At 72.8% G+C, this 115343-nt stretch carries 97 protein-coding genes and 8 pseudogenes (2 of these 105 running past the window's edge); 55 read left to right on the top strand and 50 right to left on the bottom strand.

What is annotated here, in order from left to right:
- From ACSLIC_RS24740 to nrdJ, 14 genes are all read left to right on the top strand, one after another.
- Positions 1-720, top strand: partial view of an AAA family ATPase gene (locus ACSLIC_RS24740; protein WP_436739906.1) — the 3' portion only. The gene continues 102 nt to the left of window position 1, outside the view; the window shows 720 of its 822 coding nt (coding positions 103-822); the start codon falls outside the window, past its left edge; the stop codon is at positions 718-720.
- A gap of 60 nt (positions 721-780) precedes the next feature.
- A complete protein-coding gene (locus ACSLIC_RS24735) occupies positions 781-1158 on the top strand; it encodes a hypothetical protein (protein WP_436739905.1) in 378 nt (125 codons plus the stop codon).
- Between the two features lie 5 nt (positions 1159-1163).
- A complete protein-coding gene (locus tag ACSLIC_RS24730) occupies positions 1164-1292 on the top strand; it encodes a DUF7215 family protein (protein ID WP_436740473.1) in 129 nt (42 codons plus the stop codon).
- Positions 1289-1729: a CHC2 zinc finger domain-containing protein gene (locus ACSLIC_RS24725; RefSeq protein ID WP_436739904.1), complete on the top strand. Its 441-nt coding sequence runs from the start codon at positions 1289-1291 to the stop codon at positions 1727-1729. Before ACSLIC_RS24730 ends, ACSLIC_RS24725 begins: the two co-directional genes overlap by 4 nt.
- A 13-nt stretch (positions 1730-1742) precedes the next feature.
- Entirely contained in the window at positions 1743-2405 is a 663-nt protein-coding gene (locus tag ACSLIC_RS24720; RefSeq protein ID WP_436739903.1) for a toprim domain-containing protein, read from the top strand.
- Positions 2406-2409: 4 nt separating this feature from the next.
- Positions 2410-2763: a hypothetical protein gene (locus ACSLIC_RS24715; RefSeq protein ID WP_436739902.1), complete on the top strand. Its 354-nt coding sequence runs from the start codon at positions 2410-2412 to the stop codon at positions 2761-2763.
- Positions 2760-2975, top strand: a complete 216-nt coding sequence (locus ACSLIC_RS24710; RefSeq protein ID WP_436739901.1) for a DUF7187 family protein — start codon at positions 2760-2762, stop codon at positions 2973-2975. The genes ACSLIC_RS24715 and ACSLIC_RS24710 overlap by 4 nt, the downstream gene beginning before the upstream one ends.
- A complete protein-coding gene (locus ACSLIC_RS24705; protein ID WP_436739900.1) occupies positions 2972-3151 on the top strand; it encodes a hypothetical protein in 180 nt (59 codons plus the stop codon). The genes ACSLIC_RS24710 and ACSLIC_RS24705 overlap by 4 nt, the downstream gene beginning before the upstream one ends.
- Entirely contained in the window at positions 3144-3368 is a 225-nt protein-coding gene (locus ACSLIC_RS24700) for a hypothetical protein (RefSeq protein ID WP_436739899.1), read from the top strand. The genes ACSLIC_RS24705 and ACSLIC_RS24700 overlap by 8 nt, the downstream gene beginning before the upstream one ends.
- Positions 3352-4554, top strand: coding sequence for a hypothetical protein (locus ACSLIC_RS24695; RefSeq protein ID WP_436739898.1), 1203 nt, complete (start codon positions 3352-3354; stop codon positions 4552-4554). Before ACSLIC_RS24700 ends, ACSLIC_RS24695 begins: the two co-directional genes overlap by 17 nt.
- Positions 4551-4892 (top strand): hypothetical protein, encoded by a 342-nt coding sequence (locus ACSLIC_RS24690; RefSeq protein WP_436739897.1) that lies wholly within the window; start codon positions 4551-4553, stop codon positions 4890-4892. Before ACSLIC_RS24695 ends, ACSLIC_RS24690 begins: the two co-directional genes overlap by 4 nt.
- Positions 4889-5278: a hypothetical protein gene (locus ACSLIC_RS24685; protein ID WP_436739896.1), complete on the top strand. Its 390-nt coding sequence runs from the start codon at positions 4889-4891 to the stop codon at positions 5276-5278. Before ACSLIC_RS24690 ends, ACSLIC_RS24685 begins: the two co-directional genes overlap by 4 nt.
- Entirely contained in the window at positions 5271-5645 is a 375-nt protein-coding gene (locus tag ACSLIC_RS24680; RefSeq protein ID WP_436739895.1) for a hypothetical protein, read from the top strand. The genes ACSLIC_RS24685 and ACSLIC_RS24680 overlap by 8 nt, the downstream gene beginning before the upstream one ends.
- Positions 5646-5722: 77 nt before the next feature.
- Positions 5723-7819, top strand: a complete 2097-nt coding sequence (gene nrdJ, locus ACSLIC_RS24675; RefSeq protein WP_436739894.1) for a ribonucleoside-triphosphate reductase, adenosylcobalamin-dependent — start codon at positions 5723-5725, stop codon at positions 7817-7819.
- A 57-nt stretch (positions 7820-7876) separates the two neighbouring features.
- Here the strand turns inward: nrdJ and ACSLIC_RS24670 are convergent, their stop codons facing one another.
- The 6 genes from ACSLIC_RS24670 to ACSLIC_RS24645 all read right to left on the bottom strand — a co-directional run bounded on the left by ACSLIC_RS24670 (position 7877) and on the right by ACSLIC_RS24645 (position 12904).
- On the bottom strand, positions 7877-8260 hold the full coding sequence (locus tag ACSLIC_RS24670; protein WP_436739893.1) for a hypothetical protein: 384 nt from the start codon (positions 8258-8260) through the stop codon (positions 7877-7879).
- 31 nt (positions 8261-8291) lie between these two features.
- On the bottom strand, positions 8292-9182 hold the full coding sequence (locus tag ACSLIC_RS24665; RefSeq protein ID WP_436739892.1) for a JmjC domain-containing protein: 891 nt from the start codon (positions 9180-9182) through the stop codon (positions 8292-8294).
- A 66-nt stretch (positions 9183-9248) separates the two neighbouring features.
- On the bottom strand, positions 9249-9479 hold the full coding sequence (locus tag ACSLIC_RS24660) for a DUF397 domain-containing protein (RefSeq protein ID WP_436739891.1): 231 nt from the start codon (positions 9477-9479) through the stop codon (positions 9249-9251).
- A 342-nt stretch (positions 9480-9821) separates the two neighbouring features.
- The gene (locus tag ACSLIC_RS24655; protein ID WP_436739890.1) at positions 9822-10100 is read right to left on the bottom strand and encodes a hypothetical protein; all 279 of its coding nucleotides are present in this window, start codon (positions 10098-10100) and stop codon (positions 9822-9824) included.
- 49 nt (positions 10101-10149) lie between these two features.
- Positions 10150-11391 (bottom strand): helix-turn-helix domain-containing protein, encoded by a 1242-nt coding sequence (locus ACSLIC_RS24650; RefSeq protein ID WP_436739889.1) that lies wholly within the window; start codon positions 11389-11391, stop codon positions 10150-10152.
- 85 nt (positions 11392-11476) lie between these two features.
- Complete coding sequence (locus tag ACSLIC_RS24645; protein ID WP_436739888.1) at positions 11477-12904, bottom strand: DUF6421 family protein; 1428 nt, start codon at positions 12902-12904, stop codon at positions 11477-11479.
- Positions 12905-13267: 363 nt separating this feature from the next.
- On the opposite strand from ACSLIC_RS24645, the gene ACSLIC_RS24640 reads away from it, so the two are divergent.
- On the top strand, positions 13268-13969 hold the full coding sequence (locus ACSLIC_RS24640) for a glycerophosphodiester phosphodiesterase (protein ID WP_436739887.1): 702 nt from the start codon (positions 13268-13270) through the stop codon (positions 13967-13969).
- On the opposite strand, the gene ACSLIC_RS24635 is transcribed toward ACSLIC_RS24640, so the two are convergent.
- Complete coding sequence (locus ACSLIC_RS24635) at positions 13953-14504, bottom strand: GNAT family N-acetyltransferase (protein WP_436739886.1); 552 nt, start codon at positions 14502-14504, stop codon at positions 13953-13955. The two genes, ACSLIC_RS24640 and ACSLIC_RS24635, sit on opposite strands and share 17 nt — an antisense overlap.
- Before the next feature lie 125 nt (positions 14505-14629).
- Between ACSLIC_RS24635 and ACSLIC_RS24630 the strand changes: the two are divergent.
- Positions 14630-15022, top strand: a pseudogene (locus ACSLIC_RS24630) (VOC family protein).
- Positions 15023-15046: 24 nt separating this feature from the next.
- On the opposite strand, the gene ACSLIC_RS24625 reads toward ACSLIC_RS24630, so the two are convergent.
- Positions 15047-15583 carry a MarR family winged helix-turn-helix transcriptional regulator gene (locus tag ACSLIC_RS24625; protein WP_436739885.1) on the bottom strand — a complete coding sequence of 179 codons (537 nt, stop codon included), beginning with the start codon at positions 15581-15583 and terminating at the stop codon, positions 15047-15049.
- Positions 15580-17274 (bottom strand): FUSC family protein, encoded by a 1695-nt coding sequence (locus ACSLIC_RS24620; protein ID WP_436739884.1) that lies wholly within the window; start codon positions 17272-17274, stop codon positions 15580-15582. Before ACSLIC_RS24620 ends, ACSLIC_RS24625 begins: the two co-directional genes overlap by 4 nt.
- Before the next feature lie 226 nt (positions 17275-17500).
- Between ACSLIC_RS24620 and ACSLIC_RS24615 the strand changes: the two genes are divergently transcribed.
- From ACSLIC_RS24615 to ACSLIC_RS24585, 7 genes and pseudogenes are all read left to right on the top strand, one after another.
- Positions 17501-18067: a DUF5134 domain-containing protein gene (locus ACSLIC_RS24615; protein ID WP_436739883.1), complete on the top strand. Its 567-nt coding sequence runs from the start codon at positions 17501-17503 to the stop codon at positions 18065-18067.
- Positions 18068-18171: 104 nt separating this feature from the next.
- On the top strand, positions 18172-19107 hold the full coding sequence (locus tag ACSLIC_RS24610; RefSeq protein WP_436739882.1) for a M56 family metallopeptidase: 936 nt from the start codon (positions 18172-18174) through the stop codon (positions 19105-19107).
- Positions 19108-19240: 133 nt separating this feature from the next.
- Entirely contained in the window at positions 19241-19975 is a 735-nt protein-coding gene (locus ACSLIC_RS24605) for a phosphatase PAP2 family protein (RefSeq protein WP_436739881.1), read from the top strand.
- 249 nt (positions 19976-20224) lie between these two features.
- Positions 20225-20692, top strand: coding sequence for an NUDIX hydrolase (locus ACSLIC_RS24600; protein ID WP_436739880.1), 468 nt, complete (start codon positions 20225-20227; stop codon positions 20690-20692).
- A gap of 96 nt (positions 20693-20788) precedes the next feature.
- A complete protein-coding gene (locus ACSLIC_RS24595; RefSeq protein ID WP_436739879.1) occupies positions 20789-21424 on the top strand; it encodes a Mu transposase domain-containing protein in 636 nt (211 codons plus the stop codon).
- Positions 21425-21447: 23 nt separating this feature from the next.
- Positions 21448-22231, top strand: a pseudogene (gene istB / locus ACSLIC_RS24590) (IS21-like element helper ATPase IstB).
- A gap of 651 nt (positions 22232-22882) precedes the next feature.
- Positions 22883-23599: an HAD family hydrolase gene (locus ACSLIC_RS24585; RefSeq protein WP_436739878.1), complete on the top strand. Its 717-nt coding sequence runs from the start codon at positions 22883-22885 to the stop codon at positions 23597-23599.
- Positions 23600-23630: 31 nt separating this feature from the next.
- Here the strand turns inward: ACSLIC_RS24585 and ACSLIC_RS24580 are convergent.
- Both ACSLIC_RS24580 and ACSLIC_RS24575 read right to left on the bottom strand, forming a co-directional pair.
- Positions 23631-23839: pseudogene (locus ACSLIC_RS24580) on the bottom strand (DUF2630 family protein).
- Between the two features lie 219 nt (positions 23840-24058).
- A complete protein-coding gene (locus ACSLIC_RS24575) occupies positions 24059-25501 on the bottom strand; it encodes an LVIVD repeat-containing protein (RefSeq protein ID WP_436740472.1) in 1443 nt (480 codons plus the stop codon).
- Positions 25502-25739: 238 nt separating this feature from the next.
- On the opposite strand from ACSLIC_RS24575, the gene ACSLIC_RS24570 reads away from it, so the two are divergent.
- On the top strand, positions 25740-26402 hold the full coding sequence (locus tag ACSLIC_RS24570; protein ID WP_436739877.1) for a DUF305 domain-containing protein: 663 nt from the start codon (positions 25740-25742) through the stop codon (positions 26400-26402).
- A gap of 163 nt (positions 26403-26565) precedes the next feature.
- Here ACSLIC_RS24570 and ACSLIC_RS24565 read toward each other — a convergent pair whose 3' ends face one another.
- Entirely contained in the window at positions 26566-26907 is a 342-nt protein-coding gene (locus tag ACSLIC_RS24565; protein WP_436739876.1) for an ArsR/SmtB family transcription factor, read from the bottom strand.
- A 157-nt stretch (positions 26908-27064) separates the two neighbouring features.
- On the opposite strand from ACSLIC_RS24565, the gene ACSLIC_RS24560 reads away from it, so the two are divergent.
- A complete protein-coding gene (locus ACSLIC_RS24560) occupies positions 27065-28141 on the top strand; it encodes an NADH:flavin oxidoreductase/NADH oxidase (protein WP_436739875.1) in 1077 nt (358 codons plus the stop codon).
- A gap of 31 nt (positions 28142-28172) precedes the next feature.
- On the opposite strand, the gene ACSLIC_RS24555 is transcribed toward ACSLIC_RS24560, so the two are convergent.
- Entirely contained in the window at positions 28173-29504 is a 1332-nt protein-coding gene (locus ACSLIC_RS24555; RefSeq protein ID WP_436739874.1) for a hypothetical protein, read from the bottom strand.
- A 247-nt stretch (positions 29505-29751) separates the two neighbouring features.
- On the opposite strand from ACSLIC_RS24555, the gene ACSLIC_RS24550 reads away from it, so the two are divergent.
- A complete protein-coding gene (locus ACSLIC_RS24550) occupies positions 29752-30837 on the top strand; it encodes a WD40/YVTN/BNR-like repeat-containing protein (protein WP_436739873.1) in 1086 nt (361 codons plus the stop codon).
- A 391-nt stretch (positions 30838-31228) separates the two neighbouring features.
- Here ACSLIC_RS24550 and ACSLIC_RS24545 read toward each other — a convergent pair whose 3' ends face one another.
- Entirely contained in the window at positions 31229-31906 is a 678-nt protein-coding gene (locus ACSLIC_RS24545; RefSeq protein WP_436739872.1) for a uracil-DNA glycosylase, read from the bottom strand.
- A 186-nt stretch (positions 31907-32092) separates the two neighbouring features.
- On the opposite strand from ACSLIC_RS24545, the gene ACSLIC_RS24540 reads away from it, so the two are divergent.
- Both ACSLIC_RS24540 and ACSLIC_RS24535 read left to right on the top strand, forming a co-directional pair.
- Complete coding sequence (locus tag ACSLIC_RS24540; protein ID WP_436740471.1) at positions 32093-33085, top strand: N-acetylglucosamine kinase; 993 nt, start codon at positions 32093-32095, stop codon at positions 33083-33085.
- Between the two features lie 241 nt (positions 33086-33326).
- Positions 33327-34250 (top strand): sirohydrochlorin chelatase, encoded by a 924-nt coding sequence (locus tag ACSLIC_RS24535; protein WP_436739871.1) that lies wholly within the window; start codon positions 33327-33329, stop codon positions 34248-34250.
- A 66-nt stretch (positions 34251-34316) separates the two neighbouring features.
- Here ACSLIC_RS24535 and ACSLIC_RS24530 read toward each other — a convergent pair whose 3' ends face one another.
- Positions 34317-35351, bottom strand: coding sequence for a lactonase family protein (locus ACSLIC_RS24530; protein WP_436739870.1), 1035 nt, complete (start codon positions 35349-35351; stop codon positions 34317-34319).
- A 506-nt stretch (positions 35352-35857) separates the two neighbouring features.
- Between ACSLIC_RS24530 and ACSLIC_RS24525 the strand changes: the two genes are divergently transcribed.
- From ACSLIC_RS24525 to ACSLIC_RS24510, 4 genes and pseudogenes are all read left to right on the top strand, one after another.
- Positions 35858-38230 (top strand): FdhF/YdeP family oxidoreductase, encoded by a 2373-nt coding sequence (locus ACSLIC_RS24525; RefSeq protein ID WP_436739869.1) that lies wholly within the window; start codon positions 35858-35860, stop codon positions 38228-38230.
- A 75-nt stretch (positions 38231-38305) separates the two neighbouring features.
- Positions 38306-38838: pseudogene (locus tag ACSLIC_RS24520) on the top strand (DUF1345 domain-containing protein); the annotation flags it as partial.
- Between the two features lie 261 nt (positions 38839-39099).
- Positions 39100-39271 (top strand): annotated as a pseudogene (locus tag ACSLIC_RS24515) (Lrp/AsnC family transcriptional regulator); the annotation flags it as partial.
- Complete coding sequence (locus tag ACSLIC_RS24510) at positions 39259-39957, top strand: HAD family hydrolase (protein ID WP_436739868.1); 699 nt, start codon at positions 39259-39261, stop codon at positions 39955-39957. The pseudogene ACSLIC_RS24515 and the gene ACSLIC_RS24510, both read left to right, overlap by 13 nt.
- Before the next feature lie 130 nt (positions 39958-40087).
- Here ACSLIC_RS24510 and ACSLIC_RS24505 read toward each other — a convergent pair whose 3' ends face one another.
- From ACSLIC_RS24505 to ACSLIC_RS24480, 6 genes are all read right to left on the bottom strand, one after another.
- A complete protein-coding gene (locus tag ACSLIC_RS24505) occupies positions 40088-41413 on the bottom strand; it encodes an MFS transporter (protein ID WP_436739867.1) in 1326 nt (441 codons plus the stop codon).
- A 181-nt stretch (positions 41414-41594) separates the two neighbouring features.
- Entirely contained in the window at positions 41595-42653 is a 1059-nt protein-coding gene (locus ACSLIC_RS24500) for a peptidase C39 family protein (RefSeq protein WP_436739866.1), read from the bottom strand.
- Between the two features lie 68 nt (positions 42654-42721).
- Positions 42722-44794 carry an iron ABC transporter permease gene (locus tag ACSLIC_RS24495; RefSeq protein WP_436739865.1) on the bottom strand — a complete coding sequence of 691 codons (2073 nt, stop codon included), beginning with the start codon at positions 44792-44794 and terminating at the stop codon, positions 42722-42724.
- A 23-nt stretch (positions 44795-44817) separates the two neighbouring features.
- Positions 44818-45882, bottom strand: coding sequence for an iron-siderophore ABC transporter substrate-binding protein (locus tag ACSLIC_RS24490; protein WP_436739864.1), 1065 nt, complete (start codon positions 45880-45882; stop codon positions 44818-44820).
- A 65-nt stretch (positions 45883-45947) separates the two neighbouring features.
- Entirely contained in the window at positions 45948-46811 is an 864-nt protein-coding gene (locus tag ACSLIC_RS24485) for an ABC transporter ATP-binding protein (protein ID WP_436739863.1), read from the bottom strand.
- 163 nt (positions 46812-46974) lie between these two features.
- Positions 46975-47808, bottom strand: a complete 834-nt coding sequence (locus ACSLIC_RS24480) for a helix-turn-helix domain-containing protein (protein WP_436740470.1) — start codon at positions 47806-47808, stop codon at positions 46975-46977.
- Between the two features lie 230 nt (positions 47809-48038).
- Between ACSLIC_RS24480 and ACSLIC_RS24475 the strand changes: the two genes are divergently transcribed.
- From ACSLIC_RS24475 to ACSLIC_RS24465, 3 genes are all read left to right on the top strand, one after another.
- Entirely contained in the window at positions 48039-49451 is a 1413-nt protein-coding gene (locus ACSLIC_RS24475; RefSeq protein WP_436739862.1) for a sugar porter family MFS transporter, read from the top strand.
- 55 nt (positions 49452-49506) lie between these two features.
- Complete coding sequence (zwf, locus tag ACSLIC_RS24470) at positions 49507-50934, top strand: glucose-6-phosphate dehydrogenase (RefSeq protein WP_436739861.1); 1428 nt, start codon at positions 49507-49509, stop codon at positions 50932-50934.
- A gap of 112 nt (positions 50935-51046) precedes the next feature.
- Positions 51047-59272, top strand: coding sequence for a type I polyketide synthase (locus ACSLIC_RS24465; RefSeq protein ID WP_436739860.1), 8226 nt, complete (start codon positions 51047-51049; stop codon positions 59270-59272).
- Positions 59273-59330: 58 nt separating this feature from the next.
- On the opposite strand, the gene ACSLIC_RS24460 is transcribed toward ACSLIC_RS24465, so the two are convergent.
- Positions 59331-61571, bottom strand: a complete 2241-nt coding sequence (locus ACSLIC_RS24460; protein ID WP_436739859.1) for a serine/threonine-protein kinase — start codon at positions 61569-61571, stop codon at positions 59331-59333.
- A 779-nt stretch (positions 61572-62350) separates the two neighbouring features.
- Between ACSLIC_RS24460 and ACSLIC_RS24455 the strand changes: the two genes are divergently transcribed.
- Complete coding sequence (locus ACSLIC_RS24455; protein ID WP_436740469.1) at positions 62351-64024, top strand: hypothetical protein; 1674 nt, start codon at positions 62351-62353, stop codon at positions 64022-64024.
- A gap of 28 nt (positions 64025-64052) precedes the next feature.
- On the opposite strand, the gene ACSLIC_RS24450 is transcribed toward ACSLIC_RS24455, so the two are convergent.
- The 7 genes from ACSLIC_RS24450 to ACSLIC_RS24420 all read right to left on the bottom strand — a co-directional run bounded on the left by ACSLIC_RS24450 (position 64053) and on the right by ACSLIC_RS24420 (position 76150).
- Positions 64053-66557 (bottom strand): ATP-binding protein, encoded by a 2505-nt coding sequence (locus ACSLIC_RS24450; protein ID WP_436739858.1) that lies wholly within the window; start codon positions 66555-66557, stop codon positions 64053-64055.
- A 149-nt stretch (positions 66558-66706) separates the two neighbouring features.
- The gene (locus ACSLIC_RS24445; protein WP_436739857.1) at positions 66707-67249 is read right to left on the bottom strand and encodes a GNAT family N-acetyltransferase; all 543 of its coding nucleotides are present in this window, start codon (positions 67247-67249) and stop codon (positions 66707-66709) included.
- 85 nt (positions 67250-67334) lie between these two features.
- The gene (locus tag ACSLIC_RS24440) at positions 67335-68651 is read right to left on the bottom strand and encodes a TIGR02679 family protein (RefSeq protein ID WP_436739856.1); all 1317 of its coding nucleotides are present in this window, start codon (positions 68649-68651) and stop codon (positions 67335-67337) included.
- A complete protein-coding gene (locus tag ACSLIC_RS24435; protein WP_436739855.1) occupies positions 68642-72757 on the bottom strand; it encodes a TIGR02680 family protein in 4116 nt (1371 codons plus the stop codon). Before ACSLIC_RS24435 ends, ACSLIC_RS24440 begins: the two co-directional genes overlap by 10 nt.
- Entirely contained in the window at positions 72754-73986 is a 1233-nt protein-coding gene (locus ACSLIC_RS24430; RefSeq protein WP_436739854.1) for a TIGR02678 family protein, read from the bottom strand. The genes ACSLIC_RS24435 and ACSLIC_RS24430 overlap by 4 nt, the downstream gene beginning before the upstream one ends.
- A complete protein-coding gene (locus tag ACSLIC_RS24425) occupies positions 73983-75575 on the bottom strand; it encodes a TIGR02677 family protein (RefSeq protein WP_436739853.1) in 1593 nt (530 codons plus the stop codon). The genes ACSLIC_RS24430 and ACSLIC_RS24425 overlap by 4 nt, the downstream gene beginning before the upstream one ends.
- Positions 75576-75727: 152 nt before the next feature.
- A complete protein-coding gene (locus ACSLIC_RS24420) occupies positions 75728-76150 on the bottom strand; it encodes a YjbQ family protein (protein ID WP_436739852.1) in 423 nt (140 codons plus the stop codon).
- Positions 76151-76657: 507 nt separating this feature from the next.
- Here ACSLIC_RS24420 and ACSLIC_RS24415 point away from each other — a divergent pair.
- On the top strand, positions 76658-77758 hold the full coding sequence (locus tag ACSLIC_RS24415; RefSeq protein ID WP_436739851.1) for an NAD(P)-binding domain-containing protein: 1101 nt from the start codon (positions 76658-76660) through the stop codon (positions 77756-77758).
- A 25-nt stretch (positions 77759-77783) separates the two neighbouring features.
- Here the strand turns inward: ACSLIC_RS24415 and mltG are convergent, their stop codons facing one another.
- Both mltG and ACSLIC_RS24405 read right to left on the bottom strand, forming a co-directional pair.
- A complete protein-coding gene (gene mltG / locus ACSLIC_RS24410) occupies positions 77784-78617 on the bottom strand; it encodes an endolytic transglycosylase MltG (RefSeq protein ID WP_436739850.1) in 834 nt (277 codons plus the stop codon).
- A gap of 9 nt (positions 78618-78626) precedes the next feature.
- Complete coding sequence (locus ACSLIC_RS24405; protein WP_436739849.1) at positions 78627-80480, bottom strand: ABC transporter ATP-binding protein; 1854 nt, start codon at positions 80478-80480, stop codon at positions 78627-78629.
- A gap of 130 nt (positions 80481-80610) precedes the next feature.
- Between ACSLIC_RS24405 and ACSLIC_RS24400 the strand changes: the two genes are divergently transcribed.
- A complete protein-coding gene (locus tag ACSLIC_RS24400) occupies positions 80611-81081 on the top strand; it encodes a MarR family winged helix-turn-helix transcriptional regulator (protein ID WP_436739848.1) in 471 nt (156 codons plus the stop codon).
- 65 nt (positions 81082-81146) lie between these two features.
- A complete protein-coding gene (locus ACSLIC_RS24395) occupies positions 81147-84083 on the top strand; it encodes an FAD-binding and (Fe-S)-binding domain-containing protein (protein WP_436739847.1) in 2937 nt (978 codons plus the stop codon).
- A gap of 14 nt (positions 84084-84097) precedes the next feature.
- Here ACSLIC_RS24395 and ACSLIC_RS24390 read toward each other — a convergent pair whose 3' ends face one another.
- Positions 84098-84832, bottom strand: a complete 735-nt coding sequence (locus tag ACSLIC_RS24390) for a L,D-transpeptidase family protein (protein WP_436739846.1) — start codon at positions 84830-84832, stop codon at positions 84098-84100.
- Positions 84833-84979: 147 nt separating this feature from the next.
- Here ACSLIC_RS24390 and ACSLIC_RS24385 point away from each other — a divergent pair.
- Positions 84980-85728 (top strand): annotated as a pseudogene (locus ACSLIC_RS24385) (ATP-binding cassette domain-containing protein); the annotation flags it as partial.
- A 45-nt stretch (positions 85729-85773) separates the two neighbouring features.
- On the opposite strand, the gene ACSLIC_RS24380 reads toward ACSLIC_RS24385, so the two are convergent.
- Positions 85774-86565, bottom strand: a complete 792-nt coding sequence (locus tag ACSLIC_RS24380) for a metal-dependent hydrolase (protein ID WP_436739845.1) — start codon at positions 86563-86565, stop codon at positions 85774-85776.
- A gap of 137 nt (positions 86566-86702) precedes the next feature.
- On the opposite strand from ACSLIC_RS24380, the gene ACSLIC_RS24375 reads away from it, so the two are divergent.
- Genes ACSLIC_RS24375 through ACSLIC_RS24365 form a run of 3 tightly spaced genes read left to right on the top strand, consistent with a single transcriptional unit; the run spans position 86703 to position 90722 of the window.
- Positions 86703-89276, top strand: coding sequence for a DUF3516 domain-containing protein (locus tag ACSLIC_RS24375; protein ID WP_436739844.1), 2574 nt, complete (start codon positions 86703-86705; stop codon positions 89274-89276).
- Between the two features lie 43 nt (positions 89277-89319).
- On the top strand, positions 89320-90192 hold the full coding sequence (locus ACSLIC_RS24370; RefSeq protein ID WP_436739843.1) for an acyl-CoA thioesterase: 873 nt from the start codon (positions 89320-89322) through the stop codon (positions 90190-90192).
- A complete protein-coding gene (locus ACSLIC_RS24365; protein ID WP_436739842.1) occupies positions 90189-90722 on the top strand; it encodes a tetratricopeptide repeat protein in 534 nt (177 codons plus the stop codon). Before ACSLIC_RS24370 ends, ACSLIC_RS24365 begins: the two co-directional genes overlap by 4 nt.
- Here the strand turns inward: ACSLIC_RS24365 and ACSLIC_RS24360 are convergent.
- Both ACSLIC_RS24360 and ACSLIC_RS24355 read right to left on the bottom strand, forming a co-directional pair.
- A complete protein-coding gene (locus tag ACSLIC_RS24360) occupies positions 90692-91618 on the bottom strand; it encodes a DUF6397 family protein (protein WP_436739841.1) in 927 nt (308 codons plus the stop codon). The two genes, ACSLIC_RS24365 and ACSLIC_RS24360, sit on opposite strands and share 31 nt — an antisense overlap.
- Before the next feature lie 217 nt (positions 91619-91835).
- A complete protein-coding gene (locus ACSLIC_RS24355; protein ID WP_436739840.1) occupies positions 91836-92255 on the bottom strand; it encodes a roadblock/LC7 domain-containing protein in 420 nt (139 codons plus the stop codon).
- 93 nt (positions 92256-92348) lie between these two features.
- Between ACSLIC_RS24355 and ACSLIC_RS24350 the strand changes: the two genes are divergently transcribed.
- Positions 92349-92777 (top strand): PPOX class F420-dependent oxidoreductase, encoded by a 429-nt coding sequence (locus ACSLIC_RS24350; protein WP_436739839.1) that lies wholly within the window; start codon positions 92349-92351, stop codon positions 92775-92777.
- A 413-nt stretch (positions 92778-93190) separates the two neighbouring features.
- Here the strand turns inward: ACSLIC_RS24350 and ACSLIC_RS24345 are convergent, their stop codons facing one another.
- Complete coding sequence (locus ACSLIC_RS24345) at positions 93191-94114, bottom strand: oxygenase MpaB family protein (RefSeq protein WP_436739838.1); 924 nt, start codon at positions 94112-94114, stop codon at positions 93191-93193.
- 201 nt (positions 94115-94315) lie between these two features.
- On the opposite strand from ACSLIC_RS24345, the gene ACSLIC_RS24340 reads away from it, so the two are divergent.
- A complete protein-coding gene (locus ACSLIC_RS24340) occupies positions 94316-95152 on the top strand; it encodes a hypothetical protein (RefSeq protein WP_436739837.1) in 837 nt (278 codons plus the stop codon).
- 337 nt (positions 95153-95489) lie between these two features.
- On the opposite strand, the gene ACSLIC_RS24335 is transcribed toward ACSLIC_RS24340, so the two are convergent.
- Together ACSLIC_RS24335 and ACSLIC_RS24330 are read right to left on the bottom strand one after the other, a co-directional pair.
- Positions 95490-95672 (bottom strand): hypothetical protein, encoded by a 183-nt coding sequence (locus ACSLIC_RS24335; protein ID WP_436739836.1) that lies wholly within the window; start codon positions 95670-95672, stop codon positions 95490-95492.
- 107 nt (positions 95673-95779) lie between these two features.
- Positions 95780-96835, bottom strand: coding sequence for an acyl-CoA desaturase (locus ACSLIC_RS24330; RefSeq protein WP_436739835.1), 1056 nt, complete (start codon positions 96833-96835; stop codon positions 95780-95782).
- Positions 96836-97872: 1037 nt separating this feature from the next.
- Here ACSLIC_RS24330 and ACSLIC_RS24325 point away from each other — a divergent pair.
- Positions 97873-99900, top strand: a complete 2028-nt coding sequence (locus ACSLIC_RS24325) for a HelD family protein (RefSeq protein ID WP_436739834.1) — start codon at positions 97873-97875, stop codon at positions 99898-99900.
- A gap of 278 nt (positions 99901-100178) precedes the next feature.
- On the opposite strand, the gene ACSLIC_RS24320 is transcribed toward ACSLIC_RS24325, so the two are convergent.
- On the bottom strand, positions 100179-100433 hold the full coding sequence (locus tag ACSLIC_RS24320) for a hypothetical protein (protein ID WP_436739833.1): 255 nt from the start codon (positions 100431-100433) through the stop codon (positions 100179-100181).
- Between the two features lie 42 nt (positions 100434-100475).
- A pseudogene (locus ACSLIC_RS24315) lies at positions 100476-101078 on the bottom strand (transposase family protein).
- 53 nt (positions 101079-101131) lie between these two features.
- On the opposite strand from ACSLIC_RS24315, the gene ACSLIC_RS24310 reads away from it, so the two are divergent.
- Both ACSLIC_RS24310 and ACSLIC_RS24305 read left to right on the top strand, forming a co-directional pair.
- Positions 101132-101347 carry a hypothetical protein gene (locus ACSLIC_RS24310; RefSeq protein WP_436739832.1) on the top strand — a complete coding sequence of 72 codons (216 nt, stop codon included), beginning with the start codon at positions 101132-101134 and terminating at the stop codon, positions 101345-101347.
- A 93-nt stretch (positions 101348-101440) separates the two neighbouring features.
- Positions 101441-102091: an HNH endonuclease family protein gene (locus ACSLIC_RS24305; RefSeq protein WP_436739831.1), complete on the top strand. Its 651-nt coding sequence runs from the start codon at positions 101441-101443 to the stop codon at positions 102089-102091.
- 182 nt (positions 102092-102273) lie between these two features.
- Here the strand turns inward: ACSLIC_RS24305 and ACSLIC_RS24300 are convergent, their stop codons facing one another.
- Positions 102274-102777 (bottom strand): ArsR/SmtB family transcription factor, encoded by a 504-nt coding sequence (locus ACSLIC_RS24300; protein WP_436739830.1) that lies wholly within the window; start codon positions 102775-102777, stop codon positions 102274-102276.
- Positions 102778-102899: 122 nt separating this feature from the next.
- On the opposite strand from ACSLIC_RS24300, the gene ACSLIC_RS24295 reads away from it, so the two are divergent.
- Positions 102900-104186, top strand: coding sequence for an MFS transporter (locus ACSLIC_RS24295; protein ID WP_436739829.1), 1287 nt, complete (start codon positions 102900-102902; stop codon positions 104184-104186).
- 14 nt (positions 104187-104200) lie between these two features.
- Here the strand turns inward: ACSLIC_RS24295 and ACSLIC_RS24290 are convergent, their stop codons facing one another.
- The 8 genes from ACSLIC_RS24290 to ACSLIC_RS24255 form a co-directional block, all read right to left on the bottom strand.
- Positions 104201-104608, bottom strand: a complete 408-nt coding sequence (locus tag ACSLIC_RS24290) for a DUF6262 family protein (protein WP_436739828.1) — start codon at positions 104606-104608, stop codon at positions 104201-104203.
- Entirely contained in the window at positions 104605-104787 is a 183-nt protein-coding gene (locus ACSLIC_RS24285) for a hypothetical protein (protein WP_436739827.1), read from the bottom strand. Before ACSLIC_RS24285 ends, ACSLIC_RS24290 begins: the two co-directional genes overlap by 4 nt.
- A gap of 82 nt (positions 104788-104869) precedes the next feature.
- Positions 104870-105898 (bottom strand): tyrosine-type recombinase/integrase, encoded by a 1029-nt coding sequence (locus tag ACSLIC_RS24280; protein ID WP_436739826.1) that lies wholly within the window; start codon positions 105896-105898, stop codon positions 104870-104872.
- Positions 105883-106650 (bottom strand): hypothetical protein, encoded by a 768-nt coding sequence (locus ACSLIC_RS24275; protein WP_436739825.1) that lies wholly within the window; start codon positions 106648-106650, stop codon positions 105883-105885. Before ACSLIC_RS24275 ends, ACSLIC_RS24280 begins: the two co-directional genes overlap by 16 nt.
- 66 nt (positions 106651-106716) lie before the next feature.
- A complete protein-coding gene (locus ACSLIC_RS24270) occupies positions 106717-107001 on the bottom strand; it encodes a tyrosine-type recombinase/integrase (protein ID WP_436739824.1) in 285 nt (94 codons plus the stop codon).
- A gap of 282 nt (positions 107002-107283) precedes the next feature.
- Positions 107284-107748, bottom strand: a complete 465-nt coding sequence (locus ACSLIC_RS24265; RefSeq protein WP_436739823.1) for a site-specific integrase — start codon at positions 107746-107748, stop codon at positions 107284-107286.
- Positions 107749-108608: 860 nt separating this feature from the next.
- A complete protein-coding gene (locus tag ACSLIC_RS24260; protein WP_436739822.1) occupies positions 108609-109109 on the bottom strand; it encodes a DinB family protein in 501 nt (166 codons plus the stop codon).
- Between the two features lie 36 nt (positions 109110-109145).
- Entirely contained in the window at positions 109146-109790 is a 645-nt protein-coding gene (locus tag ACSLIC_RS24255; protein ID WP_436739821.1) for a class I SAM-dependent methyltransferase, read from the bottom strand.
- Positions 109791-109874: 84 nt separating this feature from the next.
- On the opposite strand from ACSLIC_RS24255, the gene ACSLIC_RS24250 reads away from it, so the two are divergent.
- The 5 genes and pseudogenes from ACSLIC_RS24250 (at position 109875) to ACSLIC_RS24230 (ending at position 112465) form a co-directional block, all read left to right on the top strand.
- On the top strand, positions 109875-110483 hold the full coding sequence (locus ACSLIC_RS24250) for a helix-turn-helix domain-containing protein (protein WP_436739820.1): 609 nt from the start codon (positions 109875-109877) through the stop codon (positions 110481-110483).
- A complete protein-coding gene (locus tag ACSLIC_RS24245) occupies positions 110480-110662 on the top strand; it encodes a hypothetical protein (RefSeq protein ID WP_436739819.1) in 183 nt (60 codons plus the stop codon). The genes ACSLIC_RS24250 and ACSLIC_RS24245 overlap by 4 nt, the downstream gene beginning before the upstream one ends.
- Positions 110663-111011: 349 nt before the next feature.
- A pseudogene (locus ACSLIC_RS24240) lies at positions 111012-111614 on the top strand (transposase family protein).
- A complete protein-coding gene (locus ACSLIC_RS24235) occupies positions 111611-111763 on the top strand; it encodes a hypothetical protein (protein ID WP_436739818.1) in 153 nt (50 codons plus the stop codon). Before ACSLIC_RS24240 ends, ACSLIC_RS24235 begins: the two are co-directional and overlap by 4 nt.
- Before the next feature lie 555 nt (positions 111764-112318).
- Positions 112319-112465: a hypothetical protein gene (locus ACSLIC_RS24230; RefSeq protein WP_436739817.1), complete on the top strand. Its 147-nt coding sequence runs from the start codon at positions 112319-112321 to the stop codon at positions 112463-112465.
- Between the two features lie 818 nt (positions 112466-113283).
- Here the strand turns inward: ACSLIC_RS24230 and xylA are convergent.
- Entirely contained in the window at positions 113284-114450 is a 1167-nt protein-coding gene (xylA, locus tag ACSLIC_RS24225) for a xylose isomerase (RefSeq protein ID WP_436739816.1), read from the bottom strand.
- Between the two features lie 186 nt (positions 114451-114636).
- On the opposite strand from xylA, the gene xylB reads away from it, so the two are divergent.
- Positions 114637-115343, top strand: the start of a protein-coding gene (gene xylB, locus ACSLIC_RS24220) for a xylulokinase (RefSeq protein ID WP_436739815.1). 724 nt of this gene lie beyond the right edge of the window; the window shows 707 of its 1431 coding nt (coding positions 1-707); it begins with the start codon at positions 114637-114639; its stop codon lies off the right edge, out of view.

The raw sequence follows: 115343 nt of genomic DNA, 5'->3' as shown, positions 1-115343 counted from the left end.
CTGTTCTGGGTGGCACAGATGAACCTCCCCACCCTGTACTTCTCGGCCGACATGAGCGCCTTCACCGCGTCCAGCCGGCTCGCCTCGATGGCCACACGGGACACGACCGAGATGGTCGAGGCCGGTATGGCGGAGGGCGGGAAGTACCGGCAGGCGTACATCGACGCGCTCGCCGACTCGAAGATCACCTTCTCGTTCGGCTCGCCGATCTCCTGGCGCTCCGTGGATGAGGAGCTGGAGGCGTACGTCGAGCTCTGGGACGCGTACCCCGAGGTGATCGTCATGGACAACCTCATGGACTTCGAGGGCGCGGAGAGCGACTACACCGAGCAGATGGCGGTCATGCAGGGAGCCACCGAGCTGGCCCGCCACACGGGCGCCACGGTCATCCTGCTGCACCATGCGAGCGACAAGGCGTGGGAAGCGAAGTCGTCCCCCTGGAACCCGCCGAGCCGAGACCAGATCAAGGGCGGCCTCTCCGAGAAGCCCGAGCTGTCCCTGTCCGTCGCGCTCGACCCGACGTCGATGGCGTACCACGTGGCCTGCGTGAAACAGCGCATGGGTCCCTGCGACCCGACAGCGCAGCGCTACGCCACGATGATCTGCGAGCCGGAGTACACGCGCTTCCGCAAGGCAGAGATCCGGCAGGTCGCCGCGCCCGCCGTGCAGCCGGCCGAGGACTGGTCCCCCACCAAGGTTCTGCTCGGTTCGCAGGTGTGATACTGTCGCAGAACTCCCGCCGGGCACTCGCCTGGCTTTACTTGAGAGTAGGTGTGTAAGTTGAGCAACAACATCTCCGCGCGAAACAAGCGCAACAAGCGAGTCGGCGCCCAGTGGGAGACAGACCTCCGCGAGGGACTCCGCAGCGAGGGCTTCGACGTCGAGTCCCTGCGCCTGGCCGGCAAGGAGGACGAGGGCGACATGGTCGTCCGCGAGGGCGGCGGTCGGTACCTGGTGATCGAGGCCAAGAACGCCAAGTTCGAGCCCGGCGTCTTCCTCGGTGAGGCCATCGTCGAGCGCGAGAACTTCGCGAAGCACCGGGGCCTGGACCTGGAGAACGTCGAGTCCATCGTCGTCGTCAAGCGCCGTGGCAAGGGGTGGCGCAAGGCGTTCGTCCTCACGACCGTCGAGGAGTACCTCGGCCTGGACCCGCAGTGAACGCCATGGAGGACGGCATCGCCGCGTTCATCGCCTTCGTCTCCGACCCTGACGGCAACCTGACCGCGATCTTCGACGTCGAGCGCGCCCACGAGGTGGACATGCGCGACATCGACGAGGGGTGGATGCCGTGAGATTCCACCGGATCGACTCTGACCGCTCGGGCGAAGGCTCCGACAGCAAGCCCCTGCTCGACGCAGTCATGCATCACTTTGACGTCGACTTCAACGACCAGCGGAACGCCGGCATGGCGAAGTGCCCGCTCCACGACGACAACACCCCTTCCATGTCCTACAAGCTCGACGAGGGCCTCTGGAATTGCCACTCCTGCGCGAACGGCGGGGACAGCTTCACCCTCATCGAGAAGTACCACGACATGCAGCTCGGCAGGGCGATCGACTTCAAGCAGGCCAAGGCGTACGCCAAGGAGCACGGCCTGGAGGAGGGCGCGGTCGCCAAAGAGACGGGCTACACCAGCCGGTACGGGGGCGGCCGGAAGGCAGCAGGCAAGAAACCCGGACAGAAGCCGGGCGGCGGCTACGTGCCCGCCTGGAAGCGCAGCAAGCAGTAAGGAGGAGAACAGCTTGGCCGAGCACGAACCGCTCACGCCCCTCTCGACATCCCAAAAGGAGATGCTGGAGGAGGCGGTAGCCACCTACCAGAGCCACCTCACCCCGGAGGCTGCGGGCTACCTGATGGCGCGAGGGATCGAGCGGGACGAGGCCCTCGCCTTCCGTCTCGGCATCGTCGCCGACCCCGCCCCTGGACACGAAAAGTACCGGGGGATGCTCGCGATCCCCTACCTCGGGCGCGACGGGCAGCCGCTGACCGTCCGCTTCCGCTGCCTGGCGGAGCACAACCACCGCGACTACTTCCACGGCAAGTACAACACGGTCAAGGACGACATCCCTCGCATGTTCAACGTCGGGGCCGTCCACCGCGCAGGGGACGAGATCCACGTCACCGAGGGTGAGCTCGACGCGATCATCCTGAACAAGCTCGACCTCCCGGCGGTCGCCATCCCCGGCGCCAACATGTGGTTTGGCCGGCATCGGAGGATGCTCGCCGGCTTCAGTCGCGTGTGGACCTGGGCCGACCCTGACGACGCGGGCGCCGAGCTCACCGGCAAGGTCACCCGCGCCCTTCGCTCCGCCAAGGCCGTGCGCCTGAAGGCGGACGTGACCGACACCTACCTCGCACACGGAGCAGAGCACGTGCTCACGCTCACCCAGACCAAGGAGGACTGACCCAGTGGCAGACATCGAGAACGAGACGACCGAGACCCCCAAGGGCAAGCCCGCCCCCCGCAAGAAAGCTCCGGCCCGCAAGCCCGACCCGATGGCGGCCCTCCTCGCCGAGATGCGCGAGGCGACCAGTCACCTCGGCGCCATGCCTACCAAGGACACCCCGCTCGGGCGGCGCAGCAACCACGACGCCCGCGCGACCGCCTGGGCCCGCCACTACGCCAGCGAGCACACAGTCGACGCCTTCCTCCTGTCGCTCACCTTCGAAGCCCTGGCCTGCTACAAGCAGGAGCGGCGCTACGCCCTCCTCCAGCTTGCCGGCGCGGCCCTGGCCCTGGCCGAAGAGCCGGTCGGCGAGTGAGCGCCGAGAACGAGGGCTTCCCCGAGGGGCGGGACGGAGCCGAGGCCACCGAGACCACGCCGGTCATCGACCACTTCGGCGCGGTGAAGCGGGCCGCCTCGATCGTGGGCGACCTGCGCAAGGAGCTGCGCGCGGAGGGCTTCACCAAGGAGGAGACGTTCGAGCTGGTCCAGGTGTACTGGGCCTCGGAGATGGGGGTGTACGACCTTTGATCCTGGAACACGGGAGCCTCGTCCACGTCGAGGACGCGGCCGGCAGGACGGTCCTGGCCGAGTACAACCAGTACAACGGGGAGTACCCCTACCTCTCGTTCTTCGGGACGGAGTGGACGGGGAAGCCCGAGGACTTCCCGCTTGTCGAGGTCGTCAAGGTGGTGCCGCGTGCCTGAGCTCCCCGGCACGCCGGGCCCGACACTGATCGACATCTGGTCGGACCTGGTCGACGAGGAGCGAGAGGCCCTCCTCCCCCACCTGCTCGGCGAGACCTCGGCCGACTGGTTGTCGTCCCTCCTCCGCCTTCACGGGTACGACGTATCCGCCACCACCATCCGTACGTACCGCCGGGCACTCCGGCAGGAAGGAGGCCCCAGTGAGCGAGCTGCTTGACGAACTCCTGGCCAAGCCTGTCGGCCCCACCATCCCGACCCGGACCACCGACCCCGAGAAGGACTTCACCCGGCAGATCGAGGTGAAGGGCGACAGCGCGGACGTGACCGTGCGCGCCGAGACCTTCGAGCAGACCGAGTCCGCCGCGACCGACGTACTGCGAGGCCAGGGGCTCGACCCCGCCGAGTGGACGGTCACCGGCTTCCGCTCCTCGGAGTGGACGATGGCCAACGGGGACACGGGCGTGTCGACCCGCTTCTCCTTCGCCCGCCGTGCAAGTGTGACCGAGGCGGAGCGGCCCCCGCTCGACGAGCTGCTCACCGCGATCGACTCGACACCGATCATCCCGGTGGAAACGGGGCCGCGAGTCTCCGGCTCGCCGCACACCTTCATCGTCGCCCTCGGCGACATGCAGTTCGGCAAGATCGACGGCGACGGAGTCGAGGGCACGCTCCAGCGCGTGATCGACTGCCTCGACGAGGCGGCCGAGCTGCTGAGCCTGTACCGCTACCGGTTCGGCATCCGCCACGTCCACATCGCGTGGCTCGGCGACCACGTCGAGGGCTTCGTCTCACAGGGCGGCGCCAACACCTGGCGCACACAGCTCACGCTCAACGAGCAGATCCGCCTCACCCGTCGCGTCATGCTCCATGCGCTCCTGCTTTTCGCGCCACTGTGTGAGCGCCTGACCATGGCCGCTGTCCCCGGCAACCATGGCGAGGCCGTGAGAATCAACGGCAAGGGCGTGACGCGGTACGACGACAGCCACGACACCGAGTCCCTGATCGCCGTCAAGGACGCCGCCGAGCTCAACCCCGACCGGTTCGGTCACGTCGAGTTCTACGTCCCGGACACGGACGAGCTGGTCGTCGTCGTCGAGTGCTCGGGCACGGTCGTAGGCCACGCGCACGGCCATCAGTGGAGGCCGGGCAAGCACTTCGAGTGGTGGAAGGGCCAGGCGTTCAATCAAGCGTCGCCCATGCATCTGGTGGACCTGCTCCTCGCCGGCCACCTGCACCACGAGTTCGTCGATACGGACGGGTGGCGCACGTTCCTCCAGCCGCCCGCGATGGAGTCCGAGTCGACGTGGTGGCGGCACAGCAAGGGCACGACAGGCGCTCCCGGCCTGGTCGTCGCAGTGACCAAGGACGGGCGCGTCCCCGTGAAGGAGGTAGTCACCCAGTGAACATCATCGAGATCACCAACGCGTACGACACGGCCGAGGAAGCGCGAAGCGACTGGTCCATCATCACCGAGGAGGTGAGCGGCATCGCGCAGCGTGCGGCCCGCAAGGCTGCCGACTCGTACCCGTCCGTGCTGGAGTACGAAGATGCCCACCAGGACGCCCTGATCCTGCTGGCCACCAGGCCGTCACAGGCGAGGGCGGCCCTGAACCTGGGGCCCGGCACTCTGTACCGATGGCTCGGGCAGCGCCTACGCGACGCTCACCTGACCAGGGAGAAGCGCAGCTCGAAGCAGGTCTCGTACGAGGCCAACCTCGAAGCCCTCGGAGAAGGTGCGTGAGCGGGTACAACCGGGCCCTCGTTGAGCAGATCCTCCCGACCGTCTGGGACGTCGAGGTCGCGTACGGGATCAAGCAGGAGGGCGCCCCGGACGCAGACATGCCGAAGGTGAAGGCGAACCCCAAGCAGGCGAACACCCTGTACGCCCACATCGCCGACATCAAGGCGGCCTGGCGGCAGGCCGAGCTGACCGTGGTCGAGCGCCAGTCACTCCTCCTGCGGTACGGACTCGACTACAGCTACATGGAGATCGGCCTCCTGCGAGGCGTACAGAAGTCGGGAGCCCAGCGAGCGACCGAGCGGGCAGTCGGCAAGGTCACGGCCTGGCTGAACGGGGACAAGTACATCGACGGCTACGACCAGTTGGAGGATGAGCAGAGTGAGTGAGGCGCCCCCGGAGGGCATGGTCGATGGCCAGTTCGACTACTACGACGATGCGCGTGAGCTGTACTTCTGGCGCGACGAGGGGGCGAGCAGTGAGGGCCTGATCCTTCATCGCCCGTACACCGAGGACGAGATCGTCGAGAAGGCGAAGCGCCTCCAGCTCGACGGGCTGCGGGCCCAGGCCGACGAGGCGATCCCCTACCTCGACGAGCGGATCGACCTGAGCCTCGCCTTCCTGGACAACACCAACCCCTCGCCCGAGGACGCGGCGGAGCAGATCCGAGTCCTGTCCGACCTGGCCGCGTACAGCGCCGGCACGCTGAAGCGCCTGATCGTGGTGCTCGGCGAGCTGACCGGCCGACCTGTGTAAGTGTCGCTCGGCGGCAGTCCTTCGGGGCTGCCGCCTTGAGGCGGTGAGAGACCCAACTACCCCAGGAGGATTTACCCGTGACTGACGTTCCGTTCGGCCCGACCGGTCAGCTCGTCTACGAGCGCACCTACTCCCGCACGCTGGCCGATGGCTCGAAGGAGACCTGGCCCGACACCGTTCGCCGCGTGGCGGCTGGCAACCTCGCCCTCATCCACGGCGCCGATCAGACGGCCTGGAGCGACGACGTGCGGGCCGAACACGACGAGCTCGTCTCCTACATGGACGAGTTCGCCATCATCCCCGCAGGGCGCCATCTGTGGGCGACGGGGGTGAAGGGCCGGCAGTACCTGTTCAACTGCCATGTCGCGCCGTGGGGCGACAAGCTGTCCCGACACTTCGAGTTCAGCTTCATGCGCCTGATGGAGGGCGGCGGAGTCGGCGGCAACTACAGCTCGAAGTACCTCCAGCCGTTCGGCGCCCCGCGTCGCGAGCTCGACGTCCACGTGGTGTGCGACCCGATGCACCAGGACTACGAGGAGATGCGCGCGGCCGGCCTGTTGTCGACCGAGTACGACTCGGACTGGGCCGGCGCCTTCGAGGTCGAGGACTCCCGCGAGGGATGGGCCGAGGCCCTCGTCGACCTGATCGACACGTTCATGTGCGACGACGGGGTGAAGCACCGCGCTCGCGTCTACGACGTGTCCCGCGTCCGCTGCAAGGGCTCGCGCCTGAAGACGTTCGGGGGTACCGCCTCGGGCCCCGGCCCGTTCGCCCGGATGCTGATCCAGGTCGGCCGCATCCTCTCTCGTTCCGCCGCCGAGGTGGGCGAGTGGGGCGTCGAGCCGCACCTGACCCCCGTCGAGGCGATGGAGATCGACCACGCCATCGCGGAGTGCGTCGTCTCGGGCGGCGTCCGCCGGTCCGCCCGCATGGCAATCGTGAAGTGGAACGACCCCTTCATCGAGGACTTCCTCGACTGCAAGGCGGACGGCTCGAAGCACTGGACGACGAACATCTCCGTCGAGATCGACCAGAACTTCATCGACTACCTGTCCGGCGACAAGCACGACGACTTCGGGCCCGGCGGCAACGAGCTGGCCTGGATGGTCCACCGCAAGGTCGTCGAGGGGATGCTCGGGAACGGCGAGCCCGGCTACTGGAACTCGACCTACTCCAACGAGGGCGAGGTCGGCGAGGTCATCGCGACCAATCCGTGTGGAGAGATCGCCCTGGAGCCGGCCGAGAACTGCAACCTCGGGCACGTGAACCTCGACTACTTCGCGCCGAAGGAGGGTGGCGGCCAGATTGACTACGTCGGCCTCGACCGAGCGCACCGGCTGATGGCCCGCTTCCTGATCCGGGCCACCTTCGGCGACGTGACGGACGCTGAGCAGGCCCGCAAGCTCGCCCGAAACCGGCGAATCGGCGTCGGCCACCTGGGCGTGCAGGGCTTCCTCGCGAAGCAGGGCATCCCCTACTCGCGAGCACCGCTCCACCACAGGTTCCGCGACCTGCTCTGGAGCCTTCGCGACCAGGTGCGAGAAGAGGCCCGCGAGTACGCCTTCCAGCTCCGCATCCCGGAGCCCGTGAAGGTGACCACCGTGGCGCCGACCGGCTCGATCGCGAAGCTCCCCGGAGTGAGCGAGGGCATCCACCCGATCTACGCCCGGCACTTCCTGCGGCGCGTACGGTTCTCGATGACCGACCCAGCCCAGGTGAAGACCGTCATGGAGGCGGAGGCTGCCGACCACCTGGTCGAGGTATGCAAGTACGACCAGTCGGGCAACACGATGGTCGTGGCCTACCCGACGAAGGAGAAGCTCGTCGCCGAGGTCGAGGAGCTGGGCTACCCGGCGAGTCTCGTCGAGTCGGCCGACGAGATCAGCCTGTTCGACATGCTCGCCTTCCAGGCCATGTACCAGAGGGAGTACGCGGACAACGCGGTCAGCTTCACGGTCAACTTCCCGGAGGGGAAGCTGCCTGTCGAGGAAGCGATGAGCACCATCGCGGCGTTCCTGCCGGATCTGAAGGGCACCACCCTGATGCCTGACGGAACGCGCGAGCAGGCCCCGTACGAGCGGATCACCGCTGAGCAGTTCGACTCGTACGAGATCACCTCGGTCGAGGACTCGACGGACGAGGAGTGCGCGGCCGGCGCCTGTCCGGTTCGATGACGGCATGACAAAGACCCCCAGCCGCATGGCTGGGGGTCTTTCGCTGTCCTCCTGGGCCTACTCAGCCCCGTACGGGCAGGTGGGGAAGCCTTGGCGCGGGCACGCGATGAGAGCCCGGGAGACGTACTGCTGAGCCTTCGAGTAGTAGCCGTACACCACGTCGTTCCCCGCCGTCTGCCCCAGGGCGTCCCGCGAATACTGGAGACGCTCCTTCAGCGGGAAGGTCACCTCGTCCAGATGCGGGTTCTCGGACAGCTCGGACTCAAGCCAGTCCACGGCGGGATCGATCTCGTAGAAGGTCTCGACCACGTGCTTCGCGGGCCTCTTCAGCCAGTTCTTGATCTCGATCGGTGGGTAGTTCGCGGGGACTTCTCCGCGCCGGATCATCCCGTCCGCGTAGGACCGGCCGGTGTACGAGTAGGCGTGCCAGTGCTGCTTCACGGCGGCAGCGTAGTCGCGGTGCTGCCCTCCGTTACTGGACACCGACTGCTGCCTTCCGCGCGAGTTCGGCCACTTCCCGGGGCTGCTGGAGGAGCAGTGCGCCCAGGAGGTAGTTCCTGGTCCACTCGATCGCGTCGTCGGGACGGGTGAGCAGGGCAGCCGGCGGGATCTCAGCCCGCAGCGCCGGGTCGACGAGCCCCTGGGCCAGGAGGTCATCGATCATGCGCTCCGCGAGCCAGTGAAACGTGCGCTCCTTCAGCGCGAAGGTGAGATGCAGAGAGGTCTCGTCCCCCACGGTGTGAGGGGAGTGGTTGTAGCCACGCGGTAGCCAGAAGACATCGCCCGGTTCCAGCGTGAACGACTGGTGGGGCGGGGTGTTGGCCAGATGGTGCATCTCGTCGTCCGTGTAGCCCCGTCCGGAGAAGTTCCCGTACTCCAGCGTCGGGTTCTGGACGAAGGGCGGGTGGAGAGGCCATGTCTTCCGGCCGGCGAGCTGCACGATCAGGGTGACGTACGGGTCGTAGTGGTACTTCAGCCCCTGGGCGCCCGCCGGAGTCATGTACGCGTTCACGTGCGCGAGGCAGCCGGTCTCCTGCTGGAGCTCCTGCTGGAGCTTCCGCAGCGCGGGCTTGACCGTCTGAAGCTGGCGGATCGAGACGGTCCCGCCGGTGTCGAGGTGGGCCCGGACTGCTCCGGGGCGGGGCATCTCGCCGTCGATGTAGGTGTGGCGTTCCAGTACCTCGCCATCCTTGACCAGGATGACGTTCCGCGCGGCGAGGCACTCGGCGTCGATCAGGACGTTGACTTCCTCGATCGACAGTAAGTCCGCGAGGGCTCTCGGGTCTCTGCGGAAGAGGACCGGCGTGGTGGGCCAATGCTCCAAAAGCTGAGGCACGTTGTTGACGAGATCGGCAAGGGGCATCGGAGGACTCCTTCTGGGGGACGAGGAAAGGGCCGGCGCGCGGCGGCGCCGGCCCCAAGTGGACCGTCAGGACTTCGCGTTCTGGGCCAGCCAGCCCTTCGCGAAGTTGGTGATCTCCTCGGCGGACATCCGCAGTTCGCGGCCGGCGCCCTCGGGCTTGCTGTCGCCCAGGGAGTAGCCGCCGCCCGCCAGCTCGGCGATGGTGATGCAGCTCTCCATGTTGCCGCTGTTGTCCGTGCCGCCCCCGCAGAACTTCGAGTACGGGCCGGACACCTCTCGGTTGTACAGACTCGCCATTACGCTTCTCCTGTCTCTCTGATGGGACACGGCCCTGCCCTCGGGCGGTCTTCCCGGACAGATCCGGGGGCAGGGTGCCGCCCCTTTGGTGGGGCGGAGTCTGGGTGCCAGCCCTGCCGCCGGGGAAGCGGCGAGGGCTGGCGGACCCTGGGCGAGCGGGACCGGGGGAGGCACGCGCTCACGCAGGGTCGTCTCAGGGGTTCGCCATGAGGTACACGGCGACCAGCACGTAGCCGGTCGAGCCAGCGACCGCGAAGGCGAGAAGAGGCCCGGCGTACCGGGAGAGCCTGCGGCCCGTTCGAACAGCGACACGAAGTAACGCAGGCGCCGGCCGGTTCGAGCTCACAGGCCGAGCCTCGCCATCCGGTTTCGCACACCGTTCCGCGCGCTCAGTTCCTCGCGGGCGGTGGGCGCCTCGATGTGCTCGGGCTTGACCTCCCACTCGCACCCGCCGGCCGGGGGCCGCATCAGGTATCGGCCGGCAACCTCACCCATGAGGACGCCGACCCTGTCCGTGGTCGTGTCCTTCGCCAGGTCGCCGATGCTCGGCTTTCCGCGCTCGTCGTGACCGTCCATGACGAAGAAGCTACGGGGGGCGATGGCGACGGACCAGAGACGCAACGATGCACTCCCGACGACGACCCGTCAGAAGTGCATCGACACGGTGTAGTTACGCGAATACGCCCAGGTGGGCACCCACCTCACGCATCTCTGTGGTGAGGGTGCGGCGCCTCTTCGTGATCTCCTCGAAGGTGATGGCGGCGGAGGACTGGTGCCGGAACCACTCAGGTGCGATCTCGTCGAGGTGTGACAGCTCCTCCATCGCGGCCGTGGCGTCGCCTGTGCGTACGTAGGCGCGGGCCAGGTCGAGCCTGTAGCGGTTGCCGTCGTTGGTGCTGGGCCCACCGAGCTGCTTCCAGGTGCTCTCCTGGAGGGTCGCTTCCTCCTTGGACTTCCGGACCACGGAGTGCGCGTCGCCCTCGATCATGAAGTCCTCCAGCTCCTTCATGGCCGCCGTGACGGGGCCGAACATCGACCAGTGTCGGAGCAGGTTCCGGTGCGTCTTGCCTACCGCCTTCGCTGCGGTGCCGGCTGCCTTACGGAGGGCCTTGGCCTCCCCTGGGCGATTGTTCCGCGCCGCCGCAGCCGCTGCCTCCATCGCAAGGCCGCCCCACGTCGAATACTGGTCGGGCGTAGCTCCCATGATCTTCGGCTCGACGACATCCATTGTCGCGACGGCGATGTCCTCGGCTTCGTCGAAGCGCTCGGTCCGTACCAGCAGCCAGCACATTCCGCCCACTCCGGACGCAGCCACGAGGTTGTCCCCCGCCGCCTTGGCGTCCTCGATCGCACCCCTGGCCGCCACGTGTGCGAGGTCGAACTGCCTGATCTGCGTCAGGTACCGCCCGACCAGGCTCAAGGCTCGCGAGCGGGCCACCAGGGCGTTCGCGCGCTCCTCACCTGAGTCGTAGTAGGACACGGCGTCATTCGTAGCCCGGATGAGCGATGGGAGGTCCGCAGCGATGCTCTGGTAGGTGTCGCTGAAGTAGAGAACGGAGTTGTCGTACGTCATGCGAGTCAGGCGCCGGAGGTCTGGCTCATCGCCTGTCGGCGCACTGGCTGGGGCGAGACTGAGCGCCGGGGAAAGGGCGATCCGGAGATCCCGGAGATTCTGACTGTTCGGGTCTTCGTGCTTCACCGGTTCCGGAGGGCCGGCCGCCATCAGGTCCGAAGTCTTCACTCCGAGAACCCTGGCGAGAGCGTGGAGGGTCTCCATGCGGACCCCGTCATGCCCCTGTTCGATCTTCCGGACCGGGCCGACCGAGAGGCCAGCTCGGTGCGCAAGCTGCTCTTGGCTCAACCCCTTCGCGCGCCGGTATCGCCGGAGGTTGTCCGCGAGTTCGTCTGACATGCGTACACCACCACCCTTCCTCAGCCAGGGTATTCCCTCTCGGGTACGACAAAGCCCCCGCACGAAGCGGGGGCTTGTCGGTCGGTCACCGCTTTGCGGAGCTACCGATCTCGAACTCGAAACTCGAAGGGGTTCCCACGATCCCCTTCGTGGCGGCGATCACACCTTTGAGCTTCTTCTTGAGGGCCTCGTAGAACATGCTCAGGGGGAACTCGTCGGGCAGCACGTCGTCGACGAGCTTGCGCGGCGGGAGGGTGAGGTCGAGGGCGTCGGAACCCTTGGCCCAGCGGGAGGCGGGGTGCGGCGCGAGGTAGGTGGAGACCAGGTCGTACGCGGCGAGCCAGTGGACGAGCTTGGGGCGGTCGATGCCGTCGCGGTACAGCTTCTCTATCTCGCCGCAGAGCTGGTTGGTGATCTGCGGGGCCCGCTCCCAGTCGATGCTGAGCCGGTTGTCGGTCCAGCGGACGACGTCGTGGCGGTGGAGATAGGCGAAGAGGAGCTGGCCGCCGAGGCCGTCGTAGTTCCGGTTGCGCTCGCCGGTGACCGGGAAGCGGAACATGCGGTCGAAGAGGACCGCGTACTGCACGTCGCGGCCCTGCGGGAAGCCGTCCGCCTCCAGCCGCACGGCCTCCTTGAAGGCGGTGAGGTCGCAACGCAGCTCCTCCAGGCCGTACATCCAGAACGGCTGGCGCTGCTTGATCATGAACGGGTCGAAGGGCAGATCGCCGTGGCTGTGCGTGCGGTCGTGCACCAAGTCCCACAGGACGAACGCCTGCTGGCTGCGTTCCTGGTCGGCGACGAGCGCGCGGATGTCATCCGGGAGCTCCAGCCCCAGGATGTCCACGGCGGCCTCGGTGATCTTGCGGAAGCGAGCCGCCTCGCGGTCGCAGAAGATGCCGCCCCAGGTGAAGCGCTCGGGAGCCTCGCGGACGGCGACGGTCTCCGGGAACAGCACGGCCGAGTTGGTGTCGTAGCCGGAGGTGAAGTCCTCGAAGGTGATGCCGCAGAACAGCGGGTTGTCGTAGCGGGTGCGCTCCAGCTCGGCGAGCCAGTCGGGCCAGACCATGCGCAGGACGACGGCCTCGAAGTTGCGGTCGGGGTTGCCGTTCTGCGTGTACATCGGGAAGACGACGAGGTGCTGGAGGCCGTCGGTGCGCCCTGCGGCGGGCTGGAAGGCGAGCAGCGCCCCGAGGAAGTCCGGCACGCCGAAGCCGTCGTCGGCCCAGCGGCGGAGGTCGGCGACGAGCGCGTGGTGGTATGCGGCGTCGTGCGGGAGCAGCGGGGCGAGGGCCTCGACACCGGTGATCACGCGCTCGACGAGGGCGCGGACCGCCTCCTGGGCGGGCGCCTGGTCGGCGGTGAGATCGACGGAGCCGTCGGCCTGCTGGAGTGCGCGCAGTTCCTCGACGGCCTCCTTGAGCAGCGGCCAGGCGGGGTCGTCCACGACGCGGGGAGCCCGGTCGGTGGACGTCTGCCCCTCCCGCTCGGCGCCCTGCGCAAGAATTTCCGTCATGCCTCGTACCTCCCGGGAAGAACTTCACGTACGGCTCACCGTAGGCAGACACCTCACGTCAGCACAAGAGATCTCGAAAGATACTGCGGTCAGATGCCTTGATCGCCGCTGTTTTTCCTGTCACCGACCCGGTTGCGGAAGGCGGGTCCCTCCTTCCGCCCTCCGGGTGACAGCTCCAGCGTGGCCCCGGTCGGCCCTCGGCGCACGTCAAGCCGGAGGCGACGCCCCGCCCACGTCCGGACGGACCGGCCGCGCGGCCCCTGTCCTGCGGTTCGCCGCCGGTCAGGGCTGGCTAGGCTTCGGGGCGACGCCGCGTACGCATGCGGGTGCCGCGGCACAGCCGTCGACGAAACGAGCGGAATCTTGAACTTCCTCACCATCGGCCACCGGGGCGCCATGGGCCACGAGCCGGAGAACACCCTGCGGTCCTTCGTCAGGGCCGAGCGGGCAGGCGTCGACCTGATCGAACTCGACCTCCACCTGAGCAAGGACGGCGCGCTGGTCGTCATGCACGACGCGAAGGTGGACCGGACCACCGACGGCCGCGGCCCGATCGCCGAGAAGACCCTCGCCGAGCTGCGGGAGCTGGACGCGGGCCAGGGGGAGCGCGTCCCGGTCTTCGAGGAGGTGCTGGAGGCCGTCGGCGCCCCGCTCCAGGCGGAGATCAAGGACGTGGCGGCGGCCCGGGCGCTGGCCGAGGTGCTCGCCGAGCGACGGCTGACCGACCGGGTGGAGGTCATCTCCTTCCACGACGAGGCCCTCGCCGAGACCTCCCGGCTGCTGCCCGGCGTCCGGACCGCGCTGGTGGCGAGCCGCTACGGCACCGACGTGGTGGACCGGGCGCGGGCCGTCGGAGCCACCGCCCTCGTCCTCAACCTGCGGCGCCTCACGTTGGAGATCGCCCAGCGCGCCCACGAGGCCGGTCTGAGGTTCTTCACCTGGACGGTCAACACCGAGGAACAGCTGCGGCTGGCCCTCGCCTTCGGTGCGGACGGGGTCACCACCGACCTCCCGGAGATCAAGGAGGCCGCGGCGCGGCTGCGCGGGGTCAGCCGATCGGCTTGACCAGCAGCTCGAAGGCCAGGTCGTCGCGGAGCGGCAGGCCGAAGCGCTCGTCGCCGTACGGGAACGGCGTGGTCTCACCGGTGCGCCGGTAGCCGCGCCGCTCGTACCAGGCGATCAGTTCCCCGCGCGCGGAGATCACCGTCATGTGCATGGCCCGTACGCCCCAGCTCCCGGCGGCCAGGCGCTCCGCCTCCGCGATGACCCGCCGGCCCACTCCCCCGCCCTGGAGGCCGGGGAGGACGGCGAACATTCCGAAGTAGGCGTGGTCGCCTCGGTGGGCGAGCTGGCAGCAGGCGACCAGTCCGCCGTCCCGCTCGGCCATCAGCAGGCGGCTGCCCTCGGTCCGGATGACACCCAGGACGTCCTGGGTGTCGGTCCGCTGCCCTTCGAGCAGGTCGGCCTCGGTGGTCCACCCGCTCCGGCTGGACTCGCCCCGGTACGCCGACTCCACCAGCGCCACCAGCTGCTCCACGTCGGCCTCGGTGGCATCGCGGTAGAGCAGTTCTCCGGCTACGGGGGCGGGCACGGTGTCCATGGAGCGGCCTTTCGTGGGTGGGCGGGGCGCACGCCGCAGGCGGGCACGGCCGAGGGTAACCCGCTCCTGGGGCGGCCCGGCGAGTGGTCCGGCACGTGGTACGCCGGGCGCCTGGACTCGGCCGCATGGTGCCGATACCGAGCAGCCGGCCCCTGTCAGGCCCCGCCGATCCTGAGAGGTCGAGGAGCTTTCTCCGGCGAGACGCTCGGGCTCGCCGTCCACCGCGAGTTCGGCACCGGTCCCGAGCGGGGCGCGGTGCACTTCTCGGCAACGGCTTCCTGGAGGGCTCCGGCCGCGCTGCGGAACCGGTCACTCCGGGCCTGTGCCTCTGGCTCCAGGTCGCCGACGTCGCCGACGTCCACCGGGAGCTGGCGGCGCGCGGGGTGGAGATCCTGCGGGAGCCGCGTCAGGAGCCCCGAGGGCTGATCGAGAGGTGGATCGCGGGCCCGGACGGCACCCGGATCGTCCTGGTGGAGATCCCGGCCGAGCACCCGCTGAGGTACCGGCCCGGGATCTGAACGGCCCCCGCCGCTCTGGCGGCCTCAGCCCTTCAGCCCGCCGAGCCGCCCTTCGAGCTGGAGGAGGAGGCCCGAGAGCAGGCCGGTGAGTTCCTCGTGGCCGCCCTCGTCCAGTCCGGCGAGGACCGCCCTCTCGTAGGCCAGCTGTTCGGGCAGGACGCCGTCGACGAGGTCCCGCCCGGCGTCGGTGAGGCGGACCCGGGCGACACGGCGGTCGCGGGTGTCGGCGCGGCGCTCGACCAGTTGGCGCTCCTGGAGCTGTTTGACGCGCTTGGTCACGGCGGCGCCGGAGGAGAAGGTCTCCCGGGCCAGCTCGCCGGGGGTCAGTTCGTCGCCGGTCCGGCGCAGCGCCCCCAGCAGGTCGAACTCGGCGCGGCTCAGTCCCGCCCGGCGCAGCGGCGCGTCCTCGGCCTGCTGGAGGAGGGCGGCGCAGCGGTTGACCCGCCCGATGATCTCCATCGGGCCGGTGTCGAGGCCGGGGTGGACGGTCTGCCACTGGCGGATGACCCCGGCGACGGTGTCGCCGTCCCGCCGCCCCTGCGCTGCCGTACCGGTGTTCATGTGCTCGCACCCTTCGGGACGGGGAGCCCCTGTCGTCGTACTGTCGCGGCGAGCGTACGGTGTGCGGCCTGTTCGGCGAGCAGGACCTCCTGCTGGGGCAGGGCGCGCTGCCACCATTCGCCGGAGGCGGCGTCGACCGTGTTCCGCAGCTCCACCAGGGCGCCCGTGAGGCGTCGGCGCCCGGCCTCCAGGGTGACCGGGTCGCTGTCCGGGGCGGCCAGCGCGGCGTCGGCGCCGGTCTGGGCGCGGGCGGTGGCGGCGAGGGCGTCGCCGACGAGGCTGGTGGCCCGCCGGTTGGTGACGAGGATGGCGGCCAGGACGCCGACGACGGCACCGACCAGCGTGTCGACGACGCGGTCGACGGCGAGTTCCCCGGGGTTCTGGAAGTGGCCGAACTCGGTGATCAGCAGGGCCATCGGGGTGACGCAGACGGTGCCCAGCCAGTAGTTGCGGCCGATGAGGGCCTCGGCACCGAAGTTGAAGGCCAGGCAGCACAGGACGAGGGCGGCCTGGTTGAGATGGCTCAACGGGGCGATGGCGACGAAGAGGGCCACGCCGACGAGGTTGCCGACCACCCGCTGGACGCCCCGGGACCAGGTGAGCGTGATGTTGGCCTGGAAGATCGAGGCGGCGGTGACGATCGCCCAGTACGGGCGGCCGACGCCGAGGGCGTACGAGAGGTACCCGGCGAGGGCGCAGCCCACGGCGGAGCGCAGCATGATGGGCAGCAGGGGCGAGCCGGGGCGGAAGCCGCGCAGCAGGGTTCCGGTGGCCCTCTCCCGGTAGGCGCGTTCGACGGCGAGGCCCGCGAGTTCGTCGGCGGTCCCCGCCGCGTCGGCCGGGCGGGGCACGGGCCCGGCACCGGTGGTGCGGGCCGCCCAGTCGCGCAGGAGCGCCGGATCGCTCTCGTCCGGGCGGGCCAGCGCGGCTTCGGCGTGGACGAGGAGGTGTTCCAGGTCGCGCCGGACCGGGGTGCGGGTGCCGGTGGCGAGGAGGCACTGCCAGGCGGCATGGGTGGCGCCCGCGGCCTGGCCGCGAGGCCGGTCGGCGTTCTCCCCTCCCGCTTCCCGGACCTTCGCCACGTAGGCGGCGGTGGCGCGGAGGGCGCGGCTCACCGCTATCCGCTCGGGGCCGTGCCGACGGACGAGTGCCGGGGCCATGCAGACCGCCCAGGCGAGCACGGCGCCCCCGGCGGCGAGCGCCACGCGGCCGGGCACCTGGGCCAGGGTGGAGGGAGTGAAGAGGGTGGCCGACGAGACGAAGGTGAGGATCAGGTGGCCGGGCGGACCGATCCGCACGGCGTCGCAGGCTCCCTTCTGCACCGCGGCCATCAGCGCGCCGACCGCGACGAGCACGTACGGCGAGTCGGTGAGGGCGGCGACGACCAGGGCGAGCGCGAACCCGCCGATCATCCCGGCGCAGGCACCGGCGAGGGTCCGCGCCCGGGCCGCGTACGGGAGGTTGTGGCAGTACAGGGCGCAGAGCGAGCCCGCCATGGTGAACATCGCGAGGTCGATGCGGCCGAGGAGCAGCAGCGTGACGTTGGGCAGCCCCGCCGCGACGACCACGCTGTAGGCCCGCTTGTACCAGATGTCCGCGGGCGCTCCGAGGGCGAGGAGCCCGGCGAGGGGCAGGCGGTGGACCCGCCGTGCGGGGGTGGCGTGCGTGGTGGTGGGTGGCCTGCTGCTCATATGAAAACCTTAACAGGTGTTTCACTCGCGAAACATTGCCGGTTACACCTACCTGCCGCGGTCGCCTTCGGGGCACTGAACACAGGCGCACGTCCGGCTCACCGGGCCACTCCGCGCGCCCCCCTTCGCACATCCGTGCGCCCGGGTGGGGTGGGCGAGCCCCGGGCATGACCCCCTGCGACACCGCCCGACGGGGGCGGACGATGCCACCGGGGAGGTCTTCACCGTGCACGGACCCGCCTCCGCCGCCTGGCTGCTGGTGGCGCTCTGTCTGGCGAGCGGCGCGTACTGCCTGCTGCGCATGCGCACGCGGGGCCCGAGCGGGCAGGGGGCGGCCGGCGAGGCGCTGATGGGGTTCGGGATGGCGGTGATGGCGGTTCCGGCCGCGTTCGTCACGCTGCCCGCGCAGGTGTGGTTCGCGGGCGCCGCCGCCTTCACGGCCGCAAGCCTCCACGCCGCCCTGACGGCTCGGCACAGCCCGCACCACCTGCATCACCTCGTCGGGTCGGCGGCGATGGTCTACATGTCGCTGGTCATGGCCGTCGCCCCGGCCTCCCACCACGGCCCGCACGCGGGCCCGGGCGGACTGCCGGTCCTCACGGGGCTCCTCCTCGTCTACTTCGCCGGGTACACCCTGCTCTCCGGAGTGCGCCTCATACCCGCCCCAGCCACCGCGACGGGAAGCCCGGGGCCAGACTCCGGCCCGCCGGGATGGGGGGAGCGCGCCGAACTGGCCCTCGTCTGCCGCCTCACGATGGCGATAGCCATGGTGTCGATGCTGCTCGCCATGTGAGCGGCAACGGCCGGGCAGGGCCCCACCCCAGCACCAAACGTGTCGTGCGTCACTTGGCGCGACACGGGGGGTGCCAGGACGGAAGCCACTTCTATGCTGTGGCCATGATGCTCCCCGTCGCGCTGCTGCTGCTGGGTGCCCTGACCGCCGTGCTCGCTCCGCGCCTCATCGCGCGGACGCAGTGGCGGGAGAGGGAACCTGTCGTCGCGCTCTGGGTGTGGCAGTGCGTCGTCGCCGGGGTACTGCTGTGCTGCGTGCTCGCGATGGCGCTCACCGGCGCCGCCGCCTGGCACCTGGTCCGCGGCCACGTCTTCGCCCCCGCCCCGCACGCCGTCGTCGAGGCGTACGCGCTGGGCGCCTACGGCCCCTGGGCGCCGGCGACCGCCGTGGCACTGGCGTTGGGCGGGGTGTGGACGGTGGCGATGCTGGTCCGCGAGATCGCCCGGGCGCGCTCGCGCCGACGGCAGCGGCGGGCCGAACTGCTGGTGCGCTCTCCCCTGTTGCCGGGCGAGGAGCGCGAGCAGGAACGCGTGGTGGTGCTGGAGGGCGACCGGCCCGACGCCTGGTGGCTCCCCGGCCCCTCCCCCCAACTGGTGATCACCACGGCGGCACTGCGCCGGCTGAAAGGCCGCCAGCTCGACGCCATCGCCGCCCACGAGCAGGGCCACGCCACCATGCGCCACGACTGGCTGCGGCACATCTCCGCCGCCCTGGCGCACGGCTTCCCCCAAGTACCGTTCTTCGCGGCGTTCCGCGACGAGATGCACCGGCTGGTGGAGCTGGCCGCCGACGACATGGCCTCCCGCCGCTTCGGCCGCCTCACCACGGCCCTCGCCCTGGTCGAACTGAACGAGGACCGGGGCGTGTTCGGCCCCGGCCCCGCCTCCGAGGCCCATCTGCCCCAGCGCGTGCACCGGTTGCTGGCGCCGCAGGCCCGGCTCGCGCCGATACACCGCCTGCGGCTGACCGCGGCCGCGGCGGTGGTGCCCGTGGTGCCGCTCGTGGTCGCCTTCGGCCCCGGCATCCTCGCCCTGGGCTGACCCGCTCCCCCACTCGGCGACGACGGCGTTCCGGCAGACGGGGGCGCGCGAGGCCGCAGTGTGCTCCCGCCGACTCCCGGAACACGGGTGGCGGGCGTGTCCGGGGGCGATGAAGTAGGTGACCATCGTGACCATGGCTCCCCACTCCCCGCTCCATGACCGCCCTCCCGGTTCGCCGCCTTCCGCCGCCAGGAGGTGGGCGGCGGCCCTGGCCGGTCTCTCCGCCGTACTGCTGACGCTGGTGGCGGTCGGTTGGCCGCCCCTGACCGGCTTTGACGCCTCGGTGGCCGGCCGGGCCCATGAGGCGGCCCTCGCCCACCCGGCGGTGACGCGGACGAACCGCGTGCTCAGCGACTGGGCATGGGACCCGTGGACGATGCGTGCCCTCGCCACCGCAGCCGTGCTGTGGCTCTGGCGGCGCGGACCCGTGCGGCTGGCGAAGACGGTGGGCGGTGCCTGCCTGGCCGCCTCGCTGGCGCAGCAGCTCCTCAAGGCCGCCGTCGGCCGGGAGCGCCCGAGGTGGCCCGACCCGGTCGACACCGCCCACTTCGCCGCGTACCCCTCGGGCCACGCCATGACGGCCACGGTCACCTGCGGCCTGGCGGTCTGGCTCCTGCACCTGTCGAAGCCGGCGCGCCCCGTCCTGGTCGCCGCCTGGACGGTGGCGGTGGTGTCGGTGGCCGGGGTCGGCGTGACCCGCGTATGGCTGGGCGTCCACTGGCCCACCGACGTCCTGGGCGGCTGGCTGCTGGGCGGGCTGACGGTGGCCCTGGCCGTCGTGGCCCACCATCGCGCGGGTGCGGCGGACCGGCGGGGGCACCCGGCGGAGGCCGAGGCCCGCTCCGAGGGACCCGTCCCCCTCGGCTGATCTCCGCAGAGTCGCCATCAGTTGCCGGAGCATCCGCCGGGCCCGGCGGTGACGTGCAGGGGCGGGCTCCTGATGGTGGATCAGCCGGGGCGCCCGGTCGCGGAGATCGCACGAGTGCTTGTGAGCACTTCTTTGGGCTCCGCCGCACGGAACGGGAGTGGCTCCATGCGTAAGAAGTTGATCCGGCCCCACTCACCGGACGGTGCTCGGATCTTGGAGGTTGGATAGGGTCGGGCGGGAGGTACGAGGATGAGTTTTCGGTTGGCGGCGTATGCCGTGTGTATCGAGAACGGGCGGGCACTGCTCGCCCGTCATATGCCACCGAATGGCGAAAGCAACTGGACTCTTCCGGGTGGCAGGGTCGAGCACGGCGAAGATCCATTTGATGCGGTGATCCGGGAAGTCGCCGAGGAGACGGGCTGCATCGCGGTGGTGGATCGCCTGCTGGGCGTGGACTCACGGGTCATCCCGGCGGCCGAAGCCCGTGCGGGAGTCGAGCATCAGAATGTCGGCGTTTTCTACCGCGTCAACATCACTGGCGGCCGACTCCGACCGGAGCCTGACGGCGAAATCGCCGAGTCGGTCTGGACCGACCTCTCCGACGTCCCCGGCCTGCGCCGGTCATCGTTGGTCGCCATCGGCCTCTCCCTGGCCCAGGCCCTTCCGGCAACCGGCCACGTCGACCCTGTCCCGGTCGATGGCCTGATCCGGCACTAGCCAGGCGTCCCGTCCCGGCACATCCGCTACGACAACCTGAAGCCCCCGGTCAACCGGGTCTGCACCGGCCGCAGCCGGATGGAGTCGGAGCGGTGGTTGTCCTTCCGGTCGCACTACGGCTTCGACGCGTTCTACTGCATCCCAGGTCAGGAAGGCGCCCACGAGAAGGGCGGGGTCGAACAGGAGGGCGGCCGGTTCCGGCGCACGCATCTGGTCCCCGGCCCCGACGTCGCCTCGCTGGAGGCCCTGAACGACCGGTTGAGGGAGATCGACGCCGAAGAGGACGAGCGGATGCTGTCCGGGCGACTGACCAGCATCGGGTTCAACTTCGTTTCCGAGACCGCTCTTCTGCTGCCGTTGCCGTTCGAGGAGTTCGAGTGCGGCAGCACGCTGACACCGAAGGTCGACCGCAGCAGCCGGATCACGGTCCGTCAGTGCCACTACTCGGTCCCGGCCCGCTTCATCGGCCAGAACGTGCGGGTCCTGCTGCGGGGCAACGAGCTGCTGGTGTTCGAGAAGCGGAAGGTCGCAGCCCGTCATCCGCGGTTGACCCGGCGCGGGGAGTTCCGCGACGCAGCGACGAGGAGACGGGAGCCGCCGCCCTGGGCGGAGCCCAGTGGAGTGGTCCCCCTGGCCGCCCGCAGGGCCCAGCGGCCCGAGGACAAACGACCGTTGCCGACGGTCTCGCGCCACGACCAGCTGCTGAAACGCCAACCGAAGGGGACCGCATGACCACGACCGAGGCTGCCACTCAGATCCCTTCGCCCCGCCGCGACACCGGGCCGAAGGAGGCGGTCGACACCGCGATCGACGAGGCATGCCGCACGGTCCACCTGCCCCCGATCCGCAGCCGGGTCCAGGACATGGCCTCCGAGGCGATGCGCAGCGCTCCGGCTACAAGGACTTCCTGGCCGACCTACTGGAGGCCGAGTGCGCCGAGCGCGAGGAGAGGCGCAAGTTGCGGCTGGTCAGGGAAGCGAACTTCCCCAGGCCCCAGCGGCTGGAGGACTTCGACTTCGAGGAAAACCCGAACGTCACCCCCGAGCTTGTCGGCACCTTGTCGGACCCGGCCTGGGTCAGGGCGGGGCAGCCGCTCTGCCTGATCGGTGACTCCGGCACCGGCAAGTCCCATCTGCTGATCGGGATCGGCACCGCCATGGCCGAGGCCGGGCTGAAGGTCCGCTACACGCCCACGGTCAACCTGGTCAACGAGCTGGCCGAGGCCGCCGATGAGAAGAAGCTCTCGCGCACCATCGCCCGCTACGGGCGGGTCGACCTGCTCTGCCTGGACGAGTTCGGCTATCTCGACCTGGACAAGGCCGGGGCGAAGCTGCTGTTCCAGATCTTCACCGAACGTGAGGAACGACGCGCTACGCGATCGCGTCGAACGCACCGCTCTCCGAGTGGAAGCAGACCTTCACTGAGCCCCGGCTCTGCACCGCGATCGTCGATCGTGTCACGTTCAACGCGCACATCGTCGAGACCGGCACCGAGTCCTACCGGTTCACCCAGACCCAGCGCAAGCAGCGCCGCAGCTGACCTCACAGATGGCCGCGGCCGTTCCTGGTCCAGCCGCCGGGTCCCAGTGCCGGCCGGACCAACGCCCGTCTCCAGCCACCGCGGGCACTGGGCGGCCCGCGGTCTGAGTCGAGCCGGGTCGGCAGCCTCCACGCACCTGTCGGGGGCACGCTGACGGCAGGCTGGCCGAGGCCCCCGAACTACCGCGAGACCCCACCCCCCGGGGCCACCGGAACCACTCGATCGAAGTGGGGCCGAATCACCTTGCTACAGGGGCGTGGATCACACCGCTTCACGCCCCCTCCAATGCAGCCATGGAGCCAGAAAACCTCCGTCGACCGGAGCCCAAACGTCCTTAGAGACAGCGCGAGCCCGTCACGCCGGCCTCGCGGACATGAGAGCCCCTCGCGAGGGACGACCGGGGACAGCCCGCACCCCCGCGACGGCCGGCGGCCTTGGGTGGGGCGAGGGGCAGACCGAACCGGGGACGCGGGTCCGGGTGCCGCGCGCGACACCACGTTCCTGGGCAGGTGTCTCCCCAGCTCCCTTTCCCTCGCATCGCCTGCGGCCTTCCGTTCCGCCGAGTCCCGGGGGCGGGCAGAGGCCGCGCACGCCAGCACGGGCGTTGGTGCCTCTTGCCACCTCCGACCCGTACCGAACAGAATCCGATGGATGGCGATCACCTGTGTGCTCTTCGACTTCTCCGGCACCCTGATGCGGATCGAGCCCCCCGAGGAGTGGCTGCGCGGCGGGCTCGCGGAGCTGGGGGCGGGTCCCGAGCTGCTGCCGGACGGCGACCTCGGGGCGGCGGCCGCCCGTCTGGCGCAGGTGGGCGCCCAGCCGGGCTGGCCCTCACCGGAACAAGTCCCGGGCCGGCTCGCGGCACTCTGGGAGCACCGCGACCGCGGCGCGCGGGAACACCGTGCGGCCTTCACCAGCCTGTCGCGCCTGGTGGACCTCGGTTCCGGCGCGCTCCACGACGTCCTCTACGACCGGCACATGACGCCCGCCGCGTGGCAGCCGTACCCGGACAGCGCCGAGGTACTGCGTGAGCTGCGGGCGCTGGGTCTGCGGGTGGGGGTCGTCTCCAACATCGGCTGGGATCTGCGACCGGTGCTGCGCCACCACGGGCTGGAACAGTGGATCGACACCAGTGTCCTGTCGTACGAGCACGGTGTCCAGAAGCCCGACCCTCGGCTCTTCGCGCTGGCCTGCGAGCGGATCGGGGTCGACCCTGGTGCCGCTCTCATGGTGGGGGACGACCGGCGGGCCGACGGGGGTGCCGCCGCGCTCGGCTGCGCGGTGCACTTCGTGGACCATCTGCCGGTGGAGCGACGGCCCGCCGGGCTGCTGCCGGTCCTGGAGCTGGTGAAGAGCGCGGCCGGGTGACGAAGCCGGGGGCGCCGGGGGCCCGCCGCGCTCAGGACTCGCAGCCCTCGACCTCGTCGGCGGGGCGGGCCCGGGCCTCGTCGGGGCTCTCCCCGAACGCGGCCTTGGCGCGGCGCTGGCGCAGCAGGTCCCAGCACTGGTCCGGCTCGCGTTCGAGGGCGGCGGGCCGGCCCGCTCGGTGGCGGCGCCGATCTCCCCTGCCTCCAGGGACGCCCGCAGGCGCTCCTCGTCGTCGACCATCCCGGTGATGCGCCGCAGAATGTCCTGTTGGTCATGCCGCCCGCCCTCCTCGGCCTCCTTCGCCCGCTCCAGGAAAGCGCCTGGAGTCGTGCGATCGAAGCGCGTCCGGCCGGGGCCGCACCGGTACGCGTCGTCCCCCGGGCGGGCGTACGCCGCTCCGGGGGACGAGGACCGATCAGGTGGTGCGTGCCCCGGACGCGGCCGGGACGGACAGCGGACCTAGTCGAAGTAGTCCGGCTGCGTCTGGACGTTGAGCTCGTCGAGCTTGACCTTCTTGGCGGGGTCGGTGCGCCGGTCGTCCAGCTTGAGGACGTCGAAGCCCTTCACCATGTCGTTGGAGTAGATGTAGCCGTTGTAGTAGTACGCCGACCACGAACCGCCCCCGAGAAGGGTGTCCGCGCTCAGCGGGCCCCGCTCGAAGTAGGCGATCTCACGGGGCTTGGCGGAGTCGGTGAAGTCCCAGACGGAGAGGCCGCCCTGGTACCAGGCCTGGACCATGATGTCGCGGCCCTTGACCGGGATGATCGAGCCGTTGTGGGCGACGCAGTTCTCGGTGTCGGCCTGGTGGCGGTCGATCTTGAAGTAGCTGCGGAAGACGAGCTTGGGCTTCTTGTCCTTGCCCTTGCGGACCAGGTCGTAGATGCCGTCGGCGCCTCGCTTCGGGCCGATCTCCGCGTTGCAGGTGGCCGCGCCGCCGCCGCCGAGCTCGTCGGTGAAGACGACCTTGTCCGTCTCCTGGTTGAAGGTGGCGGAGTGCCAGAACGCGAAGTTCTCGTTGTCCTGGACCCGGTCGATGACCTTGGGCTTCTCCGGGTTCTTGATGTCCAGGAGGATGCCGTCGCCCATGCAGGCGCCGGCGGCGAGGTTCTTGTGCGGCAGCGCGGTGATGTCGTGGCAGCCGGTGGTCTTGGAGACACCCGGGTTGGTCGGCGCACCCGGGTTGCCGCCGCCGTCCGGTCCCTCACCGGGGAACAGCACGGGGAAGTCGATGACCGCGGCCTGCTGCGGCGCCTTGCGGGGCACCTTGACGATGGAGATGCCGTCGTGCGGAGGCTGGCAGTCGGGGAAGGCGGCGCTCGGCGAGTACGAGGAGACGTACACGTAGACGTTCTTGCGGTCCGGGACGAGCGTGTGGGTGTGCGAGCCGCAGGCCGTCTCGACGGCGGCGACGTAGCGCGGCTTGCGCTTGTCGCTGATGTCGAAGACCTTCATGCCCTCCCAGGAGGACTTCTCGGTGGCGGGCTGGCTGGTGCTCGCACAGGAGTCGTCGCTGCGCGAGGAGTCCGTGGAGAGGAAGAGCAGGTCGCCGGAGACCGAGATGTCGTTCTGCGAACCGGGGCAGAGGACCTGGGCGACGGTCTCGGGCTTCTTCGGGTTGCTGATGTCGAAGACCCGGAAGCCGTCGTAGTTGCCGGCGAAGGCGTACTTGCCCTGGAACGCGAGGTCGGAGTTGGTGCCGGAGAGGGCGTCCTTGGGGATGTTGGCCAGGTGCTTGATGTTGTCGGAGTGGACGATCTCGTCCGGAGCGGGGATGTCGCCGGCGGCGATGGCCGCCTTGGTGTCGGCGGCTTCGCCCTTGCTCACACGCTCCGAGACCTCGGGGGTGTCCCCGGGCCCCGGGATGGCCGCGGCGGGCCCCGCGGTGAGCAGGGACGCGAACATGCCGACTGCGGCGGCAGCAACGGCGAGGCGTCTACGCCTCGCCCGGGGGGTGTTGAACAGAGTCACTGCGTCCTCCCTGATCGCCGTTCGCACGAGAAGTGCGTCGGATCACCGCAGTATCGCCTTCGTCATGCACAGATCAATAGCCGGCAACATACTTGTCATCAAACGTGCCGCCCTCCCCCCGTGACGCCGTGCTAGGACAGTCCCACCCTTCCTCACACCTCAGGAGGCAGCTGTGCCGATATCCCGCCCCGCCGCCGCGCACCGCCGTCGCGCACCGCTCGCCCTGGCGGCGCTCGCCGCGGCGGCTCTGCTCACCGGATGCACGAGCACCCCCGAACAGGCCGCGGAGGCCAGGTCCGCCCCCGGCCCCTCGGTGATCGCGCCGGGTCGACCGGGCGAGGAGGCAGAGACCCTCTCACCCGGGGAGGCGGAGCGCCGCAAGCCGGACGACAGCCCCAACTCGGCCGACTTCGCCTACATCCAGATGATGATCGAGCACCACGGACAGGCCCTGGAGATGACCCGGCTGGTACCCGAGCGGGTCCGCAGCAAGCGCGTCAGGGCACTCGCCGACCGCATCGAGGCGGGGCAGAAGCCGGAGATCGGCGCCATGAAGGCGTGGTTGAAGAACAACGGCGGGCCGCGCGGCAAGGGACACGACCACGGCGCGATGGCCGGGATGGCGACGCCGCAGCAGCTCGAACGGCTGGAGAAGGCGGACGGCGAGGAGTTCGACCGGCTCTTCCTGAAGCTGATGACCACCCACCACCAGGGAGCCGTGAGCATGGCCACCGAGGTGCTGGGCGCCGGGAACAACGTCGTGGTCGAGGAGATGGCCAACGACGTGATCGCCACCCAGACCACCGAGATCGACCGGATGCGCGGCATGCCGTGACCGGGCGGGGCCGACCGCGGTCGGCCGGGCTTCGGGCGGGCGCAATCGCCTCGACGCCGATCGTCACCCCCGGCCTGCACGGCCGAGGCCTGCGGGGACTGCATCGCGGCCGGGGAGACGATGCCTCCCGCCGGGCGGAAGCCCGGCCGCCGCGCCCGAGGCGTCAGCCCCCGTGGCCCTCGCGGACGGCGCCCGCGAGGACGCTGTCGAGCAGCCCGGGGAAGAGCAGGTCCAGGTCGTCCCTGCGCAGCGCGTTGAGCTTGGCGGTCCCCCGGTAGGTCTGGCGGATCACCCCGCTCTCCCTGAGGACGCGGAAGTGGTGCGTACTGGTCGACTTGGCCACCGGCAACTGCAACTCCGTACAGGACTGCTCGGCGTCGCCCGCGCCCAGCGCGCACACCACCCGCAGCCGCATCGGGTCGGCCAGGGCGTGCAGGACCTCCTCCAGGCGGATGCGGTCGCGCGGCGGGTGGGCAAGGGTGCGGGCACTCTCGGCGATGGTCATCTCGGTCGTCCTTCACGGATGGCGCGGTGCGCAGCGGCCCTCACCGGGCGGGGCACGGACTCCGCATTGTACGAAGGCATTAGTAGTTTGACATCTAGCGTACTACGAAGACTATCGTACTGGAATCGTTCGGTCCCGTGACGCGATGGAGTACGCCATGCCCTCCCTGTTCGAGCCGCTCACCCTGCGGTCCCTCACCATCCCCAACCGCATCTGGATGGCTCCCATGTGCCAGTACTCGGCCCCGGCGACCGGCCCCACCGCCGGCCGCCCCACCGACTGGCACTTCCAGCACTACGGCGCCCGGGCGGCGGGCGGCGCGGGCCTGATCCTGCTGGAGGCGACCGCGGTGTCGCCCGAGGGCCGGATCAGCCCGTGGGACCTCGGCTTGTGGAACGACGGCCAGGCGGCGGCGTTGCGCCGGATCACCTCCTTCCTCACCTCGCAGGGAACCGTGCCGGGCATCCAGCTCGCCCACGCCGGACGCAAGGCGTCCTGCGAGGCGCCCTGGCGCGGCGGCAAGGCCATCTCCCCCACCGACGGTGGCTGGCAGCCGGTCGGCCCGAGCGCGGTGCCGTTCGACGCCGGCAGCCCCGTCCCGCACGAGCTGACGGCCGACGAGATCCGCGACGCGGTCCGGCAGTTCGCCGAGGCCGCGCGCCGCTCGCTGGCGGCCGGCTTCGAGGTGGTCGAGATCCACGGCGCCCACGGCTACCTGATCGGCGAGTTCCTCTCGCCGCACAGCAACCACCGCACCGACGCCTACGGCGGATCGTTCGAGAACCGGACGCGGTTCGCCCTGGAGGTCGTCGACGCCGTGCGTGCCGTGTGGCCCGAGGAGAAGCCGCTCTTCTTCCGCGTCTCCGCCACCGACTGGCTGGACGAGGGCGGCTGGACCCCGGACGACACCGTCCGGCTCGCCCCGCTCCTCAAGGAACGCGGCGTCGATCTGCTGGATGCCTCCACCGGGGGCAACGCGGCCGGGGTGTCCATCCCGGTCGGCCCCGGCTACCAGGTGCCCTTCGCCGCCCGCGTCCGCAACGAGGCCGGCCTGCCGTCGGCCGCGGTGGGGCTGCTCACCGACCCGGGACAGGCCGACAAGGTGCTGGCCAACGGCGAGGCGGACGCCGTCCTCCTCGGCCGCGAACTGCTGCGCGACGCCCACTGGCCCCGTCGGGCCGCCCGCGAACTCGGCGGCAGGGTGCGGGTGCCGCAGCAGTACGGCCGCAGCTGATCCCGTCCGCGACGCCCGCCGCCCGGCCCCTTCAGCGGCTCGGCTCCGCACTGCGACAGGCGGTGCGGAACGGCGGGTACCCGGCGGGGGTCCGCGCCGGGGGCCCGGGCACAGGGCGGGAGCCGCGCCCCTGCCCGGGGCCGGGGCGGTCCCGGGCAGGCCGGCCTTCCCCGCCCGGCTTCGCTCTGGGGCCGGGCCGGGGCCCCGGAGCAGGCGCGGCGAGGGACGGGTGGGGAGCCGGATCACCGTCGGGGCCGGCCAGTTCGGCCAGGAGCCGGGCCTTGAGAGCGCCCCGCTCGTCGGAGGTGAGCCGGGCCGGATCGAGGTGGCCCGGCTCACTCTCGTAGACGCGGAGTTCCTCGCGGATGCGGGCGTACGCCTCGGGGTGGGCCTCGGCGAGGCGGAGCCGGGCGTACCCGCCGGCCTCACGGCGGGCGGTGTTGACCGGGTCGGTGCGCTCGCGGCGGACGATCTCCGCCATCAGGGTGCGGACGGTCCGGTCGCAGTCCAGGCGCCGCTGCTGGACGGCGCAGAAGAACCGCCGGGCGTTGATGATCTGCATCGCCTCCTGGCGGGGCAGTTCGGCGAGGTCGAGGGGGAGCCGAGCGAGGGCGGTGGCCGAGGAGGCCCGGGCGGGGCCGACCGTCAGATCGCAGAGGCGGGCGAGGCCGGCGTGCCAGCGGCGGAGGACCAGAGGGTGGCGGAGCAGGACGTTCCGGGCGTTCTGTTCGCGTACGTCGTCAGCGACGGCGGCGCGGAAGATGTCGTCGGGGAGTTCGAGCAGGGCGGTCACCTCGGGGCTCGCCGTGACCTGGAGGCAACCGTGGGCGACGGCCTGCTCGATCGAGTCGAAGACGTCCCGGGAAGCGGCGGCCCGCCGCAGCGGCGGGATGTCCAGCTCGGCGACGCGGGCGGCGAAGAGCGCCGCGTACTCCCCGGGGAGGGCCTTGCTCAGCCAGCTCAGGGCGGTGGCGCGGGCGGTGAGGAGCCGGCCCCGCTCCAGCCGCTCCCGGTCCTGGCGGCGGTAGTCGGCGGCGACGCAGCGGGCCTCGTGGAGGCGGACGCGGACCTGCCGGAGCTGGCCCTCGACGCGCCGCAGCCGCGCGTCGCCGAGCAGAGCCATGCGTTCGGCGGAGACCTGGAGCTCCCCTTCGGCCCAGACCAGTGCGTCGGCCCAGTCCAGATGCCATTCGAGGCCGTCTAGCAGCCGGCGGACGGGGACCGGCAGGCGGCGCGTGGCGTCGGCCACGGCCGCGGTGACGAGATTGCCGAAGTCCTCCTCGAACCGCTTCACCAGCACCTCGGCGGGCAGCCGCGCGACATCGCGCAGCCGCAGCAGCCGCTCCGTTTCGGTCGACCTCATGACAGCCGCCCCCTCTCCGCACTCGTACGACTACTCACCGTAGCCGATCGGATGAACAGCTCGGCTCCGACGCGGCGATTCGGCCGGAGGAGGGCTTGATCCAGACCATGGCGGCGGCGGGAACGACTCCTCGCCGGAACGCCGTCCGGGTGGTGGAACCGCTGGCCGGCGGCGTCTTCGGGCGGTTGTCGGCGGCCGGGCGCAGACTGGGGCGGGTCGGGACGACGAGGTCGCGGAGGTGTCGGGGATGGCTGAAGTGCTGCTGGCGGTCGGGACGCGGAAGGGGCTCTTCCTCGGGCGGCGGCGCGCCGGGACGTGGAAGTTCGACGGCCCGCACTTCACCGGCGAGGCGGTGTACGCGCTGGGGCTCGATCTCCGGGGGCCCGTGCCGCGCCTGCTGGTGGGGGCGGACAGCGCGCACTGGGGCCCCTCGGTCTTCCGCTCCGACGACCTGGGCGCGAGCTGGCAGGAGCCCGCCTCGCCCACCGTGCGGTTCCCCAGGGACACCGGCGCCTCCCTGGAGCGCCTCTGGCAGCTCCAGCCGGCCGGTCCGGAGGCGCCGGGCGTGGTGTACGCGGGAACGGAGCCCGCGGCGCTCTTCGTCTCCCGGGACGGCGGCGACTCCTTCGAGCTGGTCCGGCCGCTCTGGGAGCATCCGACGCGGTCCCGCTGGGAGCCGGGCGGCGGTGGCGAGGGGCTGCACACCGTGGTGACGGACCCTCGGGACGCCGACGCGCTGACGGTCGCGGTCTCGGCCGCCGGGGTCTTCCGCAGCGGTGACGGCGGCGGGAGCTGGGCCCCTTCCAACGAGGGGGTCTCGGCGGTCTTCCTCCCCGACCCGCACCCGGAGTTCGGCCAGTGCGTGCACAAGATCGCCCGGGACGCGGCCGACCCGGACCGCCTCTACCTCCAGAACCACTGGGGGGTGTACCGCAGCGACGACGCGGGCGCCCACTGGTCCGACATCGGCGGCGGCCTCCCCTCGGACTTCGGCTTCACCGTGCTCGCCCACCCGTCCCGCGCGGACACCGCGTACGTCTTCCCGATCGCCGCCGACAGCGACCGGGTCCCGGCCGGGCATCGGTGCCGCCTCTTCCGCACCACGGACGGCGGCGCCCGCTGGGAGCCTCTGGCCTCCGGCCTCCCCACCGAGGACCACTACGGCACCGTGCTGCGCGACGCCCTGTGCACCGACGGCGCGGACCCGGCGGGGCTCTACTTCGGCAACCGCAACGGCGAGCTGTACGCCAGCGCCGACGAGGGCGAGAGCTGGCGGCGACTGGCCGCCCATCTGCCGGACGTGCTGTGCGTGCGGGCGGGGGTGGTGGGCTGAGACGGGTCGGGACTCCGAGGGGGGAAGACCGCGAGCACTCACCCGCTGTACCCGGTCCGGGCGAAGGCTCCAACTCGCCGAAGGCCGGCCGGAGGCACTCGCCACCGGGCTCACCGGCAGGTGGAGCCGGAGCCCGGCGGCCGTTCCTCCGCCGGCACCTCCAGCACGCCGCTCCCCCGGGGTGCGGGGCGGGTCGGCGGATCGGCGCGGGTGGGTGCGGACGGCCAGCCGCCGCACGATCTCCCCGCCGACGGCGGCGCCGCCCGCGTGGGCGCGTTCCAGAGCGTCGAGGACCCTCGGCCTGGGCGAACCGGCCCTTGAGGAGGCGGCCGGCAGCGGGCTCGCCGGTCTGCGCGGCCGGGGGGGTGTGATGCGCTGGAGCGGCGGCCCCCTACGGCAGTCGCCAGTCCACCGGCGCCGCTCCCTGCTGGACGAGGAAGTCGTTGGTGCGACTGAAGGGGCGGGAGCCGAAGAAGCCGCGATCGGCGGAGCGCGGGGACGGGTGGACCGATTCGATGACCGGGTAGCGGCTCAGGAAGGGGCGCAGGCTGCGGGCGTCCGAGCCCCAGAGGACGGAGACCAGGGGCGTGCCGCGTTCGGCGAGGGCGCGGATGGCCTGCTCGGTGACCTCCTCCCAGCCCTTGCCCCGATGCGAGCCGGGTGAGCCCGGACGGGTCGTCAGGGCTCTGTTGAGCAGCAGGACGCCCTGGCCGGTCCAGGGGGTGAGGTCGCCGTTGGAGGGCTGCGGCAGGCCGAGGTCGCTCTGGAGTTCCTGGAAGATGTTGACCAGGCTGGGCGGGAGCCTGCGGACCTCGGGGGCCACGGCGAAACTCAGCCCGATCGGCATCCCCGGGGTCGGGTAGGGGTCCTGTCCGACGATCAGGACGCGCACCTCGTCGAACGGCTGCTGGAAGGCGCGCAGGACGTGCGGTCCGGCGGGGAGGTAGGTGCGGCCCGCGCCGATCTCCGCGCGGAGGAACTCTCCCATCGCGGCGACGCGCCCGGCCACCGGTTCGAGGGCCTTCGCCCAGCCCGCTTCCACCAATTCATGCAAAGGTCGTGGTGCCACAGGGGGACTCTAGCGACAATCGGCGCGTCCCCCGCACCGAGCCGTCGTCCCGGCGGGACGCGGACGGCCCGACGGGGCTACCCTTCGTCCTCGTCGGCGTCGGCCGCCCGGCCCGAGGAGAGGAAGGGGGAACCGTTGCGCACGGTGAACACCCCGCGTACACAAGGCACTTCCGCCTCCTCCGGAATGGTGCTGGGCGTCGACTCGGGCGGCTCGGGGCTCCGCGCGGCGCTCGCGCCTGCGGGCGCGCCCCAGGACGCCGTGACCGTCACCGGCTCGCAGCCCGTACGGACCTCCGCGCGCGGAATCGACGCCGCGCACTTCATGGAGCTGCTGCTGCCGCTGGTACGGGAGCTGCGCGAGCGCACGGCGCCGCAGGGCGCCCCCCTGGTGGCCGTCGCCGTGGGAGCGGCCGGGATGGCGAGCCTCGGCGAGGATCTGCGGGCCGCCCTGCCCGGGGCGCTGGCGGCGTACGGCGTGACGGGACCGCTCGCGCTGGCCGCCGACGCCGTGACCGCGTACACGGGGGCGCTCGGGGTGCGGCCGGGCGCGGTGGTGGCGGTGGGCACCGGGATGATCGCGCTCGGCACGGATCTGTACGCCTGGCGCCGGGCGGACGGCTGGGGGCACCTGCTGGGTGACAGCGGCGGCGGCGCGTGGCTGGGACGGGCCGGCCTGGAGGCGGCGTTCCGGGCGTTCGACGGGCGCGCGGGAGGTTCGAAGGCGCTGCTGGACGCGGCCGGGGAGCGGTTCGGCCCGATGCCCGGGCTGCCGGCCCAGCTCTACCCCCGGCCGGACCGGGCGGCGGTGCTGGCCTCGTTCGCGCCGGACGTGGCCCGGTGCGCCCGCGAGGGCGACGCGACGGCGGCGGCGCTGCTGGCCGAAGCGGCGGGCCACATCGTGGACGCCGTCGAGGCGGTGCTGCCCGGCCGGGACGGCGGCGAGGTCGCGTGCACCGGCGGGCTCTTCCGGCTGGGCGCCCCGCTGACGGAGCCGGTGGGCGAGGAACTGGCGCGCAGGCTGCCGGGGGCGCGGGTGGTGCCGGCGGCGGGCGATCCGCTGCACGGCGCGGTGGTGCTCGCCTCGGCGCTGGCGTCCGGGACGCGGGGACTGCCCGTGGACGGGCGGCTGCTGTGGTGCTCGGCGGACGCGTCCGGACCGGGCGGGGTGGAGGGCTGAGGCGGGTCCGGTCCGCGACCCCCGGGCGCGGTGACCGCCGGGCGCGGTGACCGCCGGGCGCAGTTGTCACTCGCGAGCCGGACAACAGGGCCGCACGGCCGCAGAGTTCACCACATCGGTGCACACAACCCCAAAAGGGGCACCCGAGCCGGACGCCGAGAACGGATAAATGCGGACGGATGCCCTACAGCCGCCCCCTCCCCGAACAGGGGCGGACGGGAAACCAGTAGCATGCGGCGCCATGAGCTCCCCCACTGGGCCCGCTTCCGGCCTGCCTGTACGAATGCCGCGACCCCGCCAGTCCGGTCGGCACCGCCGCCCGGAACCGGTGGTGGCTCCCGAGGGCGCGCCCGCCCTCGTTCTGGCCGTGCCCGGGGCCCCCGGCGCACCCACCCGCGGCCTCGCCGAGGAGGTCGTGAGCATCGCCCGCTCCGAGCTTCCCGGCCTGGACGCCCGCATCGGTTTCCTGGAGGGCGACGACGAGGAGTTCCCGACCTTGCAGTCGGTGCTCGCGCACGCCGCGGAGGAGCGGGCCGCCCGCGTCCAGCGGGCCCGTGCCGCCGGGGCCGAGGTCGCCGACCCGGACGGGCCGGTCGCCGTGGTGGTGCCGCTGCTGGCCGGCCCGGACAGCGCCCTGACGCGCCGCATCCGGCAGGCCGTGATCGACAGCCGGGCCCCGGTCGAGCTGACCGACGTGCTGGGCCCGCACCCGCTGCTGGCGGAGGCGCTGCACGTGCGGCTCTCCGAGGCCGGGCTGGCCCGGGCGGACCGGGCGCGCCTGTTCACGGTGGCGACCGCGGCCGACGGCATCATCCTGGCGACGGTCGGCGGTGAGGAGGCCGTGCAGGCGGCCGGGATCACCGGGATGCTGCTGGCCGCACGGCTGGCGGTGCCGGTGATGGCGGCCGCGCTCGACCAGGAGGGCGCCATCGCGGCAACCGCCGAGCAGCTGCGCTCCTCGGGCTCCACGCAGCTCGCCCTGGCGCCGTACCTGATCGGTCCCGAGCTGGGCGACGGGCTCCTCGATGTGGCGGCGAAGGAGGCGGAGTGCGCCTCGGCCGAGGCGCTGGGCGCGTACCCGGCGATCGGCAAGCTCGCGCTCGGGCAGTACACGACGGCGCTGGGCATCACGCCGCAGCCGGCGCCGGGGGTTCCGGCCCACTGAGGCGGCAGGCTCATGGTTCGGGCCCGCTCCCCGCACGGGGAGCGGGCCCGAAGCCGTGTCCGGGTCTCAGCCGAAGAGGACGCAGGAGGCGGCCGGGGCGGGGACGGAGCCCGCGAGGGCCGGGGTGCCGGAGTCGGGGTCGACGGTGAACCAGGTGACGTCACCGGACCGTTCGTTGGCGGCGTAGAGCAGGCCCTGCGGGGAGAGGACGAGGTCGCGCGGCCAGTGACCACCGCAGGAGACGGTGGTGAGCAGCCGGGCGGATGCCCCGCCCGGGTCCAGGGCGAGGACGGAGACGACGTCCTCGCCGCGGGTGGCGGTCCACAGGAAGCGGCCGTCGGGCGAGACGACCAGTTCCGAGGGGTAGGCGTCAGCAGCGGGCGCGTCGGGGAGGACGGCGGTCTCGCCGAGGGTACGCAGGTCGCCGCAGTCGGCGTCCCAACGGCAGAGGGTGACGGTGGGCGCGAGTTCGTTGAGGACGTAGAGGTGGCCGCCGTCGGGGTGGAAGGCCAGGTGGCGGGGGCCGGAGCCGGGGCGGAGCGCGATCTCGCGGTGCGGGGTCAGCATGCCGTCGCGCAGCGCGTGCACGCACACGGAGTCGGTGCCGAGGTCGACGGCGACCAGCCACCGGCCGCTGGGGTCGGGCACGACCTGGTGGACGTGGGGGCCCTGCTGGCGCTGGGGGTGGGGGCCGAAACCGTGGTGGTTGAGGACGTGCGCGGCGGGGCCGGGGGTGCCGTCGGCGCGCAGCGGCAGGACGGAGACGCTGCCGGAGCCGTAGTTGGCGGTGAAGACGCGGCCGCCGTGGACGCTGAGGTGGGTGGGGCCTTCGGCGGCGACGGGGGCGGGCGGGGCGAGGAGCCGGGCCGTGTCACCGGCGGGGTCGAAGGCGGCGACGGCCCCGTCCGCGGTCTCGCTGACCGCGTAGAGGAGGTCGCCGCCGGGGCCGAGTGCGAGGTAGGAGGGGTCGGGGACCTCGGCGGTGGCGCCGAGGACGGTGAGGCCGCCGTCGGGGGCGACGGCGGCGGTGACGACGCCCGCGCCGCCCGCCGCCGTGAACGATCCGATGTACGCCCTTCCGGTCTGCTCTCCGCCACCCACTGGCCTGTCCCCTCTCCGCGGTTGCCGCGCCGGTCGGCGCGCCCGCGACGTTAGCAGGTCTAGACCATGACGGTCCGGCATGCGCGGCGGACACCTCCCGTCCGGCCTCCACCGAGGTGCACACCATGGCACACGGACGCGGAACGAGCGCCCGCGAGACCTCTCGGCACGCGGCCAGGGCCACACAGTCCGGTACACCATGGCCGTCGGCCGCGAACGGCTTCGCCCGCGACCTGGCGGACATGCTCCCGCACGGCCTGAGGCGGTTTCCCTCGGGGCTGCGGCGGCGGTCCCCGCACCCCCGGGGAGCGGCGTCGCCCAGCACGGCCTTCCGCCATTCGGCGGAGCGGGGCCGCGGCGGGCCCCTCCGTGCGGGTGGACGGGGGCGCTGTCGTCCGGGCGGCGGCGCGCGGGACCTCGGCGGGCCCGCGCCGCCGCTGTAGCGTGCCGGTCGCGGCCCGGCCGGGGAACGCGCCGTCGGGCGACCGGACGAAGGGCTGATCAGCATGGGTTCCGCACAGTCAGGCCAGGACCTCCCCGGGAACGCGGACGCCCCGCCCCCGCCGGAGGGCGGCCAGGGCCCCGCCGACGAGGCGGCTCCCTCGCAGAAGCCCTACCGCCGTCCGGCGGCCGGGTGGGGCGCGGCGAAGAGCGTGGCGCACGTCCTCATGAAGGAGCACGCGTTCGTCGACGGTCCGCGCGCCGTCTTCAGGATGAACCACGAGAACGGCGGCTTCGACTGTCCCGGCTGCGCGTGGCCGGACGACACCAAGGGCCTCAAGCTCGACATCTGCGAGAACGGCATCAAGCACGTCACCTGGGAGATGACGCCCAAGCGGGCGGGGCGCGAGCTGTTCGCCCGGCACTCCGTCTCCGAGCTGGCCACCTGGACCGACTTCGCACTGGAGGACACCGGCCGGCTGACCGAGCCGATGGTCTACAACCCGCTGACCGACCACTACGAGCCGATCACCTGGAAGGCCGCCTTCGAGCTGGTCGGGCGCGAACTGCGCGCTCTGGACGGCCCGAACGAGGCGTCCTTCTACACCTCGGGCCGGCTCGGCAACGAGGCGACATTCCTCTACCAGCTGTGGGCCCGCGAGTTCGGCACCAACAACCTGCCCGACTGCTCCAACATGTGCCACGAGGCGTCCGGGCGGGCGCTGACCGCCGCGCTCGGCACCGGCAAGGGCACCGCCGACCTGGCCGACTGGGAGTCGGCGGACGCGCTGTTCGTCATGGGCGTCAACGCAGCCTCCAACGCGCCGCGCATGCTGACCGCGCTGGCCGAGGCGTACGACCGGGGCGCGCAGATCGTGCACGTCAACCCGCTGGTGGAAGCGGCCGCCACCCGGACCATCGTGCCGCACGACTTCCTGGACATGGCGCTGTCCAAGCCGACCCGCACCAGCACTCTCAACCTCCAGGTGCGGGCCGGCGGGGACATGGCGCTGCTGCGCGGGATCGCCAAGGCGGTACTGGAGGAGTCGGCGACCGACCCGGACGCCCTCGACCGGGTCTTCATCGACCGCCACACGCACGGCTTCGAGGAGTACCGGGCGCTGTGCGAGGCGACGCCGTGGGAGGAACTGGAGCGGCAGTCGGGGCTGACCCGCCGGGAGATCCTGAAGGCGGCCGAGGTCTACTCGCGGGCCGACCGCACCCTCGTCAGCTGGTGCCTGGGGGTCTCCCAGCACGAGCACGGGGTGGACACGGTCCGGGAGATCGTCAACGTGCTGCTGCTGCGCGGGAACCTGGGCCGCGAGGGCGCCGGCCCCTCCCCGGTGCGCGGGCACAGCAACGTCCAGGGCAACCGCACCTGCGGCATCGACCACCGGCCGCAGCCGGAGTTCCTGGACAGGCTCGCCGAGGCGTGCGGCATCGACCCGCCGCGCGAGCACGGCCTCGACACCGTCGGCACCATCGCGGCGATGCACGCCGGGCGGGTCAAGGTGTTCGTCGGCATGGGCGGCAACTTCGTGAGGGCGGCGCCCGACACCTCCTACACCTCCGAGGGCGTGCGCCGGTGCGAGCTGACCGTGCAGGTCAGTACGAAGCTGAACCGGAGCCACGTCGTCCACGGCAAGAAGGCGCTGATCCTGCCGTGCCTGGGGCGCACCGAGAAGGACCATCAGCGCCAGGGGCTCCAGTCGACCTCGGTGGAGGACTCGATGAGCATGGTGCACCTGTCGGTCGGCATGAAGCGGCCGGCCTCCCCTCACCTGCTCTCCGAGCCGGCCGTCATCGCCGGGATGGCACGGGCGACGCTGCCCGGCAGCGCCACCCCCTGGGAGGAGTACGTCGAGGACTACGACCGCATCCGGGACACCATGTCGGTGGCTCTGGACGGCTTCGAGGACTTCAACCGGCGGGTGCGGCTGCCGCTCGGCTTCCGCATCAAGCAGCCGGCCCGGGAGCTGATCTTCTTCACGCCCTCCCGGCGGGCCGAGTTCTCGGCCGCGCCGCTGCCGGACGTGGTGCCCGAGGCAGACGTGCTGATCCTCCAGACGATGCGCTCACACGACCAGTGGAACACCACGATCTACTCCGACGACGACCGGTACCGGGGCATCAGGAACCTGCGCACCCTGATCCTCATGAACGCCGCCGACATGCGGGCGCGCGGCATCTCCCCCGGCAGCCTGGTCGACATCGCGGCCACCTCCAAGGACGGCAGCGTCCGCACCCTGAACGGCTACCGGGCGCTCGCCCACGACATGCCCCGGGGCTGCGCGGCCGGGTACATGCCGGAGATGAACGTGCTCATCGGCATGGCCGACTACAGCACCCGGAGCGACCAGCCGCTGATGAAGAACGTCCGGGTCCGGGTCGCCCCCAGCGGCGTGCCGGCCCCGCCCATGGCACTGCCCGGCTCCTGACGGCCCCTCGCCCCGGCCGGGGCAGCGAGCGGGTTCCCGGAGGGCAGGTACGCGTGGTGCTCAGCGGCGGCCGGGGTGGGTTCGGCGGGCCGGGATTCGCCCGTGGTCGGACTGCTCGTCGACCCGGTACCGGCCGTGCTGGCGGCGATCGGCGCGACGGAGGCGGTCTTCGTGGTGGCGGGCTGGGCCGTGCTGTGGCGGATCGACGCGTCCGACACCGATCGCGACGCGCGGCGCGAGCACTTCCGCCCGATCGTGGAGGAACTGGCCGTGGTGGCGACCGCGTTGTGCGGGCTGGTCGGCATCGTCATCCTGCTGCTCGTCGGCAACACCGACCGGGGCCACGCCGCGGCGGCACCGCGCTCGGTGGTGTCTTCATGGCCTGGGCGGCGGTGCACCTGATGTACGCCACCCGCTACGGATACCTGTACTACCTGGGCGGGCGTGGCGGCATCGACTTCCACGCGGAGCAGCCGCCGACGTACCGCGGCTTCCTCTGCTTCAGCTGCAACCACGGCATGACCTACCAGGTCTCCGACACCGATGTCTCCGACCCCGCCATCCGCGCGGCCAGCGCCATCAACCTGGTCATCGGCATCGTCGGCGGGCGACCCGCCGGGATCACCCGGCGACGAGGGCGGGGCGGCGGCTCCGCTCCAGGCCCTTTCAGGTGGGGGGCAGGCTCGTCGGCGGAGGGGAGGGCCGAAGACCGCGAGGGCTCGGGCTTGACGGTCCCGTCGGCGATGAGGGCGTGCACGGCGGCCCCCACCCGGATGCGGGCCACGGTCAGGCGGCCGGTGCGCGAGCCTCTCGGATCGGCGGCGGCAGCGGCGAGGCCGCGCACCTCGTGAGCGCAGGCGTCGAGCGCGGACGTCATCCAGCAGCTCATCAGCCTCCCGGGGGGTGGTGCGGACCCGTACCGAGGTGGCGCTGCGGGCGCGGGTGGCGCACCGGGTGCTGCCGCTGGTGGCTTCGGTGGGCCGGAGGGGACCCGCGGCGACCTGGCCCCTTTCTGCCATGCTGGGGCCATGGCGAACGTGACCGAGGCCGCGCTCCCCGCGGTCGTCTTCGATCTGGACGGCACGCTGGTGGACAGCGAGCCCCACTACTTCGAGGCGGGCCGGGCCCTGCTGGAGGCGCACGACGTGCCCGGTTTCACCTGGGCCGATCACGAGCGGTACATCGGGGTCAGCACCCGGGAGACGCTCGCCGACTGGCGGCGGGTGTACGGGCTCGGCGCCTCCCTGGCGGCACTGGTGGAGGAGTTGGACGACCGCTACCTCACGCTCGCGCGGGCCCACACGCCCGTCTTCGAGCAGATGGCGCTGCTGGTGGAGCGGCTGCACCGGGCGGGCGTGCCGATGGCGGTCGCCTCGGGTTCCTCCTGCTCCGCGATCGCCGCGGTCCTCACCGGCACCGGCCTCGACGGCCTGATCGGCCCCGTGGTCTCCGCCGAGGAGGTGCCCCGAGGCAAGCCCGCCCCGGACGTCTTCCTGGAGGCGGCCCGGCGCCTGGGCGTGGCTCCCGTGGACTGTGTGGTGGTCGAGGACGCGGAGCCGGGCGTGGCGGCGGCACTGGCGGCGCGGATGCGCTGCGTCGCGGTGCCCTCCGTCCCGGCCGCCGCCGACGACCCGGTCTTCTCGGCGGCGGGTCTGCTCTTCCCCGAGGGCCCGCCCTCGTTCCGCGCGGCGGAGGCGTACGACTGGATCATGGGGGTCCCCGCCTGAGGCGCCGGCCGGGGGACGGCCGGGCCGGGTGCGCCGGGCCGGCGCACCATCCGGGGTTCCACCCCGTCGAGTTCACGATCTGGATCGCCGCCGCGACGGCTCGGTCCGAGGTACCGGGCTCGTCGGCCTGTCACCGTCCGGACGCGGCCGGGGCGTCCCCGTCGTGGGCGCCGGGGTTCGGCGCCGGGGGAGGCGCGGGCGCCGGGAGGCGGGGGCGCGGTGTCCCCGGGACGTCGTACCGGTAGGGGCCGAGGGCCCGGAAGAGGGCGGCGCAGATCAGGCAGGCGACGGCCAGGGCGAGCATGGCCGGAGTGTAGGAGCCGTGGCTCTCGCGGCTGACGCCGATCGCGGTGGCGGCCACCGCCCCACCGATCTGGAAGACGGAGAACGCCACGCCGTAGATCCTGCCGAAGGCCCGTCGCCCGAAGTAGCGGGGCACCAGGTAGCTGAGGACGTCGAACTCGGCGCCGATCAGCATCCCGGCGAGCGCCGCCGCCAGCAGGGCGGCCGGGACACCGGGCCCCGTCGCGAACAGCAGCACCGCCACGACGCCGCCGAAGAGGTGCACCGCCATGACCCGCGCCACCGTGCAGCGGTCCAGCAGCCATCCGGTCCCGATCCTGGCCGCGACCAGGGCGAGCCCCAGCGCGACCGGAACCAGGTTCGCGGTCCGGGGGGAGATGCCCGCGTCGAGCAGCAGCGGGATCTGGTGGACGATGATCCCCGTGCCGACCGCGCCCAGCAGGAGGAACGCGGCGAGGACGAGCCAGAACGGCCGCCTGGTCGCCGCGCTCCCGAGGGTGTCGCCGCCGGTCTCGACGCGTGCCGCGCGCGGGCCGGGCTCGGCCAGCAGGAAGAGGGCGACCGGGAAGGCTACCAGCGCGACCGCCGCAAGCCCGAGGAACGCCGTCCGCCAGCCGAACGCGCCGATCAGCGCCCCGGTGACGACGGGGACGAGGACGGTCCCGACGCCGATGCCGCAGTTGGCGACCCCCAGGGCGAGGCCCAGCCTGCGGTCGAACCAGCCCGCCGTGACCCGGAGGTAGGAGACCGGCCACAGGCCCGTACCGCAGAGCGGGACGAGCACCCAGGCCAGGTAGAACAGGGGCAGGCTGTCGGGCAGCCGGGACAGCACCGCCAGGGAGAGCGCGAAGAGCGGGGCACTGCACAGGATCACCCGGCGTCCGCCGAACCGGTCGACCAGCACGCCCTGCACGGGCGAGACGACGACGATCGTGAGGCTCAGCAGGGACGCGCCCGCGCCGATCGCGGGCACCGGCCACCCGAACTCCCGGTGGAGCGGGACGATGAACATCCCGAAGGTCATCACCGCGAGCACACTGGGCCCGCAGGCGAGGCCGAGGGCCGAGGCGACCGCCGTACGCCACCCCGCCGCCCGCCCGTCCGGTGGGGACGGCGCCGCCCCCGTGCCCGCCGCCGCCTTCTCCCTGCCCATGGGGCGCCCTCCTCGATGCCGCGTGGCGGAACTCCGGCCCGCGCGGAGGCGCCGTGGAGATCCTGCCCGGGAGCCACCCGGCGCGTCGGCGAACGGGCCGCCGGTCCCCCGTACGTGGCCCCGGGCAGCCGTCAGCTGACGGGCGGGGGGAGTCGGCGGAGGGCCACGGGCGGGCCGGGGGTCAGGGACGGCCCAGGGTCACAGCGCCGTGGAGGCCGTCGGCGGAGAAGGCCGACATCGCCTCCAGCGAGGCGTCGGCGACGGGCAGCAGGTGGGCGTCGACCCAGCTCTCCCCCCGTTCGGCGCCGGTCCACGGGTCCTCGATGACGAGGGCGCCGGGTACGGCGCCGTGGCACAGGACCCAGTGAGGCACGTCGAACCCCTGCATCCGGGCGAGCGAGACGAGGAGCAGCACGCGCTCGCCCCGCCCGACGGCCTCGCGGATCTCGCTCGCGGGCAGGGGACGCGGGTCGACCGTGACGCCGGTGCGGGCCGCGTCCTCGCGGGACATGCGCTGGAGGTCGGCGCGCCACTCCTGCTCGCCCCGCGGGTGGTGGTCGACGAGGACGGGCCGGTCCGTGTCGAGGCGGACCTCAACGGGGCAGGCGGGCCAGGCGCGCCGCACCGCGACGCCCAGTCCGACCGGTTCGCAGACGGGGAAGTTGGTGGCGTCGCGCCACAGCGTCAGCTCCGCCCGGCGGTCGAGCGCCTCCGGCTCCAGCAGCCCCGCGTGCGCCTGCGCCACCAGCGCCGCGACGGCGCCGCAGGTGAAGTGCGTGGTCTGCCCGTAGTACGGGGGCGCGCTCGCGCTGTTCTCGCGCAGCCACCGCACGTACCCGGTGCGCGGGCCGGCCGCGACCGGCGCGACCGGAGGGCTGAGCGGGGTGAAGCCGGCGGCCGCGGCCTCCTCCGGAGCGGCTGTCCACCCCTCCCACTTGACCTGGGTGAGTCCCTGACGGCGGGCGTGGGCGACGACGGCGCCGACGGCCGCCGGTACGTCGCCGACGGCGTCGACGATCTTCAGGTAGGAGGTGTGGGGCCGCGCCGTGACCAGCGCGGTCGCCCTCCACTCCCCGTCGTCGCCGGGTACGGCCACCAGACGCGGGGCGTGGGCGGAGCGGTCGACGGTGCGCCAGCGCTCCGGTACCCCTGAGCCCAGCCTCGACAGCGGGGCCGGCGGGGCGTCGGGCGCGAAGGGGACGACGACGCTCCGCACGGTCGTTTCCTGCTCGGCGGGCATTCCGGGGCTCCTGGGGGGAGGTGGCGGGTGAGGGCGGTTCACGGACACGCCGGTGGGGTCGTACGGCGTCATGCGCGGGATCTCCGGAGCACCCAGACGAAGTACGGCGCACCGACCAGGGCGATCATCAGGCCGGCCGGCAGCTGGGCGGGGGCGACGAGTGTGCGGCCGAGAGTGTCGGCGACGCACACCAGCACGGCGCCGAGCAGCATCGCGACCGGGATCGCACGGCCGTGCCGGGCGCCCACCAGAGCGCGGGCGAGGTGGGGGGCGACGAGCCCCACGAAGCCGACGACGCCGATGGCGACCACGCTGACCGCCGCGAGCACCGCCGCGACGGCCAGGGCGGCGACACGGGTGCGTTCCACCTTGACGCCGACGATGCGCGGGGTGTCCTCGTCGACGGCGAGCAGGTCGAGCGGGCCGCGCATGGCCAGCAGCAGGGGCAGCGCGAGCGCCAGGGCGAGGGCGACCGGGACGACGTCGGGCAGGGTGCGGCCGTAGGTGGTGCCGGAGAGCCAGGTGAAGATGCGGGGCGTGTTGTAGGGGTCGGCTCGCAGCAGGAGGAAGGTCGTGACGGAGGTGAGGCCGTAGCCGCAGCCGATGCCGATCAGCACGAACCGGTCCGGCAGGAAGCCGCCGCGCCAGGCCAGCAGGGCGATCACCGCGAAGGTGGCGAGCCCCGCCGCGACCGCGACCATGATCAGCACCGGCCGGCCGCCGGGCAGGTCCGAGGTGACGACGGCCGCCGCGCCCAGCCCGGCGCCGGCCGTGATGCCGAGGACGCCCGGCTCGGCGAGCGGGTTGCGGACCGCGCCCTGCACGACGCACCCGGCCAGTCCGAGGGCGGCGCCGGCGAGGACGGCGGCGAGGACACGCGGGACCCGGTCGTCGAGCGCCTGCCCGATCAGCTCGGGGGCCGTGCCGCTGATCCAGAGCGCGAGGTCCCCGGTCCGCAGCCAGAGGCTCCCCGCCAGTACGGCCACCAGGACCGCCCCGGCCAGGGCCACCACCGAGCCCGACACCACGAGCAGGAAGCCGCGGCGCGACCGGGCGGCGACCCGCGCCGCCGGCGGCTGCCGGACCTGGCCGGTGTCGCGCAGGCGCAGCGCGAGGACCACGATCACCACGGCGCCCAGCAGTGCGGTGGGCACGCCGGTGGGGATGGCGGCGGCCCCGTCCGCGCCCTGGATCGCGCGCAGGACCGCGTCCGCGAGCAGGATGAGCAGGGCGCCGAGGAGTCCGGCGGCGGGCACCAGCAGCAGGTGGCGGCGGAGCGCGCGGACCCGGCCGGCGATCAGGCGGGCCAGGACGGGGGCGCCGAGGCCGACGAAGGAGATCGGCCCGGCAAGGGTCACCGCCGTACCGGTCAGCAGGACCGCGCAGACCACCGCGATCACCCGGGTGCTCCGGATCGGCACGCCGAGGGTGGAGGCGGCGTCGTCGCCGAGGTTCATCACGTCCAGGCGACGGGAGAGGGCCAGCGCGACGCAGACCGCCACGGCGATCAGGGGGACGGCGCGCAGGGAGGCGTCGATGTTCAGCTGGGCGAGGGAGCCGTTGCCCCAGGCGAAGAGCCCGGTGGTGTTCTGGTTGAACAGGATGAGGAGCATCCCGGTCGCCGCGTCCAGGGCCAGCGCGATCGCCGATCCGGCGAGGACGAGGCGGGTCCCCGTGGTTCCCGCGGCCCGTCCCGCGAGGAGCAGGACAAGGGCGGCGGCGACCAGGCCGCCGGCGAAGGCCGCGGCCCCGGAGGCCCACAGCGGGACGGCGAGGCCGAAGGCGGCGACGAGCGTCAGCGTGAAGTAGGCCCCGGCGGTGACCGCGAGGGTGTCGGGGGAGGCGAGCGCGTTGTGCGTGACGGACTGGAGCAGCGCGCCGGCCGAGCCGAGCGCGAAGCCGACCGCGACGCCCGCGAGCAGGCGGGGCAGGCGCGAGCCGGTGAAGATCTCGCCGACCGGCGCCCCGCCGGTGTGCTGTTCGCCGACGAGGTGGCCCAGCAGGTCGCCGAAGCCGACGCCCGAGGTGCCCTGCGTCAGGTGCCACAGGCCCACCAGGGCGGTGGCGAGGAGGAGGACGGCGAGGACGGCCGCCCCGGCGGGGCCGCCGCCGCGCTCGGTGCGCGGCGGCGGCCCGGTCACGGGTGCCGTGGTCCCTACGGTGCTCACTTCTTGTCGAGGACGTCGACGTAGGCGTCGATCGCCTGCGCGCAGGAGCGGGGGCCGCCGGCGCCCCAGACCCGGGCGGGGAAGGCGTGGGCGCGGCCTTCCTCGACGGCCGGGATGCTCTTCCAGATCGGGTTCTTCCCGAGCGCCTCGACATAGCCGCCGGCGCCCTCGTCGTTGGCGTAGAAGAGGTTGGCGTCACCGACCGCGGCGAGTCCTTCGACGTCGGTCTGGGCGAGCCCGTAGGAGGGGTCGACGCCGCCGTCGCCGTGGTCCTTGTCCACCTTGGCGTCCCACGCCGGCTTCATGCCGAGTTCCTTGCCTATCTCGGTGAACAGGGCGCCGTCGCTGTAGGGGCGGATGGTGAGGTTGCCGCCCTGCAGCCAGCCGTCGAAGAACAGGAAGTCCTTGGTCGGCAGGTCGGCGTCGGCGACCTTCTGCTTGGCCGTCGCGAGGTGCTCGTCGAACTCCTTGAGCACCTGGTCGGCGCGTTCGGTGCGTCCGGTGGCCTCGCCGATCATGCTGAACACCTCGCGCATGTTCCCGATCGGGTCCTTGGGGTTCGCCCCGCGGGTGGCCATCACGGGGACGCCGCGCTTCTCCAGCTTGGCGATGGTCTCGTCGTCGGCGTCGAACGCCTCCACGACGATGAGGTCGGGCTTGGCGGCGTAGAGGGTGTCGAGGTCGGGCTCCTCACGGGTGCCGATGTCGGTCACCCCGCCGGGCAGCTTCTCGGCGCTGACCCAGGTGCTGTACCCCTTGGCGTCGGAGACCGCGGTGGGGGTGACGCAGAGGGTGAGGGCGTCCTCGACCTGCTGCCATTCGAGGACCGCGATCCGCTCGGCGGGCTTGTCGAGCTTCACCGTGCGGCCGACGCCGTCCTTGAAGGAGACGGGCCCGGTCGAGGTGGCCGTGGTGTCGTCGGCGCAGCTCTTCGACGCGGGGGCCGCGTCGGCGCTCGCGTCGGCCCCGGGCGCGTCGACGTCGGTCGTGCCGCAGGCCGTTGCGAGCAGGAGGGCGAGCCCGGTGGAGGCTGACGCCGCCAGGCGACGGGCACGGTTCATGGAAGGGTCCTCTTTCTTCTGTTCTCTTGCGAAGGTGTGCGCGTCCGGGCGGCGGGTGCGCCGCGTCAGGCGGAGCGCCGCCCGAGGGGGTCGATGCGGAGGCGGCCCGTACCGGGATCGGCGGTCACCTCGACGCGGATGTCGTAGACCTCGGCGATGTTCTCGGCGGTGAGGACCTCGGTGGGAGGGCCGGCCGCGTGGACGCGTCCGGCGCGCATCAGGACGAGGGTGTCCGCGACGCGGGAGGCGTGGTCGAGGTCGTGCAGGACCACGCCGACCGCGATGCCGTGCTCGTCGACGAGGTCGCGGACCAGGTCGAGCGTCTCGAACTGGTAGCGCAGGTCCAGGTGGTTGGTGGGCTCGTCCAGCAGGACCACGCCGGTGTCCTGGGCGAGGCAGGCGGCGAGCCAGACACGCTGCATCTCTCCGCCGCTCAGCTCCCCGACCTGCCGGTCGGCCATGTCCCGTACGCCGGTGACGCCCATGGCGTGGTCGACGGCGGCACGGTCCTCGGGGGTCGTCCCGCCGAAGCCCCGCCGGTAGGGGTGGCGTCCGAAGGCGACCACCTCGCGGACGGTCAGCCCCTGGGGCGCGGGCCGGGACTGGGAGAAGAGCGTGACCTCGCGGGCGAACTGGCGGGAGCTGAGGAGGGCCGCGTCGCGCTCGGGTGGCCCGCCGGGGGCACCGAGCGCCACCCGGCCGCCTTCCACGGGATGCAGCCGGGCGAGCGCCCGCAGCAGGGTGGACTTCCCGCTGCCGTTCGGCCCGACCAGGGCGGTGGCGCGGCCGGGTTCCAGGGTGAGGGAGACGCCGTGCACGACCGGCGTGCCGCCGTACCGCAGCAGCAGGTCGTGCCCGTGCAGGACGGTGGCCGGTGCGGCGGGGACGGCGTCGGGGCTGCCGTCGCGCCGGAAGGGGCTGGTGAACATGGCGGGGTCCGGAGGGTCGGAGGGGTGGGACTGCGGCACCCTCCGTCCGGACGTCGCCGGCCGGGCCGCGGGCTCTCGCGCAGGGGCAGCGCCCTGCGCGGCGAGCAACAACTAAGGGTCACCTAACTCCAGGAAGAGTATATTCCGCCCGCCGCGTCGACAATCAGGGGTTCTGGACACCCGGTACGGGATTCCGGACATGCCCCGGATCATCCCCGGCCCCGCCGAAGAAGGCACCCGGCGTCGTCCCCATCACGCGCCGGAACGCGGCGATGAAGGAGCTGGGCTGCGCGTAGCCGAGCAGCTCGGAGACGGTCGTCACGTCGTGGCCCGCGGAGAGCAGGATCAGCGCCTGGTGGGCACGGAGCAGCTGGCGCCACTGGGCGAAGGAGAGGCCGGTCGTGTGGCGGAAGGCGCGGGTGACCGTACGGTCACTGGTGCCCAGCTCGCGCGCCCACTCCTCCAGCGAGCGGCCGTCGCCGGGATCGTCCAGCAGGGCCTCGGCGATCGGGTCGATGCGCGGGTCGCCGGGCAGTTGCAGCGCGAACTGGTGCTCCGCGGGCCGGAGCACGTCGAAGACGACGGCCTCCGCACGGGACCGGGCCGCCGCTTCGAGGTCCGAGCGGGACAGGTGGGCCAGCAGCGAGGCGAGCAGCGGCGTCATGACGATCGCCACCGGTTCCAGAGCCTCGAACGGCGTGCGTTCGGGGGCGAAGAAGGCGTCGTGGAACTCCGCGCCCGCCGTCGCCCGGCCGCCGTGCACCGTTCCGGCGGGCATCCACAGCCCGTACCCCTCGGAGACCGTGAAGATCCGGTCGGCCGCACGGGAGGTCAGCGTCCCCCCGCGCACCCAGACCAACTCGTGGCGCGGGTGTGCGTGCGGCGCCCACTCCGTGGGGACACGCGGCACCTGGGACTCGGAGAGGATCGCGAAGGGCGCCTGCTCCGGAAGTACCGCGCCCCGGCGCACCTCGGTGCCCTCTTCGCGCCGCCACATCCCGGGGCCTGCCTCGTCGGCGGACGGACGGACCATGCGGCCCAGTCTATCGGGCCTGGCGCCGGCCCCGAGGCCCTGGCCTGCGAGAACGGCGGGCGAGCGGCCCGGACGGAGGCGGGCTCGGCGGCGCGCCGGAGCGTTAGCCCGATCCGGCCACCCCGGTTTCCGCGCGGCCCTTCCGCGGTCAGGATGCACCCCAGGGGGTACGGCCGAGCGATCGAGGGACGGACATGGCGCAGGGCTTCTCCCGGGAACCCGGTACCCACGGCCCTCTGGACGACGTGCCGAGGCGGGCCGCCCGGAAGATCACCCTGTGGGCCGGAGCCATCGCGCTGGGCGGGTTCCTCTTCGGCTTCGACACCGGTGTCATCTCCGGCGCGCTGCTCTACATCAGGAAGGACCTCGCCCTCAGCTCCCTCCAGCAGAGCAGTGTCGTGAGCGTGCTGCTGATCGGGGCGGTCTTCGGCGCCCTGCTGAGCGGGCGGCTGGCCGACCGGATCGGCCGGCGCAGGACTCTGGTCCTGGTCGCCCTGGTGTTCCTGGGCGGGACGGCGGTCGTCACCCTCGCCGACGGCTTCGCCATGCTGCTGACCGGCCGGATCGTGCTCGGCCTCTCGGTGGGGGCCGCCTCGTCGACGGTGCCGGTCTACCTCTCCGAGATCTCCCCGCCGGCAGTCCGCGGCCGGCTGCTCACCCTGAACCAGCTGATGATCACCCTGGGCATCCTCGTCGCCTACCTCGTCAACCTCGCCTTCTCCGCCGGCGAGCAGTGGCGGGGGATGTTCGCGGTCGGCGCGATCCCCGCCGCACTGCTGCTCGCCGCAGCGCTCTGGCTGCTGCCGGAGTCGCCGCAGTGGCTCATCGCCCACGGGCACACCGAGGCGGCCCACCGCGGCATCACCGCGCTCATCGGGAGGGACGCGGCCGACGAGGTGGTCGGCCGCGCGCGCCGGCGGGCGGCCGAGGAGAGCGCGGCGCGCGAGCGGGGTGCGGGCAGGAAGAAGTTGCTGACGCCTGACGTCCGCCCCGCCCTGGTCATCGGCCTCACCCTGGCGGCGGTCCAGCAGCTGGGCGGGATCAACACGATCATCTACTACGCGCCCACCATCATCGAGCGGACCGGGCTCAGCGCCTCGAACTCGATCCTCTACTCGGTCTGCATCGGCGTCATCAACCTGGTCATGACCGTGGTGGCGCTCCGTCTGGTCGACCGGGCCGGGCGGCGTCCCCTGGTGCTGGTCTCACTCGCCGTGATGGCGGTCTCCCTCCTCCTGCTGGGGCTGTCGTTCGTCGTGGACCTGGGGTCGGGGCTGACGCTGCTGTTCATGGTGGTGTACATCGCGGCCTACGCCGGCGGTCTGGGGCCGGTGTTCTGGACCTTGGTCGGCGAGGTGTTCCCGCCCTCCGTGCGCGCCGCGGGGTCGAGCGCCTCCACCGCCGTCAACTGGGTGTCGAACTTCGCGGTCAGCCTCACCTTCCTCCCTCTGGCCTCCGCGCTCGGCCAGGGCGAGACCTTCTGGATCTTCGCCGTGATCTGCGTCCTCGCCTTCGCCTTCGTCGCCAGGTACCTCCCGGAGACGAAGGACCGCGACGCCGACGCGATCGACCGGGCCCTCCACCAGCGCTTCAGAGCGCGGCGGTAGCACCCGCGGCGTACGGGCAACACCCCGCCGGCCGACTGTGGAAGGAAGAACCCCGATGCGAGAAGAGACCCCCTACACCCCGTTCGACCTGGAGCGGGCCGACGCCCTGGTCCTGTTCGGCATCACCGGCGACCTGGCGCGCAAGATGCTGCTGCCCGCCCTGTACCACCTGACCGCGCGGGGCGAGCTCACCGTGCCGGTCGTCGGCGTCGCCTCGCGGCACTGGGACGACGAGACGCTGCGTGCGCACGCGCGGCAGGCCGTCACCGAGGCCGTCCCGAACGCGGACCCGGCGGTCCTCGAACGGCTGGCGGGCCGCCTCTCCATGGTCGTCGGGGACATCACCGAGGACGCCACCTTCACCAGACTGCGCCAGGCGGTGTCCGGGGCCGGCTTCGTCGCGTACTACCTGGCCGTTCCCCCGTCCCTGTTCACCACCGTGGCCGGCGCCCTGGCGCGGGCCGGCCTGAACCGCGACGCGCGCCTCGTGGTGGAGAAGCCGTTCGGGCACGACACGGACTCGGCGCAGCGGCTCCAGGAGGAGCTGAGCGAGCACTTCGACAGCGCGCACCTGCTGCGGGTGGACCACTTCCTCGGCTCGGAGGCCGTGGAGGGCCTGATGGTGGCCCGCTTCGCCAACACGCTGCTGGCCCCCATCTGGCACCGCACCTACGTGGACAACGTCCAGATCACCCTGGCCGAGACCTTCGGGGTCGCCGACCGGGGCTCGTTCTACGACCCGGTCGGCTGCGTGCGCGACGTCGTGCAGAACCACATGCTGGAGATCCTCACCTACCTGGCGATGGAGCCGCCCGGCGTCAGCGAGAGTTCCGCCCTGGGGCTGGAGAAGTGGCGGGTGCTGCGCGCCACCCGCGCCATGGACCCGGCCGACACGGTGCGCGGCCAGTACGAGGGGTACCAGGAGATCGAGGGGGTCGCCCCCGGCTCCACCACGGAGACGTACGTCGCGACCCGCCTCTTCGTGGACAACTGGCGGTGGGCGGGCGTCCCCTTCTACCTGCGCAGCGGAAAGGAGCTGGCCGTCACCGCCACCGAGGTCGTCGTCGAACTGCGCAAGCCGCCGCTGGAGCTGTTCGGCGTGGGCGACGGGGGCACGCCCGCCAACATCATCCGCTTCCGCGTGGACGGCGACACCGGCATCCGCGCGGAGCTGATGCTCCGCAAGCCGGACGCCGACGGCACCGCGGTGACCGTGCCCGTCGGCGTCGACTTCGAGCGGGTGCTCGGCCGCCAGCAGCTGCCCTACGAGGCCATCCTGCTGGGCGCCACCATGGGCAACGCCGAGTACTTCGCCTTCCTCCCGACCATCATGGAGTCCTGGCGGATCGTCGGCCCCGTCCTGGACCCGCCCGAGCCCCCGCTCCCCTACGCGCCCGGGAGCTGGGGCCCGCCCGGGGCCGGACACCTCCCCGGTCTGCGGCAGTGGCACCAGCCGACGCCGCGCCTGTTCGGCGACGTGTGAGGGACCGGCCCCTTCCGGCAGGGCCCGCCCCCGCGGCCCGTGTCACCTGCGGCTACCCGTCGTCTATCGTGATCGACGCCAACTACCGCACCCAGAGGAAGCGTTCATCCTGGTGACAGTCCACACGGCCCTCGTCCGCCCGCTGCCGGAGCTGCTCCGGGAGAACGCCCGGCGCCATGGCGCGAGGACCGCTTTCCAGGACGGCCACTCCCGGGTGACGTACCAGGAACTGGAGGTGCGCACGGGACGGCTGGCGGGGCATCTCGCCGCCCACGGCCTGGGGCACGGGGAGCGGGCGGCGATCCTGCTGGGCAGCCGGGTGGAGGCGGTCGAGAGCCTCCTCGCCGTGGTCAGGGCGGGCGCGGTCGGAGTGCCGCTGGACGCGCGGAGCACCACCGCCGAACTGGCGCACCTGCTGGACGACAGCGGAGCCCGCCTCGTCGTCACCGACCGGTCCTGCCTGGACCGGCTGCTGCCGCTGCTGGAGGAGCGCGCCGGGCTGAGCGTGGTGCTCGTCGCCGACGCCGGTACGCGGCAGGCCCCGGCGCCGGGGGCGCGCGACGGCTCGCCCGCTGAGGAGGGCCTGCTGTCGTACGCGGCCCTGGCCGGTACGGAGCCGCCCGTACCGGCCCCCGACGACCTCGGGCTGGACGAGGTGGCCTGGCTCCTCTACACCTCCGGGTCGACCGGCCTGCCCAAGGGGGTGCTGTCCACCCAGCGCAGCCGGCTGTCGTCGGTGGCCGCCGGTATCGCGGGCGTCCTCGGCCTGCGCGCGGAGGACCGCCTGCTCTGGCCGCTCCCCCTGCACCACGCGCTGGGCCAGTTGCTGTGCGTCCTCGCAGTGACCGCGACCGGGGCGTCCGCCATGCTCCTGCCGCGGTTCTCCGCGACCGGTGTCCTGGCCGAACTGCGGCGGACCGACGAGCCGTACACGCTGCTGGCCGGGGTGCCGGCGACGTACAGCCGGCTCCTGGAGGCTGTCGGTGACGGCGGGCTCGGGGCACCGGCGCTGCGCGGCTGCCTCAGCGGGGGCGCGGCGGCCTCCCCCGCCTTCCAGCGCGCCTTCGAGGAGGCGTGCGGGGTCCCCTTCCTCGATCACTACGGCAGCACCGAGACGGGGCCCGTGACCATGACCGCCCCCGGTGCCGCGCGGGTGGCGGGCTCCTGCGGCCGCGTGCTGCCGGGGATGCGGGCCCGGATCGGCGACGGCGGGGCCCACCACGCCTCGGAAGAGGGCGAGTTGTGGGTCTCCGGCCCGGGGGTGATGACCGGGTACCACCGGCGGCCCGAGGAGACCGCCGAGGTGCTGCGCGACGGGTGGTACCGCACCGGTGACCTCGCCCGGATCGACGGCGACGGCGAGATCACCCTCACCGGCCGGGTCAGCGAGGTGATCATCCGGGCCGGGCAGAACATCCACCCCGCCGAGGTGGAGGCGGTCCTGCTGGCCGTACCCGGGGTCCGGGACGCCGCCGTGGCCGGCCTCGCGGACGCGGCGCTCGGGGAGGTCCCGGCCGCCTATCTGGTCCCGGCCCACACCGGCGGTCCCGACCGGGGCGCGGTGCTCGCCGCCTGCCGGGAGCAGCTGACCCCGTACAAGGTGCCCGCCGTCCTCCACGAGGTGGACGAGATCCCGCGTACCGCCTCGGGCAAGGTCCAGCGGTTCGCGCTCGCCGGACTGCCCACGCGCCCCGTACCCGAGGGGACCCGCCCGTCCTCTCGGGCGGGGGCGGCGGAGCTGACGGCCCTGGTGCGGGCCGAGGCCGCCGCCGTGCTCGGCTGCCCGGTGGACGAGGTGGAGCCGAACGCCGCCTTCCGCGACCTGGGGCTGGACTCGCTGACGTCGGCCCAGCTGTGCGACCGCCTGTCCGCGGCGGCCGGGCTCACGCTGTCCGAGGCCGCGCCCTTCGACTTCCCCACCGCCGCGGAGCTGGCGGCGCATCTGCGGGCGCGGCTCTCCGGCGGCACGGAACCCGCCGCGACCGGCCGCCCGCAGGAGCCCGGCCCCGAGGAGGACCCGGTGGTCGTCGTCGGCATGGCCTGCCGCTTCCCCGGCGGGGTGGAGAGCCCCGAGGACCTGTGGCACCTCGTCGCCGAGGGCACCGACGCGATCACCCCCTTCCCCACCGACCGGCAGTGGGACCTCGAAGGGCTGTACGACCCGGACCCGGGGCAGGCGGGACGCACCTACGTGCGCGAGGGAGGCTTCCTCTCCGGCGTGGACCGCTTCGACGCGGCCTTCTTCGGGATCTCGCCGCGCGAAGCGCTCGCCATGGACCCGCAGCACCGGCTGCTCCTCGAACTCGCCTGGGAGACCTTCGAACACGCGGGCATCGATCCCGGCACCATGCGCTCCACGCCCACCGGTGTCTACGCGGGGCTCATGTACAGCGACTACGCCAACCGCTTCGCCCGCACGCCCCGGCAGGTGGAGGGCTACCTCGGCATCGGCAACGCGGGCAGCGTCGCCTCCGGCCGCATCGCCTACCTCCTGGGCCTGGAGGGCCCGGCGGTCACGGTGGACACGGCGTGCTCGTCGTCCCTGGTGGCGCTGCACCTGGCGGTCCAGGCGGTGCGCCGGGGCGAGTGCTCGATGGCGCTCGCCGGGGGTGCCACGGTGATGTCGGCGCCGCACGCGTTCGTCGAGTTCAGCAGGCAGCGCGCGCTCGCCCCGGACGGCCGCTGCAAGGCGTTCGGGGCGGGGGCCGATGGCACCGGGTGGGCCGAGGGCGCCGGGATGGTGCTGGTGACGCGGTTGTCGCGGGCCCGGCGGGCGGGGCTGCGGGTCCTGGCCGTGGTGCGGGGTTCCGCGGTCAGCCAGGACGGTGCGAGCAACGGCCTCACCGCGCCGCACGGCCCGGCCCAGCAGCGGGTGATCCGGCAGGCCCTGGCCGACGCGCGGCTGTCCCCCGGGGAGATCGACGTGGTGGAGGCGCACGGCACGGGGACCCGGCTCGGCGACGTCATCGAGGCGGAGGCGTTCCTGGCGGCCTACGGGCGGGCCGGCGCGCGGGAACACCCGCTGTGGCTCGGCTCGGTGAAGTCGAACATCGGGCACACGCAGGCGGCTGCGGGCATGGCCGCCGTGATCAAGACGGTCCAGGCGATGGAGCACGGCGTCCTGCCGCGCACGCTCCACGCCGAGGAACCCAATCCCGCGGTCGACTGGTCGTCGGGGGCGGTGGCGCTGCTGACCCGTCCGGTGCCCTGGCCCCGTACCGGGCGGCCCCGGCGGGCGGGCGTGTCCTCCTTCGGGATCAGCGGGACCAACGCCCATGTGGTCCTGGAGCAGGCACCGCCGCAGGAGCCCGGCAGGCCGCACCGTGCGCGGGGGGCAGCCGCGACCGTGCAGAAGACGGCGGGCGGGCCCACGCCCGTGCCGTTCCCGGTGTCGGCGCGGAGCGCGTCCGCGCTGCGGGCGCAGGCCCGCCGGCTGCGCGCCCATGTGGCGGAGCACCCGGAGGCGGAGCTGCTGGACCTCGGCTTCTCGCTGGCCACGACGCGCGCCGCCTTCGAGCACCGCGCGGCGCTGCTCGCCGCCGACCGGGACGGGCTCCTCGCCCAGCTCGACGCGCTGGCGCAGGGCCATGCCCACCCGGGCCTGAGCACGGGCGGTCCGCGCCGACCGGGCCCACCGGCCTTCCTGTTCACCGGGCAGGGCAGCCAACGGGCCGGTATGGGGCGGGAGTTGTACGCCGACCACCCGGTCTACGCCCGCTCGTTCGACGAGATCTGCGCCCTGCTCGACCCTCTGCTGCCCGAGCCGTTGCGGGACGTGGTCCTCGCCGCCGAGGAGACCCCGGCGGGTGCGCTCCTGCACACGACGCGCTTCACGCAGCCCGCCCTGTTCGCCCTGGAGGTCTCCCTCTTCCGGCTGCTGGAGTCCTGGGGCCTACGCCCCGGCCTGGTGGCGGGGCACTCGGTCGGCGAACTGGCGGCGGCCCATGTCGCCGGGGTGCTGTCCCTGGCGGACGCCTGCGCCCTGGTCGCGGCGCGGGGCCGGCTGATGGACGCGCTGCCGGCCGGCGGGGCGATGGCCTCGGTGCGGGCCGGGGAGGCGGAGGTCGCCGCGTATCTCGCCGAACGGGCCGACGGGGCGGGCGCGGTGGACATCGCGGCGGTGAACGGCGGTTCGGTGGTCGTCTCCGGCGACGAACCCGCCGTGCTGGAGGCCGTCGCGTACTGGCGCGAGCGGGGCCGCGAGGCGCGTCGCCTGCGGGTGAGCCACGCGTTCCACTCGGCCCGTATGGACCCCGTACTCGACGCGTTCGCCCACGTCGCCCGGGGGGTCACCTTTTCCCCGCCGACGCTCCCCCTGGTCATGGCGGTGGCCGGCCGGCCCGCGACCACCGAGGAACTGTGCTCGCCCTCGTTCTGGACGGACCACGTCCGCCGGCCGGTCCGCTTCGCCGACACCGTGCGGTACGCGCGCGAGCGCGGCGCCACGCACTTCGTGGAACTCGGCCCGGACGCGGTGCTCACCGGGCTCGCACGCGAGTGCCTCTCCGCCGGCCTCCCGGCGCCCTCGGGCGGCGGCGACGCGGACGGCACCGCCCCGCTGGTGCTCCCGGCCCTGCGCGGCCCACGGCCGGAGACCGGGGCGTTGCTGACCACCGTGGCGGCGCTGCACGCCCACGGGCTGGAGGTGGACTGGCGCGCCGTCTTCGCCGGTCGGGGCGCACAGCGTACGGCGCTGCCCACCTACGCGTTCCAACGCGAGCGGTACTGGCTGGAGGCCGACGCCCCCGACACGGCCGCCGAGCCGGGCACCGAGCCGCACCCGTTCCTGCGGTCGGCGACGCGGACGGCGGACGACGACGGCCTGCTGCTGAGCGGTCTGCTGTCCTCACGCGCGCACCCGTGGCTCGCCGACCACGCGGTGCGGGACACGGTGCTCCTGCCCGCGACGGCCTTCGTCGACCTGGCGATCCACGCCGGTGACCGGGTGGGCGCCTGGGTGCTGGCGGAACTGACGCTGACGGCACCGCTGCCGCTGCCACCGGAGGAGACCGTCGAGTTGCAGGTGAAGGTGGCGGGGGCGGAGCCGGACGGACGCCGGACCGTGACATTCCACTCCCGGCCGCACACCCCCGGGGACACGGGCGGTCCGTGGACCCGCCACGCCCGCGGCATCCTGTCCCCTGCCGGGCACACCGCCGCGCGACAGCCGGACCCGGTGGCCGCGCCGTCCCCCTGGCCCCCGCCGGACGCCGTCCCGCTGCCGCTCGGCGCCGGGGCGGACGGCGGCCTCTACGCGCGGCTGGCACGTGGCGGGCTCCGCTACGGGCCGGCCTTCCAGGGCCTTCGGGCCGCCTGGCGGCTGGGCGAGGACCTGCTCGCCGAGGTCGCCCTCCCGCAGGGCGAGGAGGCGGACTCCGGCCGGTTCGTCCTGCACCCGGCGCTGCTCGACGCGGCCCTGCACACCCTGACACTGGGCCGGGCCGCCACCGGCGGGGAGGCGGGGGCGGAGCTGTCGCTCCCGTTCGCCTTCAGCGGGGTGCGGCTGCACGCGTCCGGCGCCCGCACCCTGCGGGTCCGGGTCTCCTGGCCAGAGCGGGACCGGGCCCGGCTGGAGCTGTCCGACGGGACCGGGGCGCCGGTGGCCACGGTGGACTCCCTCGCCCTGCGGCCGCTCGGCCCCGAGCGGCCGAGCGGCGTACGCCCGCCCGCCGACGGACTGTTCCGCCTGGAGTGGACACCGCTGCCGGACGACCCGCAGCCGCCCCGCCCCACCGCGTACGGGCTCCTGGGCGACCCCGGTCCCCGGCTGCGCGACGCGCTCGGACAGGCGGGCTTGCGGCCCGTGGCCTACGCCGACACGGCCTCGGCGGCGGCCGACGCGCCGGACGTCGTGATCGCCTGTCCGCCGCCGCCCGCGGCGAAGGAGGATGCGGCGTCGGCCGCGCACCGTGCCGCCGGCTGGGCTCTGCGGCTGGCGCGGGAGTGGCCGGCCGAGGAACGGCTCGCCCACTCCCGGCTGGTCGTCCTGACCTCGGGGGCCGTCACCACCGGCACGGGGCCCGGCGCGGGGCCCGGCGCGGGGCCCGGCGCGGCCGACGGCGGGAACGCCCTCGTCCACGCGCCGGTGTGGGGGCTGCTGCGCTCGGCGCAGACCGAGAACCCGGGCCGCTTCTCGCTGGTCGACGCCGACGGCGACCCGGCCTCGGCAGAGGCACTGGCCCGGGCCCTGTCGAGCCCCGAGCCGCAGACGGCCGTGCGGCACGGCGTCGTGTACGTCCCCCGCCTGGTGCGCGCCTCGCTGAAGGCGGCGGGCGCGGACGGGAGCGCGTCGCGCCGGCTGGACCCGGACGGCACCGTACTGGTGACCGGCGGTTCCGGCTCGCTGGGCATGGAGTTCGCCCGGCACCTCGTGGTGGAGCACGGGGTGCGCCACCTGCTGCTGGCCAGTCGGCGAGGGGAGGCCGCGCCCGACGCCGTCGGCCTGCGGGCCGAACTCACCAAGTTGGGCGCCGAGGTGACGGTCGCCGCCTGCGACGTGGCCGACCGGGCGGCGCTGGCCGCACTGCTGGCGAGCGTTCCGAAGGCGCACCCGCTGACCGGCGTGGTGCACACCGCCGGGGTCCTGGACGACGGGGTGGTCCCGGCGCTCACCGGGGAGCGGCTGGCCCGTGTCCTGCGCCCGAAGGTGGACGCCGGCCTCGCCCTGCACGACCTGACACGCGACAGCGGCCTGGCGGTGTTCGCGCTCTTCTCGTCGGTGGCCGGGGTGTTCGGCTCCGGCGGTCAGGCCAACTACGCGGCGGCCAACGCGTTCCTGGACGCGCTGGCGCTCCACCGCCGGGCGCTGGGGCTGCCCGGCGTCTCGCTCGCCTGGGGACCGTGGCAGCAGAGCGGCGGGATGACGGCGACGCTGCGGGAGGCGGATCTGCGCCGGATGACCCGATCCGGTTTCGTCCCGCTGCGGACCGGGGAAGGGCTGGCGCTCTTCGACGCCGCCGTCGCCGGGCCGGACGCGGCCGTGGTGGCGGCGCGTCTGGAACCGTCCGCCGCCGCGCCCTTTGGGGCGCCGCTCTCCCGTCTGCCGGGACACGGACCCACGCGGAGGCAGGCCCCCTCGTCCACCGGGCCCGCCACCGCGGGGGACGACTCCTCCCGTCGGCGGCTGGCCGCCGCTCCCGCGAGTGAGCGCGGTGCGCTGCTCCTCGCGCGGGTACGGGAGGAGGCCGCGCTCGTCCTCGGCCACGGCTCGCAGGAGGCGGCGGTCGAGCCGGACCGGGCACTGCCGGAGCTGGGACTCGACTCGTTGGCGGCGGTCGAGTTGCGCAACCGGCTGGCCGCGCTGACCGGGCTCCCCCTGCCGGCCACGCTCCTGTTCGACCACCCGACCCCGCGCGGGGTCGCCGGCCACCTGGCGGACCACTGGCCCGAGGACACCCCCTCGGTGCCCGTCCCCGCGCCGTCACGGCCGAGCGGGGCCGCACCGGAGGCGCCCGCTCCGAAGGGCGGGTCGGGGGACTCCTTGGCCGCGCTCTTCCGCACGGCGTGCGCCCGGGGCAAGGCATGGGACGGGATGGTCCTCCTCACCATCGCGGCGCGTTTCCGTGAGGTGTTCGAGGCGGCCGGCGCGCAGGCGCCGCCCGCCCCCGCCCTCACCCTCGCGACCGGGGGCACCGGCCCGCGCCTGATCTGCTTCCCCGCCGTCAGCGCCCTCTCCGGACCGCACGAGTACGCCCGCTTCGGGCCGGCTCTCCAGGACCGGCGGCCGGTCGCGGTCCTGCCGAACCCGGGGTTCCTGCCCGGGGAACGGCTGCCCGCCACCCTGGCCGCCTTCGTGGCGGCGCAGGCCGCCGCCGTGCGCGTCTGCGCGGACGGCGAACCGTTCGTGCTGGTCGGACGCTCCGCCGGCGGATGGGTGGCGCACGCGGTGGCCGAGGAGCTGGAGAGCACGGGTCCGGCGCCGTCCGGGGTCGTCCTCATCGACACCTACCCCACCGAGGAGGGCGGGCCCGGCGGCGCCGGTGCCAACGGGCCCGCCCTCTCGGCGATGACGGCGGGCATGCTGGACAACGCCGCGCAGTTCGCCTCGGTGGGGACCGACCGGCTCACCGCGATGGCCGGCTATCTGGAGCTCTACGCCGGGTGGCGGCCCGCTGCCCTCAGGGCCCCCACCCTCTTCGTCCGGGCCGCGGACCGGCTGCCCGGCATCGAACCGGCCTCGCCGTGGCTCCTGCCGCACGCCGAGGTCACCGTGGACGGCGACCACTTCACCGTGCTGGAGGAGCACTCACGGACCACGGCCCTGGCCATCGACTCCTGGCTCTCCGAGAGCCTGGGTGCCGGCGCCCCCGAGGACGGCGAGGTCACACGCGTCCACTGAGCGGGCCGGTGCGGCGGCGCCGGCCGGTACACGGTGCGGGCGCCGCCGGGAGCGGGTTTCAGCTCGGCTCCGGCGGGTTTCGGGCGTCGAAGGCGAAGAGGGTGTTCTCGTCGGCTGCCACGACCAGCGCCCGGCCGGCGAGGATCGTCCGGGGGAGCGACTCTCCACCACCTGTGAACGCGTCGACCCGGGGGTCCGTGGACCACAGGACCTTCCCGTCGTCCTGGGCCAGGGCCACCACCCGGCCGGTGGCCGAGCTGAAGTACAGCACCCCGTCACCGGCGACGGGGCCGGAGGCCCCTTCCACGGTCGTCTGCCGCACCCACTTCTCGTGGCCGGTCACGGGGTCGAGCGCGGTGACGCGTCCGGTCTGCGCGGTCAGGTAGACGAGGCCGTCCACTACGGCGAGCGTCCCGTCGTACGTCCGCTTCAGGCGGGCGTAGGCGACCTCGCGGGTGGCCGGGTCGACGCGCACGATGCCGTCGTAGCCGACGGTCCCCGTTCGCTCCCGTACTTCCCGGAGGAGGACGAGGTCGCCGTCGGCGTCGCCCACCAGCGTGGCCGGGCCGTCGAAGGCGATGGGCCTGCCCAGCTTCCCCGACGCACGGTCGAGCGGGTACAGGGCGGGATGGCGCACCTCGGAATCGTCGAGTTCCCCGTCCAGCGCGCACATCGCGAGGAGTCGGCGGCCGGCCTGGACGGGCGTGCAGCGAGTGCCGGAGGGGAACGGCGTCGACCAGGTGACGTCACCGCTGCGTACGTCCCGCGCCTCGATGTGGGAGTCGGCGGCGTCGACCACGAGGACGGCGGAACCCGTCACGACGGCGTCCAGGCTCCGGCCGGCGACCGCCCTGGACCAGGCACCGATCGGCGCGGACCACAGCTCCCGTCCGTCGTCCGCGTCGAGCGCCACCACCTCGTGCTCCGGGTCCCAGGACGCGTCCTCGGCGGGGAAGCGGTAACCGAGCACCGTGTCGTCGGTGGCGCCCACGAAGTAGGAGCCCTGGCGGGGGACGCCCGGGCTCTTCGCCGTCCACTCCCGCGAGCCGTCGCGGACGTTGACGCGGGTGGCGACGACGCTGCCGCCGCCGCAGAACAGCGCGTCGCCGCGCGCGACGCACCGCAGTTCGTCGGGGGCGTCCGGGGTGCCGCCCACCACGGTCTCCTGCCACGGCTTGAAGCCCTTCGGCAGCGGGGCGGTCGGCTCCGCGACACTCCCGGCCTGGTCGCCGCCGCCGTCCCCGTCCGGTCCGCCCGGCTGGAGCGCGGCCACTCCTCCGGCGATGGCCGCCACCGCGACCGCCGCGGCGAGGACGGGCCGCCACCGGTCGCGCAGCCGGCGGCCGACGGAGGTGCCGGAGCCCGCCGTGCCGGGTTCGGCCGGAGGGGCGGCCCCCGCGGTGGGTACCGGGGTGGGCAGCGCGTCGTGCTGCTCGGTGATCACGTCGCGGGTACGCCCGGCGCGCGTCCCGGTGGGGCCGGGCCCGCCGAGGTCGCCGGGCAGGTCCCGCAGCAGTACGAGGAGTTCGCCGGCGGAGGGGCGGCCGGCGGCCTCCTTGTCCAGGCACGACTCGACGACCGTGCGCAGCACCTCGGGCACCGCCCCCAGCGACGGCTCCTCGTGCACCACCTGGTACGCCGTCATGTACGGGCTGTCCGCGTCGAAGGGGCCGCTGCCCGTCGCGGCGTACACCAGCAGCGTCCCGAGCGAGAAGACGTCGGAGGCGGGTCCGACGCCGCGCGGCGCCTGCAACTGCTCCGGGGACATGAAGGGCGGTGTACCGATGACCCGGCCCGTCATGGTCAGTGTCTGCTGGTCCGCGGCGCGCGAGATGCCGAAGTCGATGACGCGCGGGCCCTCGGGCGAGAGCACGACGTTCGAGGGCTTCAGGTCGCGGTGGACGACCCCCACCCGGTGGATGTCGCGCAGCGCCTCCGCCAGCCCGATGGCCAGTCTGCGCAGCTCCGTCCCGCCCAACGGGCCGGCGGCGGCGATGTGCTGGGCGAGCGTGTCCCCCTCGATGTACGTCGTCGCCATCCACGGCTGCTCGGCCTCGGGGGCGGCGTCGACCACAGCGGCGGTGAACGCGCCGCTGACCCGCCGCGCCGCGGCCACCTCCTGCCGGAAGCGGATGCGGAACTCCTCGTCCCCCGCGAACTGCTGATGGATCAGCTTGATCGCGACGGGCCGTCCCGAACTCGTACGGGCCAGGAAGACCGTGCCCATTCCCCCCGACCCGAGCCGCGCCTCGACCGGATAGCCACCGATCTCGGCCGGGTCACCTCCGCGCAGCGACACTCTTCCGGATCTCCCCTCCCCCGCGCGGCTCTGCCACCACGGGCCCACGTACCTGTCCCGCACCCAAACTAGCCGCAGCGCACCGCGCCCCGGCAACGCGGGTCGGGCGAAAGCTGCCTGACCGGGGGGCCTGCGGGTGGTTCGTCCCGTTCGGCGCGCGGCGGTGGAGGCGACATCTGGGGCGGCGGCACCCGGGCCCGGGCCGGTGATCGCGCCGGCGCCCCTCAGGCGCCCGGTCGGTGAGGGTCCGTGTACCGCGGGGATCGGCGGCCGGCGCGGCGCGGGCCGCCTCCACCAGTGCCGAGCGGAGCCCCGCCCAGCAGGCGCGCAGCGGACCCGCGGAGACGTCCCGGCCCGCGCGGCGGCCACCGTGGTCCTGCCGGCGCCCGTTCCACCGGCCGGCATCGACCACAGCACGGTGACCGCCCGCCGCGACAACCCGGTTCACGACCGCCGGGACCGCCGCCGACGACGTACCCGGCCGGCGAGGTTGGTTACCGTGTACGAGTTCAGACACAGGCCCCCGACCGCTAAGGCCCAGAAGATTGCTAACCGGCTTGAGATGCGATACGGGCACCATAACCGCGAACCGCGAACCGCGAACCGCGAACCGCGAACCGCGAACCGCGAACCGCGAACCGCGAACCGCGAACCGCGAACCGCGAACCGCGAACCGCGAACCGCGAACCGCGAACCGCGAACCGCGAACCGCGAGTTGACTGACTGTCGGCGTGGGTGTGCTGGAGGGGGCCGCCTTGTTCGCTAGCCAACCGCTGCGTGTGCCGGCGGGGCGGGACGCCCGTCGCTGGAACACCTTCTCCGGTGCACGCACCCTGATCGTCGCGGCCCGTACGGTCACCTCGACCGTACGGGTGCTCGAAACCCTCCCGGCGCTCCTGCGCGACGACGCCCGCGTGTCGGTCGTCTTCGCCTACGACCCGACCTCCGCCTTCAGCGACGGCGTCCTGGACCTGCTGCGGGCGGCCGGCTGCCGGGTCGCCCCCTGGGAGCAGCTGGGGCACCTCGGCCCCGACCTGATCCTCTCGGCCAGCGAGAACATCGAGGTGCCGGAGGGCGACTGCCCCGTGCTGGTGCTGCCGCACGGGGTCGGCTTCCAGAAGCTCGTACCCGATTCGCGCAGTGCGCGGGAGCGGCTCTCGGGCGTCGTGCCGGACTCGCTGCTGGAATCGGGACGCGCCTGGCTCGCGGTCTCGCATCCCTCGCAGGAGGAGCAGCTGCTGGCCACGCACCCGAAGGCGGCCGGGCGCACCCTCCTGGTCGGTGACCCGTGCTTCGACGAACTGGCCGGGAGCAGGGGCCACCGGGCGGCGTACCGGGAGGCGCTGGGTGTCGCGGAGCATCAGCGCCTGGTCATGGTGAGTTCGACCTGGGGGCCGACCTCGCTCCTGGGGCGCCACCCCGATCTGCTCGCCCGTCTGCTGGCATCCCTGCCGGTGGACAGCCACCGGGTCGGCGCCATCGTCCACCCCAACGTGTGGTCGGCGCACGGCGCCTGGCTGACCCGCACCCTTCAGGCCGCCGCCCTGGAGGCCGGACTGCTGCTGATGCCGACGGTGCACGCGTGGCGGCCCGCCCTGGTCGCCGCGGACGTGGTGGTGGGCGATCACGGCTCGGTGACGCTGTACGGGGCGTCCCTGGGCAAGCCCTTGCTGCTGGCCGCCTTCGGCACCGACGCGGTGCCGGGCACGGCGGTGCACCGCCTGGCTTCGCTCGCCCCCCGGCTCGACCCTCGGGCGGACCCGCTCCAGCAGGTGGAGGACGCCGTACAGGCGCACTCCCCCGCGCGCTACGCCGACGTCGCGGCACAGGGCTTCGCCGAGCCGGGGCACGCCCTCGCGAAGCTCCGTACCGTCCTCTACGAACTGTTGAAGCTCCCGGAGCCGCCGTCCGCGCCGCCCGTCTCCCCAGTGCTGCCGGTCCCCGACCCGCCCACTGCTGCGGTCACCTCGTGGCAGGTGGACACCGGCGTCAGCGAGGACGCCGGTCCGGCCGTCACCGTGAGCCGCGTCCCGGCCTCGGTCGCGGCGCACGCCGAGACTCCCCCGGAGTCGGCCGCGTTCTTCTCCCACCTGGCGTGCGCGGACGACGAACGCGACCGGCGGCTGACCGAGAGCGCCTCCGTACTCGTCCGGCGGCACCCGTCGCCGACGGCCGTGGGGGCGCTGCGCTGGACCGCGGACACCCTCGCCCAGCTGCCCGGCAGCCTGCTCGCGGCGTCGGCGGTACGCGGGGGCGGCCACCTCGTCGGTCTCCGGGACGGCCGCGTCGTGGAGGTCTCCGCCACCGGCCCCGTCCTGGACCCGGGGCTGCCCGCGGCGGTCGTCTACGCCTGCCTCCGCGCGGGTCTGCCCCTGGACGGCACCCAGGTGACGCTGCGGCTCGACGGCGTCGGGGACGAGGACGTGCTCCTGCGCCTCCGCCCGACCGGATGAGCCGTCAGCGTCCACCCGGAGCCCGGGCTCAGCCGCCGAGCCCCTCCAGCCGGCGCCGTACCTCCTGCGCCAGGTGCAGGCTGCCGCGCGCCTCGTAGATCTCCGCGGCACGGTGGAGGCTCTCGCGGGCCAGGTCGTGCCCGTCGGCCGTTCGCGCGGCGACGTCGGCGAGCCGCACCCGGGCCTGTGCCTCGTAGTCCGTCGCCGCCGCCACCTCGGCCAGTTCCGCGCACGCCTCCCGCAGGAAGCCGATGGCCCGCGCGCTGTCCCCGAGGTGCCCGTGCGCGACACCGATCGCCGCCTTCGCCCGGGCCGCCATGCGCCGGTCGGGCTCCGCGCGGTCCTCCAGTTCCGTCCGGGCCCGGAGCAGGAGCGCCATGGCGTCCTCGTGATCGCCCCGGGCGTCGAGCGCGCAGCCGAGGAAGAAGGTGGCGAGCGCGGCACCCCGGCTCTCCCCGGCGCTCTCGTTGAGGGCGAGGGAGCGCCGGTACGCCTCGGGCGCCCGCGCCGGGTCGACGATGTCCAGGTACCTGCCGAGGAATTCCTGCACGGAGGCGCGCAGGACGAGGCGCCCCGTCGTGTCGGCCAGGGCGACGGCCCGCTCCAGTTGTTCGCCGGCCCGGCCGTTCTCCTGGAGGTCGAGCAGGGGGCGGGAGAGCAGGGCGCGCAGCCTGGCCTCGCCCGCGGTGGCCTCCTCGACCTCCCCCGCCGTGCGCGCCCGGGCCGAGGCGGCGGCAGCCGCCTCGACGCCCAGCTCCAGGACTTCCGTCCACGCCCTGAGGTAGCGGTGGTACAGGAAGAACACCGTGAACGCCTCGGCCAGGCGCCAGGCCACCGGGTACAGCTCCTGCCGGACGGCTTCCCGCAGTACCGCGAGGACGGCGGTGCGCTCGGTGTGCAGCCATTCCAGCGGTGGCGGGCCTCCGGCCGCGGCGAAGGGGTCGTCGGCGCCGCGCAGCAGTTCCCCGAGGTCGGCGACGCGCAGGCGCTCCTCGCGGAGCGCGAGGTCGGCGAAGGCGGTCAGGACGAGGTAGTGCGTGCTCACCCGCTCGGTCAGCGCCGTCCGCGCGGTCGCGGGTTCCTCTGCCGCCGCGTGTTCCCGGGCGTGCAGGCGGACCAGGTCGTGCATCCGGTAGCGGCCGTCGCCGGCGGCCTCCACCAGGCTGGCCTGCGCCAGCACCCCCAGCAGCCGCTTCGCGCTCCTCGCGTCGAGACCGGCGGCGACCGCGGCCACGCCGGTGTCGAAGGTGGCGAACGGCAGCCAGCCGAGCAGCCGGTAGAGCCGCGCCGCGTCGGGCGGCAGCAGCCGGTAGGAGGGCTCCAGGGCTACGGACACTGCGGACTCCTGTCCGTCCATGGCGAGTGCGTCGAGCCGGCCGGCCTCGTCGTCGAGTTCGGCGGCGAGTTCGGCCATGCTCAGCCCCGCGTCGGTGATCAGCCGCGCCGCCACGACCTGGAGGGCCACCGGCAGCCCGCCGCACAGCTCGACCAGGCGCAGCGCGGCCGCCCGCTCGGCCTCCACCGCCCGGGCCCCGCACCGGTCGGTCAGCAGCGCGAGCCCGCCGTGCGCGTCGAGGGGTTTCAGGGAGACCAGCCGGGCGCCGGTGACGGCCAGTTCGCCGAACTTCCTCTGGCTGGTGGCCAGCACCGCGCTGCCCGGGCCGTTGGGGATCAGCGCCCGCACCTGCGCGGCCTGGTTGACGTCGTCCAGGACCAGGAGGATGCGCAGGCCGCTGGTGCGCGACCGGAACAGGTTGGTCCGTTCCGCGAGCGTGTCCGGGATGCCGGTGTCCCCGCCCGGCAGCGCCCGCAGGCACATGGCCAGCGCTTCGGAGACGTCGGCACCGGGACTGATCTGGTCCCGCAGGGCCGCGAAGTCCACGTAGAGGTGCCCGTCGGGAAAGTGCCCCTCCGCCAGCTCGGCGCACCGCCAGGCCATGGCGGTCTTGCCGACCCCTGGAAGCCCGTCCAACACGTCGAGGCTGACTCTCGGGGAGCCGCCCGCCGCCGCGCCGAGCCTCGCTTCCCAGGCGGCCAGCTCCTCGGACCTGTTGCTGAACGGGACCATGACGACGGGCACTTGGCTGGGCCGCACCGGGCGGCCCGGCCCAGGTGACGGTGGAGGTGCGGCGTGGTAGTGGATGCCGCCGTGGACGGGCGATCCCTGGAGGACGAGTCCGTGGTTCACGCCGCCGCCGACCAGGTTGACGAAGCCGCGGGAGGTGTCAGGGGCGAACTGGGACAGCAGTTCCGCCAGTTCTCCGGCGGCGTCGGCGTCCTCCCGGAAGACGTCCTCCAGCCGCCGCCGCAGACCGGCCGTGACCCCGGCCTCGGCCTCCCGGTCGCCGCTCGCCCGGGCACCGGCCAGCTCCGACCGCGCACTCCGCAGCTCCTCCTCGGCACCCGCACCGGAAGCACGCCGCCGGAAGAACCGGGTCAGCCCGCTCTTCGCACGCTCGAACCCCTCGGAAACGATCAGCCCGACCAGCGCCGTCGCCCCCGACACCGCAAGAGCCCCCAACTCGGCTTCCACCCAGCCCCCTTCGCTCATTCCCGCACTGCCTGGCGGTAGGACACCAACCGTAGAGAGATGTGGCGCGCTTGGACAGTCCGACCCACCGGGGCGAGAACCGGCACGAAGGACGCCGCCGTGATCGCGGACGCCACCCGCACGGCGGCGGTTCACAGCGGGGACAGCACCATGAGCACCTCGTCACGGTCGTCGCCCGGACCGAGCCGGAGCGCCCCCGGCCAGCGGCCGATCTCCTTCCAGCCGAGCCGTCCGTAGAAGTCCTCCAGCCCCATGCCCGCGCGGGCGGCGAGGTGCAACTGCTCCAGACCCATCCCCTCGCGCGCGAGAGTGCGGACCTCGTGCATCAACCGCGTCCCGAGCCCGCAGCCGCGAAACGCGGGGCGCGTCTGGACGTGGTGCAAGGTGCCCCAGTGCCGTATGAGTGCGAACGGGTCGCGGCGCACGTTCAGCCAGCCCGCCAGCTCTCCTTCCACCCGGACGAGGAGCAGCCGGCTCGTCTCCGGCGCCAGGGCCGCCGCGATCGCCTCGACGGCCGGCGCCGTCCGGGAGAGGTCGACCGGCGGGAACGGGAAGCCGGCGGCGCCCCCGGCATTGGTCACCTCCACCCAGCAGGACGCCAGTTCCTCGACGAGGGAACCGGTCACCTGGTCCGGGGTGGTCAGCTGGACATACGAGGCTGCGGTTTCGGTCACCGCGGCAGCCTGGCACATCCCCCGACTCCCCCACCAGGCCCGGTGCGGCCGCGAGGAAGCGGCGGCACGGCGGGCACCACTGCGATCAGAACACCTGGGCGTGCGGAGGCCGTCCCCTCAGGTCGGACAGGAGGAGGTCCAGTTCTCGTTCCTCCTCGACCCGGGTTCCCGCCTCCGCGAGGGCCTCGGCGAGGTCGGGGTCCCATGGCGTGGCGGTCGGGACCCCGGTGAGAGGTCGGGGCGGGAGCTCCGGGTCGCCCGCGGTCAGGGCCCTGCGGAAGTCGGCTGCGGTGTATCGCCAGGGCTGCCACGGAACGCGGCGCAGCAGGGCGCCGGCGATCCGGAACCCGCCCCAGTCGAAGTCGCCGTGGTAGTGGAGGACGGAGCCGTTGCCGTGCAGGTGACGCAGCAGGGCGAGTGCGGCGGCCGAGGGCTGGCCCTGGAGGCAGACCAGCGGCGGGCAGGCGGCTTTGAGGGCGTCCGCCGCCGCGGCGAGGATGGTCGGGTTCTCACAGATCCGCACCGTGGGGGAGGCGGCGGAGGGGGGTCGTCGGATCAGCTGGCGCAGCGTCAGGACGGCCGGTTCGCCCTCGTCGGCCATCCAGTCGAGGGCGGGGCTCCCCCGCAGGTTCAGGGCGAGGACCGTCGAGGACAGTTCGTCCTTCAGCAGGCCCGCTGACGCCCAGGCGTCCCGCCGCCATTCGGTGCCGCTGCCGTCGGCGAAACCGGTCAGGGCGCGGATTCCCGACAGCGTGAGGGTGGCTTCGGGGGTGCCGTCGTCCAGCCCGTGGGCCGAGCCGAGGACGCGTGCGGCGAACGCAGCCAGCGATACGGCGGGGTCGGCCGGAAGTTCCCGCAGCGCGGCGGAGACCGCCGTGAGCAGGGTGCGTACGGAGTCAGGGGCGCGGCCCAGGCGCCGGGCCAGGCCCTCAGCCCGTACCCGCGCGGCCCAGGCGGTCAGCTCGGGCCGATCCCGTACGAGTGCGTCGAGGGGCTCGTGTGCCCGGTCCCAGGCGGCTCGCTCCTCCGCTCTGGACTCGGCGAGCGGGGTGACGGGGCCGGTGAGCGCCGTGACGGCGGCGGTGAGGCCCTCGGGGCTGACGTCCGACCGGCGCAGCACGGCGTCGACCGCCTCCAGCCGTACGCTGAGCGAGCGGCCACCACCGGGAGGCCGGCCCAGCAGCCGTTCGGCCGCGGATCGCTGCCCCTGCGTGGGGGTGGCCAGGAAGACGGCGCCGGTGAGGGGCTGACCGGCGACGAGCCGGCCTCGTACCCGCTCGACGAGCCATGCGAGTTCCGGAACGCCGAGCAGGCGGCGCAGGCGGGGGACGTCGACCGCGGCGTGCGTGACCCGCTCCGGCACGGTCCCGGGTGCGGTGTGGCCCTCGTGCGTCAGTTCCACCGCGGCTCCTGCTCCGAGCCGCCCGCCGCGCCGGAGGCCGGCTGCCGCACGGGGTCGTCGCGGCGCCGGCGCCTCGTACCGTCCCACTCCCAGCGGGTGACGAGGACCGCTGCCACGTCGTCGGTCCGGGACAGCTGGGCGATGGCGACGCCGGGGACCTGCGGGTAGCAGGCCCATTCCCGTTCGCTGGTCATCACCACGTCGAGGTCGAAGGCGCTCAGCAGGCCGAGGCACTTGGCGCGCGAGTCGTCGTCCACTCCCGCGAACGCCTCGTCCAGGGTGACCAGGCGGGGGGCGTGGGGGCTGCCCGCACTGGCGTAGTGCGAGGAGGCGGCGGCGAACAGGGGCACGGAGACGGCGAGGACGCGTTCGCCGCCGGAGGAGGGCCCTGTCGCGGGGACCCAGCGGCCGTGCTGGTTGCGTTCGACGCCGAACTCGTGCCAGGTGCGGTAGTCGAGCGCGGCGGTGAGGTGTTCGAGCCAGCTGCCCGAGCCGTTGTCGGACTGCTGACGGGCGATCTGGGCCTGGAGGAACTCGCCGACCGCGGCGCGGTCCTCGGCGGTCCAGGCATCGGCGGACTGGCGCAGCCGTTCGCGGGCCTGGGCGAGTCCGGGCGGGGCCTTGCGCGAGGGCCGCCACACCAGCCGCAGTCTCATACCGGTGGAGGTCGGGCGGTCCTCCAGCTCGGTGTTCATGTCCCGCGCCTGGCGCTCGGCGGCGCCGATGAGCTCCTGGAGGGTGCCCGCGACCTCGGTGATCAGGTGGTTCTCGAGGATCTCCCGTTCGTGCGCGGACAGGATGCGGGTCAGCTCACCGACCTCGGTGGCGAGCGCTTCGGCGAGTTCGGGCACGGCCCGGTCGCGGCCCTGGTAGACGATGTCGACGACCATGCCGTCCTCGAGCATGCGGGCGGAGGCACTGTGCCCGTGCCGGGACAGGGTGTCCTGCAGGGTTTTGAGTTCTTCGCTGAGCCGGCGCTGGACGCGTTCCCAGGCTGCGTCCGTGTCGTCGACCGACGAGAGGCCGGTCTCCAGGGCACGGGCGAGCGCGATGGCGGGGGTGGCGGCCCAGGGGCCGCCGTCCGCAGCGGGGATCTCGAGTCCGGGCAGTGCGACGGCGAGCAGCCCGGTCCCGGTGAAGCGCTGGAGCGCGGCGATGGCCTCCGCGCGCGCGGCGACGGCTTCCGCGAGGTCCTTCTCCAGTTGCTCGATGCGTCCCTCGGCGCGCCCGGCCTCCCGGTCCGCCTCCGCGTGGCGCCGTCGGGCCCTCTTCTGGCCGGCGTCGCAGCTCTGCTGTGCCTCCCCTGTTTCGGCGAGCCGCCGTTCGAGTTCGGCGACGACCGCTCCGACGGTGGAGCGCAAGGTCAGGTGGCGCTCGTCCGCCGCCGCGGCTTCGCGCTCCGCGTCATCGGCCCGCTGGGCGAGGACGTCGGCCCGCGCCGCCGCGGCGGTCGCTTCGGCGTGCTCGTCGTCCACCTGGCGTGCGGCCTCGACCTGTTCGCGCACCGCCGGCCACAAGGCGGCCAGTGTGGCGCCGAGGGAGCCGAGGGCGTGGCGTACGCCGGTGAGTCCGGCCCGGTCGGCGGGCAGCCCCAGATCGGTGGCTGCCTCGGTGAGCTCGGCGGCGGCCCGCTCGGCCCGTCCGGCCGCCCCGGCCGCCTCGGCGGCGCGCTCCGCACGCCGCGTGCGGGCCTTGCGCACGGTGTCGGCCGCGGCGCTCACGAGCGCGTGTGCCCGGGCGAGCGGCGACTCGTCGGGGACGGAGGCGAGTTCGGCGTCGAGCGTACGGCGGCGGACCGCGATCGCTTCGGCTCCGGCTGCGGCGGCTGCCGACTCCTCGCGCAGAGAGGCGAGTTCGACGTCGAGCGTGGCGGCGCGGGCTCTCCGCGCCGCCTCACGCGCGCCGGCGCCGATGTACGCGGCGGCGGGCTTGGCCCACGTGCCGCTGAGCACGCCGACACGGAAGCGCCCGTCCGCCGCCACCCAGGTCCCGGCACCTGGCCCGCCACCCAGACCGATGGCGGCGAGCAGACCGGTCACCGTCGCATCGTCCAGGGCCGTGGTCCACGCGTCACCGTGGTCCGTGGCCGGGCGCAGCACTTCGGCCAGGGAGGGGCCGCTCACCGGCCCGTCCGACGGCGCGAGAAGGACGTCGTGCCCGTTCACGGCGAGGGCCGAGCCGTCGGGGAGTACCCAGGCGTCGAGGAGGCCGGAGGCTTCCAGTGCCGCTTCGAGCCCCGCGCGCTCGGGTTCGGGCAGGCCGTCACGGAAGTCGACGAGGCGCCAGAGCGGGGCGCCCGGAAGCCGATCGCGAAGGTCCGGGGTGCGGGTGGCGGGGGGCTGGGGCTCGCGTCCGCCGCCGGCCTTCAGCACGGCGAGCTCCCGCCGCGCCGCATCGGTGCGCTCCGCCAGCTCCGAGGCCCGTCGGGCGGCTTCGGCCGCCTGGTCGGCGAGATCCGCCGACCGCAGGGTGTGCGCCCGGACCGCCTCGCCGCGTGCCGGGTAGGGGCCGTCGAGGCGGTGGGTCCATTCCTGGAGTTCGTCGAGGAGGCCGGTCTCGTCGGAGAAGGCCAGCTCCGTCCAGGCCCGGGCACGTTCGCGTACCTCGTCGAGGAGGACCCGGCCGACCCGCGCGACGCCCTCCTCGGCCGCACCGTGCGATGCGGTGTCCAGGGCGAGGTCGGTCTCCGCCTCGTCGAGACGTCCCGAGGCCCGGCGGTGCTCGGCGGTGGCCCGCTCGGCCGCTTCAAGAAGGCCCTCGACGTGCCCGAGGGAGCGCCGGGCACGGTCCGTGGCGGCGTCGGCGGCGCGCCGCAGTTCGGGCTCGGGCAACTGGTCGTCCACCGGCAGGGCCACGTGCGCGGCGGCGGCGTGTTCCCGTGCCTGGGCAAAGGTCTCCTGTGCCCTGAGCCGCGCGGCCCGGGACCGGTTCTCGGCGGAGGTGAGCCGCCCGAGCGCCTTGGTGTGGAGGGCGGTCGCCTGCTTCCGGTCGTCCCTGGCCTGGTCCGCCGCCCGCGCCGTTCGCGCCACGGCCAGCGCGGCGTGCTCCAGTTCGCGCGCGTCGCGCATCTCGGGCGCCTCGCGCAGGGCCCTCTCCTGAGCCCGTAGGCGTTCCGCGGTCTCCGCCAGGAGGCCGATCTCCTCCCCGGCCGCCTCCCGCTTCTCCTCGGCCTGCCGCCGCCGCTCCTGTGCCTCGGCCAGATCCCGTTGCACACGCTCGTAGCGGGAGTGCTCCGCGCGCGGAAGCCGTGCCCGGCGGCGGGTGGCGATACGGGCGTAGCGCCGGTAGTGCTCCAGGAAGCCGGAAGCGGCCCGCTCGGCGGCTGAGGCGGCCGCCAGCTCGTCCTTCTCCTCGTCGAGGGAGCGGAACGCCTCGGCCACGTCGGCGATGACGGCCTGGTCCATGGGCGGCAGGGCCTCGGTGAGGGCCCGGGAGAGGGCGGCTTCATTGGGCCGCTTGGAGAGCTGGGGCTGGCGCAGCTGGATCAGCAGGTCGACCAGGGCGGCGTACCGCTGGTCCCCGAGGCCGAAGAGCGCCTCGTCCACGGCCCGGCGGTACACCTTGGCCTGGTCGTAGACCATGCCGTGCCCGGCGACCGCTTCGGCGAGCCGGTCCCGGGAGAGGGCGGTGCCGGTGGCGTCGAGCAGTCGGAGGGTGTCCTCCGTGCGCCCGGTGGAGCCGTGGTCGACCCGTTGGCGGGTGACGGCGTACCAGTGGCGCGCGATACCCCTCCCGCTGACGGCCTTGAGGCCGCACAGCAGCGTGCGGAAGTGCTGCTCGCCGGTCGTCTCGTCGCGTCTGCCGAACTCGATCCACGTATAGCCGAGCCGTTCGGAGTGCGGGTGCTCGCCTCCGAGCAGCAGGTTCCACTCCATCCGCTTGCCGGGGTCGCCGTCGGGTTCGACGCGGCGCGGGCTGAGGTCGCCGTCGAGCAGGAAGGGCAGGGTGAGGGCGAGGACCTTGGACTTGCCGGTGCCGTTGTTGCCGCGCAGCAGCAGGGACCCGTCCCGGAAGTGGAACTCCTCCACGTCGTAGTGGAACAGGTCGACGAGCCCGACGCGCAGAGGCTGCCAGCGGGATCGCCGCGGTGTGGGGAGGCGGGTCACGGGGCGGCCTTTCGCTGGGTGGGCAGGGAGGAGGAACCGGGCCGGCGGACGACGGTCTCGCCGACCGCGTACCGGGCGAGGGCGGGGCGGGCGACGACCCCGTGCGGGGTGCGGAAGACCAGGCCGAGCGCGGCGAGCCGGGCGACGGCCTGTTCCACGAGTTCGGGCTCCATGCCCGGCTCCCGGGCGGACTTCGACCAGAAGCCCCCGTGCTCGGCGGCGAGTTCGCGGACGCGCAGGGCCAGGGCGCCGAGGGCGACCGGGCCGTCGGCGCGGGCCAGGTGCTCGGCGAGCAGCAGGGTGATGTGGCCGTGCGTGCCCTGCTCGGGCATGCGGAGGTCGGTCAGGTCGTCGTCGGGGTCGACCATGGCGATCCCCTCGGCCCGCACCTCGGCGACGAGTCCCGTCAGTTCGGTGATCTTGGCGGTGACGAAGCCGCGCTGCCGGGACAGGTAGCCGAGCTCGGCGTCCGTCAGGTCGTCGTAGTAGAGCACCGGATCGTCGAGCAGCCTGCGGGTGAGCGAACGGCGTATGGCGCGGAAGCGCAGCTCGTCGCTGTCCAGGGCCGTTTCCGCGACGAGCTCGGCGAGCCGGTCCTCCAGGTCGTCCCCCCGCACGGTGGAGGGGCCGCGCCGGGTGGCGAGGAGACCGGCCAGGACCCGGCGTTCCACGTCGTACAGGACGTCACCCACCCCGCTGACGTACGCCTCCTCCTCGCCCGCGACCCGCCGCAGCACGCCGAGGTCGAGCAGCAGCCGTACGACGGCGGCGAGGTCGAGGCGCTCATCACGGCGTTCCAGGACGAACTCGACACCGGCGGCGGTGAGCCGGGGGTCGGCGGCGTCCAGGACGATCTGGTCGGCGAGGCGCCCGAGGGCGATCTGGGCCTCACCCCGTTCGAGGGCGGCGAGGGCGAGGCAGAACAGGACGTAGCGGCGGCGGGTGAACGGGGCGGCACTGCGGCTCGCCTCGCGGGCCGGGTGCGTGGGGTCGGTGAGGACACCGGGGATCTTGCGCAACCGCGCCGTCTCGGCGTCCACCTGGAGGGACCAGCCGGTGTTGCGGTCGAACCACTCCCTCAGTTCGGCCGCGTTCCGGCGGACGAGACGGAACTCGTCGGCGTTTCGGCCACGTGCGAGGAGAAGGGGGTGTTTCAGCAGGGCGCGCGCTGCTTTGCGCAGGTCGGCGGCGTGCTGGCCGTCCAGCACCTCGGCGAGCGGTGCGGTCATCGGTCGGGGTCTCCGTCCATCAGGTCGTCTCCGTCCGTCAGGTCGATGATCTCTACGAGGTGGTCCGGGCCGCTGAAGACTCCGCCGGGCGTGCGGATCTCGGCGGTGGTGCCTTCGGTGAGCGCGGTGAGCCTGATCTCCATGGAGCCGTCGTTGCTGGTGGCCACGGTCTGTCTCACCCCGGGGCGCCAGGTGGCCAGCGCGTCTGCGAGGAGTTGGAGGAACAGCCCGAAGGAGGCCGGGTCGAGTTCGCCGAGGTCCGACAGGCGCGTGACGCCGCCGGTGGCGAGCCGGGCGCGGGCGGCCGCGGTCTCCGCGGCCTGCTTGGCCGCCGTCTCGGCGAGAGCCCGCCGCCGCTCCTCCCGGTCCTCGACCTTGCGCGGCTTGCCGCGCCGCTCGTAGCTTCCGGTACGGCGCAGCTGGGGGCTGATCCGCAGCGGCTCCGCCTCGGCCCACGAGGTGGCGGCCGGGACGGGCCGCGCCGCACGGGCCATGAGGGTGTCGGCGTCGGCGGTGAGGTGCCGGGCCGGGTACAGGCCGAAGGCGGCCCGCCACAGGCGGTGCCGGGCATCGTCGTCGGGTGCTTCGGCGAACCACCGGGCCAGGGTCCGGAAGTCCGCGGAGCGGTCCGAGCGCCCGGCCCGCCGCTCGTTCAGCGCCCGTACGACGGCCAGCAGTTGCGGGATCGCGCCGAGCGCCCGCCCGCGCAGCAGCCGTGCCTGCGACTCGCGCCCGTCCCTGCTGATGAACCACGCGCCGAGCCCCGCCCAGCGCGCGGCCCACCGTTCGTAGACCTCGCGTTCCACGCTCTCGGACTCCTCCGGCGAGGCGTCGGCGGCCTCCCGCACGGCGGCCGCCCGCAGCAGGAACTCCGCCCTTCCGTCCTCCTCCAGCTCCAGGATCAACCGGGCGATCCGCCCGCCCAGGGTGATCAGGTCCTGGATGAACCGCTCCAGGTACTGGATGAGGCGGTCCTTGTACGCGAGGAGGACGTCCTCCTCCACGTCGTGCAGGTCGATGGTCCGCTGGAGAGATCCCATGAAGGCGCGGGCGTTGTCGGCGAGCGCCGTGAAACGACTGGCCAGCGCGTCGAGCGCCAGGTGCGCCTTGGCCGGGTCGGGCTCGTCCTCGGCGGCCAGGACGAGCAGGGCGCGCAGGTGGGTCACGATGTCGTGCAGGGCGACGGCCTGGAGCGCGCCACGGCGCCCGAGTGCCTCGTCATAGGCAAAGAGCGCGGCCTCGGCGGCCTCTCCCTCCCGCGTGAGCTGGTAGATGAAACGCTTGCGGTAGAAGTCCTCGACGGCGGTGACGCGGGCGGTGTCCGGATCGGCCCGCAGATTGCCCCAGCCGACGAGCTTGTCGAGCGCGGCGACGACGGCCTCAAGGTCGCCGGGGCGGACGGCCGCCGGCAGCGCCCCGTACACGTCCTCGGGACGCAGATGCACCGCGAACCGCTCCTTGGCCACGAGGAACACCCGCATCACCTGGCGGTAGAGCGGGGTGTTCGGCACGGTGAGATGGGCGAAGGGGCCGAATCCGCCCGGCTCGGGTTCCGGGCCGGGCGAAGCGGTGGAAGCGGTGACGGTCATCGTCGGCCATTCTCCCCCAAGGCGCCATGGCAGTCGGCAGAAACCGAAGCACTGGCTGATGGAGACCGCCCCGTACCCGCCCCGCCCGGGAGGACCCGAGCGGACGAGCACCGGGACGGCCGGACATCGGACGCACCGTCCTGCGGCAACCGCTAGCCGAGGAACGACAGGCGCACTTGGCGGTCAGCGTTGTCCACGTTCGTGTCCACCAGGCAAACCGACTGCCAAGTCCCCAGTTCCAGCTGGCCGTTGATGACCGGAAGCGTGGCGTGGGGTGGGACGAGGGCGGGGAGGACGTGGTCGCGGCCGTGGCCGGGGGTGCCGTGGCGGTGGTGCCAGGGGTGGTCGGCGGGGAGAAGGGTGTTGAGGATGGCGAGGAGGTCGTCGTCGCTGCCGGCGCCGGTCTCCAGGACGGCGATGCCGGCGGTGGCGTGGGGGACGAAGACGTTGAGGAGGCCGTCGCGGCCCGCGGCCACGTCGGTGAGGAAGCTCGCGCAGTCGGCGGTGAGGTCGCGGACGGTCTCGCGGGAGCCGGTGGCGAGGTGCAGCACACGGGTGTCGAAGGCGTCAGGCATGACGCCATCCTCGGGCATGGGTCGCGGGGGCCAGGGGTGACCCGCCCGGAGGCCGCCTTCGAGGAAGGAGCGAGTTCGGAGGGCGGACGAGCGCGGATGCCCCCGGCCTGACAGCCGCTCCCGCCCCCACGAGACGCCGCTGGCCGTCCGTAGAGCATCTCGCTCCGGTCGGGGCATGTGGCGATCAGCTCGGCTCACCACGCGCGGGTGCACTGCGGTGCGGGCACGGCGCCGGCCGGCAGCCACGTCGAGGTGGCCGACCGGATCGAGGAGTACCACGCGCGCGGCGTCGTCCACTTCGTCCTCTCCGGCTGTCCGCCTGAAGGAGGCGTACTGGTTCGGGGAGTGCCTGATGCCCGGGGTCGGCCGCCCGGGGCCTGTTCGAGCGGCCCGGGAGGGCTCGGGTCGGCGGGGCTCCGCAGGCCGTGGCGGAAGGCCGCTGACCAGACCTCCCCATGGGCGGGTGCGGCCGGGAAGAACGCGGCGGCGCCACCCGTTGGCACGGACGTGAAGCAGAACGGGACACCGCACACCGAAGCCCCCCGCCCCGTCGACGTCCTCGTGGTCGGCGCCGGGCAGGCGGGCCTGTCGGCCGCGTACCACCTGCGCAGGTCCGGGCTGGTGCCCGGGGAGGACTTCGTGGTGCTCGACCACGCGCCGCGCCCGGGCGGGGCCTGGCAGTTCCGCTGGCCGACACTGACCTACGGGCGGGTGCACGGCATGCACGCCCTGCCCGGCATGGAGCTGACGGGCGCGGACGACGCGCGACCCTCCTCCGAGGTGATCGGCGGGTACTTCCGGGAGTACGAGGAGACCTTCGGGCTGCGGGTACGCCGTCCGGTGGACGTGCGGGCCGTGCGGGAGGGCCGGGACGGCCGGCTGCTGGTGGAGACCTCGGCAGGCGTGTGGGCGCCCCGGGCGCTGATCAGTGCGACGGGCACGTGGGACCGGCCGTTCTGGCCGCGCTACCCCGGGCAGGAGGAGTTCGCGGGGCGGCAGCTGCACACGGCGGACTATCCGGGTCCGGCCGCTTTCGCCGGGCAGCGGGTGCTGGTGGTGGGCGGGGGCACGTCGGCGGTACAGCATCTGCTGGAGATCGCCCCGGTCGCGGCGGCCACCGCCTGGGCGACCCGGCGGCCACCGGAGTTCCACGAGGGGCCCTTCGACGAGGACCAGGGCCGGCAGGCCGTGGCGCGGGTCGACGAGCGGGTGCGGCGGGGGCTGCCGCCGCGCAGTGTCGTCTCGGTGACGGGTCTGCCGATGAACGAGGCGGTCCGGCGGGGCGTGGCGGACGGGACGCTGGCGCGGCGCCCGATGTTCGAGCGGCTCACCACCGGGGGCGCCGCGTGGGCGGACGGTTCGGTCTTCGAGGCCGACGTGGTGCTGTGGGCGACGGGTTTCCGGGCGGCGGTGGAGCACCTGGCGCCGCTGAGGCTGCGGGAGCCCGGCGGCGGCATCCAGGTCGAGGGGACACGGGTGGTCCGCGATCCCCGCATCCACCTGGTGGGTTACGGCCCGTCGGCCAGCACCGTCGGCGCCAACCGGGCGGGCCGGGCGGCGGTCCGGGAGATACGCGCGCTGCTGGCGCGGGAGCAGGTCGCCGTCTGAGCCGTGCCGGTCCGTGCCCGGCTGGTCATCCCCCGCCCCCGGCGGCGTGCTCACGGTTGAACTCCTCGACGTGGGCCCGGTGTTCGGCGTAGTCGTCACTGAATCGGGTGTCGCCCGGGCGCACCGTCACGAAGTACAGCCAGTCGCCCGCGGGTGGGTCCAGGGCGGCGCGCAGCGCCTGCTCGCCGGGGTTGCCGATGGGGGTGGGCGGCAGGCCCCGGCGCGCGTAGGTGTTGTACGGGCTGTCCGTGCGGGTGTCCTCGTGGGTGGTGTCGAGGGTGGAGCGGCCGAGCGCGTAGTTGAGGGTGGAGTCCATCTCCAAGGCGCGGTCCCGGTCGAGGCGGTTGTGGATGACCCGGGCGACCTTGCCCATGTCGTCGGGGGTGTCGGCCTCCGCCTGGACGATGCTGGCGAGGGTGACGGCCTGGTAGCCGGAGAGGCCGAGCCGCCGCGCCCCGGCGGCGAGCCCGGCCTGGCGGAAGCGGTCCTCGGCGGTGTCGGCCATGAGGGCCAGCAGGGCGGCCGGGGTGGTGGACTCGTCGAGCGGATACGTGGCGGGGAAGAGGTAACCCTCGGGGTTGCCGTCGGCCGCGGCGGGCAGGTCGAGGCGGGTGTCCTTCGCCGCCTTCCGGGTGGTGCCCGCGTCGAGGCCGAGGGCACGGTCCACCAGGGCGTAGACCTGTGTGGCCCGACGGCCCTCGGGGACGGTCAGGGAGCCCAGGCTTCGGGGCGTCTCCTCACCGGAGCGGAGCAGGGTCACCGTGACGGCCACCGCCACGGCGGCGAGCAGGCCCGCGGTGAGCAGGGCGAGCCGGCCCCGTCGGGTGAGACGGGGGCTCCGGCGGGAGGCGAGCGGCATGGGCGCACGCTATCCCGCCGAAGTGCTCAATTCGGGCATGTCGCCAGGGGTGGGGGCGGCGGCCGTCGGACGGGCGTCCTTACGGAGGAGTGCCGCGTACAGGCCGCCCTGGGCGAGGAGGGTCCGGTGGGTGCCGCGTTCGGCGATGCGGCCGTGGTCGAGGACGACGATCTGGTCGGCGTCACGGACCGTGGAGAGGCGGTGGGCGATGGTGACGGTGGTGCGGTCGGCGCAGAGGGCGTCGATCGCCTCCTGCACGGCCTGTTCGGTCCGAGTGTCCAGGGCGCTGGTCGCCTCGTCGAGGACGAGGACGGGCGGGTCGCGCAGGATGGTGCGGGCGATGGCCAGGCGCTGCTTCTCGCCGCCGGAGAAGCGGTGTCCGCGCTCGCCGACCACGGTGTCGTACCCCTCGGGCAGCGCCGCGATGTGGTCGTGGATCTGGGCGGCGCGGGCGGCCGCGACCAGTTCCGCGTCGGTGGCCTCGGGCTTGGCGAAGCGGAGGTTGTCGGCGATGGAGGCGTGGAAGAGGTACGTCTCCTGGGAGACGACCCCGACCGCGCGGGCGAGGGTGGCGAAGTCCAGGTCGCGCACGTCGACGCCGTCGAGGGTGACGCGGCCGCCGGTGACGTCGTAGAGCCGGGGGACGAGGTTGCTGAGGGTGCTCTTGCCGGAGCCGGTCTCCCCCACGACGGCCAGGGAGGTGCCCGCCGGGACGTCGAGGTCGATGCCGCAGAGCACGGGGCGCTCCTGTGCGGCGTAGCAGAACTCGACCTTCTCGAAGCGGAGCTCGCCGCGGACCTTCTCCAGGCGCACCGGCTCGTCGGGCTCGGTGATGTCGGGCTCGAGGTCGAGGTACTCGAAGATCCGCTGGAAGAGGGCGAGGGAGGTCTGCACCTGCACGCCGGTGCTGAGCAGGCTGACCGTCGGGCGGAAGAGGCCCTGCTGGAGGGAGACGAAGGCGACCAGGGTGCCGATGGAGATCTCGGGGCCCCGGACGTGCTGGGAGAGGCCGGCGGCCCAGTAGATGAGGGCGGGCATCGCGGCCATCACGATGCTGATGATCGACATCCGCCAGCGGCCGGCCATGCTGGAGCGGACCTCCAGGTCGACCAGGCGGTCCGACTCGTCGCGGAAGGTGCGGGCGAGGGAGTCGCCGCGGCCCATGGTGCGGCCCAGCAGGATGCCGCTGACCGAGAGGGACTCGGTGACGGTGGCGGCCATGGCGGCCATCTGCTTCTGGCGGTCGGTGGCGATGCGCTTGCGCTCGCGGCCCACCCGGCGGCTTATCCAGACGAAGACCGGGAGGAGCAGCAGCGAGACCACGGTCAGCCGCCAGTCCAGGGCGAGCATCGCGACGACGGTGGCGATCACGCTGGTGAGGTTGGAGACCAGCGAGGTGGCCGTCGAGGTGACGGTGGCCTGCATCCCGCCGATGTCGTTGGAGATCCGGGACTGGATCTCGCCGGTGCGGGTGCGGGTGAAGAAGGCCAGCGACATGCTCTGGAGCCGGGCGTAGACGGCGGTGCGCAGGTCGTGCATGACGCGCTGGCCGACGGTGGTGGAGATGAGCGTCTGGAGCACGCCGAAGACGCTGGTCATGACGGCGGCGGCGATCATGCCGAGGGCGAGCAGGCTCAGCAGGCCGGTGCGCTGCCCGGGGATGGCGGTGTCGAGGATCTCGCGGAGCAGGAACGGCGTGGTGACCGAGACCAGGGAGGCGGCGGCCACGAGCAGGCCGACCAGCGCCAGTCGGCCCCGGTACGGGCGGAAGAGGCGGACGATCCGGCGGACCTGGCGGGGCTGCTGCGGTTCGTCGGGGTTCTTGGGCGGCGGGGTCCAGGTGGGGGACGGTTCGGGACGCATGGGCTCCTTCGAGGGGGCGTGGCGGGCGGTACGGGCACGGGCGCACAGGCGCGGACCTCGCACGGCAACGCAGACCATAGCTCATTGTTACCTATGTACACAATGAGCCAGGTCCTGTTAATGTTCCCGCATGGATGCACCCGACCCCGACGGCGTTCTCGCCGAACAGCTGCTGCGCCTCACCCGCCGGCTGCACCGGCTCCAGCGCCGCCAGCTGGAGCCGCTCGGCATCACCCCCGCCCAGGCCCGCCTGCTGCGCACCGTCGCCGTCTGCGAGCGGCCGCCGCGGATGGCCGACCTCGCCCAGCGCCTCGAAGTGGTCCCCCGCGCCGTCACCAGCCTGGTCGACGGGCTGGAGGAGGCGGACCGGGTGCGCCGGGTGCCCGACGCCCAGAGCCGCCGGGTGGTCCGGGTCGAGCTGACCGAGGGCGGCCGGGATGCGCTGCGCGCCATGCGCAGCGCGCGCCGGGGCGCGGTGGAGGAGATCCTTGCCCCACTGACCGCGGAACAGCGGTCGATACTCGGCGGCCTGCTGGCGACCCTGGTCGACAGTCCGGGCCGCACCACCGAGGCCGCTCCCCCGCGGGAGGGAAGCGGCTGAGACGGCGGGCAGCGCCCCTCCCGGGGTGCGTTGTCCGGCACCGCGACGAGGCCCGAGGAGCCGCCATGCCGCTGCTGGAACCCGACCCCGGGGCACTGCGTCCCGACATCCGCCCCGAGGACGCCTCACCCGACCGGGTGATCGACGCCAGCGCGGGCGGCACCCCCGAGCCGCTCCGGAGCGACCTGCGCGCCCTCCTCGGCCCGGAGAAGGTCCTCACCCACATCTCCGACCTGGTCCGGTACGCCTCGGACGCCAGTCCCTACCGCTTCTTGCCCCGCGTGGTGGTGGTCCCCGAGACCGTGGCCGAGGTGGCGGCGGTCATGGCCTACGCGCACGAGCACGGCCGCGAGGTGGTCTTCCGCGCCGCCGGCACCTCGCTCAACGGCCAGGCCCAGGGCGAGGACATCCTGGTCGACGTCCGCCGCCACTGGGTGGGGATCGAGGTGCTGGACGACGGCCGGCGGGCCAGGATCGCCCCGGGCACCACGATCCTGCGGGCCAACACCACGCTCGCCCGGCACGGCCGGGTCCTGGGCCCCGACCCGGCCAGCGCCATCGCCTGCACCGTGGGCGGCGTGGTCGCCAACAACGCCTCGGGCATGACAGCCGGCACCACCCGCAACTCGTACCGCACGGTGGCCTCGCTGACGGTGGTGCTGCCCACCGGCACGGTCGTGGACACGGCGGCACCCGACGCGGACGAGAGGCTCGCCGCCGCGGAGCCGGAGCTGTGCGCGGGGCTGCTGGCGCTCAAGCGCGAGATCGAGGACGACACCCGGCTGACGGCGCGCATCCGGGCCAAGTACACGCTCAAGAACACCAACGGCTACCGGCTCGACGCCTTCCTCGACGGGGCGACGCCGGTGGAGATCCTGCGGGGCCTGATGGTCGGCTCGGAGGGCACCTTCGGCTTCCTCTCCGAGGTCGTCTTCGACACCCTCCCGCTGGACCGCGAGGTCCTCACCGGGCTGTTCTTCTTCCCGTCACTGCCCGCCGCGGCCGCCGCCGTCCCGCTCTTCAACGAGGCGGGCGCCCTCGCCGTCGAGCTGATGGACGGCAACACGCTGCGCGCCTCCGTCAGCGTGGAGGGCGTGCCCGCCGACTGGGCGCAGCTGCCGGGGACCACCACGGCGCTGCTGGTCGAGTTCCGGGCGCCCGACCAGGAGCGGCTGGCCGCCTTCGCGTCGGCCGCCGAAGCGGTGCTGCCGCGACTGGCCCTGGTCGGCCCGGTCCCCTCGGCGACCAACGCCTTCACCCGCGACGCCGGCACCATCGCCTCGTACTGGAAGGCGCGGAAAGCGTTCGTGACGGCGGTCGGGGGATCGCGGCCCTCGGGGACGACCCTGATCACGGAGGACTTCGCGGTGCCCCCGGACCGGCTGGCGGAAGCGTGCGAGGCGCTGCTGGAGCTGCAGACCCGGCACGGCTTCGACGCGGCCGTGGCGGGTCACGCCGCCCACGGCAACCTCCACTTCCTGCTCGCCTTCGACGCCGGACTCCCCGCGGACGTCGCGCGGTACGCCGCCTTCATGGAGGCGTTCTGCCGGATGACCGTCGAGCGTTTCGACGGCTCGCTCAAGGCCGAGCACGCCACCGGCCGGAACATCGCGCCCTTCCTGGAGCTGGAATGGGGCCCGCAGGCCACCGGGCTGATGTGGCGGATCAAGCAGCTGCTCGACCCCGCCGGGGTGCTCGCCCCGAGGATCGTCCTGGACCACGACCCCGAGGCGCATCTGCGGGGCCTGAAGTCCATTCCGACGGTCGAGCCCATCGCTGACCCGTGCATCGAGTGCGGCTTCTGCGAGCCGACCTGCCCGAGCCACGACCTGACCACCACCCCCCGTCAGCGGATCGTGCTGCGCCGCGAGATGATGCGCCAGCCCGCCGACTCGCCCGTCGAGGCGGGGCTGCTGGAGGCGTACGGATACGACGCGGTGGACACCTGCGCCGGGGACTCCACCTGCAAGCTCGCCTGCCCGGTGGGGATCGACACCGGGGCCATGATGAAGGCGTTCCGGCACCAGCGGCACTCGGCCCGCGAGGAGCGGGTGGCGACGCTGACCGCCGAGCACTTCCGGGTGGTGGAGGCGGGTGCCCGGCTCGCGGTGGCGGCCGCGGCGAAGATCGACGACCGGCTGCTGTCGGCCGTCACCCGGGGCCTGAGGAAGGTGGTCCGGCCGGACCTGATGCCCGAATGGCTGCCCGCCATGCCCGGGCCCGCCGAGCGCCGGCTGCCCGACACCTCGCGGTTCGACGCGCGGGCGGTGTACTACCCGGCCTGCGTCAACCGGATCTTCGGCGGGCCCGAGGGGCACTCTGGGACGAGCCTGGCCGAGGCCGTGGTCGCCGTCTCCGCCCGGGCGGGCAAGCCGGTGTGGATCCCCCGCGACGTACGGGGCACCTGCTGCGCCACCATCTGGCACTCCAAGGGGTACGAACAGGCCGACGCCGTGATGGCCAACCGCATCGTCGAGGCCGCCTGGGGCTGGACGGACGGCGGGCGGCTGCCGCTGGTGGTCGACGCCTCCTCGTGCACCCTCGGCATCGCCCACGAGGTGGTCCCGTACCTGACCCCCGCCAACCGTGAGCTGCACCAGGAGCTGACGGTGGTCGACTCGCTGGTGTGGGCGGCCGAGGAGTTGCTGCCGGAGCTGGAGATCCTGCGCACGGTGGGCTCGGCCGTGGTCCACCCGACCTGTTCGATGGAGCATCTGCGCGACGTCCCGCAGTTGATGGCCCTCGCCAGGGCCTGCGCCGACGAGGTGCTGCTTCCCGACGACGCGCACTGCTGCGGCTTCGCCGGCGACCGGGGCCTGCTCCACCGGGAGCTGACCGAGTCGGCGACGGCCCGCGAGGCGGCAGAGGTGACGGCCCGTGAGTGGGACGCGCACCTGAGCGCCAACCGCATGTGCGAGATCGGCATGGACCACGCCACCGGCCGCGCCTACTACTCCGCGTTGCTGGAACTGGAGCGGGCGACGCGTCCGGAGTCCGGATGAGGTGAGGCGGGTCCTCAGGCGCGCAGGGAGGCCTTGTCGCCCATCACCACCACGGGGTGCTGGTCCGGTTCGAGGGTGCGCAGGAGGTGGCGCATGCCCTGCTCGGAGAGGCTGACACAGCCGGAGGTGCCGCTGCCGTGGTCGAGGTGGAGCCAGATGCTGCCGCCCTTCGACTGCCCCTCGGGCCTGGTCGGGTCGTTGGGCGGGGTGCCCTTGACCCGGTTGTAGTCGATGGCGATGACCAGGTCGAAGTCGTGCCAGTGCGACGCGGCCCAGGCACGCGGGGCGGCAAAGGCGTCGCTGCGGGTGTACGGCAGGCCGCCGGGTCCGGGATCGGCGAGGACGCCGCCGGCGTCGGTGAGGGTGAAGACGCCGACGGGGCTGCGCTTGTCGTCCTCGTGGTGGTCGGGCGTCCACCCCTTCTTGCCGTTGTGGGCGGGCCAGTCGGCCCGCTTCTTCCAGCCTGCGCCGTCCTTGGTGTAGAGGACGACGGTGGCGGTGGCACGGTCGGCGCCGTCGCCGTAGACGGCGACCACCTGCCGGGTGTTCTCGGGGATCTGCTCGCGGAAGCGCCCGGAGACGCCCGGCAGCCCGCCCGGATCGGCGGAGGAGGCCCGGGCGCCGGGCCGGCGCGCGTCGCCCGCCGACCCGGGGGTCTCGCCCCCGGAGCCGCAGGAGGTGAGCAGGAGGGCAGCGGCGGCGGCGAACACGCCGCGGAACACGGTCGGGCCAAGAGCGGTCAGGCGCATGGGTTCCATGGTCGCACCGGGCGTTCGGACACGGACGGCGGCCTGGTGACCGTGCGCCGGGGGCCGCACGGAACAGCCGCTTATTCGGTTGCCGGTCCGGGCCGCGACAGGCAAGGATGTCACGGTTTGCACCTGCGGTACCCCCTTCCCGAGGCAGGTGACGCGTACGAGCGGCCCGAGGGCCGGGAGGTGCGGGCCGACGACGTCCACTTCGGCTACCGGCCGGCGTGGACGTGCTGCAGCAGGTGACGCTGGCGGTCGAGCCGAGGACCCGGCTGGCGCTGGTGGGTCCGTCGGGCGCGGGCAAGTCGACGCTGGGCCGACTGCTCGCGGGCATCTACGGGCCGGGCAAGGGGCGGCTCACGCTCGGCGGCGCGGAGCTGGCGCGGATGCCCGCCGAGGAGGTCCGCTCGCTGGTCAACCAGGAGCATCACGTCTTCGTCGGCTCGCTGAGGGACAACCTGCGCCTCGCCCGGACCGACGCCGGGGACGAGGAGCTGTGGCACGCCCTGGCGGCGGTCGACGCGGACGGCTGAGGCCGGGAGCTGGCCGAGGGGCTGGACACCGAGGCCGGGTCGGGCGCGCCGGCGCTGACCCCGGCGCAGGCGCAGCAGGTGGCGCTGGCCCGGCTGGTGCTGGCCGACCCGCACACGCCGGTGCTGGACGAGGCGACCTCGCTGCTCGACCCGCGCGCGGCGCGGCACCTGGAGCGTTCGCTGGCGAGGGTGCTGGAGGGCCGGACGGTGGTGGCCATCGCGCACCGGCTGCGCACCGCGCACGACGCGGATCTGATCGCGGTGGTGGAGGGCGGCCGGATCGCGGAGCTGGGCCCGCACGACCAGCTGGTCGCGGCCGGCGGCTCGTACGCGGCGCTCTGGCGCTCCTGGCACGGATGAGACGCGCGGGCCCCTGGAACTCGCCCGAGGAGCGGGGGCCCGCGGTCAGACGAGGTTGAGGGCGGCGACCCCGCCTATCCCGCCGAGGAGCATGAAGACGGGCATCAGGACCTTGATCTCCACCCAGCTGCCGGCCTTGAACCGCATCGCCTTGGGCGGGCCGACCGGGTACCAGCGGCGGCGGCCGATGGGGATGGGCCACAGGATCGGGCAGCCGGAGACGGTCAGGGCGTCGCCGATGTCGTGCACCAGGGCGCCGAGGATGATCGGCAGTCCCAGCCACAGGTACTCCTGGCCAGGCTGGGTGAAGAGCCATCCCGCGCCGTTGCCCGGCTCGTCCAGGACGCCCGCGAGAATCCAGGCCCCGGCGGCGCCCAGCAGCCAGACCAGTACGTCGCTGGAGACCCGCGCCTGCCGCCAGAGCAGGCCCTCGACGGCGAGCACCACGTGGACGAAGAGCAGGGCGAGCACGGCCCACCGGCCGCCGATCACCGCGGCGGCCGACGAGCCGGCACCGATCAGCACGGCCCAGACCCAGGTGTGCGTGAGGGTGCGGTGGCCTCCGGTGCGCCGGGGGTCGCCCTTGCCCCGGGTGGCCTTGTAGACGGCGGCCGAGAGCCGGTCGATGATCTCGCACAGGCCGCGGGAGACGGGCCCGAAGGCGCGGGAGATGGTCGCCGACTTGTGGTCGAGGTCGGGCGCGAGGGCGGCGCCCGCGCAGATGAGCGCGCCGGTGACCAGTACCGGCCACGGCATGGTGTGGCCCAGCCCGGTGGCGAGCGCTCCCACCCCCAGCCAGGCCGCTGCTCCCGACAGTGAGTGCGCCGGTCCCATCATCGCTGTGTCCCCGCCCCTTGCTTCCGCTGTTCGTGTGCCGTCCCCCCGGCAGCGGTCGCGGCGCTCGCCGCGCCCGGTGCCGCCGGCGGTCCGATCGCTTCTGTTCGCTGCCCAGTTGGCGGTTCACCTTAGCGTCGATGATCTTCGCACGGTCGTCCGATTCCGTGATCGGTGCGGAAGGAAGGCAAGATGGGGGCGTGACCCTTATCGATCAGCTGCCGCCGGACGCCGACCCCGATGCCCTTTTCGACGCCTTCTCGTCCTGGGTCGAAGGACGGGGCATCACCCTCTATCCGGCTCAGGAGGAGGCGCTGATCGAGGTGGTCTCCGGGGCCAATGTGATCCTGTCCACGCCGACCGGGTCGGGCAAGAGCCTGGTCGCGGCGGGCGCGCACTTCGCGGCGCTGGCCCAGGACAAGGTGACGTTCTACACCGCGCCGATCAAGGCACTGGTCTCGGAGAAGTTCTTCGACCTCTGCAAGATGTTCGGCACCGAGAACGTCGGCATGCTCACCGGCGACGCCTCGGTGAACGCCGACGCGCCGGTGATCTGCTGCACCGCCGAGGTGCTCGCCTCCATCGCGCTGCGGGACGGCCGCGCGGCCGATGTCGGCCAGGTCGTGATGGACGAGTTCCACTTCTACGCGGAGCAGGACCGGGGCTGGGCCTGGCAGATCCCGCTGCTGGAGCTCCCGCAGGCGCAGTTCGTGCTGATGTCGGCGACCCTCGGCGACGTCGCCATGTTCGAGAAGGACCTGACACGCCGCACCGGCCGTCCCACCTCGGTGGTCCGCTCGGCGACCCGCCCGGTGCCGCTGTCGTACGAGTACCGGACGACGCCGCTCACCGAGACCCTCACCGAGCTGCTGGACACCCGCCAGGCACCGGTCTACATCGTGCACTTCACGCAGGCCCAGGCGGTGGAGCGGGCACAGGCGCTGATGAGCATCAACATGTGCACGCGCGAGGAGAAGGACCGCATCGCCGAGCTGATCGGCAACTTCCGCTTCACCACCAAGTTCGGCCGGAACCTCTCGCGGTACGTCCGGCACGGCATCGGCGTGCACCACGCGGGGATGCTGCCGAAGTACCGGCGGCTGGTGGAACGGCTGGCCCAGGCCGGTCTGCTGAAGGTGATCTGCGGGACGGACACGCTGGGCGTCGGGGTGAACGTCCCCATCCGCACAGTGCTGTTCACCGCGCTCACCAAGTACGACGGCACCCGGGTGCGGGTGCTGCGCAACCGCGAGTTCCACCAGATCGCGGGCCGCGCGGGCCGGGCCGGTTTCGACACCGCCGGTCTGGTGGTGGCGCAGGCGCCGGAGCACGTGGTGGAGAACGAGAAGGCACTGGCCAAGGCCGGCGACGACCCGAAGAAGCGCCGCAAGGTGGTCCGCAAGAAGGCGCCCGAGGGATTCGTCGCCTGGTCGGAGCAGACCTTCGAGAAGCTGATCGCCTCCGAGCCGGAGCCGCTGACCTCGCGTTTCCGGGTCACCCACACCATGCTGCTGTCGGTCATCGCCCGTCCGGGCAACGCGTTCGAGGCGATGCGCCATCTGCTGGAGGACAACCACGAGCCGCGCAAGCAGCAGCTGCGGCACATCCGGCGGGCCATCGCCATCTACCGCTCGCTGCTCGACGGCGGCATCGTGGAGAAGCTGGACGAGCCCGACGCCGAGGGCCGCATCGTCCGACTGACCGTCGACCTCCAGCAGGACTTCGCCCTCAACCAGCCGCTCTCCACCTTCGCGCTGGCCGCCTTCGACCTGCTCGACCCGGAGTCGCCGTCGTACGCGCTGGACATGGTCTCGGTGGTCGAGTCGACGCTGGACGACCCGCGCCAGATCCTGCACGCGCAGCAGAACAAGGCGCGCGGCGAGGCGGTCGCGGCGATGAAGGCCGACGGGGTGGAGTACGAGGAGCGGATGGAGCGGCTCCAGGAGATCTCGCACCCCAAGCCGCTGGAGGAGCTGCTCTTCCACGCCTACGACACCTACCGGCAGAGCCACCCGTGGGTCGGCGACCACCCGCTGTCGCCGAAGTCGGTCATCCGCGACATGTACGAACGCGCGATGTCCTTCACGGAGTTCGTCTCCTTCTACGAGCTGGCCCGGACCGAGGGCATCGTGCTGCGCTATCTGGCGAGCGCCTACAAGGCGCTGGAGCACACCGTCCCCGACGACCTGAAGTCGGAGGACCTGGAGGACCTGACGGCGTGGCTGGGCGAGCTGGTGCGCCAGGTCGACTCCAGCCTGCTCGACGAGTGGGAGCAGCTCGCCAACCCGGCCGACATGACGGCCGAGGAGGCCCGTGAGAAGGCCGACCAGGTGAAGCCGGTGACGGCCAACGCCCGCGCCTTCCGGGTGCTGGTGCGCAACGCCATGTTCCGCCGGGTGGAGCTGGCCGCCCTGGACAACGTCGCGGAGCTGGGCGAGCTGGACGGCGAGGCCGGGTGGAACGCCGAGCGGTGGGGCGAGGCGATGGACGCGTACTGGGACGAGTACGACGACCTCGGCACGGGTCCGAACGCGCGCGGCCCCAAGCTGCTACTCATCGAGGAGCGGCCCGAGGACGAGCTGTGGCGGGTCCGGCAGACCTTCGAGGACCCGAACGGCGACCGCGACTGGGGTATCAGCGCCGAGGTCGACCTGGCCGCCTCCGACGCGGAGGGCAGGGCCGTGGTCCGGGTCACCGACGTCGGCCGACTGTAGTACCGGACCGATCAGGCCCACAGGACACGGGAGAGAACGGAACATGACGAACGCAGCCGAGCGGCTGGTGGATCTGCTGGATCTGGAGCGGATCGAGACCGACATCTTCCGGGGGCGCAGCCCCCGGGAGTCGCTGCAGCGCGTCTTCGGCGGCCAGGTCGCCGGGCAGGCACTGGTCGCGGCCGGGCGCACCACCGAGGGGGACCGGCCGGTCCACTCGCTGCACGCCTACTTCCTCCGGCCCGGGACGCCGGGGGTGCCGATCGTCTACCAGGTGGAGCGGGTGCGCGACGGCCGGTCGTTCACCACCCGCCGGGTGACCGCGGTGCAGGAGGGCCGGACGATCTTCAACCTGACGGCCTCCTTCCACAAGCCCGAGGAGGCCAGCTTCACCCACCAGCTGCCGCCCGCCCGGGTGGTGCCGGACCCGGAGACGCTGCCGACCGTCGCCGAGGAGGTCCGCGAGCACCTCGGCGAGCTGCCGGAGGCGCTGGAACTGATGGCGCGCCGCCAGCCGTTCGACATCCGGTACGCGGACCGGCTGCGCTGGTCACCGAAGGAGATCGAGGGCGCGGAGCCCCGCAGCGCGGTGTGGATGCGCGCCGTCGGCCCGCTCGGTGACGACCCGCTGGTGCACACCTGCGCCCTGACGTACGCCAGCGACATGACGCTGCTGGACGCCGTCCGCATCCCCGTCGAGCCGCTCTGGGGCCCGCGCGGCTTCGACATGGCCTCCCTCGACCACGCCATGTGGTTCCACCGCCCCTTCCGCGCCGACGAGTGGTTCCTTTACGACCAGGAGTCCCCCGTCGCCACCGGAGGGCGCGGCCTCGCGCGCGGCCGGATCTACGACCGGGAGGGGAACCTCCTCGTCTCGGTCGTCCAGGAGGGCCTCTTCCGGAAGCTCTCCCGGTGAACGCGGCGGGCCTCCCCGAGGAGACGCCCGTCCGCGATCCCGCCGTGGCGGACCAGCTCCGTAAGGCGGTCCGGCTGCGCGAGGACGGCCGCACCGAGGAGGCCCGCGCCCAGCTGGTACGGCTCGGCGCCGCGCATCCCGAGGACGCCGACGTGGCCTACCAGACGGCGTGGGCGCACGACGTGCTCGGCCTTGAGGCGGAGGCGGTGGCCCACTACCGGCGGGCGCTCGCCCTGCCCGGGCTCTCCGAGGCCGACCGGCGCGGGGCACTGCTCGGCCTCGGCTCGACCTACCGGGTGCTGGGCCGGGCCGAGGAGGCGGTGACCACGCTGAGCGGCGGGGTGCGGGAGTTCCCGCACGACGCCGCGCTGCGCACCTTCCTCGCCATGGCCCTGTACAGCGCCGGCCGCTCCAAGGAGGCGCTGGAACTGGCACTGACCGTGGTGGCCGACACCAGCGCCGATCCGGGCGTCGCCGCGTACGGGCGGGCGATCCGGCACTACGCGGGGGATCTGGACGACCTGTCCTGACCGCTCGGGGTCTGCCGGACCCGGCCCTGGCCGGTCTTGCGGGCGGGGCCGGTGGAGCCGGGACCCGGCGGCTGCGGCGGCCGGGCGGGCATGGGCCGGCGCGGGCGCCCGGCGGGCCGTCCGCTGCCAGGGGGCGCTGGACGCCGGACGCGTGAGGCCCGCTGCGCCGGGCGCGCCATCGTGCGGGCCTCGTCGAGAAGTGCGGCGAAGTCGGCCGCGTACTGCTCCGCCTCAGGTCCCGGGAGTGCCCGGGTGAGGGGTTCCAGGGTGCGCTCGGCGGTTCCGCTCCGGGCCCGGGCGAAGAGCGGGCGGGGACGGGCGGCGTCGAGGCAGCGCTGTTCGTCGGGGGTCAGGAGCGCGGTGGTGTGCGAGCGCGGCAGGAGCGCGGCGACGGCCGCGGCCCGTTCCCAGGTGGTGCCGGAGCGGCTGAGGCGCTGGGCGAGGACCCGGCGGCGCCAGGTGCGGGGCCGGGCGTCGTCGCCGGTGGCCAGGAGACGGCGCAGGGGTGGCGGGAGCTGGCCGGTCAGGTGGAGTGCCCGCTGGCGGCGGACCGCGCGGAGTTCATCGGCGAGGTACCGCCAGACGACGCAGTGGTAGCGGTTGAGGTGGCAGCGGACCGGGGTGAGCAGGCCGAGTCGGGCGAGCTTCGCGAAGCGTTCCTCGGTGATGCCGAGCAGCGCGGCGCCGTCCCGCGCCCCGGTCGTGGCCACCTGGGCGCGCAGCCCGTCGGGGTGGTCGACGGAGGCGAGCAGCCGACGGACCTCGGCAGCGGGAACCTTGGGCCGCTCCCCCGGTCCCCCGGCCCTGTCGGTGGTGGCGAGCAGGCCGAGCTCGACGGCCGTCTCGATCTCGCTCTGCCGCAGTCCGAGCGCCCGGGCCGCGGCCTCGGCGCTCAAGGTGGCCGCTTCCCCGGGCCGGCCCGGTGGGCCGGACCACGACGGGAACGGCGGGCCGTGAACGGTACGCGGCGCGGGTACGGCTGAGGAAAGGTCAGGAATCGGCATGGAGGTTCTCCCCGTGAGCGGTGCTTTGCCCTGGAAAAGAACCGTAACCGCGTCGCGACGATCTCGCCGAGCCTGTGGATAACTCCGCCAGCCCCCGCAACGCCGCAGGTCAGCGGCCCAGCAGTCCGCCTGGGCGGCTCTCCGGGATGCGTACGTCCACCCCGAGGTGTTCGCCCACCCGGTTGACCAGGAGCGTCATCTCGTAGGCGACCAGGCCGAGGTCGGAGTCGGCCGAGCTGAGGACGCACAGGCAGCTGCCGTCACCCGCGGCGGTCACGAAGAGCACCGCGTCGTCGAACTCGATCATCGTCTGCCGGACCCCGCCGGCCCGGAAGTGCTGGCCGGAGCCCTTGGCGAGGCTGTGCAGGCCGGAGGAGACCGCCGCGAGGTGCTCGGCGTCCTCCCGGGCGAGGCCGCTGCTGGCCCCGGTGACCAGGCCGTCGTTGGAGAGGACGAGGGCGTGGCGGACGAAGCTCACTCGCTGGGTGAGGTCGTCCAGCAACCAGCCGAGTCCCTTTTTCTGTGCCATGATCCGGTCTCTCCCCGTGTCCGTCCTCCTGACCGGAGGATCTGGTCCGCAAGCCTTCACCACTGCCGCCGTCCGGGCAAGCATGATGGGGCCATGGCTCAGAAGATGACCGAAGCAGCATGGCGCGCATTCGTCTCGGAAGGCACACGGACCGCCAAAGTGGCCACGACACGGGAGGACGGTAGCCCCCATATCGCCCCGGTCTGGTTCGTTCTGGACGGCCGGAACGTGGTGTTCACCACGGGAGCGGCCACCGTGAAAGGCCGCAATCTGGCCCGGGACGGCCGGGTGGCGCTCTGCGTGGACGACGAGCGGCCGCCGTTCTCCTTCGCAGTGCTCCAGGGCCGAATCCATCTGAGCGAGGACCCGGCGGAACTGCTGGACTGGGCGACCAGGATCGCCGCCCGCTACATGGGCGAGGACAAGGCCGCCGAGTACGGCGCCCGCAACGCGGTGCCCGGCGAACTCCTGGTGCGGGTCGAGGTGGAGAAGGCGACCGCGATGGCGGGCCTGACCGACTGATGCCGACCGCGGGTCACCCGACGGCGGCCGGCCGGCGGGCCGCACGGCGGCGGCCCGGGTGCTCCACCAGGCTGACCAGGACGTCCTTGACGGCTTCGCGGTTGTGGGCGTCGCAGCGGGCGACCTGGGTGCCGGGGTCGAGGGCTCGGGCGATGTCGTCGCCCCGGTGGCCGCGGACGCCGCCGGAGTGGTGCAGGGCGACGACGACGGGGCTCGGTGCGTCCCGGCGGCACTCTGGCGCTCTTCCACCCGGTCGGCCGGGCGGCGAGCGCCGCCCGACACGGGCTGCCTCACCCCGGACGGCCTGCGCGCCGAGAGACCCGTCATGGCACTCCTGGAGGCGGGCGCGTCAGGCCGTCCGCGGACGAGCCGGACCAGGACCTCGTGCTGGCCGGCGGACGGGCTGACCCGCCTCAGCGCTCCTCTGCGGCCGCCTCGGCCGCCCGCCTTTCGGAGGCCGCTTGGTGCGGGACCGGGCAGCCGCGCACCCCGGGGACCGGGAAGGTGCCCAGTCCGGCGACGCGGTAGCCGTCCGGGTACCCCTTGATCTCCGGGTTCTGCCGGGCGTAGCGCGGCACGACGCGCGGGCTCATCAGCCGGACGGCCCGGCCGCGCAGCCGGGCTGCGCCCCGGACCAGGCGGCGGGTGAGGGGGCCGGGGTGGTCGTAGCGGAAGGCGTCCAGGAGGGGGTCGTCCAGGAGGGCGAGGGTGGCGGTGCGCAGCAGCGGGGCGAGGGGCTTCGGATACCAGGACGCCATCAGTTCCAGGGTGGCGTCGGAGACGGTGCGGGCCTTCTCGTCCCAGCCGAAGTGGGCGCGCTCGTAGGAGTCGAGGCACTCCTCGAAGGCGGCGTAGTCCTCGGGGAGGTCCCGGATGCCCATGTGGCGGCCGAGGGTGCGGTAGTACCCGGCGGCGGCCTCGATCTCGTGCCGGGAGAGGCGGCGCCAGCCGTACCGGTCGATCCAGCGCTTGGGGACGACGACGAAGGTGCACAGCACGTACCGCATGTCGTCGTTGCTGATGTCGTAGCTGCGGTGCATGCGGTTGATGCGCCGGATCGCGGTGCGGCCGTCCTCGTGGTCGAAGCCGTGCTCGACCACGGCGTCGAGGAGGAGGGCGGTGTCGTCGTACCGCTTCTGGGGGCGTTCGGTCAGTTCGGCGGTCTCGGCGAGGAGGCGGCCGATGCTGGGGACCGCGTAGGTGCGGTAGAGGGCGAGTTCGAGGGCGCGGGTGTAGTCCCAGGGGAACTCGTAGGTGGCGGTGAGCCGGTAGATCTCCTGGTGGTCCTTGTCCGGGTCGAGTGTGCGGATGTACCGGAGCCGGTCGAAGCGCTGCATGGCGCCCCCTTCGGTCGTCGGGCGTCAACTCTACGCTGTGTGGCCGCTGGTGGCCCAGGGTCACATTCCGGCCGCCGGGGAGGGCGTCGCCGGGTTCGGAGAACGTCCCGGAACGGTGGGCACGCAGCTCTCGACGCCTGGGTTACCCGCTGGTTAAGGTGCGCCGACGACAGCGCGGGACCGATGAGGTGGGGAGCTGCGATGGCGGACGTCGACGACGGCGGGGGTTCCGGCGGTGCGGTCGAGACCGGCGACTCGCTCTACGTGCTGACCGCGATGGTGCTGACCCCGGGCCGCTTCCCGGGGGTCTTCGGCGACGACTATCCGGCGGCCTGCGCCGCGCTGGGGCTCGTGCCGGCGGCCGACGGCTACGGGCTGGTGCTCGGCCAGGACGGCGCGGGGGCGCGCTGGACGGTCGTGGTGGACGACGTACCGCTGGTCGCGGTGGCCGTCGCCGCCTGGGACTGCGGAATGGAGTACGACCTGTCGCCGCGCGAGGAGGCCGTGGTGGCCGCGCTGCCGGGGTGGCCGGTGGAACTGGCGGTCCAGGCCCCCGGTGTGCCCGCACCGCACGACCCGGAGCCGGGGGGAGACCTGGCGGGGCTGCCGAGGCTCGCGCCGCCTGCCGCCGGGCGGTGGGGCGGGCCGCAACGGCGACTCGGCGCCGACGAGATCGCGCTGCGCTGGGCCGAGTGGCGCCGGGAGACGGACACCTCGGAGTTCACCTCGCCCGGCCCGGAGCAGGGGGAGGGCGGCGAGCTCACGCACGCGCATCCCGGGGTGCGCCGGGCGCTGAGCGAGGCGCACGGGTATCTTCGGTCGCCGCCTCCGCCGGGCCGGGTGCGTTCGGCGTTCGCCTCCGGCGAGGCGCGGACGTTGCGGGTCGACGGGCCGGGCTGGTCGCTCGTGGCGCGCACCGACGACATCGCCTTCGTGCTGCTGGACGAGGAACCGGCCCAGGTGCTCCCGGTCGGCAGGGGTGCACGGCTGCCGGCGCTGCTGGAGGGGCTGGCGGCGCTCGCTCCCCGGGAGAGCTGAGCCGCGCCGCTCCCGGCCACCGTGGGTGCTCGTGGCCGTGCCCTCGCACGACGGGCGCTCCCGGCCACGGAACGTGCTTGCCCGGGGCGCGCCACGGGCGTCTTCTGCAGGGGACGGGAGCGGCGGGGGCCGGACCGGCGGGACGCGCCGGGACCCCGTGCGGGGCCGGAGCACGGCTGCGGGTACCGGGGGCCGAGCATCGGCGGGAGGCGCGCCTGCCCGGTCCGGCGACGTGCGGCGCCGGCCGCGGCACGCCTCCGCCCGTCGGCCGGACCGTGATCCGGTCGGCGGGCGGAGAGGAGTGACCTCCTGCCCGCCGCGGTGAGGCGGCGGCCGGTCAGCGCCCGATCTCGCGGCGGCCTCTGTTGCGCAGCCGGCGACGCTGGGAGGGGTCGAGGGTGAGGTAGGCGGCGGCCGGGACGCCCAACACGATCAGGAGCGCCACCCACCAGGGCAGCCAGATCAGCAGGAGCAGGCCGACCGCCACTCCTCCCACGGCGATCTTGGTGTTCGTCGACATGTCGATGACCTCCTCGGTGGCGGGGTCCGCCGTCTGCGGTGACAACGCGCCGCCCGCGCCGCTGGTTCCAGTGTGCTCGCCCGGGGCCGCCGGGCGAGTCGGCCGGATCAGGTGGCGGCGCGCAGCCCCTCGCCGACCTCGTGGAGATGGACGAACACCTGGCGGTACGAGTCCACCGCCCCGGTCTCCGTGTAGGGGATGCCCAGGCGGGCGCAGTGGGCGCGGACCAGGGGCTGGGCCAGCCGGAGGTGCGGACGGGGCATGCTGGGGAAGAGGTGGTGCTCGATCTGGTAGTTGAGACCGCCGAGGAGCCAGTCGGTGACGGGGCCGCCCCGGATGTTGCGGGAGGTCAGCACCTGGCGGCGCAGGTGCCCCCAGCGCGGGCCGTCCGGGCCGGGCATCTCCATGCCCTTGTGGTTGGGGGCGAAGGCCAGGCCGAGGTGGAGTCCGAGGAGGGCCTGATGGACGGCGGCGAAGGCCAGCGCCTGCCAGGGGGTCAGGAAGGCCAGCAGCAGCGCCGCGTATCCGGCGACGTGCGCGAGGAGCAGGCCGCCCTCGACGAGGCGGACGCGCCAGGGGTGGTTGCGCAGGTCCTGGAAGCCGTACACCTTCAGGGCGATGCCTTCGAGGAGGGTGAGGGGGAGGAACAGAGCGGCCTGGTGGCGGGTGAGCCAGGCCGGGAAGCCGGTGCGGCCGGCGGCCTGGGGGGCGGTGAAGACGAGGACGTCGGCGGCGACGTCCGGGTCCTTCTCGGTGTGGTTGGGGTTCGCGTGGTGGCGGTTGTGCTTGTCGTTCCACCAGGCGAAGCCCATGCCGAGCAGCAGGTTGCCGTGGACGAGGCCGATCAGGCGGGCGGTGCGCCGGCCGGAGGTGATCTGCGAGTGGCCCGCGTCGTGGCCGACGAAGGCGGTGCGGGCCGAGAGGACGGCCAGCGCAGGCGCCAGCAGCAGTGCCCACCAGCTCTCCCCGAGCAGGGCCACGCCGGTGAGGACGGCGGCCAGGGCGAGCAGGTTGACTCCGATGGTGCGGACGTACCAGCCGGTGCGGTGTTCCAACAGGCCCTGTCCGCGCACCTCGCGCAGCAAGGGGGTGAACTCGCTGCCGGGGGCGGGCGGGCGCTGGGGGCCGAGGGCGGTGGCACTGAGGCCGGCCGTCTGGGGCATGGGGGTGTCTCCGGTTCTCCGCCGGGCACGGCGACGCGTGGACGGGCGGGAGGAAGGCGGGGCGCGATAGGCCGTGCGGGATCGGGGCACCGCACTCCTGGTCCGCGGCCGGTCCGTCTCCGATGCCCCTCACGCTACGGGGCGGGCGACGGCCCGGCCATGGCGGAAGCCTCCAGAAGGCACGGGGGGACAGCCCCGGTTCCGACAGGGGGCCCGGGCCAGGGGAGGCGGTGGGGGTGACCCCCTCCCGGGCGATCCCGCAGAGTGACCGGCATCACTCCGCTTCGGCGGCGCGCGGGGTTCCGATGCTGTACCCTCGGCCGCTCAGTACCAGGTAGTCAAATTTGAGGAATTGCCATCGCCCCACAGATGTGCCCTGCCTTCTCCCCCGCCGGCCACGACGCGCGGCGGCGTGGCCCGCTCGGCCCCGGCGGGCCGGCGCGGGTGCGCGAACCCGCCGCCCCCACACCGCCGATGGCACGCTGCGGCCCGGTCCGCGCGCCGCGCGGGGCCGACGTGGCCACGCTCGCGCCGGCCGAACCGGAGCGGCTGCCGCGGCACTTCCTCGACGCCGTCGCCTACCCCCTGCCCCGCACGGCCGCGGCCTCGGCCCTCACGGGGAGCGACGCCTGCACGGCCGGGCCGCCCCAGCACCTGCCGGAGCAACGCGCGCGGGCCACCGGGCACGACCGCGGGAACCGCACCCGACTCGCCGCGTCGCACCACCGGATCACGACGGCCGGCGTCCGCATCCAGGAATGCAGGCCAGGCCCGCCCCGGCCTGCCACGCGACCACGACCCATTCCCGTGGATTCACCGCCTTCCCGTGCACGAGAAATCATTACCGGAGTTCAAGGGAAATGAAGGAATGCATGACACCAAGCGCGGTGAGCTGTAAGGGCATAGGCGCAACAAGCTAGTCAAGACTTACCTTTAGGGAATTTTGGCCGTATGGTGCGGCTCGAATCGAAGGAGTCCCCTAGTTGTCGAACGAAAATGATCCCGCCGTGCGTGCGGTTGAATCGGAACAAGGTTATGTGTCCTCGTTGTACGAGCTGCTCACCGAGCGGATTTCCGAGGCGCGAGCTAATCGGGCGAGTGTGCTGAAGGCTCCGGCGGACGGCGCCGGCGAGGCGTACGAGAGGGAGATCGCCGCCGACCGTCTGACCAAGGAGATCGACCGGTTGGAGGGCGCCGAGAAGGGGCTGGTCTTCGGACGCGTCGACTGGACGGACGGCACGGCCCTGCGCATCGGGCGGATCGGGCTGCATACGGAGGCGGATGACCTGCCTCTGCTCGTGGACTGGCGCGCGAACGCGGCGCGGCCCTTCTACGAGGCCACACCGGTCCACCCGATGGATCTGCGGCGACGCCGGCACCTGCGCCTTGAGGAGCGCACGGTCGTCTCGGTGAGCGACGAACTGCTGGACGGGACCGCACCGACCGACGAGGACGTCGTGGGGGACGGCCCGTTGACCGAGGCTCTGGCCGCACGGCGTACGGGCAGGATGCACTCGGCCGTCGCGACGCTTCAGGCCGAGCAGGACGAGATCGTCCGCTCCCCTCACCGCGGAGTGACCGTGGTGCAGGGCGGGCCCGGCACCGGCAAGACGGTGGTGGCCCTGCACCGGGCGGCCTACGTCCTGTACGCGTTCCCGCGCGCTGCGGAGGAAGGCGTCCTCGTGGTGGGCCCGAACGCCCGTTTCCTCGACTACATCTCCCAGGTCCTTCCCTCGCTCGGAGAGAACGACGTCGACCTGGCGACCTGCCAGGAACTGGCGGGAGTCACCCCGGACGCGGCGGACCCCTTCGACACGGCACGTCTCAAGGGCGGCCTGGACCTCGCCGGCGCCCTGGCCGGCCTGCTGCGAGACCGCCAGGCCCCCGCCGGTGACTTCGCCGTCCGGGTCGGGCAGGAACTGGTCCACCTGACCGAGAAGGAGGTCGCCACCGCACGCGCCGCCGCCCTGGCGTCCGCATCCGGCCACAACCCCGCGCGCCAGGCGTTCAAGGAGCACCTGGTCGACGCCGTCACCGACGCGATGCAACGGGACCTGGGCGACCTGCTGGAGCAGATCGACGCCGATGCCGCGCAGATGACGGGCCTGAACCTCGACCGGTTCACGGGGGTCGCCCAGCGTCGTGCCGAGGGCTCCGCCGACCCGGGTCCGGCCCACGAGCTGGACCTGGCCGCCATCGGGGCGGATCTCCTCGTCGACGCCGGCGTCGACCGGGCGGTCGAGGCGCTGTGGCCGAGGCTGGTACCCGGCGACCTCGTGAAGGCGCTGCTGACGGATGCCGACGCCCTGGCCGAGCGCCTGCCGAACCTGACCCCGCAGGAGCGGGCCCTCGTCCTGCGCGCCCCGAACGCCCCGTGGACCGATGCGGACGTGCCGTTGCTGGACGAGGCGGCGAGCCTGGTCGACGGTCCGCCCGAGCGGACGTACGGGCACGTCGTCGTCGACGAGGCGCAGGAACTGACGGCCATGCAGTGGCGGATGATCGTCCGCCGCTGCCCGGCGAGGGCGATGACGCTGGTGGGTGACTTCGCCCAGTCGGGCCCGACCACGACGGCACGCGACTGGACGGAAGCCCTGAGCCCGCATGTCGGGACGCGGTTCAGGCTGCACGACCTGACGGTCAGTTACCGCACCACGCGGGAGATCCTGGAGAGCGTCCGGGACCTGCTCGCACGGATCGCTCCGGACCAGCGGCCCACACGGTCGCTGCGCGGCGGTGAGAGCCCACGCACCGTGATCACGCATGGAGAGGGGGTGCTCACCGCCGTCGTGGAGGAACTGCGCACCCAGAGCGCCGCGCAGCCGGACGAACTCCTGGGAGTGATCTGCGCGGACACCCGGGTGGGTCAGTTGACGGCTCACGGCATCGCCGACCACGCGCGCATCGTGCCCGCGTCCGAGGCACGCGGCCTAGAGTTCGACGGGGTCGTCGTCCTGAACCCGGAGGAGATCAGCACGGCCCGCCCCTGCGGCGAGAGGGACCTGTACGTGGCCCTGACCCGGGCCACCAAGCGCCTGTGCACCATCATCACCCGGCCCGCATGACGGCGCGGCGCCCGCGTGGTCGCCGCGGGTCCACAAGCGCCCCAACGCGCCGTCGCACGCCCTGGTGCAGCCCTGGCCGCCCTGCTCAGCCTGATGTGTCCTGCCTTCCGGCGCGCGTCGTCCGACCGGGGAGCCGGCCAGCGGGCCCCGCAGCCTGAGACCGACGGAGTCCGCGACCTGCTCCACCCGTCCGAGGGGTTCACCTCGGACGGGTGGGCGACCACCGGGCTGTAGTGGATTCGCCGTACGGGACAGCGTCTCGCGCTACCGCTCGCCGGCTACCCGGTCCCGCGCCGCAGCGGAGTGACGTCGCTCGGGTGCCCGCTGAACACCTCCCGCAACTCCTCGTTCGCCAGGGCCGGTCGCATGTCCTCCGCCAGGAATCCCCGAGCATCGTCGCGAAGCCGGACGATGTCGCTGTTCTTGTCGGCGAGGGTGGTCTTGCGGTCGGAGAGCCTTCTGCCGAGCCGCATTCCGGCATCCGGAGTTCCGCCCCCGCACTTGTTCTTGAGGCCGGTGTGCCGCTGAGTCAAGGCGTTGCGGGGACCATTGAGCGTGTTCGGTGAGCCTTTCCATCATCGCTCTGAGCTGGCCAGATGCAGGGCGAGGACGGCCTGGACGAGTGTGGTGATGCGGGTGGTCGAGCATCGGATTTCGCGGAGGAGTCGCCAGGCTTTGAGGGTGGCCATGGCCTGCTCGACGAGTGCGCGGATCTTCGTGTGCGAGCGGTTGACGACCTTCGGACCGGTGGAAAGGGTTCCCCAGCGGCCCCAGTAGGGGGTGCGGACCGTTCCACCGGCACCCCGGTAGGCCTTGTCCGCCCAGGCCGTCCAGGATCACGAACGCTTTCGGCGATGCCGGTCGCACGGCGTCGGCCAGGGTGGGAGCAAGGTCGGCCAAGAGGCCGACGGCTTCGATGCCGTCCGGTAGGCGGTCGTGGTTCCGATACCGAATCCGGCTGCGAGCTGGGTATAGGTGTGTCCCACCCGCAGACGGGCGAGCGCGAGCAGGGCCTGACGGCCGACGCTCAGACGCCGCCAACGGGAGCCGATCGCACGACAGTGCTGCCGCAGACGGGTGGACAGGAAACCCAGGGCAGAACTGGACACGTCGACACCCGGCGGGTAGACAGCATGCGAAGCCTCTGGCGGAGCCGGTTCTCTTGGTCGAAAACCCATCTACCAGGGACTTCACCACACTGTCAGCCCAACCGCCAAGCTCCTGCCGCAAGTTGGAAAGAGCTCACTGGACCGCCGGTGACGACCCCGCAGATGGCTGCAACACCCGCAAGGAAGTCCTGATCGCCGAGGCCACCACCGCCCCTGAGGTCGGGCCCCGGTGCGCCATCACCGGGGGCACCTGGTTCTCGTACTACGACGAGGTCACCGTCGAGGGGCCCCGCGGCCTGGACATCGACCACGTCGTATCTGCACCTGCGACGGCGTAGTTGGACGAATCCGCTGGTAGTTGTGTCATCGGCATACCGGTGACAGCTCAGCGGGCGAACTCCTTGAACGACCATTCGGAGGAAGGCAAGAAAATGAAGCATGTTCTCCCCACGGCCGCCGTCACCCTCTCGGCGTTGGTCGCGTGCAGCAGCTCGACCGTCAGCCCCGCCGACCCCAAGCAGCCGCCTGCGGCCTCGGTTTCCGCAGTCGCCGTGGCCGCCGACCCGGGCCGGCAACTGGACGAACTGACCGTGGCAGCTCGCGGATCGATGGACGGTTACAGCCGTGCCAAGTACCCCCACTGGATCGATCAGGGCGACAGCTGCAACACACGGGAAGTCGTCCTGAAGCGCGACGGCGAGGGCGTCGAAACGGGCAGCGACTGCTACCCCACCAGCGGCACCTGGAAGAGCCCGTACGACGGCGGAACGTGGTCGGCCCCATCCGATGTCGACATCGACCACATGATGCCACTCGGAAATCCCTGGGTCAGCGGAGCGAAGGAGTGCACGAACGCGGAACGTCAGGCGTTCGCCAACGACCTCACCAATCCACAGCTGTTGGCCGTGACGGACAACGTCAACCAGTCGAAGAGCGACAGGGAGCCGGATGAGTGGCGTCCGCCGCTGGAGTCGTACTGGTGCGAGTACTCGACGGACTGGATCGAAGTGAAGCACCACTACGAGCTGACCATCACCACACAGGAGAGAGCAGCTTTGAAAGACATGCTGACCAGCTGCTAAGAGCAGCCGGCTGGATTCGAAGACAGCCTCGACGCCCGGTGCTCGGATCTGACGGAGACAGCCGCCCAGACCGGTGCGGTTTCCCGTCACGCCCGAACACGATCAGCGCCCCTCGCTGGTCATGTTCGAGTAGGTGCGCCTTCCAGGCGCTGGCACCTGCTGATACACCCTTCGGTCATCTGCTACTGCTCGCGAAGAGGGAAGAGCATCACCGTGCCCGCGATCCGTATGGTGCCCGGCTCGCGCGGAGGCCGGCTCGCCTCGTGCAGGTCGGCAAGCAGATCGGCCATGCGGTGGCGGATGTCCTCCCAGGCATCCGGTTTCAGCCACAGTTCCGCATCGGATGTGACGCTCGCGCCCCCCTCGGCGCGTCTGGCCGCGCGCTCACGGAGGTTGTGCACGAGCGCCTCGGCCAGCAACCCGGTACCTTCACTCCGATCGGACAGAGGAGTGCCGTGCACGGTACGGAAGCGACGCTCCAGGCCCCCTCTTCGGGAGCGCGTCGAAGCCAGTTCCGCCAGGCCCACGGAGACCAGCTGACGCAGATGATGGCTGGCCAGGGCTTGGGAAATGTCCAGCTCCCGGGCCAGCTCCGCAGCGGACAACGGCGCGGCCCACATCAGCGACAGCATCCGCAGCCTCGTCGGATGGGAAAGGGCGCGCAAAGAGGGGTCGATTGTCGTCACGTCGGCCAGTTAATACCACCCGGCGCACCACTCACCAACCCCCAAGCATTGACTTGGAGGTTGCCCTCCGGGCACGCTCGTCCGGAACCGAGAGGGCGGGCGGTGCCGGATGGGGGACATGTATGGGCTGGAGTGCTGGACGAGTCCTGCGCGATCACAACGCAGGGCTCTACCTGGGTGGTGTGGTGGTCTCCAGCTTCGGCAGCTCCGCCATGTCGTTGGCAGCCGGTGTATGGGCGAAGTCGCTCACCGGCTCGAGCAGCCTCGCGGCCCTGACGACCTTGTGCGTGTGGGCACCCACACTGATCGGCCCCCTGGTTGGCCCCTTGGCCGACCGGGTACGCCGACAACCACTGCTGGTCCTCACCAACCTCGCCATGGCCGCTCTGCTACTGACACTGCTTGCCGTCCGCTCCGGTGACCAGCTCTGGATCCTCTTCACCGTCCTGACGGTGTACGGGGTCAGCGCAGTCCTGCTGGATGCGGCGGAGGTCGCGTTGGTGGCCGCCGCCGTGCCCAAGGATCTGCGCGGCGACTTCAACGGCCTGCGTATGACCGCCAACGAGAGTATGAAGCTGATCGCTCCGCTCCTGGGTGCAGGTCTGTTCGTACAGTTCGGGGGTGCAGCCGTGGCTGCCTTGGATGCTGCCACCTTTGCCCTTGCCGCCGGGGCCTTCGCCCTGCTGCGTGTGACCGAGCCGGCTCCGACCTCGGTCCCGGTGCGACGGTGGACGGCTCAGGTCACCGAAGGAGTCCGAGCTCTGGGGCGTCATCCCGGCTTGCGGCGCGTGGTCCTGGCCGGGGCCGCAACCATGTTCATGGCCGGGCTCAATGGGGCATCGGTGTATGCGGTCGTGGACGCCGGCCTGCACCGATCACCGGCCTTCGCGGGGGTCCTCTACACCGCGCAGGGGATCGGCTCGGTCCTCAGCGGCTTGGCTGCCGGCGCATTGCTGCGGCGCATGCCCGAACGCACTTTTGCGGCAGCGGGCATCGCTCTCTTCGCGCTGGGAGTTGCCCTGCGCGCAGCGCCTTCGTCATCCGTCGCGTTGATCGCCAGCGCGATGATCGGCTTGGGCCTCCCCTGTGTGCTGATCGCTGCCATGACCGCTGTGCAACGCGAGATCCCGGCCGCCCTGCTGGGCCGGGTGGCGGCCACGGCCAACACAGTCCTCTTCGCCCCCAACGCCCTGGGGCTGGGCATCGGCGCTTGGCTGATCGCCGTCGCGGACCACCGTCTATTGCTGATCGCCGCGGGAGCAGCAGCGGGTGCGGCTGCGCTCTACTGCCTCGTCAGCCGCCCGGCGCGGCTCGCGGCCAGTCCTCAGGGGCCCAGGGCCGATTCCTCAGCACCGGACACCGGATCGGACGCGAACGGGGCGGTAACTGCTCCTAGCGACTCCCGCTGAGACCGGATCACGGATCACTCAGCCTCGTACCGAGCAAGGCGGCGGCGCAACGTGAGGTTTTCACCCTGGGCAACCTCCAGGGCCTTTCGAAGCTGGGTGACCTCCTGATGGTGGGCCCGCTGTTCCTGTGCCAGGCGGGCACTCAACGCCCGTACAGCGGCCGAGGTCGATGAGGTCCCGACCTCAGGAGAACGGACGTCGGGGACCGGTCCGCTCTTCGTGCGGTGCCGCTCGATCAGGGTGCGGAGTTCCGGATGCTTGTAGAGAAAGGCGGTGCTCACCGCCGCCTTGCGGGCGACTGCGGTGAAGCTGACGGGCTCCGCGGCCTTGGCCAGTTGTGTGAGGGCGGCGCGGGCGCGCTTGTCCGCCTTCTCGGTACGTGCTCGGGTGGCCTGTTGCAGGTGCGCCGGCAGCGGACTCATACGGTTGGCTCCTCGGGTTGCGTGGTGCGCGGCTCCAGCCGGTCGGTCGTGCCCGCTCCTCGGACAGCGCGAAGCTGTCCCTCGTCGTGGACGCCGATCTGGTCGAGCGCGACGATGACTTGGGGGAGGGCGCGGGTCTCGCTGAGGCGGCCGGAGAGCCAGATGTTGTCCTCGCCCATCGGCTCACCATGGCGGGCGGTGAACTGGGTCTGACGCCGGGCGATCAGGGCTTCGGTCTGCTTGAGCTGGTGCTGGAGTTCATCACGATGACCGGCGTCGGTGACGAACTTGTCGCAGGTCAGGCAGGCGTTGCCCTTGGAGCAGACCTGTCTGTTGCGGGAGCATGCACCAGCCGTTGGGCAGCACCCGGTCGGCGCGCTGGTCGAGGTGGAGGAGGTCGTAGAGGTCACTCGGGTTCACCTCGGCGGTCCGGCCGTCGGCCGTGACCTTCTTGTAGCGGAGGAACTCGCGCTCGGCCGTCACCGCCAAGGTCTTGGCGTAGTGCATGGTCATGGCCGGGGTGACGTGTCCCATGTAGCGCATGACAACGTGGATCGGGACGCCGGCGTTGATCAGGTCGGTCGCCCGGGTGTGCCTGAAGGTGTGGGTCTTGGAGACCTTGACGGGACGGCCCACGCTGTCGGTGATCGCCAGAGTCTTGGTCAGCGCGCCGAGTCGGCTGTGGAAGGTCGCCGACGCGTACGGCCTCTTGCCGAGCCGGTTGTTCCTGGTCTGCAAGAAGAGATAGCGCGGGTCCGTTCCCGCCGGGGCGCCTTGGGCGGTGATGAACTCGCGGGCCCACTGCTGCTGGAGAGGGATGATGTCGATGATTTCCTGGTCGACCGGGATCGTCGGCGGGTCACCACCGGTGATCTTCGTCTGCTGATAGGCGAGCCGAGCCACGAAGCCGTCCGGCTCCTTGCCCTCTTGCTTGTTTACGGTCAGGAGCGGTAGCAGCGGTTCGAAGTCCATCATCAGGACCTCGTTCATGAGACCGCCCCACCGCCGGTCCCCGAGCACCGTGACGGCCTCGTCACGGTTGTCGTACATCCAGCGGTAGAACGCCTCGATGGTCACCAGAGTGCTGCGGCGGCTGTTCTTGGAGAGCCGGCCGCCCTTGTTCGGGCCGGTCATCGTGATGTGACTGTTGAGGGAGTCCACGAATCCGCGCAACCAGGTCCGGAGCTGATCCGGGGACTCGACGAGCTGAGGTCCGCAGCAGCCGACCTGGTCGATGTACCACTGGCACCACTTCAGATGGTCGAGCCGACTCTTCACCGATGACCACACGTACCGTCCGTCGACAGCTGCACCGAAAGCCACCACTTCGTGGCCTCCCGGAACCAGTCCGTCGTGAGCTGGCTGAAGTTGGCCACGGACCGGCCCCAGGGCTCGTGCTCGCGCTGTGGGATGCGCCGGTCCAGACCGGGATTCCACACGTCCAGCCGCCACGACTCGCCGTCGTGGTAGGCATGGGCCAGGCGGTCCTGGAGATGCTTGACGCTGTTCAGCACGTGTGTGACGAGCCTCGCGTTCCGCGACGCGTCGGTTCGCATGACCGCACCCTGCACTTCGCGCGCCCACTCCTCGTGGGTGAGTGCCGTCAGCGATCTCGCGGAACGTGCCCGCGATCCGCTGTGCTCGATCGCGAGGACCAAGCCCCGCCTGAGTTCCTGGAACCGCTCGGCGGTGATTGCGTATCCCTCGGCGACCTGCTGATGGACGCACCAGGCGAGTTCCCAGATCATGGGCTCGGGCAGGCCCCGGAAGCTGATCGCCTGGGAATACCAACCCTTCTCCCGGCCGATGGTCTGCTTGGTGAAAGCCATGCCGTAGTCCTCCGGCATGTTGAGCGAGTCGAAATGGTCCTGCCGGTGCTCCTCCGGCAGGCTCTCCCACCGGCGCCGCGCCTTCTCCTCGCTGAAGAAGCGGGCCACGGACAGACGCGGGTCCCGCTTGTCCTGCCGCTTACGTTCCGGAGTGCGCGGCGAGGGAACAGCCGCCGTCTCGGCTACGGGATGGACGATCGGCTCAGCTTTCATGACGGCTTCCCCAGGCTTGTGTGATCTTTTGCCAGTCCGCACACGTGCGCAGCTCGGCGTCCTCGGTCACATGGGCGTACGTGTTGATCGTGGTCTGGTGTCCGCATGGCCGAGCCTCCGGCTGACCACGTGCATGGGCACACCCGACAGCAGCAGGGCAGTGGCGTGGGTGTGCCGGTACCAGTGCAGGGTCATGTCCGGCGGCAGGCCGGGGACGTGCCGCTTCCGCGCGGCCAGGTGCTTGTAGACGCTCTGCCCCTGAGCGGCGCGAACCGGCGTCCGCGGTGCAGGTTGCAGAAGATGTATGCGTCGTCCCAGTCGTCCAGTTCGACATCGGCGCCGACCTCGCACAGGGCCCAGACCCAGGCGCCGTAAGGCGGTCCAGCAGCGAGCCGACGAAGACGCGGCGGTGACCGCTCTTGGCCCGCAGGCCGTGCGGGTGGTCCTCACGGTGGACGACCTCACCCTGAGCGGTCGTACCCGTGCCGGTCTTCCAGTCGCGGTGCCGCAGGCCGAGGTCCTCACCGAGCCGCAGCCCGGTCTCCTCCAGCAGGGTCCACAGCAGGCGGTGCAGCTCGCCCGACCAGACCGCGCCCGCCGCGTCCCAGGTCGCCTCCGAGTCCCGAAGTGACGTCATCTGCCCAGGCAGAATGACAGGGATGGGCTCTGCCCGGACCCGTACTTTCCCACACTCGAACGCCGCCCGTGCTTGAGGGCCACATGCTCCAGGAACGGCAGATAGCTGCCCGGCCGGGCATACACCGTCTCGTACAGACGGCCCGCGACCTCAACCTCACGCGCGGCCTGGTAGCGGTAGAAGCCCAGCACCGCCCGCATCCGGCTCGCCACCGTCGCGTCGGCCGCCCGCTCCGCGGCGCGCAGCGGGACGACTTCCTCCGCCACCCCACCGCGCCGCAACTGCCCTATGAACGTTCCGAGTTCCGTCACCCCGACCGCGTCCCATACCTGCGAGCGCTGTTCCAGGAACGACCACCACAGCGCCAGCCCCCGGGCGTAGCTCTTGATCGTGTTCGGCGACCTGTCCGTCCCCTGCAAGTACTCCAGATACTGCTCGACCGGCTCCGCCCCGGTAGTCACCCGCGACCACCCCCCACGTCGGCCCGGCCCCGGTCGATAGCTGCCGCCCGCCCCCGGCGCCCTGTGCCGGTACGGCGCGGAGTGGACCGCGACCAAGCTGCGCTGGAACCTCACCATCGACGCACAGGAGAAGACCGCCCTCCTCGACATCACCTCCTCCTGCGACGGCACCACCGTCATCTACACCCCCGCCCCCCGACCTCTCCCCCCGAAGCCTCTTCGTCGCCCGGGCCGCGCGGTCATGCGGCCCGGGCGACTCCGTGGGCGCGGGCCAGGCGGCACAGCTCGGAGCACGCCGCCGGCAGGGAGGAGGCGGTCGCCCAGGAGGGGTGCCACCACAGCTGTGCGTACAGGAGCAGCAGGCGGCAGCGCAGGGCGGCGGTGTCGCGGGGGCGGGGTGCGGCGAGCGCGTCGTAGGTGGTGTTCCAGGCGGCTTGCGCTGTACCAGGTCGTCGGGGAAGGCGATCGCATCCATACCAGCATCAGATCGCTTGTTCGATTATTCTGTCACTTCGGGCCGCTTCGTCGGGCGTCGCGGCCGACGGGGCGATAGCGACCAAGTTCTGGCTCGGCGGTCCGTCGGCCGGGGCTGCTCATCGACCGAGCGCGCCCCGGCCTTGCTGGAGCCGGGGTCCACACAGTGCATGCCAGGCGCTCCCCTCAGCCGGTCGCGCATAACGCACGACGAACGGCGCGCTGAATGCGCATACGAGCAGCAGAGTGCCGGTGCCCATGACGGCGAGTGCGATCAGAAGTCGGCGGGCGCGCCATCCCCAGAAGGTGGCGAGGTCGATTCGGCCATGGAGGCGCGGGCGTCTCTCAGGAGCAGGCCGGTGCGTTTCCGCCCTTGGGAGGGTGGGTCAGCGGCCGGTCGTGCCGTCAATGAGCTCGCGAAGGATGTCGGCGTGGCCCGCGTGCCTGCCGGTCTCCTCAATCAGGTGGGTGAGTGCCCAGCGGATGCTGGGGGCAGGGCGGCCTGGCCGGGCTCGGGGGGCCGGTGCGCTGAGATCGGCGCACCCGTCGAGAATGTCGTTCGCGCGCTCGACCGCGTCTCGATAGCGGACGACGACATCGGCCACGCTGTCTGTCGGCGCGGCGTGGAACGTCGCCTGCCAGTCGGTGACGTACTCCCCGAGGAACGTCGTCCGCTCGACGTGCGTCAGGTGGTTGAGCAGGCCGAGCAGGTTCGTGCCGGACGGCACTGCGGCTGTTCGTGCCTGTGGCTCGGGGGTGCCTTCGATCTTCGTGGCGATCGAGGTCCGGAGGTAGTCGAGAAAGCCGCGCAGGACCTCGATCTCACTGCTTCCGGTCCGGGGCGGAGGGGTGTCGCTATGGCCGTTGCGGCGTGTGGTGCTGGGCAACAGTGGCCGCCTTTCTTGTGGGGGCCTGTCGTCGTGTCAGGCGGTGCGGCGGATGAGGAGGACGTGGTCGGTGACCTCGGCGGTGTGCCCGCCTGGTCCGGTCGCGATCCGCTGGAGGGCGTCGGCGCGCTCGACCGTCCATGTCTCCGGGGCCAGATTGATATCGGCGGCGAGCTCCTGTGGGCTCGGGTACCGGGTGTCGGCGTCCTGATTCCACGACCATGGCGCGGCGGAGCCGTGGTCGACTACCAGCAGCCGCCCGCCCGGGCGCAGCACGTGCGCGGCCGAGCGTAGGACGGAGACTCGGTCCAGGTCGCAGGGGGTGTGCAGGTAGTGGGCGGTGATCAGGTTGAACCGGCCGGGCGGGAAAGACCGGTGCAGGTTGTGTTGCACCGCGCTGATGCGGTCGTCCCGGCGGTGTGAGCGGGCGAGGGCGGCGAGCCGCTCGACCGCCACGTTCGAGATGTCGGCGGCGGTGACCTGCCACCCCTGGTCGGCGAGCCACAGCGCGTCGCCGCCGTCGCCACAACCGAGGTCCAACGCGTCACCGGGCGGCAGGCCCGTCACCGTCTCGGTGAGGCGGGCGTTCGGCTGCGGGTTGCCGCCTACCGGTCGGGCCGTGTAGATGCCGTCCCAGAAGGCGACCGCATCGGTGGTGCTTGTATCGCTGGTGCTCACCATGACTCCTTGTGTGAGAAGGCGCTCAGTCTTGCTGGGCGCACCACAAAGAGGCACGCGAACTTGCGGTAATGGCAAGATGGCCGCATGGACCCCAAGACGGACGAAGAGGTGCTCACTGCGGTAGGGCCGCGACTGCGTGCGTTGCGTCGTGAGCGTGGTGTCACCCTGGCCGACCTCGCGGCGACGACCGGCGTGTCGGAGAGCACCCTGTCCCGGTTGGAGAGCGGGCAGCGCCGGGCCAGCCTGGAACTGTTGCTGCCGCTTGCCCGTACCTATGACGTTCCGCTGGATGATCTCGTCGGCGCCCCGCGCACTGGCGATCCGCGGATCCACCTCAAGCCGATCAGACGGTTCGGGATGACGTTCGTGCCCCTGTCCCGGCGACCCGGCGGTGTACACGCGTTCAAGATGATCATCCCCGCCCAGCGGGAACCACTCGAACCGACTCCGCAGACCCACGAAGGCTTTGAATGGCTCTACGTGCTCACCGGACGACTGCGGCTCGTAGTCGGTGAGCGGGACCTGACACTGCCGCCCGGTGAGGCGGCCGAATTCGACACCTCCTTGCCGCACTGGCTGGGCAGCGCTGACGGCGGCGCGGTTGAGCTTCTCATCCTGTTCGGCCTGCAGGGAGTGCGTGCGCATGTACGCACCGACCCTCGTCGGTCGCCTCAGGCCGGGAGCCGACGGTGAACTCTCCGAGCAAAGACCACAGCTGCGCCTCCGCGATCTCCTCCCCTGGCGCGCTGGAGCAGATGCGGACCTACCGGCAGGCCGCCGCCCGGCAGGTGGAGAAGCTGCGCGTCCAGTTGCCCGGGCCGAGGACTTCGCCGACGCTCTGGGCGCCCGCCTGGAGCAGAACTCTCCACTGAGTGGACGTCAAGTCCGATCTTCCTCGGTTGGTGATCGCTCGATCGTGTGACTGATCGTTGCGCGGGCTCGACGTTGGACATGAACATGCGGGGATTTCGAGTCATGGGCAGAGAGCCGCACCCGAGCGACTTATCGGACTAGCAGTGGGCCTTGCCGAAGCCGATGATCACGGGCTGGAAGCAGGACAGGGTGGCACGGTCGGCAACCGGGGGGGTCCGGGGTCCTGTGATCTCCGGAAGGCTGTGAACGCGATCTTCTACCAGGACCGGACCGGCTGTCAGTAAGCTCTTTCCAACTTGCGGCAGGAGCTTGGCGGTTGGGCTGACAGTGTGGTGAAGTCCCTGGTAGATGGGTTTTCGACCAAGAGAACCGGCTCCGCCAGAGGCTTCGCATGCTGTCTACCCGCCGGGTGTCGACGTGTCCAGTTCCGCCCTGGGTTTCCTGTCCACCCGTCTGCGGCAGCACCGTTGTGCGAGCGGCTCCCGTTGGCGGCGTCTGAGCGTCGGCCGTCAGGCCTGCTCGCGCTCGCCCGTCTGCGGGTGGGACACACCTATGCCCAGCTCGCAGCCGGATTCGGTATCGGAACCACGACCGCCTACCGGTACGGCATCGAAGCCGTCGACCTTTTGGCCGACCTTGCTCCCACCCTGGCCGACGCCGTGCGACCGGCATCGCCGAAAGCGTTCGTGATCCTGGACGGCCTGGGCGGACAAGGCCTACCGGGGTGCCGGCGGAACGGTCCGCACCCCCTACTGGGGCCGCTGGGAAACCCTTTCCACCGGTCAGAAGGCCGTCAACCGCTCGCACACGAAGATCCGCGCACTCGTCGAGCAGGCCATGGCCACCCTCAAAGCCTGGCGACTCCTCCGCGAAATCCGATACTCGACCACCCGCATCACCACACTCGTCCAGGCCGTCCTCGCCCTGCATCTGGCCAGCTCAGAGCGATGATGGGAAAGGCTCAGTGCGGCTCGGAGGAGAGCGCGGCGGGCCGCGGGACCGGAGATGGCCCCGTCGGCCTCGAATCGCTCAGCCAGGTCAGCAGCGGCGTCAGCGGTGGCCGGTGCGGTCCCGACGCCGACGAGCTGGTGGACGCCTGAGCGGCTGTGGCCGCCGTAGCGGCCCGGCCCGTCGGCGTTCAGCACGGTGCGCGCGCGCCCGTACGGGATGGCGAGGGCGACCAACCCGCCGGTCGGCGTCGATGTGCCGGGCAGGGCTTCGGCAGGCGCCACCGGCGTGCGGTACGGGCCGGGCCCGTACGCCGCGAGCGCCTGGCCGCGCTCTCCTCCCGGCGGACGATTGAAGGGTGGTCTTGGCTCGGCGACCGTGGGGGCATGGCTGCAGGGGCGACGGACCGCGGCCGGGCCCCCGGGGTGCGTCGCCGGGGCGTCCGGCGGCCGGCTCACGGAGCGGCGGCGGGACCCGCCGTGCCGTGTCGCACACCAACGGGAGAGACCATGTCCACCAGCGGGCTGAAGCGCACACTGACGATCGCCGGAACGGGGGCGGCCCTGGTGGGGGGCCCTGGCGATCGGGGCCGACCCGGCTCAGGCGGCGACCGCGGTCGCCGCCTGGACCGGCAAGGTGCACGCGGGACCGGCTCCGAACGAACGGGTCGTCAGCCACGTCGACAACGGCTGCAGCTACACCGGTCTGTGCTGGCTGGAGGGGGCCTCGTCAACGACAAGTACCTCTCCAACCGCAACTGGGTCCGGCTGCAGCTGAACAGCGGGGGCATCGGTTACGTCAGCGCCATCTGCCTGAAGGGCGACGACAAGGGCAACGTGCCCAGCCACTGCTGACCCCCCACGACCGGCGCCCCTCCTCCCGCCGGTCCCGACGGCGCTGCCCGCATCCCCGGGCCGGCGCCGTCGGCATGCGGGGTCAGCCTGCGAAGCCCGAGGGCCAGTCCGATGGCAGCGCCTCGGTCGGGAAGTCGCTGGGGAGTTCCGTGGGGAAGTCGCTCGGGAGACCGGACGGGAAGCCGGACGGGAAGCCGGACGGGAAGCCGGACGGGAAGCCGCTGGGGAACTCCGTAGGGAAGCCGGAGGGGAGGTCCGGGGGCCATCCCGCCGGCGGTTCGTCCGGCGCCGACGCGTCCGGCTGCGCAGACTCCTGCGAACCGGTGGCCGTCGGCCGGGGGTTCGGGTCGGAGGGTGGCCGACCCTCCCCCTCTTCGCGCCCGGCCAGCAGGATCAGCACAAGGGCGATGGCGGCCACCGCCACGGCGGCCGCGATCAGCATCAGCAGGCCCCGGCGCCGGCCGCCGTCACCGGGCGGGGGCGGCGGCCAGGGGTCCGATCGACCGCCCCCGCCGGAGCCGAAGGCGATCGGCCTGGTGGCACCTGGATCGTCGGCACCTTCTGGCGCCCCCGGCGCCGGAGGTCCTGGCGCGGGCGGGCCGGGTGACGGGGGCGTCGGCTCGGCACCGGGTCCGCCGTCGCCGGGCGGAGGGGTCGGGGGCTGGGGTGGTTCGGGCGGCGTGGCCATGGCTCCAGATTCTCCTGATGCTCAGTCAGATGACCACCCCCCGAGGAGAATCGCGACAGTTCCCGGACATCTGCGGGCCGCCGGGCGGAACGGGGACGCCACCCGGCGGCCGTACGGTCCGGGGCCCGGGTCAGCCCCGTGCGGCCAGCAGGTGGTCCATGGCCAGCTGGTCGAGGCGTTCGAAGGCCATCCCCCGGACGGCGGCCCCGTCCACGTCGAACTCCTCGAAGGCGGAGCGGTCGGCGAGCAGTCCGGCGAGGCCGTCCTCGGCGGTGGGCAGGGCCAGTTCGGGCAGACGGGCGGCGCGCAGCGCCTCGTGGACCTCGGGGTCGGCGCGGAAGGCGGCGGCCCGCTCCTTGAGGATCAGGTAGTTGCGCATGCAGCCGGCGGCCGACTCCCAGACGCCCTGGAGGTCCTCGGTGCGCGGCGGCTTGAAGTCGAAGTGCCGGGGCCCGTCGTACCCGGCGGTCTCCAACAGGTCGACCAGCCAGAAGGCCGACCTCAGGTCGCCCGCGCCGAACCGCAGGTCCTGGTCGTACTTGATGCCGGACTGGCCGTTGAGGTCCAGGTGGAAGAGCTTGCCGGACCACAGGGCCTGGGCGATGCCGTGCGGGAAGTTGAGCCCGGCCATCTGCTCGTGGCCGACTTCGGGGTTGACGCCGTACAGGTGGGGGCGCTCCAGCCGCTCGATGAAGGCCAGTGCGTGGCCGATGGTGGGGAGGAGGATGTCGCCGCGCGGCTCGTTGGGCTTCGGCTCGATAGCGAAGCGCAGATCGTAGCCCTGGTCGACGACGTACTCGCCGAGCAGGTCGAACGCCTCCTTCATCCGGTCGAGGGCGAGGCGGACGTCCTTGGCGCCGCCCGACTCGGCGCCCTCGCGGCCACCCCAGGCGACGTAGGTGGTGGCGCCCAGTTCGGCGGCGAGGTCGATGTTGCGCAGCGTCTTGCGCAGGGCGTAGCGGCGGACGTCGCGGTCGTTGGCGGTGAAGCCGCCGTCCTTGAAGACCGGGTGGGTGAAGAGGTTGGTGGTGGCCATCGGGACCTTCATCCCGGTGGCGTCCAGGGCCTGCCGGAACCGCTTCACGACCGCCTCGCGCTCCGCCTGCGAGGAGCCGGGCGGGATGAGGTCGTCGTCGTGGAAGGTGACGCCGTGGGCGCCGAGTTCGGCCAGCCGGTGCACCGAGGTGACCGGGTCCAGGGCAGGCCGGGAGGCGTCGCCGAACGGGTCGCGGCCCTGCCAGCCGACGGTCCACAGGCCGAAGGTGAACCTGTCCGCGGGAATGGGCTGGTACGTCATGGGGCGGCTCCCTGAAAGGATTCGTTCGCGGCGTTGACAAATTACTGGCGGGAGGGCGGGATGGGAAGGGGCCGGGACGGTCGACCCGGGAGGCCGGGCGTGGCAGGCTCGGCGCATCACCCCGGACGCCGCCGTCCGCACCGCGCCCCGGCGCGCGACGGCCGACCAGCAGAGACGGAGAGGCCGATGTCAACCGCCGAGGGTCCGCTCGTCGTCGGAATCGACAGTTCCACCCAGTCCGCCAAGGCGCTCGTGGTCGACGCGGGGACGGGCCGGGTCGTCGCGACCGGCCAGGCTCCGCACCGCGTGACCACCGGCACCGGCCGGGAGAGCGACCCGCGCGACTGGTGGTCGGCGCTGACCGGGGCGGTGCGCGCCTGCGGCCCCGCCGCCCACCGGGCCGCCGCCGTCTCGGTCGCGGGCCAGCAGCACGGCCTGGTCACCCTGGACGCCGACGGCTCCCCGATCCGCCCGGCGCTGCTCTGGAACGACGTGCGCTCGGCCCCGCAGGCGCGCAGGCTGGTGGCGGAACTCGGGGGGCCGCGGGTCTGGGCCGACCGGATCGGCAGCGTCCCCGGTGCCTCCTTCACGGCCGCCAAGTGGGCGTGGCTGGCCGAGCACGAGCCCGCGGCCGCCCGGGCCACCGCCGCCGTCCGCCTCCCGCACGACTACCTCACCGAGCGGCTCACCGGACGCGGCACCACCGACCGCGGCGACGCCTCGGGCACCGGCTGGTGGGCCGGCCCCGAGGAGGCGTACGACGACACGGTGCTGGAGCTGATCGGCCTGGACCGGGGGCTGCTTCCCGAGGTGGTGGGCCCCGGAGAGGTCGCGGGGACCGTTCGCGAGGGCGAACTGCCCTTCGCCCGGGGCACCCTGGTCGCCGCCGGGAC

Source organism: Streptomyces sp. BBFR102, from assembly GCF_051397025.1.
Taxonomy (GTDB): domain Bacteria; phylum Actinomycetota; class Actinomycetes; order Streptomycetales; family Streptomycetaceae; genus Streptomyces.
The sequence above is the reverse complement of the archived record's forward strand: the minus strand, read 5'-3'. Positions and strand labels throughout refer to the sequence as shown.

What these genes read in the sequence shown, in the direction of transcription:
- xylA (WP_436739816.1), bottom strand. Translation starts at nt 114,450, where the DNA reads ATGACGTACCAGCCCATTCCCGCGGACAGGTTCACCTTCGGCCTGTGG.
- ACSLIC_RS24645 (WP_436739888.1), bottom strand. Translation starts at nt 12,904, where the DNA reads ATGACGGAAATTCTTGCGCAGGGCGCCGAGCGGGAGGGGCAGACGTCC.
- ACSLIC_RS24355 (WP_436739840.1), bottom strand. Translation starts at nt 92,255, where the DNA reads ATGGCACAGAAAAAGGGACTCGGCTGGTTGCTGGACGACCTCACCCAG.
- ACSLIC_RS24500 (WP_436739866.1), bottom strand. Translation starts at nt 42,653, where the DNA reads ATGCCCGCCGAGCAGGAAACGACCGTGCGGAGCGTCGTCGTCCCCTTC.
- ACSLIC_RS24295 (WP_436739829.1), top strand. Translation starts at nt 102,900, where the DNA reads ATGGGCTGGAGTGCTGGACGAGTCCTGCGCGATCACAACGCAGGGCTC.
- ACSLIC_RS24540 (WP_436740471.1), top strand. Translation starts at nt 32,093, where the DNA reads ATGGTGCTGGGCGTCGACTCGGGCGGCTCGGGGCTCCGCGCGGCGCTC.
- ACSLIC_RS24390 (WP_436739846.1), bottom strand. Translation starts at nt 84,832, where the DNA reads ATGCGCCTGACCGCTCTTGGCCCGACCGTGTTCCGCGGCGTGTTCGCC.
- ACSLIC_RS24620 (WP_436739884.1), bottom strand. Translation starts at nt 17,274, where the DNA reads ATGAGCAGCAGGCCACCCACCACCACGCACGCCACCCCCGCACGGCGG.
- ACSLIC_RS24510 (WP_436739868.1), top strand. Translation starts at nt 39,259, where the DNA reads ATGGCGAACGTGACCGAGGCCGCGCTCCCCGCGGTCGTCTTCGATCTG.
- ACSLIC_RS24335 (WP_436739836.1), bottom strand. Translation starts at nt 95,672, where the DNA reads ATGTCGACGAACACCAAGATCGCCGTGGGAGGAGTGGCGGTCGGCCTG.
- ACSLIC_RS24235 (WP_436739818.1), top strand. Translation starts at nt 111,611, where the DNA reads ATGATGGGAAAGGCTCAGTGCGGCTCGGAGGAGAGCGCGGCGGGCCGC.
- ACSLIC_RS24330 (WP_436739835.1), bottom strand. Translation starts at nt 96,835, where the DNA reads ATGCCCCAGACGGCCGGCCTCAGTGCCACCGCCCTCGGCCCCCAGCGC.
- ACSLIC_RS24345 (WP_436739838.1), bottom strand. Translation starts at nt 94,114, where the DNA reads ATGCAGCGCTTCGACCGGCTCCGGTACATCCGCACACTCGACCCGGAC.
- ACSLIC_RS24475 (WP_436739862.1), top strand. Translation starts at nt 48,039, where the DNA reads ATGGCGCAGGGCTTCTCCCGGGAACCCGGTACCCACGGCCCTCTGGAC.
- ACSLIC_RS24305 (WP_436739831.1), top strand. Translation starts at nt 101,441, where the DNA reads ATGAAGCATGTTCTCCCCACGGCCGCCGTCACCCTCTCGGCGTTGGTC.
- ACSLIC_RS24420 (WP_436739852.1), bottom strand. Translation starts at nt 76,150, where the DNA reads ATGCCTGACGCCTTCGACACCCGTGTGCTGCACCTCGCCACCGGCTCC.
- ACSLIC_RS24250 (WP_436739820.1), top strand. Translation starts at nt 109,875, where the DNA reads ATGGACCCCAAGACGGACGAAGAGGTGCTCACTGCGGTAGGGCCGCGA.
- ACSLIC_RS24285 (WP_436739827.1), bottom strand. Translation starts at nt 104,787, where the DNA reads ATGGGCGAGGACAACATCTGGCTCTCCGGCCGCCTCAGCGAGACCCGC.
- ACSLIC_RS24575 (WP_436740472.1), bottom strand. Translation starts at nt 25,501, where the DNA reads ATGTTCGCGTCCCTGCTCACCGCGGGGCCCGCCGCGGCCATCCCGGGG.
- ACSLIC_RS24375 (WP_436739844.1), top strand. Translation starts at nt 86,703, where the DNA reads ATGATCTTCGCACGGTCGTCCGATTCCGTGATCGGTGCGGAAGGAAGG.
- ACSLIC_RS24505 (WP_436739867.1), bottom strand. Translation starts at nt 41,413, where the DNA reads ATGGGCAGGGAGAAGGCGGCGGCGGGCACGGGGGCGGCGCCGTCCCCA.
- ACSLIC_RS24660 (WP_436739891.1), bottom strand. Translation starts at nt 9,479, where the DNA reads ATGGCGAGTCTGTACAACCGAGAGGTGTCCGGCCCGTACTCGAAGTTC.
- ACSLIC_RS24585 (WP_436739878.1), top strand. Translation starts at nt 22,883, where the DNA reads ATGGCGATCACCTGTGTGCTCTTCGACTTCTCCGGCACCCTGATGCGG.
- ACSLIC_RS24730 (WP_436740473.1), top strand. Translation starts at nt 1,164, where the DNA reads ATGGAGGACGGCATCGCCGCGTTCATCGCCTTCGTCTCCGACCCTGAC.
- ACSLIC_RS24370 (WP_436739843.1), top strand. Translation starts at nt 89,320, where the DNA reads ATGACGAACGCAGCCGAGCGGCTGGTGGATCTGCTGGATCTGGAGCGG.
- mltG (WP_436739850.1), bottom strand. Translation starts at nt 78,617, where the DNA reads ATGCCGCTCGCCTCCCGCCGGAGCCCCCGTCTCACCCGACGGGGCCGG.
- ACSLIC_RS24550 (WP_436739873.1), top strand. Translation starts at nt 29,752, where the DNA reads ATGGCTGAAGTGCTGCTGGCGGTCGGGACGCGGAAGGGGCTCTTCCTC.
- ACSLIC_RS24395 (WP_436739847.1), top strand. Translation starts at nt 81,147, where the DNA reads ATGCCGCTGCTGGAACCCGACCCCGGGGCACTGCGTCCCGACATCCGC.
- ACSLIC_RS24600 (WP_436739880.1), top strand. Translation starts at nt 20,225, where the DNA reads ATGAGTTTTCGGTTGGCGGCGTATGCCGTGTGTATCGAGAACGGGCGG.
- ACSLIC_RS24555 (WP_436739874.1), bottom strand. Translation starts at nt 29,504, where the DNA reads ATGAGGTCGACCGAAACGGAGCGGCTGCTGCGGCTGCGCGATGTCGCG.
- ACSLIC_RS24605 (WP_436739881.1), top strand. Translation starts at nt 19,241, where the DNA reads ATGGCTCCCCACTCCCCGCTCCATGACCGCCCTCCCGGTTCGCCGCCT.
- ACSLIC_RS24405 (WP_436739849.1), bottom strand. Translation starts at nt 80,480, where the DNA reads ATGCGTCCCGAACCGTCCCCCACCTGGACCCCGCCGCCCAAGAACCCC.
- ACSLIC_RS24565 (WP_436739876.1), bottom strand. Translation starts at nt 26,907, where the DNA reads ATGACCATCGCCGAGAGTGCCCGCACCCTTGCCCACCCGCCGCGCGAC.
- ACSLIC_RS24430 (WP_436739854.1), bottom strand. Translation starts at nt 73,986, where the DNA reads ATGACCGCACCGCTCGCCGAGGTGCTGGACGGCCAGCACGCCGCCGAC.
- ACSLIC_RS24650 (WP_436739889.1), bottom strand. Translation starts at nt 11,391, where the DNA reads ATGTCAGACGAACTCGCGGACAACCTCCGGCGATACCGGCGCGCGAAG.
- ACSLIC_RS24665 (WP_436739892.1), bottom strand. Translation starts at nt 9,182, where the DNA reads ATGCCCCTTGCCGATCTCGTCAACAACGTGCCTCAGCTTTTGGAGCAT.
- ACSLIC_RS24255 (WP_436739821.1), bottom strand. Translation starts at nt 109,790, where the DNA reads ATGGTGAGCACCAGCGATACAAGCACCACCGATGCGGTCGCCTTCTGG.
- ACSLIC_RS24425 (WP_436739853.1), bottom strand. Translation starts at nt 75,575, where the DNA reads ATGACCGTCACCGCTTCCACCGCTTCGCCCGGCCCGGAACCCGAGCCG.
- ACSLIC_RS24485 (WP_436739863.1), bottom strand. Translation starts at nt 46,811, where the DNA reads ATGTTCACCAGCCCCTTCCGGCGCGACGGCAGCCCCGACGCCGTCCCC.
- ACSLIC_RS24525 (WP_436739869.1), top strand. Translation starts at nt 35,858, where the DNA reads ATGGGTTCCGCACAGTCAGGCCAGGACCTCCCCGGGAACGCGGACGCC.
- ACSLIC_RS24290 (WP_436739828.1), bottom strand. Translation starts at nt 104,608, where the DNA reads ATGAGTCCGCTGCCGGCGCACCTGCAACAGGCCACCCGAGCACGTACC.
- zwf (WP_436739861.1), top strand. Translation starts at nt 49,507, where the DNA reads ATGCGAGAAGAGACCCCCTACACCCCGTTCGACCTGGAGCGGGCCGAC.
- ACSLIC_RS24340 (WP_436739837.1), top strand. Translation starts at nt 94,316, where the DNA reads ATGGCGGACGTCGACGACGGCGGGGGTTCCGGCGGTGCGGTCGAGACC.
- ACSLIC_RS24480 (WP_436740470.1), bottom strand. Translation starts at nt 47,808, where the DNA reads ATGTGGCGGCGCGAAGAGGGCACCGAGGTGCGCCGGGGCGCGGTACTT.
- ACSLIC_RS24380 (WP_436739845.1), bottom strand. Translation starts at nt 86,565, where the DNA reads ATGATGGGACCGGCGCACTCACTGTCGGGAGCAGCGGCCTGGCTGGGG.
- ACSLIC_RS24610 (WP_436739882.1), top strand. Translation starts at nt 18,172, where the DNA reads ATGATGCTCCCCGTCGCGCTGCTGCTGCTGGGTGCCCTGACCGCCGTG.
- ACSLIC_RS24275 (WP_436739825.1), bottom strand. Translation starts at nt 106,650, where the DNA reads ATGAAAGCTGAGCCGATCGTCCATCCCGTAGCCGAGACGGCGGCTGTT.
- ACSLIC_RS24400 (WP_436739848.1), top strand. Translation starts at nt 80,611, where the DNA reads ATGGATGCACCCGACCCCGACGGCGTTCTCGCCGAACAGCTGCTGCGC.
- ACSLIC_RS24350 (WP_436739839.1), top strand. Translation starts at nt 92,349, where the DNA reads ATGGCTCAGAAGATGACCGAAGCAGCATGGCGCGCATTCGTCTCGGAA.
- ACSLIC_RS24535 (WP_436739871.1), top strand. Translation starts at nt 33,327, where the DNA reads ATGAGCTCCCCCACTGGGCCCGCTTCCGGCCTGCCTGTACGAATGCCG.
- ACSLIC_RS24560 (WP_436739875.1), top strand. Translation starts at nt 27,065, where the DNA reads ATGCCCTCCCTGTTCGAGCCGCTCACCCTGCGGTCCCTCACCATCCCC.
- ACSLIC_RS24490 (WP_436739864.1), bottom strand. Translation starts at nt 45,882, where the DNA reads ATGAACCGTGCCCGTCGCCTGGCGGCGTCAGCCTCCACCGGGCTCGCC.
- ACSLIC_RS24625 (WP_436739885.1), bottom strand. Translation starts at nt 15,583, where the DNA reads ATGAACACCGGTACGGCAGCGCAGGGGCGGCGGGACGGCGACACCGTC.
- ACSLIC_RS24635 (WP_436739886.1), bottom strand. Translation starts at nt 14,504, where the DNA reads ATGGACACCGTGCCCGCCCCCGTAGCCGGAGAACTGCTCTACCGCGAT.